The 115343-nt window shown below is 44.0% G+C and carries 118 protein-coding genes (2 of these 118 only partly in view); 41 read left to right on the top strand and 77 right to left on the bottom strand.

The genetic code is table 11. The features are described from left to right. The 11 genes from LZG75_RS03300 to LZG75_RS03250 form a co-directional block, all read right to left on the bottom strand. Positions 1 to 882, bottom strand: partial view of an acyltransferase family protein gene (locus LZG75_RS03300; protein WP_370635394.1) — the start only. Its footprint begins 1050 nt before the window's first position; the window shows 882 of its 1932 coding nt (coding positions 1-882); it begins with the start codon at positions 880 to 882; its stop codon lies beyond the left edge, outside the window. Between the two features lie 125 nt (positions 883 to 1007). Beyond that, the gene (locus LZG75_RS03295; protein WP_233935119.1) at positions 1008 to 3176 is read right to left on the bottom strand and encodes a DUF6311 domain-containing protein; all 2169 of its coding nucleotides are present in this window, start codon (positions 3174 to 3176) and stop codon (positions 1008 to 1010) included. Next, positions 3177 to 5327 (bottom strand): DUF6311 domain-containing protein, encoded by a 2151-nt coding sequence (locus tag LZG75_RS03290; protein ID WP_233935116.1) that lies wholly within the window; start codon positions 5325 to 5327, stop codon positions 3177 to 3179. A 19-nt stretch (positions 5328 to 5346) separates the two neighbouring features. After that, a complete protein-coding gene (locus LZG75_RS03285; RefSeq protein ID WP_233935113.1) occupies positions 5347 to 6540 on the bottom strand; it encodes a hypothetical protein in 1194 nt (397 codons plus the stop codon). 1 nt (position 6541) lies between these two features. Next, on the bottom strand, positions 6542 to 7525 hold the full coding sequence (locus LZG75_RS03280) for a glycosyltransferase (protein WP_233935110.1): 984 nt from the start codon (positions 7523 to 7525) through the stop codon (positions 6542 to 6544). A 35-nt stretch (positions 7526 to 7560) separates the two neighbouring features. Then, positions 7561 to 9678 (bottom strand): DUF6311 domain-containing protein, encoded by a 2118-nt coding sequence (locus LZG75_RS03275; protein WP_233935108.1) that lies wholly within the window; start codon positions 9676 to 9678, stop codon positions 7561 to 7563. A 4-nt stretch (positions 9679 to 9682) separates the two neighbouring features. Further along, entirely contained in the window at positions 9683 to 11818 is a 2136-nt protein-coding gene (locus LZG75_RS03270) for a DUF6311 domain-containing protein (RefSeq protein WP_233935105.1), read from the bottom strand. Positions 11819 to 11921: 103 nt separating this feature from the next. Further along, complete coding sequence (locus LZG75_RS03265) at positions 11922 to 12872, bottom strand: glycosyltransferase family 2 protein (RefSeq protein WP_233935102.1); 951 nt, start codon at positions 12870 to 12872, stop codon at positions 11922 to 11924. A 90-nt stretch (positions 12873 to 12962) separates the two neighbouring features. Beyond that, the gene (locus LZG75_RS03260; protein WP_233935099.1) at positions 12963 to 14792 is read right to left on the bottom strand and encodes a hypothetical protein; all 1830 of its coding nucleotides are present in this window, start codon (positions 14790 to 14792) and stop codon (positions 12963 to 12965) included. Between the two features lie 253 nt (positions 14793 to 15045). Further along, positions 15046 to 15426 carry a GtrA family protein gene (locus LZG75_RS03255; RefSeq protein WP_233935096.1) on the bottom strand — a complete coding sequence of 127 codons (381 nt, stop codon included), beginning with the start codon at positions 15424 to 15426 and terminating at the stop codon, positions 15046 to 15048. 128 nt (positions 15427 to 15554) lie between these two features. Next, on the bottom strand, positions 15555 to 16982 hold the full coding sequence (locus LZG75_RS03250) for a glycosyltransferase family 39 protein (protein WP_233935094.1): 1428 nt from the start codon (positions 16980 to 16982) through the stop codon (positions 15555 to 15557). 311 nt (positions 16983 to 17293) lie between these two features. On the opposite strand from LZG75_RS03250, the gene LZG75_RS03245 reads away from it, so the two are divergent. Together LZG75_RS03245 and LZG75_RS03240 are read left to right on the top strand one after the other, a co-directional pair. Then, the gene (locus LZG75_RS03245; protein WP_233935090.1) at positions 17294 to 18223 is read left to right on the top strand and encodes a glycosyltransferase family 2 protein; all 930 of its coding nucleotides are present in this window, start codon (positions 17294 to 17296) and stop codon (positions 18221 to 18223) included. Next, positions 18223 to 19062, top strand: coding sequence for a DUF5672 family protein (locus LZG75_RS03240; RefSeq protein ID WP_233935088.1), 840 nt, complete (start codon positions 18223 to 18225; stop codon positions 19060 to 19062). The genes LZG75_RS03245 and LZG75_RS03240 overlap by 1 nt, the downstream gene beginning before the upstream one ends. Before the next feature lie 48 nt (positions 19063 to 19110). On the opposite strand, the gene LZG75_RS03235 is transcribed toward LZG75_RS03240, so the two are convergent. Genes LZG75_RS03235 through LZG75_RS03195 form a run of 9 tightly spaced genes read right to left on the bottom strand, consistent with a single transcriptional unit; the run spans position 19111 to position 26333 of the window. Continuing rightward, positions 19111 to 19431: a hypothetical protein gene (locus LZG75_RS03235; protein ID WP_233935084.1), complete on the bottom strand. Its 321-nt coding sequence runs from the start codon at positions 19429 to 19431 to the stop codon at positions 19111 to 19113. Then, positions 19428 to 20159 (bottom strand): glycosyltransferase family 2 protein, encoded by a 732-nt coding sequence (locus tag LZG75_RS03230; protein ID WP_233935081.1) that lies wholly within the window; start codon positions 20157 to 20159, stop codon positions 19428 to 19430. Before LZG75_RS03230 ends, LZG75_RS03235 begins: the two co-directional genes overlap by 4 nt. Continuing rightward, on the bottom strand, positions 20156 to 20788 hold the full coding sequence (locus tag LZG75_RS03225) for an HAD family phosphatase (protein WP_233935077.1): 633 nt from the start codon (positions 20786 to 20788) through the stop codon (positions 20156 to 20158). The genes LZG75_RS03230 and LZG75_RS03225 overlap by 4 nt, the downstream gene beginning before the upstream one ends. 9 nt (positions 20789 to 20797) lie before the next feature. Beyond that, positions 20798 to 21430 carry a hypothetical protein gene (locus LZG75_RS03220; RefSeq protein ID WP_233935074.1) on the bottom strand — a complete coding sequence of 211 codons (633 nt, stop codon included), beginning with the start codon at positions 21428 to 21430 and terminating at the stop codon, positions 20798 to 20800. Further along, complete coding sequence (locus LZG75_RS03215) at positions 21427 to 22179, bottom strand: glycosyltransferase family 2 protein (protein WP_233935071.1); 753 nt, start codon at positions 22177 to 22179, stop codon at positions 21427 to 21429. Before LZG75_RS03215 ends, LZG75_RS03220 begins: the two co-directional genes overlap by 4 nt. A 17-nt stretch (positions 22180 to 22196) precedes the next feature. Then, positions 22197 to 22874, bottom strand: coding sequence for a hypothetical protein (locus LZG75_RS03210; RefSeq protein WP_233935068.1), 678 nt, complete (start codon positions 22872 to 22874; stop codon positions 22197 to 22199). 3 nt (positions 22875 to 22877) lie between these two features. Continuing rightward, positions 22878 to 23981, bottom strand: coding sequence for a glycosyltransferase (locus LZG75_RS03205; protein WP_233935066.1), 1104 nt, complete (start codon positions 23979 to 23981; stop codon positions 22878 to 22880). A 6-nt stretch (positions 23982 to 23987) separates the two neighbouring features. Continuing rightward, positions 23988 to 24167, bottom strand: a complete 180-nt coding sequence (locus tag LZG75_RS03200) for an LPXTG cell wall anchor domain-containing protein (protein ID WP_233935064.1) — start codon at positions 24165 to 24167, stop codon at positions 23988 to 23990. A 15-nt stretch (positions 24168 to 24182) separates the two neighbouring features. After that, positions 24183 to 26333 (bottom strand): O-antigen ligase, encoded by a 2151-nt coding sequence (locus tag LZG75_RS03195; RefSeq protein WP_233935062.1) that lies wholly within the window; start codon positions 26331 to 26333, stop codon positions 24183 to 24185. 88 nt (positions 26334 to 26421) lie between these two features. On the opposite strand from LZG75_RS03195, the gene LZG75_RS03190 reads away from it, so the two are divergent. Next, on the top strand, positions 26422 to 27303 hold the full coding sequence (locus LZG75_RS03190) for an NAD(P)-dependent oxidoreductase (RefSeq protein ID WP_233935060.1): 882 nt from the start codon (positions 26422 to 26424) through the stop codon (positions 27301 to 27303). Then, positions 27300 to 28481: a glycosyltransferase family 1 protein gene (locus LZG75_RS03185; RefSeq protein ID WP_233935058.1), complete on the top strand. Its 1182-nt coding sequence runs from the start codon at positions 27300 to 27302 to the stop codon at positions 28479 to 28481. Before LZG75_RS03190 ends, LZG75_RS03185 begins: the two co-directional genes overlap by 4 nt. Here LZG75_RS03185 and LZG75_RS03180 read toward each other — a convergent pair. Together LZG75_RS03180 and LZG75_RS03175 are read right to left on the bottom strand one after the other, a co-directional pair. Continuing rightward, entirely contained in the window at positions 28478 to 30640 is a 2163-nt protein-coding gene (locus tag LZG75_RS03180; protein WP_233935055.1) for a DUF6311 domain-containing protein, read from the bottom strand. The two genes, LZG75_RS03185 and LZG75_RS03180, sit on opposite strands and share 4 nt — an antisense overlap. An 18-nt stretch (positions 30641 to 30658) precedes the next feature. Further along, complete coding sequence (locus tag LZG75_RS03175) at positions 30659 to 31177, bottom strand: adenine phosphoribosyltransferase (protein ID WP_233935052.1); 519 nt, start codon at positions 31175 to 31177, stop codon at positions 30659 to 30661. A 91-nt stretch (positions 31178 to 31268) separates the two neighbouring features. On the opposite strand from LZG75_RS03175, the gene LZG75_RS03170 reads away from it, so the two are divergent. Together LZG75_RS03170 and LZG75_RS03165 are read left to right on the top strand one after the other, a co-directional pair. Further along, positions 31269 to 31835, top strand: a complete 567-nt coding sequence (locus LZG75_RS03170; RefSeq protein ID WP_233935050.1) for a 5'-methylthioadenosine nucleosidase — start codon at positions 31269 to 31271, stop codon at positions 31833 to 31835. 223 nt (positions 31836 to 32058) lie between these two features. Beyond that, positions 32059 to 32496: a rubrerythrin family protein gene (locus LZG75_RS03165; protein WP_233923019.1), complete on the top strand. Its 438-nt coding sequence runs from the start codon at positions 32059 to 32061 to the stop codon at positions 32494 to 32496. A 142-nt stretch (positions 32497 to 32638) separates the two neighbouring features. Here the strand turns inward: LZG75_RS03165 and LZG75_RS03160 are convergent, their stop codons facing one another. The 5 genes from LZG75_RS03160 to LZG75_RS03140 all read right to left on the bottom strand — a co-directional run bounded on the left by LZG75_RS03160 (position 32639) and on the right by LZG75_RS03140 (position 35014). After that, positions 32639 to 33031, bottom strand: a complete 393-nt coding sequence (locus LZG75_RS03160; RefSeq protein WP_233923020.1) for a type II toxin-antitoxin system HicB family antitoxin — start codon at positions 33029 to 33031, stop codon at positions 32639 to 32641. 14 nt (positions 33032 to 33045) lie between these two features. After that, on the bottom strand, positions 33046 to 33228 hold the full coding sequence (locus LZG75_RS03155) for a type II toxin-antitoxin system HicA family toxin (protein WP_233935046.1): 183 nt from the start codon (positions 33226 to 33228) through the stop codon (positions 33046 to 33048). Positions 33229 to 33377: 149 nt separating this feature from the next. After that, positions 33378 to 33686: a high-potential iron-sulfur protein gene (locus tag LZG75_RS03150; RefSeq protein ID WP_233935043.1), complete on the bottom strand. Its 309-nt coding sequence runs from the start codon at positions 33684 to 33686 to the stop codon at positions 33378 to 33380. Between the two features lie 140 nt (positions 33687 to 33826). Then, on the bottom strand, positions 33827 to 34570 hold the full coding sequence (folE, locus tag LZG75_RS03145; RefSeq protein ID WP_233935040.1) for a GTP cyclohydrolase I: 744 nt from the start codon (positions 34568 to 34570) through the stop codon (positions 33827 to 33829). Positions 34571 to 34642: 72 nt separating this feature from the next. Next, positions 34643 to 35014: an MAPEG family protein gene (locus tag LZG75_RS03140; protein ID WP_233935038.1), complete on the bottom strand. Its 372-nt coding sequence runs from the start codon at positions 35012 to 35014 to the stop codon at positions 34643 to 34645. Here LZG75_RS03140 and LZG75_RS12310 point away from each other — a divergent pair. Further along, positions 34996 to 35085, top strand: coding sequence for an SVM family protein (locus tag LZG75_RS12310; RefSeq protein ID WP_370634739.1), 90 nt, complete (start codon positions 34996 to 34998; stop codon positions 35083 to 35085). The genes LZG75_RS03140 and LZG75_RS12310 overlap by 19 nt on opposite strands. Here the strand turns inward: LZG75_RS12310 and plsY are convergent. From plsY to LZG75_RS03125, 3 genes are all read right to left on the bottom strand, one after another. Further along, the gene (plsY, locus tag LZG75_RS03135; protein WP_233923024.1) at positions 35044 to 35655 is read right to left on the bottom strand and encodes a glycerol-3-phosphate 1-O-acyltransferase PlsY; all 612 of its coding nucleotides are present in this window, start codon (positions 35653 to 35655) and stop codon (positions 35044 to 35046) included. The genes LZG75_RS12310 and plsY overlap by 42 nt on opposite strands. Positions 35656 to 35760: 105 nt before the next feature. Beyond that, on the bottom strand, positions 35761 to 36678 hold the full coding sequence (gene xerD / locus LZG75_RS03130; RefSeq protein ID WP_233923025.1) for a site-specific tyrosine recombinase XerD: 918 nt from the start codon (positions 36676 to 36678) through the stop codon (positions 35761 to 35763). Between the two features lie 44 nt (positions 36679 to 36722). After that, positions 36723 to 37208, bottom strand: a complete 486-nt coding sequence (locus tag LZG75_RS03125; RefSeq protein ID WP_233923026.1) for a YajQ family cyclic di-GMP-binding protein — start codon at positions 37206 to 37208, stop codon at positions 36723 to 36725. A 60-nt stretch (positions 37209 to 37268) separates the two neighbouring features. Between LZG75_RS03125 and murB the strand changes: the two genes are divergently transcribed. The 4 genes from murB (at position 37269) to LZG75_RS03105 (ending at position 39384) form a co-directional block, all read left to right on the top strand. Further along, positions 37269 to 38321, top strand: a complete 1053-nt coding sequence (murB, locus tag LZG75_RS03120; RefSeq protein ID WP_233935034.1) for a UDP-N-acetylmuramate dehydrogenase — start codon at positions 37269 to 37271, stop codon at positions 38319 to 38321. 76 nt (positions 38322 to 38397) lie between these two features. After that, positions 38398 to 38700, top strand: a complete 303-nt coding sequence (locus tag LZG75_RS03115; protein WP_233935030.1) for a type II toxin-antitoxin system ParD family antitoxin — start codon at positions 38398 to 38400, stop codon at positions 38698 to 38700. Continuing rightward, positions 38697 to 39026, top strand: a complete 330-nt coding sequence (locus LZG75_RS03110; RefSeq protein ID WP_233935029.1) for a type II toxin-antitoxin system RelE/ParE family toxin — start codon at positions 38697 to 38699, stop codon at positions 39024 to 39026. The genes LZG75_RS03115 and LZG75_RS03110 overlap by 4 nt, the downstream gene beginning before the upstream one ends. Continuing rightward, positions 38992 to 39384 carry a type II toxin-antitoxin system HigA family antitoxin gene (locus tag LZG75_RS03105; protein WP_233935025.1) on the top strand — a complete coding sequence of 131 codons (393 nt, stop codon included), beginning with the start codon at positions 38992 to 38994 and terminating at the stop codon, positions 39382 to 39384. The genes LZG75_RS03110 and LZG75_RS03105 overlap by 35 nt, the downstream gene beginning before the upstream one ends. A gap of 3 nt (positions 39385 to 39387) precedes the next feature. Here LZG75_RS03105 and xseA read toward each other — a convergent pair whose 3' ends face one another. Continuing rightward, the gene (gene xseA, locus LZG75_RS03100; RefSeq protein WP_233935024.1) at positions 39388 to 40599 is read right to left on the bottom strand and encodes an exodeoxyribonuclease VII large subunit; all 1212 of its coding nucleotides are present in this window, start codon (positions 40597 to 40599) and stop codon (positions 39388 to 39390) included. Positions 40600 to 40931: 332 nt separating this feature from the next. Here xseA and LZG75_RS03095 point away from each other — a divergent pair, with 332 nt between their 5' ends. The 8 genes from LZG75_RS03095 (at position 40932) to LZG75_RS03060 (ending at position 47749) form a co-directional block, all read left to right on the top strand. Then, on the top strand, positions 40932 to 41579 hold the full coding sequence (locus LZG75_RS03095) for a MotA/TolQ/ExbB proton channel family protein (protein WP_233923032.1): 648 nt from the start codon (positions 40932 to 40934) through the stop codon (positions 41577 to 41579). Then, complete coding sequence (locus LZG75_RS03090; RefSeq protein WP_233935019.1) at positions 41572 to 42066, top strand: biopolymer transporter ExbD; 495 nt, start codon at positions 41572 to 41574, stop codon at positions 42064 to 42066. Before LZG75_RS03095 ends, LZG75_RS03090 begins: the two co-directional genes overlap by 8 nt. Positions 42067 to 42095: 29 nt before the next feature. Next, a complete protein-coding gene (gene lpxK, locus LZG75_RS03085) occupies positions 42096 to 43196 on the top strand; it encodes a tetraacyldisaccharide 4'-kinase (protein ID WP_233935015.1) in 1101 nt (366 codons plus the stop codon). 50 nt (positions 43197 to 43246) lie between these two features. Continuing rightward, positions 43247 to 43429 carry a Trm112 family protein gene (locus tag LZG75_RS03080; protein WP_233935013.1) on the top strand — a complete coding sequence of 61 codons (183 nt, stop codon included), beginning with the start codon at positions 43247 to 43249 and terminating at the stop codon, positions 43427 to 43429. A gap of 31 nt (positions 43430 to 43460) precedes the next feature. Continuing rightward, positions 43461 to 44237, top strand: a complete 777-nt coding sequence (kdsB, locus tag LZG75_RS03075) for a 3-deoxy-manno-octulosonate cytidylyltransferase (protein ID WP_233935010.1) — start codon at positions 43461 to 43463, stop codon at positions 44235 to 44237. A gap of 138 nt (positions 44238 to 44375) precedes the next feature. Continuing rightward, on the top strand, positions 44376 to 45041 hold the full coding sequence (gene adk, locus LZG75_RS03070) for an adenylate kinase (protein WP_233935008.1): 666 nt from the start codon (positions 44376 to 44378) through the stop codon (positions 45039 to 45041). Positions 45042 to 45149: 108 nt separating this feature from the next. Then, positions 45150 to 46940 carry a hypothetical protein gene (locus tag LZG75_RS03065; protein WP_233935005.1) on the top strand — a complete coding sequence of 597 codons (1791 nt, stop codon included), beginning with the start codon at positions 45150 to 45152 and terminating at the stop codon, positions 46938 to 46940. Positions 46941 to 47062: 122 nt separating this feature from the next. Then, complete coding sequence (locus LZG75_RS03060) at positions 47063 to 47749, top strand: glycosyltransferase family 2 protein (RefSeq protein WP_233935003.1); 687 nt, start codon at positions 47063 to 47065, stop codon at positions 47747 to 47749. A gap of 26 nt (positions 47750 to 47775) precedes the next feature. On the opposite strand, the gene nrdR is transcribed toward LZG75_RS03060, so the two are convergent. Both nrdR and glyA read right to left on the bottom strand, forming a co-directional pair. Then, positions 47776 to 48222: a transcriptional regulator NrdR gene (gene nrdR / locus LZG75_RS03055; RefSeq protein ID WP_233934999.1), complete on the bottom strand. Its 447-nt coding sequence runs from the start codon at positions 48220 to 48222 to the stop codon at positions 47776 to 47778. A 15-nt stretch (positions 48223 to 48237) separates the two neighbouring features. Further along, the gene (gene glyA / locus LZG75_RS03050; RefSeq protein ID WP_233923041.1) at positions 48238 to 49482 is read right to left on the bottom strand and encodes a serine hydroxymethyltransferase; all 1245 of its coding nucleotides are present in this window, start codon (positions 49480 to 49482) and stop codon (positions 48238 to 48240) included. 137 nt (positions 49483 to 49619) lie between these two features. Here glyA and tolQ point away from each other — a divergent pair, with 137 nt between their 5' ends. The 7 genes from tolQ to LZG75_RS03015 all read left to right on the top strand — a co-directional run bounded on the left by tolQ (position 49620) and on the right by LZG75_RS03015 (position 57105). Then, a complete protein-coding gene (gene tolQ, locus LZG75_RS03045) occupies positions 49620 to 50273 on the top strand; it encodes a protein TolQ (protein ID WP_233923042.1) in 654 nt (217 codons plus the stop codon). 23 nt (positions 50274 to 50296) lie between these two features. Next, positions 50297 to 50725: an ExbD/TolR family protein gene (locus tag LZG75_RS03040; RefSeq protein ID WP_233923043.1), complete on the top strand. Its 429-nt coding sequence runs from the start codon at positions 50297 to 50299 to the stop codon at positions 50723 to 50725. A gap of 42 nt (positions 50726 to 50767) precedes the next feature. Next, on the top strand, positions 50768 to 51574 hold the full coding sequence (locus tag LZG75_RS03035; protein WP_233934997.1) for a cell envelope integrity protein TolA: 807 nt from the start codon (positions 50768 to 50770) through the stop codon (positions 51572 to 51574). Positions 51575 to 51578: 4 nt separating this feature from the next. Further along, entirely contained in the window at positions 51579 to 52889 is a 1311-nt protein-coding gene (gene tolB, locus LZG75_RS03030) for a Tol-Pal system beta propeller repeat protein TolB (protein ID WP_255696346.1), read from the top strand. Positions 52890 to 52983: 94 nt separating this feature from the next. Beyond that, a complete protein-coding gene (gene pal / locus LZG75_RS03025; RefSeq protein WP_233923045.1) occupies positions 52984 to 53487 on the top strand; it encodes a peptidoglycan-associated lipoprotein Pal in 504 nt (167 codons plus the stop codon). Positions 53488 to 53521: 34 nt separating this feature from the next. Next, entirely contained in the window at positions 53522 to 54277 is a 756-nt protein-coding gene (gene ybgF / locus LZG75_RS03020; RefSeq protein WP_233934994.1) for a tol-pal system protein YbgF, read from the top strand. Between the two features lie 257 nt (positions 54278 to 54534). Beyond that, positions 54535 to 57105: a glycosyltransferase family 1 protein gene (locus LZG75_RS03015; RefSeq protein ID WP_233934993.1), complete on the top strand. Its 2571-nt coding sequence runs from the start codon at positions 54535 to 54537 to the stop codon at positions 57103 to 57105. 34 nt (positions 57106 to 57139) lie between these two features. Here the strand turns inward: LZG75_RS03015 and LZG75_RS03010 are convergent, their stop codons facing one another. Further along, positions 57140 to 58060, bottom strand: a complete 921-nt coding sequence (locus tag LZG75_RS03010) for a class I SAM-dependent methyltransferase (protein ID WP_233934990.1) — start codon at positions 58058 to 58060, stop codon at positions 57140 to 57142. A 219-nt stretch (positions 58061 to 58279) separates the two neighbouring features. Between LZG75_RS03010 and queC the strand changes: the two genes are divergently transcribed. Continuing rightward, the gene (gene queC, locus LZG75_RS03005) at positions 58280 to 58972 is read left to right on the top strand and encodes a 7-cyano-7-deazaguanine synthase QueC (RefSeq protein WP_233935745.1); all 693 of its coding nucleotides are present in this window, start codon (positions 58280 to 58282) and stop codon (positions 58970 to 58972) included. On the opposite strand, the gene LZG75_RS03000 is transcribed toward queC, so the two are convergent. The 6 genes from LZG75_RS03000 to LZG75_RS02975 all read right to left on the bottom strand — a co-directional run bounded on the left by LZG75_RS03000 (position 58969) and on the right by LZG75_RS02975 (position 62737). Then, positions 58969 to 59616, bottom strand: a complete 648-nt coding sequence (locus LZG75_RS03000) for a riboflavin synthase (RefSeq protein WP_233934989.1) — start codon at positions 59614 to 59616, stop codon at positions 58969 to 58971. The genes queC and LZG75_RS03000 overlap by 4 nt on opposite strands. A gap of 8 nt (positions 59617 to 59624) precedes the next feature. Then, entirely contained in the window at positions 59625 to 60752 is a 1128-nt protein-coding gene (gene ribD, locus LZG75_RS02995; protein ID WP_233923049.1) for a bifunctional diaminohydroxyphosphoribosylaminopyrimidine deaminase/5-amino-6-(5-phosphoribosylamino)uracil reductase RibD, read from the bottom strand. A gap of 67 nt (positions 60753 to 60819) precedes the next feature. After that, entirely contained in the window at positions 60820 to 61377 is a 558-nt protein-coding gene (locus LZG75_RS02990) for a GspH/FimT family pseudopilin (protein WP_233923050.1), read from the bottom strand. Between the two features lie 18 nt (positions 61378 to 61395). After that, positions 61396 to 61839 carry a hypothetical protein gene (locus LZG75_RS02985; protein ID WP_233934988.1) on the bottom strand — a complete coding sequence of 148 codons (444 nt, stop codon included), beginning with the start codon at positions 61837 to 61839 and terminating at the stop codon, positions 61396 to 61398. Beyond that, positions 61836 to 62471: a hypothetical protein gene (locus tag LZG75_RS02980; protein ID WP_233934987.1), complete on the bottom strand. Its 636-nt coding sequence runs from the start codon at positions 62469 to 62471 to the stop codon at positions 61836 to 61838. The genes LZG75_RS02985 and LZG75_RS02980 overlap by 4 nt, the downstream gene beginning before the upstream one ends. Next, a complete protein-coding gene (locus LZG75_RS02975; protein ID WP_233934986.1) occupies positions 62468 to 62737 on the bottom strand; it encodes a hypothetical protein in 270 nt (89 codons plus the stop codon). The genes LZG75_RS02980 and LZG75_RS02975 overlap by 4 nt, the downstream gene beginning before the upstream one ends. 124 nt (positions 62738 to 62861) lie before the next feature. Here LZG75_RS02975 and ribBA point away from each other — a divergent pair, with 124 nt between their 5' ends. From ribBA to nusB, 3 genes are read left to right on the top strand one after another with little or no spacing between them, the layout of a single operon-like run. Further along, positions 62862 to 63998 (top strand): bifunctional 3,4-dihydroxy-2-butanone-4-phosphate synthase/GTP cyclohydrolase II, encoded by a 1137-nt coding sequence (gene ribBA / locus LZG75_RS02970; protein WP_233934985.1) that lies wholly within the window; start codon positions 62862 to 62864, stop codon positions 63996 to 63998. Positions 63999 to 64018: 20 nt separating this feature from the next. Then, positions 64019 to 64534, top strand: a complete 516-nt coding sequence (ribH, locus tag LZG75_RS02965; protein WP_233934984.1) for a 6,7-dimethyl-8-ribityllumazine synthase — start codon at positions 64019 to 64021, stop codon at positions 64532 to 64534. Further along, positions 64534 to 65004 (top strand): transcription antitermination factor NusB, encoded by a 471-nt coding sequence (gene nusB, locus LZG75_RS02960; protein ID WP_233923056.1) that lies wholly within the window; start codon positions 64534 to 64536, stop codon positions 65002 to 65004. The genes ribH and nusB overlap by 1 nt, the downstream gene beginning before the upstream one ends. A gap of 24 nt (positions 65005 to 65028) precedes the next feature. Here nusB and LZG75_RS02955 read toward each other — a convergent pair whose 3' ends face one another. Further along, positions 65029 to 65910, bottom strand: coding sequence for a lytic transglycosylase domain-containing protein (locus LZG75_RS02955; RefSeq protein WP_233934983.1), 882 nt, complete (start codon positions 65908 to 65910; stop codon positions 65029 to 65031). 458 nt (positions 65911 to 66368) lie between these two features. Between LZG75_RS02955 and LZG75_RS02950 the strand changes: the two genes are divergently transcribed. Further along, complete coding sequence (locus LZG75_RS02950; RefSeq protein WP_233934982.1) at positions 66369 to 67859, top strand: NAD-dependent succinate-semialdehyde dehydrogenase; 1491 nt, start codon at positions 66369 to 66371, stop codon at positions 67857 to 67859. 11 nt (positions 67860 to 67870) lie between these two features. Here LZG75_RS02950 and trmB read toward each other — a convergent pair whose 3' ends face one another. Genes trmB through LZG75_RS02930 form a run of 4 tightly spaced genes read right to left on the bottom strand, consistent with a single transcriptional unit; the run spans position 67871 to position 70980 of the window. Beyond that, positions 67871 to 68584 carry a tRNA (guanosine(46)-N7)-methyltransferase TrmB gene (gene trmB / locus LZG75_RS02945; protein WP_233934981.1) on the bottom strand — a complete coding sequence of 238 codons (714 nt, stop codon included), beginning with the start codon at positions 68582 to 68584 and terminating at the stop codon, positions 67871 to 67873. A 9-nt stretch (positions 68585 to 68593) separates the two neighbouring features. After that, entirely contained in the window at positions 68594 to 69562 is a 969-nt protein-coding gene (locus LZG75_RS02940; RefSeq protein WP_233934980.1) for a UDP-glucuronic acid decarboxylase family protein, read from the bottom strand. Positions 69563 to 69614: 52 nt separating this feature from the next. Continuing rightward, on the bottom strand, positions 69615 to 70082 hold the full coding sequence (locus LZG75_RS02935) for a DUF2721 domain-containing protein (protein ID WP_233923061.1): 468 nt from the start codon (positions 70080 to 70082) through the stop codon (positions 69615 to 69617). Positions 70083 to 70101: 19 nt separating this feature from the next. After that, positions 70102 to 70980 carry an undecaprenyl-diphosphate phosphatase gene (locus LZG75_RS02930; RefSeq protein WP_233923372.1) on the bottom strand — a complete coding sequence of 293 codons (879 nt, stop codon included), beginning with the start codon at positions 70978 to 70980 and terminating at the stop codon, positions 70102 to 70104. A gap of 192 nt (positions 70981 to 71172) precedes the next feature. On the opposite strand from LZG75_RS02930, the gene LZG75_RS02925 reads away from it, so the two are divergent. After that, positions 71173 to 72777 carry a TolC family protein gene (locus LZG75_RS02925; RefSeq protein WP_233934979.1) on the top strand — a complete coding sequence of 535 codons (1605 nt, stop codon included), beginning with the start codon at positions 71173 to 71175 and terminating at the stop codon, positions 72775 to 72777. Here the strand turns inward: LZG75_RS02925 and waaC are convergent. The 7 genes from waaC to LZG75_RS02890 are packed head-to-tail and all read right to left on the bottom strand — an operon-like array spanning position 72748 to position 79351. After that, complete coding sequence (waaC, locus tag LZG75_RS02920) at positions 72748 to 73821, bottom strand: lipopolysaccharide heptosyltransferase I (RefSeq protein ID WP_233934978.1); 1074 nt, start codon at positions 73819 to 73821, stop codon at positions 72748 to 72750. The genes LZG75_RS02925 and waaC overlap by 30 nt on opposite strands. Positions 73822 to 73850: 29 nt before the next feature. Next, a complete protein-coding gene (gene rfbC / locus LZG75_RS02915) occupies positions 73851 to 74408 on the bottom strand; it encodes a dTDP-4-dehydrorhamnose 3,5-epimerase (protein ID WP_233934977.1) in 558 nt (185 codons plus the stop codon). 13 nt (positions 74409 to 74421) lie between these two features. Next, complete coding sequence (gene rfbA, locus LZG75_RS02910; RefSeq protein ID WP_233934975.1) at positions 74422 to 75303, bottom strand: glucose-1-phosphate thymidylyltransferase RfbA; 882 nt, start codon at positions 75301 to 75303, stop codon at positions 74422 to 74424. Beyond that, a complete protein-coding gene (gene rfbD, locus LZG75_RS02905) occupies positions 75296 to 76276 on the bottom strand; it encodes a dTDP-4-dehydrorhamnose reductase (protein WP_233934973.1) in 981 nt (326 codons plus the stop codon). The genes rfbA and rfbD overlap by 8 nt, the downstream gene beginning before the upstream one ends. Then, positions 76266 to 77327: a dTDP-glucose 4,6-dehydratase gene (rfbB, locus tag LZG75_RS02900; RefSeq protein WP_233934970.1), complete on the bottom strand. Its 1062-nt coding sequence runs from the start codon at positions 77325 to 77327 to the stop codon at positions 76266 to 76268. Before rfbB ends, rfbD begins: the two co-directional genes overlap by 11 nt. Positions 77328 to 77354: 27 nt before the next feature. Then, a complete protein-coding gene (locus LZG75_RS02895; protein ID WP_233934967.1) occupies positions 77355 to 78263 on the bottom strand; it encodes a hypothetical protein in 909 nt (302 codons plus the stop codon). Between the two features lie 8 nt (positions 78264 to 78271). Beyond that, on the bottom strand, positions 78272 to 79351 hold the full coding sequence (locus LZG75_RS02890) for a glycosyltransferase family 10 domain-containing protein (protein WP_233934962.1): 1080 nt from the start codon (positions 79349 to 79351) through the stop codon (positions 78272 to 78274). 51 nt (positions 79352 to 79402) lie between these two features. Here LZG75_RS02890 and LZG75_RS02885 point away from each other — a divergent pair, with 51 nt between their 5' ends. Continuing rightward, the gene (locus tag LZG75_RS02885) at positions 79403 to 80299 is read left to right on the top strand and encodes an alpha-1,2-fucosyltransferase (protein WP_233934960.1); all 897 of its coding nucleotides are present in this window, start codon (positions 79403 to 79405) and stop codon (positions 80297 to 80299) included. 19 nt (positions 80300 to 80318) lie between these two features. On the opposite strand, the gene LZG75_RS02880 is transcribed toward LZG75_RS02885, so the two are convergent. Genes LZG75_RS02880 through galE form a run of 3 tightly spaced genes read right to left on the bottom strand, consistent with a single transcriptional unit; the run spans position 80319 to position 83266 of the window. After that, complete coding sequence (locus tag LZG75_RS02880; RefSeq protein ID WP_233934959.1) at positions 80319 to 81314, bottom strand: glycosyltransferase; 996 nt, start codon at positions 81312 to 81314, stop codon at positions 80319 to 80321. 11 nt (positions 81315 to 81325) lie between these two features. Continuing rightward, a complete protein-coding gene (locus LZG75_RS02875; RefSeq protein ID WP_233934958.1) occupies positions 81326 to 82240 on the bottom strand; it encodes a DUF6492 family protein in 915 nt (304 codons plus the stop codon). 12 nt (positions 82241 to 82252) lie between these two features. Then, the gene (gene galE, locus LZG75_RS02870; protein WP_233934957.1) at positions 82253 to 83266 is read right to left on the bottom strand and encodes a UDP-glucose 4-epimerase GalE; all 1014 of its coding nucleotides are present in this window, start codon (positions 83264 to 83266) and stop codon (positions 82253 to 82255) included. A 146-nt stretch (positions 83267 to 83412) separates the two neighbouring features. Here galE and LZG75_RS02865 point away from each other — a divergent pair, with 146 nt between their 5' ends. Continuing rightward, complete coding sequence (locus LZG75_RS02865) at positions 83413 to 84723, top strand: O-antigen ligase family protein (RefSeq protein ID WP_233934956.1); 1311 nt, start codon at positions 83413 to 83415, stop codon at positions 84721 to 84723. Here the strand turns inward: LZG75_RS02865 and LZG75_RS02860 are convergent. From LZG75_RS02860 to LZG75_RS02850, 3 genes are read right to left on the bottom strand one after another with little or no spacing between them, the layout of a single operon-like run. Beyond that, entirely contained in the window at positions 84720 to 86114 is a 1395-nt protein-coding gene (locus LZG75_RS02860) for a hypothetical protein (RefSeq protein WP_233934955.1), read from the bottom strand. The genes LZG75_RS02865 and LZG75_RS02860 overlap by 4 nt on opposite strands. 13 nt (positions 86115 to 86127) lie before the next feature. Continuing rightward, entirely contained in the window at positions 86128 to 87459 is a 1332-nt protein-coding gene (locus LZG75_RS02855) for an undecaprenyl-phosphate glucose phosphotransferase (protein ID WP_233934953.1), read from the bottom strand. Positions 87460 to 87488: 29 nt separating this feature from the next. After that, positions 87489 to 88802 (bottom strand): glycosyltransferase family 9 protein, encoded by a 1314-nt coding sequence (locus LZG75_RS02850; RefSeq protein ID WP_233934952.1) that lies wholly within the window; start codon positions 88800 to 88802, stop codon positions 87489 to 87491. 173 nt (positions 88803 to 88975) lie between these two features. On the opposite strand from LZG75_RS02850, the gene gmd reads away from it, so the two are divergent. The 3 genes from gmd to LZG75_RS02835 are packed head-to-tail and all read left to right on the top strand — an operon-like array spanning position 88976 to position 92472. Further along, positions 88976 to 90067, top strand: coding sequence for a GDP-mannose 4,6-dehydratase (gene gmd, locus LZG75_RS02845; RefSeq protein ID WP_233934951.1), 1092 nt, complete (start codon positions 88976 to 88978; stop codon positions 90065 to 90067). After that, positions 90060 to 91001 (top strand): GDP-L-fucose synthase, encoded by a 942-nt coding sequence (locus tag LZG75_RS02840; protein ID WP_233934950.1) that lies wholly within the window; start codon positions 90060 to 90062, stop codon positions 90999 to 91001. Before gmd ends, LZG75_RS02840 begins: the two co-directional genes overlap by 8 nt. 13 nt (positions 91002 to 91014) lie before the next feature. Continuing rightward, the gene (locus LZG75_RS02835) at positions 91015 to 92472 is read left to right on the top strand and encodes a mannose-1-phosphate guanylyltransferase/mannose-6-phosphate isomerase (RefSeq protein WP_233934949.1); all 1458 of its coding nucleotides are present in this window, start codon (positions 91015 to 91017) and stop codon (positions 92470 to 92472) included. Positions 92473 to 92496: 24 nt separating this feature from the next. On the opposite strand, the gene LZG75_RS02830 is transcribed toward LZG75_RS02835, so the two are convergent. The 5 genes from LZG75_RS02830 to LZG75_RS02810 all read right to left on the bottom strand — a co-directional run bounded on the left by LZG75_RS02830 (position 92497) and on the right by LZG75_RS02810 (position 95866). Next, positions 92497 to 93471, bottom strand: coding sequence for an aspartate carbamoyltransferase catalytic subunit (locus tag LZG75_RS02830; RefSeq protein ID WP_233934947.1), 975 nt, complete (start codon positions 93469 to 93471; stop codon positions 92497 to 92499). Beyond that, positions 93464 to 93997, bottom strand: coding sequence for a bifunctional pyr operon transcriptional regulator/uracil phosphoribosyltransferase PyrR (gene pyrR, locus LZG75_RS02825; RefSeq protein ID WP_233934946.1), 534 nt, complete (start codon positions 93995 to 93997; stop codon positions 93464 to 93466). Before pyrR ends, LZG75_RS02830 begins: the two co-directional genes overlap by 8 nt. Next, the gene (gene ruvX / locus LZG75_RS02820; RefSeq protein WP_233923083.1) at positions 93994 to 94428 is read right to left on the bottom strand and encodes a Holliday junction resolvase RuvX; all 435 of its coding nucleotides are present in this window, start codon (positions 94426 to 94428) and stop codon (positions 93994 to 93996) included. The genes pyrR and ruvX overlap by 4 nt, the downstream gene beginning before the upstream one ends. Further along, on the bottom strand, positions 94421 to 94960 hold the full coding sequence (locus LZG75_RS02815; RefSeq protein WP_233923374.1) for a YqgE/AlgH family protein: 540 nt from the start codon (positions 94958 to 94960) through the stop codon (positions 94421 to 94423). Before LZG75_RS02815 ends, ruvX begins: the two co-directional genes overlap by 8 nt. 114 nt (positions 94961 to 95074) lie before the next feature. Next, the gene (locus LZG75_RS02810; RefSeq protein WP_233934945.1) at positions 95075 to 95866 is read right to left on the bottom strand and encodes a YdcF family protein; all 792 of its coding nucleotides are present in this window, start codon (positions 95864 to 95866) and stop codon (positions 95075 to 95077) included. Between the two features lie 76 nt (positions 95867 to 95942). On the opposite strand from LZG75_RS02810, the gene LZG75_RS02805 reads away from it, so the two are divergent. Both LZG75_RS02805 and LZG75_RS02800 read left to right on the top strand, forming a co-directional pair. Continuing rightward, positions 95943 to 97448, top strand: coding sequence for a deoxyribodipyrimidine photo-lyase (locus LZG75_RS02805; protein WP_233934944.1), 1506 nt, complete (start codon positions 95943 to 95945; stop codon positions 97446 to 97448). Between the two features lie 31 nt (positions 97449 to 97479). Then, positions 97480 to 98310 (top strand): symmetrical bis(5'-nucleosyl)-tetraphosphatase, encoded by an 831-nt coding sequence (locus LZG75_RS02800; protein WP_233923086.1) that lies wholly within the window; start codon positions 97480 to 97482, stop codon positions 98308 to 98310. 22 nt (positions 98311 to 98332) lie between these two features. On the opposite strand, the gene hemL is transcribed toward LZG75_RS02800, so the two are convergent. The 10 genes from hemL to LZG75_RS02750 form a co-directional block, all read right to left on the bottom strand. Continuing rightward, on the bottom strand, positions 98333 to 99628 hold the full coding sequence (hemL, locus tag LZG75_RS02795) for a glutamate-1-semialdehyde 2,1-aminomutase (protein ID WP_233934942.1): 1296 nt from the start codon (positions 99626 to 99628) through the stop codon (positions 98333 to 98335). Continuing rightward, complete coding sequence (locus LZG75_RS02790) at positions 99628 to 99780, bottom strand: rubredoxin (protein ID WP_233923375.1); 153 nt, start codon at positions 99778 to 99780, stop codon at positions 99628 to 99630. Before LZG75_RS02790 ends, hemL begins: the two co-directional genes overlap by 1 nt. 83 nt (positions 99781 to 99863) lie before the next feature. Continuing rightward, positions 99864 to 101306: a class I SAM-dependent RNA methyltransferase gene (locus tag LZG75_RS02785; protein WP_233934941.1), complete on the bottom strand. Its 1443-nt coding sequence runs from the start codon at positions 101304 to 101306 to the stop codon at positions 99864 to 99866. Positions 101307 to 101332: 26 nt separating this feature from the next. After that, entirely contained in the window at positions 101333 to 101761 is a 429-nt protein-coding gene (locus LZG75_RS02780; protein WP_233923089.1) for a CopD family protein, read from the bottom strand. Between the two features lie 6 nt (positions 101762 to 101767). Next, a complete protein-coding gene (locus LZG75_RS02775; protein WP_233935742.1) occupies positions 101768 to 103021 on the bottom strand; it encodes a glutamate-5-semialdehyde dehydrogenase in 1254 nt (417 codons plus the stop codon). A gap of 121 nt (positions 103022 to 103142) precedes the next feature. Next, positions 103143 to 104243 (bottom strand): DNA polymerase III subunit delta, encoded by a 1101-nt coding sequence (gene holA, locus LZG75_RS02770; RefSeq protein WP_233934938.1) that lies wholly within the window; start codon positions 104241 to 104243, stop codon positions 103143 to 103145. 14 nt (positions 104244 to 104257) lie between these two features. Beyond that, positions 104258 to 104872 (bottom strand): LPS assembly lipoprotein LptE, encoded by a 615-nt coding sequence (gene lptE, locus LZG75_RS02765; protein ID WP_233923091.1) that lies wholly within the window; start codon positions 104870 to 104872, stop codon positions 104258 to 104260. 29 nt (positions 104873 to 104901) lie between these two features. Beyond that, complete coding sequence (gene leuS, locus LZG75_RS02760; protein WP_233934937.1) at positions 104902 to 107622, bottom strand: leucine--tRNA ligase; 2721 nt, start codon at positions 107620 to 107622, stop codon at positions 104902 to 104904. Between the two features lie 10 nt (positions 107623 to 107632). After that, the gene (gene dapB / locus LZG75_RS02755; RefSeq protein WP_233935739.1) at positions 107633 to 108427 is read right to left on the bottom strand and encodes a 4-hydroxy-tetrahydrodipicolinate reductase; all 795 of its coding nucleotides are present in this window, start codon (positions 108425 to 108427) and stop codon (positions 107633 to 107635) included. Between the two features lie 19 nt (positions 108428 to 108446). Further along, positions 108447 to 109178 (bottom strand): outer membrane protein assembly factor BamE, encoded by a 732-nt coding sequence (locus tag LZG75_RS02750; protein WP_370634741.1) that lies wholly within the window; start codon positions 109176 to 109178, stop codon positions 108447 to 108449. A gap of 104 nt (positions 109179 to 109282) precedes the next feature. Here LZG75_RS02750 and fur point away from each other — a divergent pair, with 104 nt between their 5' ends. Next, entirely contained in the window at positions 109283 to 109732 is a 450-nt protein-coding gene (gene fur / locus LZG75_RS02745; RefSeq protein ID WP_233923094.1) for a ferric iron uptake transcriptional regulator, read from the top strand. A 38-nt stretch (positions 109733 to 109770) separates the two neighbouring features. Here the strand turns inward: fur and gap are convergent, their stop codons facing one another. Together gap and tkt are read right to left on the bottom strand one after the other, a co-directional pair. Beyond that, on the bottom strand, positions 109771 to 110787 hold the full coding sequence (gene gap / locus LZG75_RS02740) for a type I glyceraldehyde-3-phosphate dehydrogenase (RefSeq protein ID WP_233923095.1): 1017 nt from the start codon (positions 110785 to 110787) through the stop codon (positions 109771 to 109773). A 22-nt stretch (positions 110788 to 110809) separates the two neighbouring features. Further along, on the bottom strand, positions 110810 to 112783 hold the full coding sequence (tkt, locus tag LZG75_RS02735) for a transketolase (protein ID WP_233935736.1): 1974 nt from the start codon (positions 112781 to 112783) through the stop codon (positions 110810 to 110812). 67 nt (positions 112784 to 112850) lie between these two features. Between tkt and LZG75_RS02730 the strand changes: the two genes are divergently transcribed. Next, a complete protein-coding gene (locus LZG75_RS02730) occupies positions 112851 to 113588 on the top strand; it encodes a 16S rRNA (uracil(1498)-N(3))-methyltransferase (RefSeq protein WP_233934935.1) in 738 nt (245 codons plus the stop codon). A gap of 13 nt (positions 113589 to 113601) precedes the next feature. Here LZG75_RS02730 and LZG75_RS02725 read toward each other — a convergent pair whose 3' ends face one another. Beyond that, on the bottom strand, positions 113602 to 114222 hold the full coding sequence (locus LZG75_RS02725) for a barstar family protein (protein WP_233923097.1): 621 nt from the start codon (positions 114220 to 114222) through the stop codon (positions 113602 to 113604). A 139-nt stretch (positions 114223 to 114361) separates the two neighbouring features. After that, a protein-coding gene (locus tag LZG75_RS02720; protein ID WP_233923098.1) for an NADP-dependent malic enzyme crosses the window boundary here: on the bottom strand, positions 114362 to 115343 show its end. It continues 1343 nt past the right edge of the window; 982 of the gene's 2325 nt are visible here — the last part of the coding sequence; its start codon lies beyond the right edge, outside the window — the gene reads right to left on this strand; the stop codon is at positions 114362 to 114364.

The raw sequence follows: 115343 nt of genomic DNA, 5'->3' as shown, positions 1-115343 counted from the left end.
GACGATCAGCCGATTAGAGAGGATGATGCGGTTGAGATGAGCATGGGGTCCTGCCGCCAATAGAAGTAGCGCTCCCACCGTTGGTAGTAGCGCCCACCACCCTGGAAAAGCGCTCGTTTTATTAATGAGGGCCGCCCCCAATACGATCAGCGTTAAACCCAGGTAGGAAAAAAGGTTGGCTGCGTCTGTATTTGGGGACTGGGGATCTGCCCAGACCACGCGGCACAGCATGCGCTTACCCGCCTCCCAAGAGGATTGCCATCTAGGACTGGGATAAAGCAGTAGGTACGCTAAGACTGCGCCTATGGCCAACTCCCAAAAGCGTGTCTGCGGCGAATAGAAGGTGGCAACTAAATCCTGTTTAACGCTAATGCCGTGAATATTGAGTGCAAAAGAGATCAGGCCCGTGAGGATGGTCAGCGTCAGCAGATTAAGCCGTAGGCGATAAGCTAGCCACAAGAGAATGGGCCAGATAATGTAGAACTGCTCTTCAATCCCTAAAGACCACAGATGTAAAAGCGGCTTAGTCTCAGCCACATTATCAAAGTAACCGCTCTCCCCCCATAAGAGCCAGTTCTGGATAAAGCCAGCACCCCCGGCCATATGTTTACCCAGCTGACCGTACTCATCGGGCAATAAGACAAACCAACCTACTAAATAGCAGCTTACTAAGACCAAAATGAGAGCGGGAAAGATCCGGCGAATACGTCGGCTATAAAAATCAAGGAAAGAAAAGGACTGGGCGGCTAAGTTCTCAAAGAGGATGGTAGAAATGAGAAAGCCTGAGATCACAAAAAAGACATCTACCCCAATAAAGCCACCGGGAATGAGTTCAGGAAAGGCATGAAAACCAATTACCGCAAGCACTGCTAGTGCGCGCAGGCCATCGATATCGGGGCGGTATTTAGGGTGCAGGGGATTCAGAGGAATATTGAATTTATTAAATTATTAGTTATTTTATAATTAGATTAGTAGTAATGATTGAGATTAGCCGTAATGTATTTTCCTTAGGGTACGAAAACGGCTGAAAGCAGGCCGATCGAGAGCAATCGATCATCGTCTCCCATACCAATAGATTTGGGCGTAATTGGATTGCGGAATTGAAAATGCACCTCCACATAGCCAGTTTTATTGCTAACCGCAGAAAGCGGAATTCTAAGAGTATTAAGCTCTGCATTAGTTAGCGTTACAGTTTCCATTGGGTTTCCATTAACGGTAACGCCGATAATTTGATTGGGGTGTTCTTTGGTAACCAATGCGCGCATCGTTAATATTAGCTGCTGAGCCAAATTCCCTTTGGGAACTGGCAAACGAATGGAAACTGCATTTGTTTTTGACCATACCCCCCAAGATTCTGGCCAGGCCCAATCTGCTCGTGGCAAATAGTATTGGCCTAAACCTACTTGATTAAAAAGAATAATTTGATTTAATTTGGGTACTAAATCACTTAAGCCCAAGATTTCAAAATCAGACGGTGTACGACAACTCGCGCAATTTATCCAGCCAGGCAAGAGCACATTGACCCCATTAATACGGCCAAGTAAATCGTCTTGCATATGCAAATGTTCTGCTGCCAAAAGAACTACTTCATTTTCTAAAACATATAGCGTATCGCGTTGATAATCCCCTGAAAGGACAGTGGCCTTAAGCTGATCATTACTTTTGGATAAACCCAATGCACTTTGCCTTGCTAGATAGGCTGAGTTTGTAGCCAAATGATATTTGGCACTAAAAGCAGACCATTTACTCCAATTTTCTGGAAGCACATTCACCCACTCAGGCCTTACTGGTATCCGTACTAATTTTTTATAGTGTTGACCTAAAAAATCCCAAAATGGATTAGTTAATTCCGTTCTAAACTCGCTACTCTTTGACAGCATCAAGCGATGACGTAAAGGCAAATACCCTGCACTTAAATCTAATAGTTGAATAACAGCCGCCACCATTAATAATCCTAGTGTGGCTCGCAAAGAATACTGTTTATAGATAAGAATAATGGCTGTCAGGATAAGGATATAAAAGACTGGCCAAAAAAATCTTCCCGAAGCGCGAAAAATACTGACTAATTGATAAAGCATCTCAGGTAGTTCAATAGTAAAGCCGTAAGCTCCGATGCCAATTTGATTGGATATCGCTAGCAGACTAAAGCTAAAAAGAATAGCCATTAAAGTTAGATGGCGTTGAGCTGCTGCCGATAACCAGGCTATGCTAGAACGAAAATTCAGGACGGCAAAAATAATGATAGTAATGACCCCTAAACCCCCATACATAAAGCCCTCATAGCTACGAGCGGTATAGTCAAGATCGCTTAAAGAACCTTGAACGTCTGGAATTGTTGGTAGGACATAAGACCATTGATGAGGGTTCATCAAAGCAAGCAAATTAATGCGATCAATCCCATAATCTTGAGTGGCTACAGCACCCGGACTAACGACAAAATAGCCTGCTTGCCAAGTGACTAAACCTAATATTATTAAAATAATGAGTGGCTCAGTAATTAACTGTCTTAAGCTGACGCTCTTGTCGCGCCAGGCATCACCCAAACTGGCAATCCAAAGCCCCAAAATCATAGCTAGTAAATAAAAATGAATTAGGGCTGTTAGGGAAATTAAGACGCCCCATGCAATTAAACGATGAGATTGATGTCGCTTTAAATTTAAGTACAAGGCTGCCAAAATGGTCCACTGCCCCACTAATGCCGCGTGCATTCCTATGCGCCAAAAAAGGGGAGGTGAAAAAACGAAGAGTAGAACCGCAAATAATCGTAGCCAAAACTGTTGGGTAAATAAGCTCAGAAGCTTCCAGGCAAATACGGCTTGCAGGACAAAACAAGCCAAAATCCAAATCCCAAAATATTGAAAGGGAGTCGGTAAGAATGTGGAGATACCCTTAAATAAAATAGCTAATAAGGGAATAGAATCAGAATAGACAATTGCAGAACTGATATCCATTCCAAATTTAGGATTAAGACCTAAGGGAAATGACCAAGGGCTATCCCTAAAAAATGCCCAACCTAAATAATGTTGGCTTTGATCAAAGCCATTATCTAACCATGCAAGATTAGTGGGGCTTAAAGCATAGGGGCCTACGACTAAAAAAAAACTCAGCACGCCCAGGACAATCGGTACCAGGTAGAGCAGCGATTGCTTCTGCCAGCCAGAATAATTCATAATCATTTAATGAAAGGTTGCTGTGACCAAACCCATGGACAGCTCACGAATATCGTCCCCCATGCCAATGTCTTGCGGTCGAACTCGATCGGGAAAGCGAAATTCTACAGTTACATAACCCAAGCGCTGCGCAGCGGCCGGCAATGCTACTGTAATCTGGTTACCCTCTCCTCGCATCAAATTAACAATTTGTTGTAACTCTCCATTCACCCATACCTCGACATGCTGCTCTGGATGCCTTGGGGATACAACAGCACGCGCTATTAATACCAATTCGGTAATGGGATTGTTTATGGCAGCTTTGGGCAATGGTAAGACCAATTTAGCATCACGTCCTAAAGCCCAGCTGCCCCATGGCTGAGGATAATCCCAACCCGAAACCATTATTAATGCCAAATCAAATTTACGTGATCTTGAAAAATCAATTGGTACGTTACGCTCAAATTGCGGTACAAATGCTGAGATATTGAACTCTTTAGGCACCACAGGACAAGTAGTGCAGGTGAGCCATCCTGGAGCCAATATATTTAAGTCATTAATTCGAGCCAATAAGTCTGTTTGCTTATTTAGGTTTAAAAGTGCTGGTATCACCTTATCATCTGCCAACGCATAAAGATGACGAGATTCATACTGACCTGTTGCCATCGCTTTCTCTAAGGTCTCATTAGCCTGTCTTAATTTCAGTTCACTCACACGAGACAAAAAAATTGAATTTGTTGTCCAATGATTTTTCGCTGCATAAGTCGCTAAAATTTCCCAGCCGCTAACATTATTTTGCGCAGGAATTCGCATGAAAGCATCATAGTGTTTTTTTGCTTCATCCCAAAACGGATTTTTTAGTGGCGTATCCCAACTTGTAACAGCTGGTTGGCTTAAGCGAGATCTAAGTGCACTCCAAGCAATATGGGTATCCCAAACTTGCACTGATAATGTAGCAGCTAAAATAAAAAGTGACTGCTTGTAAGAATAAGTCCGAATTACTAAAAAGATAGCGACCAATACAAATAAATATAAGACTGGCCAAAACAGTCTGGCAGAGGCTCGTAAAATACTAGCAAAGGCAATTACCTTATTGGGTAGCGGTATAACCCATTCCTTTAAACCTAAACCAATATGATTACTAATTGCAAACATTGCAAAGGCGATCATTACTAACAGTAAAAAGCGATGCGAAACTGTTGCCTGCTTAAGCAATATACCCTTCGCATAAATACCACGCAAAGCAAAAATAATTAATATGATCACGCCTAAACCTAAATAATTAAAACCTTCAAAATGGTTTAAGACAGAATCGGCAGAATTGTAATGTTTTGGAGTTTCAGCAATTTCAGGTAGCAAACGAGACCACCCATTTGAATCAAATAGGGCTAATAAATTCATTCGGCCAATGCCATAATTTCCTGTAGAAGCTGCGGTGGCGTTGACAGCAAAAAAGCCTGCTAGCCATAAGGCAAAAAATAGCATAGCAATATTGATGCTAATGTAAATAAAAAAATTGAAAAAATTTTTTCGCGGACGATCGCTTATATCGGCAAACCATAGTCCTAGTACCATTACTAAAAGATAAAAATGTACCCAAGCTGAGCTTAAGATCAGTAGCGCCCAAAACCAATTTTGATATTGATTTTTTGGGCGAAGATTGAGATACAGTCCAGCTAAGATTAAGAATTGGCCTACCAAAGCGCTGGTAACTCCAATTCGCCAAAACATCACTGGTGCAAAAAGTAATAAACCTGTTCCCAAAAAGCGTAAATAAAGGTTTGAGCTTGCTAACCCCATTAAAAGCCAAGCAAATACCGACTGCATTACGAAACAGAGCATTGTCCATATACCAAGGTATTGAAAAGGCTCAGACAATAAGAAACTAAATGGCTTAAAGATAAATGCTAATAAAGGAATTGAATCAGAAAAAGCAATGGAGGACGAAATACTCATGCCAAAGTTGGGATTTAGCCCCCAAGGCAATTCCCATGGACCTTGGCGAAAAAAAACCCAACCTAAATAGTGCTGAGTTGGGTCAAGTCCGCCAGCAAGCCAGCCAATATTTATTGGATTAACAATACTAAAACCCACCACCAACCAGAAAACGAATAAGCCCAGCGCAAACGGTATGCTCAGGCTTAAAATGTTTACAGAAGTGGCTGACTTAGAATTCATTTACTCTATCTCTCGAAACTTACCAAGGAGCCTGAATTTGCAACCTTAGCTCTTTGTAAAGCCAGCGATAAAACTGCTGTGGCCATAAATAAAAATGTTTCCAGTTGGGTCTATAACCACTTCTTAGGAGTGAAAGTACTAGGCCTAAAAATAATAAGGCGATTGCAGGCATATAACCATTTTGTCCTTCCCAGTGGAGGAATCTTTGCAAAAATCCAATCATCAAGCCAGCCCAATCTACCGATAAAAAGACTGTTGCATAAGCAGTAAACAAGGCATAGGCCCAGTTCCACTGAGTAGCTATGGCAGGTGATGTAATAGCTAAATACTGATTCGATATTGCCGATGAAAAAACGACTACTGCAATTAAATAGGAAAAATATAGCTCTAGGGGTGGTTTCTTATGCCAAGCAAGTCCCAATAGAAATAAACTCAAGAAAAATAAAATTACAGGTGGAACAACATGGAAGAAAGATTGGGGTAAAAATAGATTCCATAAAGGCGCATTATTTACTGAGCGGTATAAAAAGACATTATTAATAATGCCGCTCTGGCCAAGATTCCAGTAAGGGATAAATAAACTTAAAAATAAAATATAGGGCACTGCAATAATAAGGATTTTTCTCGACCATCGCTGCTCTTTGAAAGCCAACCATAGGGGGAAGAAAAAAAGCAGGTGCTTAGTAGAAAGAGAAATGCCTAGCAATAATAAAGTAGGCCAAAGGCCAATCTTAGCTCGCTGATTCATACACAGCATTGCCAATAAACCAAACAACACCGCCAAATTATCCATTTGGCTATGGTACCCAGTAATAATGATAGACACAGGACTTAAGAAAAAAAGTGCGGCTACAACTAAATTGAAATGCCGTAATAAAATTAAAAAGATTGCGGCATCTACAGCCGTTAAGAATACTGCCACTTTCCACCGAAATGAAACGAACTCAGCTATCCCAGTGCCCGGAAAAGTATCAAGCCAATGTAGAATATGGAACCAAATCGGGCCGTAGTTATAACGTCCTGTTTCTCCGTATACATTACCTTTCTGAATAAGAATATCAGCAGCTATTTTCCATGACTCAATGTCATAATTAAATCCCCTTAAAGGCAATAATACCCTTAAGGTTACGCCTAGCATGAGAATGATTGCTGCCCATAAAAAACGTTGATTTGAAGTAAGTTTGGGCTGGAAATTCAATAGTGTATGCAGCACGTTAAGATTTTTTTATGAAAACGTGCTCTTTTTTAGCAACAAATAGCTCATAGCTAAAGTCTGTTACTCCACCGCCTTTCGTGAGGCCAGTTAAAAGCAAGGTTAATAAAGTAAGGGTTCCAGTTTGAATAAAAATGAGCAAGAAAACGCCAATCAAAATAGACGCCCAGCCTGGTGAGGCCATTCCCATAAATTTCAACATTAAGGGAATAGGCATTAGCAACAAGGAAATGATAGCTATCACTGCACAAAAAATACCAACGCGGACAAACACATCTTCCGCAAAAACCATGAGACCTTTAAACCCATGCAGTACTAAGCCGACAAAATTCATTTTGCTTTTTCCCGCATATCGTAATCCACGATCAATGGGGCATTGACTAATACGTAATTTTGAAAGTAACACTGTTCCTGCAAAATGAATCCATAATTCTTGCATTACCGCTATGCGTTTAACAGCATGTGGCTTAAGTACCATAAAGTTACCAAAACTAATAGAGCGGCCAGTCGCTAATTTAAAAAACAACTTATACCAAAAATAGAAGAATTGAAAGCGCCATGACTCAACTCGGCTCTTGCGGGTTGCCACAACTACATCGGCATTAGGATTTGCTTCTAATTGCTGGAGAAGCTGAATAATACTCGCGGGCTTATCTTCACCATCGGAATCCATCACTACCACCGTACCAGTTGGAAATTGGGTGGCAACATAAGAAAGGCCAACAGCAATAGCCCGTTGATGGCCTAAATTACGCTTTAAATAAAGAATGTCCCCGCCAAATCCATTATTTTCAAGTAGGATTGGATTAAAGGGTTCGTGAATTGAACCATCATCAACCAGAACAAGATGTGGCTTAGATTCATGAAATTGGCCAGGTAATTTTCCGGACAATTGACTCATGAGCTCTTCGATCAAATGCTTGGTAGCAGCCCCATCTTCATAATAGGGGGTAACAATGATCAAAGGAGCATGCAGATTAGTCATAACAGTATTTTACTGTTGTTCTAAGTTAGCCAGAATTAATGGAAAGTTGCGGAAATCAGGCCAATAGCTAAAAGGCGCTTATCATCACCCATTCCAATATCGCTGGGTCTGACAGGGTTATGAAAACGGAAATAGATTTGCAGAAATCCTGCGTCCAGATCTACTTGGTTAAGCGGAATATTGATCGTATTTTGGTCTGGTTTGCTTAGGGTGATTGTTTTTAACATATTTCCGCCAACCATCACATCGATGACCTGCTGAGGATGTCCTTGCGGAATAAAGGCTTGAATTTTTAAAGTTAATTCATGGACTGAATTTTTAGGCACCAAAAATGAAAGGCTAGCATACTGGCCATCGGACCAAGTGCCCCACGCTTCGGGGTTACTCCACCCCATAGATAAAACATAGGGCGACAGCCGGCTGCGATCAAAGTAATGGGTATTACGTACGCCTGGCTCATGCAAAAGTTGACTTAAATCCTGATCGAATGAAATCGGCAGACAAGTCTTGCAATTCAACCAACCAGGGGCCACTACATTGATGCCATCAATACGTCCAAAAAGATCTTTTTTTGAGTCAATATGCCACAAGACTTTGTAAACTTCGTCATCTTTAATAACATACAAGGTATCGGAGTCAAATTGTCCTCGTGCAAGCGCTTCATTGTAGCGTTTTTCCATATTATTGCGCTGCACAGCATCATAGCGTGATAGCCACACTGAATTAGTGGCTAAATGATATTGAGCGGCGTATTTTGCCAATAAACTCCAGCCAATATTGTACGTCTTTGGGTCAGTTGAATAATTACGATGGACTATTTTTTTATAATGTTTAGCCGCTTCTACCCAAAATGGATTTACGAGAGGTAATTGAAAACTGCTCGTGCGGGGCAGCATTAATTTATGTCTTCGCTTAGCTAGCCAGCCCGCACTTGTATCGCCTACTTGCACTAGAAAGCAAAAGGCTAAAATTACCACTGCTAGTTTTTCGCTCGTTAGCTTGCAAATATTAAAAATAAATAACAGAATTAAAAAATAATATGTAGGCCAAATCATTCGTCCAGATCCACGAAATACACTCGCAAGCTGTTGTAAATTTTTCGAGATCGGAATTTCTAACTCTAAATTACCAATCATGACATGGTTACTAATTGCAAAGACAGCTAAACCAACTAATGTGAATATGAAGAAAAAATGTCCGCGCCAGAAAAAAACCTGGCCTTTTCTAACCGTTAAGTAAGCGGCGCCTAGCAAAGCAATAATTCCACCTAAGCCAAAATAAGCATAGCCATCAAAATTGGTCGGCATCCCAATATTCGGCAAAATATAAGACCAGCCTTGCGCATTAAAAAATCCTAAGAGATTAAAAACAAATAAGGGGGAGCCGTACTCTCCAGTAGCACTGCCGCCAAGCTTGACTTCAAATAGGCCAGCCTGCCATAAAAATAAAACTAGGGATAGCAAAACAATACCCACCTCAATAACTAATTTGTAGGTAAAGTTAGTGCGCCTAGTGGGACTGCCTTGCGCCTTCAAAGCTAATGATCGATCAGTCAGATCTGCCAACCATAAAGGCAGTAACATACCCAAGATATAGGGCTGAATTAAGCCAGCCAATACTAACAAAACTGTCCAGCGCCATGTCTGACCATAGCTGTATGGCCTTAAATTCAGCCATAAGGCAGCGAGTACTAAAAAATGGCCCGCTAATGCTGCATGAATGCCAATTCGCCAAAACATGATTGGGGAGAAAAGTAATAATCCTGACCCACATAGGCGGACCCAAAACTTATCAGCGCATAATCCGACTAAAAGCCAAGCAAAATAGGCTTGCAAAATAAAGCAAATTAAATACCAAATTCCAAAATATTGAAATGGTTCTGGTAGCACTCCAGAAAAGATTTTGAAAAATATAGCTAAGGCAGGAATTAAGTCGGCATACAAAATAGAGGAACTTAATTCCAGACCAAAACTGGGATTAAGGCCTACAGGAAAAGTCCAGGGATGATGGCGAAAAAAATCCCAAGCTAAAAAATGTTGGGTTGGATCATAATCATCCATAAGCCAAGCAATATTCAGTGGATTTAATGCTAATGGACCCACTACCAAGAAAAATGCTACAGTGCCAAGTGCAAGCGGAGTAATAAACTGCATTACCTTATTCAAATCTGGCATCCTCTAAACCTATCGCAACCAAACGCCCATCATCACCCATTCCCAAATCTTTCGGCCTAATTGGGTTTTGAAATTTGAGCTCTATCTGAATAAACCCAGCCTGAGTAATAGCTGAAGTAATCGGAATTTCAATACTATTTTTGCTGGGGTCCGTGAGTGTGACAACTCGAAACAACACATTATTCACATATACTTCAATTATTTGCTGGGGATGTTGCTTTGAAACTAGTGCCCGCATGCTCAGCGTTAAGGTATTTGTAACGCCACTACTAGGCAATGGTAAAACAAACTGGGCTTTATTGCCCTCTGACCATACGCCCCAAGCTTCTGGCCAAGCCCAGCCATAGCCGACATTATCATAGGTATTAACGCCAATTAAAAATAAACTCCCTACTCCGCCCTTGCCGAAGGAAATATTCTGCCCCTTCTGAATTGGGGGAATACTCATTGAAATAATTGCCTCTTTGGGCACAGAAACACAGGTAGCACAACTAAACCAACCTGGCGCTAAAACATTGAAGTTATCAATTCTGGCAAATAAATCTCGACTTCGATCTAAATGAATTAATGTCGGAATCACGCGTTCGTCACCAATAATATACAAAGTATCATCATGGTAATGCCCGGCATTACTATCAGCTTCAAGGGTTAGGCGCGCTTGCACGGCTTTTTTTTCATCAAAACGAGCCAAGTAAACTGAATTAGTTGCCAAGTGATATTGTGCAGCTAATGCAGCAAAGGGGGCCCAATTAGGTGGAATAAACCCTTTTTTGGGCGGCGTAAAAATAGTTACAACATTTTTATAATGTTTAGCAGCACCTTGCCAAAATGGATTATGTAGAGGTGTAGCAAAATCAGATGAATTCAGATTTTCATAAGTTTGTGCAAGATAACGCCGCTTTACAATCCAAGCTGGCGCAGAATCTACTACCTGAATAAGCAATGCAGTAGCAAGCAAAGTAGTGGCAATCGATTTGGAGTAGCTACGAGTTACTATATATAAAATTGCTAAAAATAATAAATAAAACATGGGCAAAAACATTCTGCCAGATGATCTTAATACGGTCGCCAAAGAAAATAAGAATTCGGGAATCGGCACATGAATACTATATGGGCCTACACTAACCCAATTAGTAATCGCAAAGAGTGATAAGCTGCTAATAAAAAATAATAAGTAGCGATAGCACAATATCTGCTGTAGCAAAACAGTTTTTGATGCGCGAATTTTCCAGAGCGCACACATTGCCAATATCAACCCACCCATCCCTAAAAAATGAAAACTTTCATAATTATTTCCAGCAAAAGAAGGTAACGTTGGGGACAAAGTTCGTATTAACCAAGACCAGCCATTAGCATCTATTAAGGCGATTAAATTAAGCCGGCTATATCCATACATACCCGACCCAAAAGAATTGTTTGACCCCACAGTAAAATAACCTGCCAGCCACATCACACCGATTAAAAAGAGGCTGCTTAAAAGAATATCAAAGCATAGGGTGCGCAATGCTACCTGCCCTCTTCTCATGCAATCACAAGCATTACCTACCCACAAGACTAAAACCATCACAAACACATAAAAATTAGTGAGTACTGCTACAGATAGCAATAAAATCCATAGTAATTTATGCCACTGTAGCGGTTTAGTAAAATTGCAATACAAACCAGCCAAAATTAAAAATTGTGCGAGAAGATAATGATGAAAAGCAACACGCCATAACATGGGCAAAGAAAATGTTATTAGACCAGTTATTAGCCATTGCTGTAAAAGCTCTTTAGTAATTAAGCGGGCTAAGAGCCAAGCAAAATAGGCTTGTAATACGAAGCAAAGCAAAGTCCACCAACCGAAATATTGAAATGGTTCCGACAATAAAGGAGAAAGCGCTTTAAAAAAAATTGCCGCCAAAGGAATCGAGTCGGAATAAACAATAGAGGAGCCAATATCCATTCCAAAATTCGGATTTAAACCAAATGGTATTTGCCATGGGCTTTGCCGAAATAGAGTCCAACCTAAATACTGCTGGGCGGGGTCACCATCTTGAATCCAAGAAATATATCTCGGATCTAAAACAGCGGGGCCAATCACTAAATAAAAAATACTGATCCCAATTAGAATTGGCATCAAATAAATTAACTTTGTAGAAAATTGAGATTTCAATACACAATGCCCTGCTATAAATTTACAAATTTAAGCCGCTTAATTAAGTAAAGGCTTAGGAAAAATATCAATTGCTTTTTGTTTCTATATCTTCAGCAATCACATAAAGGGGGCGCTGCTTAACTTCATTAAAAATTCGTCCGATATACTCGCCTAAGACACCGATAGATAACAATTGAATTCCTGAAAAAAGCATAATTGCAACGGTTAATGTTGGCCAACCACTAACTGCATTACCGCGAAAAATAGTATCAATTACTACATAAATACCGTAAACGACTGCCAGCACAGAAATAACAAAGCCAGAGATTGTCCAAACCTGTAAAGGCATGACACTAAATGATGTTATCCCTGAAAGCGCCAAACGTGAAAGGCCTTTAGTGTTAAAGCTAGTCATACCCCCCTCCCTCTCGAGCGGCACAAAGGGCAAAGCAATTGATTTAAAGCCCACCCAAGCATAAAGGCCTTTCATAAAACGATTGCGTTCAGGAAGGCGTTTCAAAGCATTCACAACTTTACGATCAAGCCAACGAAAATCGCCTGCATTTTCGGGTATGGGGATTTCCGTATATTTAAGTAATGAATAAAAAAAGCGTACGCCTAACTTCTTAATAAAACCTTCCTGCGCTCGATTTACAATGACCCCATAAACCATGTCATAGCCATGTACCCATAAATCAGCCATTTCAGCAACTCTATCCAAGGGATGCTGAAAATCAGCATCAATTAATAAAACCGCATCACCTTTGGCATGATCAATACCCGCCATCAAAGCAGCTTCTTTACCAAAATTTCTAGAAAACTCCAGATAGCGCAACTTCCCCTGAGGAATTAATGGCAAAATAATTTCGCGAGTCGCATCTATACTCCCATCATTTACAATCAAAATCTCCCAATTGGATGTAATTGGAGAAATAGTTGCCTTAAGGGCGCTTATAAACTCTAATAAATGCCCAGCCTCGTTGTAGCAAGGCACTACAACACTTAAACTAAACGGATTAGGGCGGGCAGAAAGCATTTTTTAAGGTCAAGTTGATTTAAATTATTACCAGTTACTATTGTAATCTTAGCGAGCAAAATACCTTATTAGGCTCTATCTTATGAAATTTTAGTGAAATTGAGCTGATTCGAGACCTAACGTTAAAGCTCTAATGTCATCACCAAGTCCAAGATCTTTAGGTGATGCTGGATTTGCAAAATAAAATTGAACTGAGACAAATCCTTTGTTGCTTATTTCAGCGGTAATGGGGATGAGAAAAGTATTTGCGGCATTAATGCCGGCCACAACCTGCTTAGGGGGATCGTTATTTACCGAATAGCTTAGATTTAGCTGAGGATGTTGCTCATTGATAAAAAAACGCACTTTAAGGATTAATTCTCTAGCAACTCCCTTAGGGATAGGTAATATTAATGCAGAATTATTGCCTATAGCCCATGTACCCCAAGGCTCGGGCATTGCCCACCCACTTAATAAGAATAATTGATTCGTGTTATTTTCGCTTGAAAAGGATATGACTTGATTCAACTTATCTACAGGCGTATTTTTAATTAGCCATGGGCCATTATTTTGAATATTCACAATCCGCTTAGTAGTTTTCTGCGCCCATTCCAAATCAGTATGATTAGACTTGGCAAATGCATCAAGACGCTCCTGTATTGAACCCGAAATTTTCGGATAATTTGGTGGCAAGCTTCCAGAATAGCCATTTAGCGTTGGTAAATTTAAGTCTTGCGCAAATAGCATTCCATCAATCTCGCTAAAAATAAATTTTTCAGCGTAAGTAGGTTGAACAAATAGGATTGGATCTTGCGGCATAGAATTGGGCATTAAATCATTTAAACGTTGCATTCTCGCATTCCAAAATGTAATAGGAGTTCGATCATGGTTTGATAAGCATGATTCAACTGTAATCAACAAAATAACTATTCCAACGATTATTAACTTAAGATAATTTTTATAAGCAATTAGTTTTTTATCTAGGGCTTCATTACCAATAGCCACTAACAGGCTGATCGGGAAAAGTATAACTAAAATAATGCGTCCGACAGCACGAATTGCGGTAATACCAGGTAGATTTAAAAATAAATTATAAATTGAATGGCCATTTATTTGTAAGGTACCTAATATAAGTAACCCCATGGCAATCAATGCAATGCGTCCAATCTGCTTAAAATATTTAGGTAATGATGAATTCCATAATTCCTTAATTCCGTAAAAAACAAAAACTGTAGTCCCTACACCAATAAATAATTGATTTTCTTGCCGATGAGAAAAATCAACTAAATTAAAACCCCACAAAGCCCCTAGCGGTGAACGATCAGATAGGAAATAACTTGATATTTTTGGTAAACCAGAAATAACCTCTTCAGCACTTCTACTGAGGCCATATTGTTGGGCTATATCATGGTATTGAAGCAGTATCCATCCAACCGCTATCCCAGCACAAATTATTACTAATAAACTAAAAATGCTTTCAAAAGCAGAATATTTTTGTCGCTCAATTTCTAAGGGATTGGGTTTTACAAACCGCAGTCCTATATAGGTAAAAACTAATAAGTAAATCAAAAAAATACCCACATAGATCGAACAATAAAATTGTTCGGCAATACACAGTGCGGTTAAAGCAAAAAATAGTGGACGCTTATTTACATAGGCCAAATAGAAAAATGTCCATGCAAGAGGCACAGCGAAACGGTATACGAGTTGCACTGAATTATCAACGCTTAAGTTGGGTAAAGATGCAGCGAATACAAAAGAACCCAGGGCACTTGATACTACTGAAAGTTTAAGAAGACGAAAAGCCCAATAACTAGCAATATAGTTAAGGATACTTCCAACTACGAACCAGGCATCAAAAGCAAGTGGGCGATTAAATCCCAGCGATCGAAAAAAACCATAGATGAAAAAAGAGCCGAAGAAATTATCACTAAACCCCAAAATATTAGTAAAGGGATAGTAAAAATTAGGGCTCCATAAATTGGGGCTAATTCCCCTTAGCCATAACCATACATGCTCTTATAGATAGCTGTTGAATCGAGGATCTGCCAAATCTCCTGGGGTTGCCCGAAACCAATCAACTGACTGCATTAAAAACCCACACACGAAGGTTAAAAAAATAGCCCAGCCAATTAGTAATTGCGTTAATTGAGTCTTATTTTGCATTCCAAATAAATACATATCTCAAAATAAATCAAAATATAAAACGCCTACGTCCAAAATAATTCCAGAAAAATACGATACCAGTTGCAACACATTTTGAAAAAATTAAATGCCAATGAAGTAACTCTATTGATAGATATAAAATCGTTTGATTAACAATAAGCGCTAGGCCACTCACAATAAATACGCCTAATATTTCATGATGTTTTTCATAGCGCACTCCGCTTTCGAATACAAAGCGAATCGAAAGAAAATAATTAGTAGTAGTACCTATGATGAAGGTAACAATTGATACGGGCAGCCAAGGCCAGCCAAGGTAGCTAGCAAATAATGCAAAAAGGCCAATGTCAACTACCGCAGACACTCCGCCAACAAAAAAATAACGCACTATACGCAAAGCTTCATTTTTCATCGGTGCCCACAGTTGAATAGCTACATAAAAACATAGATCAAGATTTCCAAAAATGCTTAATTGCAAACATTATAGGGTTTTAAGCTTGAATTAATCTTCGATTAAGCAGCCTTGATTGGCCATTCTAATCAATCTCTTTTATAGATCGCCATTATTGGCTCATTACCAACCTCGATGCTGTGGAAAAGGCTTAAATTAGGATATTGGGAATAGTTAGCCTTATCAAGTCGAAAATTAGTAATTAAATAATCTCCCTTAATGCAGCAATCGTTGCGCTCCAGCAATTTTATTCTTGCGCGTCTTTCTGGACTGATAATTTTTAGAGCTAAGCCTGGATTAGAGAAGCTGCCTTGATCAATATTAATTAAGGGACGTGGGTCATGATCGGCAATATATTCTAGGGCCAGTCGATTTGATAAACCCCAATAATCGACATCAAAATTATCTTTCCAATTTTTTCCAGCTAAAAAATTAAAATAAATATTTTGAATGGGATGCGATTGAATCATCCACAGCGCTGTTGAGCTTAGTGACACACACAAAACTGTAGCAATAAATGCTTGATAGATTTTTTGGCCGCGCGTTTGCTGCTGAGTCCACGACCAAACTAAGACCCATCCTCTAATAGCAATTAATAAAAAAGCAGGATAGATAAAATACATCTGCCGCCAGCCATCATAAAGAATAGATTTCATTAAAATTACTGCAGCAATTGGTGCAATAAAAAGACCAAGAAAAATTAGATCTTGTAAATCAGCATTCGTCTGCCATAATCTGCTCCCACAGTTCAATAAATTTTTTAATACAGCAACCATTCCGATTGCACTTAAAATCAAATATAAAAATGGTGTTGTAATGCCAATCCACACGGGTATGTAATGCCAAGGTAAATTACTAGAACGAACTAAGCTGCCAAGATAAAGCATATCGCCATCCCAGCGAAACTTGGCCATATTGCTAAAGGCTTCCACGAAGCGCAGCCAAGGGTTTGCCCATAACCACGGCCAAAAGGCAATTGTTAAAATTGATCCAAACAATAGATAAATACCATAGTATTGAATTGATTCGAAGAAATTGCGCTCCTTGCGCAGAACTTGTAAATAAATTACTGTAAGGGTAACAATGGGTAAGATTATTGCCATAATGCGAATATTGATTGCCAATGCCGTCACCAAACTAAATAACAAAGCAGTTTTAACTCTCGGGTGCAAAATAAACTCAATCATTGAATTCATACCCAACGCAAAGAAAGCAAGAAAAACTAAATCTTTAGAGTTATAGAATGATTCGGCAAAAAATCGTGGGCTTAATGTAAAAAATATTAAAGCCAACAAGCCAATACGCCAATCAGAAAAACGCCTTTCAGCTAATCGGAAAATTGCATAGCTACCTAATAGGCAGGTTAAATAAGTAAGCAGATGCCGTAAAAAGTAAATTTTTCTCTCGTCATTTAGCTTCAGTAATTTTTCAATCACTACCGCAGGTAGGTTAAACCCTACTGGGTAATCGCGATCTTTCCATTGATCTAATGAGCCAAGATAGCGATGACTAGCCATGTCAGGCTCCGAGGTAATGCGGCCTATCTTAAATAGATCGCCTATATAAAGTAGAGAAATAACCCCATTAGAACGCTCAATTTGCTCATCTGAAGATATATTAAAGTCTTTATATAAACTAACCCCGATCCCGAGAAGTAAAATAAAGGTTAGACCCAAAAAAAGTGCTTTACTCACTTTATTGGATTGACTAAAAAACGCATTATGCATAAAGGTCCATTGAGCACAGATTGGCTATTTATTTGGTATAGAAAACCAATTTTACTTTGCAAATTGATAACTATTCTGATCTACTATATTCTGCTTAGTCAATGACATTAGATACTCCCATCGCCTTTCTGGTTTTTAACCGCCCCCGGCATACCCAGAAAACTTTTAACTCAATTAGAGCCCAACAGCCTAGGCATTTACTTATTGTCGCCGATGGTCCTCGACAGGATCATCCAACGGATACACAAAATTGTGCCCTAGTACGTGAAATTGTTTCCCAAGTTGACTGGCCATGCGAAGTTGAACATAATTTTTCTGAAGTAAATTTGGGCTGTAAAAAGAGGGTTATTTCTGGTCTTAACTGGGTCTTTTCGCGAGTAGAGCAAGCAATTATCTTAGAAGATGATTGCTTGCCTAATGCAGACTTTTATAGTTTTTGCTCACACTTATTAAAGCGGTATGCTAATGACCCTCGCGTGATGACAATTGCTGGATGTAATTTTCAAGATGGCATTCATCGCGGGGAATCTTCCTACTATTTTTCAAAATATAGCCATATTTGGGGTTGGGCAACTTGGCGTAGGGCGTGGCAAAAAAATGACCCAAGCCTATCTTTCTGGCCAAGCTGGAAAAATTCACCTGAATGGCTTACCCACACCCCTAATAAATTTGAACGCCAATACTGGTCTAAGATCTTTGATCGTATGTACCGTAATGAAATTGATACCTGGGACTATCCGTGGACAGCCAATATTTGGCATCACGGCGGCTTGACAGCAATCCCAAACGTTAACTTAGTTTCTAATATTGGCTTTGGTCCGGATGGCACGCATACCGTTGCTTATAAAGATCAAGATGGACAGCCAACTTCACCCTTGGGAGTATTAATTCACCCTTACGATGTACGGCAGGATTGCATTGCAGATCAATATACCTATGATCATCTTCTTGGGGGCCTAAATCAACAATGGCCTTGGTTCTTACTTCGCTTACCAAGGCGAATCATAAAAAAACTGCGTCAATATTGGTAATGGAAAATAATCTGCCTAATAGCCAATTTAAAGTTCTTGTACTGATTCCTTTATACAAGACAGATTTTTCGACAGCCGAGTGGTTCTCCTTCAATCGCACTCTCGAAGTGCTTAAGAATTATCCTATTTGTATTGCTTGCCCTCATCATCTATTAAAAGACTTTCAAACTGAAGCGAAATCTTGGCCACGTAAAGTGTTGTTCCAGGCCTTTCCCGATAAGTATTTAGGTAGTATTGCGGGGTATAACAAGCTATTAAAATCATTTAGCTTCTATCGCACCTTTGCTCAATATGAATACTTACTTATTGCACAAACCGATGCATTAATTCTAAGTGATCAACTTAGTGCATGGTGCAATAAAGGTTTTTCTTTTATTGGCGCACCTTTCTTCAATGGATTTGCATTGCCTACTAAACCACTTAGGTTGCTTGGGGTTGGTAATGGTGGATTATCTTTACGTCGTATCCCTGATTTTCTAAGATGTGAAAGCCCATTGCGGTATGTGCCTAACTTTCTTGCTGCAAGCCCAAAATCCTACCTTGATCTAAAAAGCGCTCTCAAATTTATTAAACATCGCCTACTTTTTTGCCTTAATCGTGCGCCATTATTTCCTCAAGTAAACGAAGATGTATATTGGAGTTTGCTGATTCCAAAAAAATTCTGCTTTTTTAAAGTTGCCCCCATAACAGAAGCAATTGAATTTGCGTTTGATACTGAGCCTAGTTTTCTTTATGATCTGAATAAAGAAAAACTGCCTTTTGCTTGCCACGCTTGGGAAAAATATGATCCTGATTTTTGGAAAACTATCCTGAAAAAACATGGCATTGATTTGCCATAGCAGTAATTTTTAGCCCCCCCTTTTTTTAACTATAGGGCATTAACTTATTTAATCTAAATATTTATCATTTTGTGCTCCAGGCACTTTAACTACTACGGTAACCGTATCCTCAAGCACAACAAAGTCGGTGGCATTCCCAGGCTCGATCACGATAATATCGCCAGTTTGGTATTCAACCCCATTCATTAATACCCTACCACTTTGAATCACTGTTATTTCAGTCGCAATTTTATGGAAATGCGCTGCATCCTTGTCGCCTTTTACATAGTACTTAATACCTACCTCGCAGGCATTCGTTCGAAAAACTGTAGGCTCGAAATTACCAACAAACCAGCCCTTGACCATATTGCGAAGATGTCCCTTTTTCATAGGGACTTTCCTGAGAGTGCCATGCTAGCCTGAAATTCCATTAACTGTTGTTTAGTTTTTAACGGTTTATATGCAGCCTTATCAATGCGGAATGCGCCAATTTTCTGCCCTCCTAAAACGAGCTCATTAAACACTGGGCAAACAAAATAAGGTGGGTCAAGCAATGCCTGCTTTTTGATGGAGCTCATTGCTGCTTGCACAAAATTACTACCTTTTTTGTACCAATAAAAACCAACAGTTGCATTGCGGCTAATTGGATTTTTTTCTGCAGCTTCTACTACCAATCCATTTTCATCAAGTCGTACATAGGAATAGCGTGGGTGGACTGAATCAAATATGACGACACCCGCATCTAACTGCTGATCAGAAAAAAATTGTAAGGCTTTTGCATAATCTATATCTAATATTTCGTCACCATTTAAAATGACCAAAGACTTAGCATTATTAATTTGATCTATTGCCATCAGAGACGTACAAACAGCACCAGCAGTGGCCGAATGGATTGAAATCACTTGCGCTTGTGGGCTAACTTGTTCTACCACTTGATGTAAGTGATACTTTTGTACGTCAGCCCCATTAAACATAATGAAAAAATGAACCTCTAATCCCTGCCATTTCTCCAACATCACCTGTATTAATGGCTTTCCCATTACCTCCGATAAACACAAGGGGTAGCCATCGGCATTAGTAGCAGCCGAATTGCCTGCCGCCAAAATTAATACGTTCATATGGCTCTTTCCGCTTGCTTGATATGGGCCATAATGTTTTGATAATTGACCTCGGTCACCTGCGCAACAGCCATTACCTCAGCCCCAGCTGCTTTAGCCGCAGCAATTCCATGCTGATTATCTTCAATAACTAAACATTCTTCTGGCTTTAATTTCAACATTGCCGCCGCCTTTAGGTATATATCAGGGGCAGGTTTAGCTTGTTCTACATCTTCATTGGAAAGTAAAACATCTAACCTCTCATGTAAATGAGACTTGCGCATCATGAGTTCAACAGAATCTTTGACTGAATTTGAGGCAACACCCAATAAATAACCCTCTGCCTTCAAACGCGCTAAAGCATACTCATGAATAAAGAGCGGTGAACACTTGGCATTAGCAATTTGTAAGGTATAGAGTTGCTTTAAGTCATTAATAAAAAGGTGCAATCCTTTTGGTAGGTTCTTTTCGCTCGAGAGCATTTCTAGCTTCTTACGCGTGGGCAAGCCATCATAAGAATCAAGATGCTCTTGGCGTGAAATGGCAAAACCAAATAAGGCTAAGGCTTTGTTTAGGGCTTCGTAATGCCACTCTTTAGCGTCAATTAAGACACCATCCATATCGAAAATAACTGCTTTGATCTTAGTCATGGCACTTCTTTAGCAAAAACGCTCTAATGCAAGCTCTGGATAGTCGGTACATAGAAGCAGTTTATCGGAATTAGTTGATTTAACCAAAGTATCGAAAATAGCCCATTGCGCCTCAAGTTCGACCCCCGAGCGACCATGCAGTTCACTAGAAACAAGTAAGATTTGCTTGCCCATTTGTAAAAGGTGCTTGAGGTATGCAACATCATACCAATTACCCTCAAAAGCATCGAGCCAAATAGTATTTACCTGGCTCATTAACGCATCTACCCAGGGCTCAAATTCACTTAAGCGGGTTGCTACTGGAGCACCAATTTGTAAATAAGAACGCATATCAGGAATAGACATATCAAAAAATACATATTCCCGATGATTGGCTGCCTTTAATTGATCCATCGCCATCTGCGCAATACCATCTGATTTCACATTGAGTGCTAACAAAGCATTACGTGGAGTCATTTCGAGCAACTGGGCAAAAGTCATTACATTACTTCTGGGGGGATCATGACTGACCACTAGACTACCGTTGAAATCCCGAATATCTGTTTCGGTCCCCAAGCCTAAAGCAAACCCCCTTCTAAATGCGGCTGCAGTATTTTTCTCAGCGGGCTCTTTCCAGTATCCGCGATGGCAAAGTATTTTCATTTAAACCAGCTCTGCACCGTAGGGTTATCAATAAATAAATCCAAATCTTCTGGCGTACCAATACCAAACATTCCTTTACCGGCATCATCACCAATATTGCAAATACCAATGTTGGCACCCGCTTGAATGAATTGGTTATAAACAGGTGCTACATAAAACTCGCCATTTACTCGCTCATCATTTGCAATCATTTGTTTAGCGGCCCGAACATAGTCTGCTCCTCGAGTAAAGTTATAAATACCTACCGTCGCCTCATTAGAAATTGGCTCTTTTTCTGCTACCTGCGTAACTCTACCAGCAACATCTACAGCAGCAAAGGACCACTTCGGATGACTAGCTGTCATGGTCATGATTAAACCATCTAAATGACGTATATTCACCATATCTAAATAGTCATTTATATTCAAATCTATATATTGATCACTATTAGCGATCATCAGCTGATCGTTATTGTCTATCCATGGTTGTGCAGCCAAAACCGTGCAAGCAGCGCCCTCAGTTAAGCCATCTATTTCAATTAAACGACAACCTGGAGCAAAAGCCTCTAATTTATTGCGAAGGCCGTATTCAGCTACATGAGTTCTTTGGCAAATAAAAATGAATTGATGCTGACAAATAGGGGTCAAGTTATCAATCACCAACTGAATCATTGGCTTACCAAATACGGGAATCAAGGGCTTAGGATCTTTATACCCCGCCTTAGAAAAACGTGAGCCTGCACCAGCCATCGGAATAACGATATTAAGCATATATGATGGCGTGAGCCTTAACCAATACCAAATTTATACTCAGAGCGAAAAATTACATTATCGCAAGACAGCTTTTCTACTTGAATCTGATTGGTCGCTAAATGATGTTGTAACATCAATTCTGGATGTAAAGGGATGCGATCTCGCACATAATAATCTTGCAGGTGGTTAAAAAGACTTAAATAAACCTGCATGACGGCAAAATCAGTAATTACAAACTGATCATTAACTCCCCCACGCCAATTACCACTCTGGGGTACAAACACGCTCTTTTTTTCTTTGATTGTTGCCAAAAGTTCAGCAAATGCTTCTGTAGTAATGCCATCATTAAGGCATACATCTGGACGGGTGTATAAAAAGTAATCGTAATGCGCAGCATTAAAGTTAGAGTTAGCAATCATCTGGTCTAGTAATAATTGGCGCCCCGCTAACATTGACAGGAAATTACCAGCATTAGTTTCGTCTGGCTTACGGCCAAATTTCACTATGGAAAAATCAGCAGGGTCTGCAGTCCATAAATTTCTGACCGTAAATACATTACGTAATTCCTGCTGATGATGCGTTGAAACAGGATTCCAAAATAGCGCATGCAATTCAAGCTCTTCTTGGCCTAGGGGGCTCAATTGTTTTTTTAGGAGCCGCAAAGCTGTCTGATAAAGACTGGGTCTACCTGACATTAAAATGCATGCGCGCATTTTTTATTTCTTCCAAACAAAATATTTAGAAAGCGTGAAATTAAAAACTGTACCAACCACAATGCCAGCAAAACCCGAAAGCCACCAAATATTATCTAATTTATAAATAAAGCCTGCAATTCCAACATTTGCTATGGCCCCAAAACTACAGACCAAGATAAAATAAATTAATCCTTTCAGCCAACTAATCCCACTTAAACGATTGCGCCTAAAGGTTAATAAATTATTTAAAGCATAATTAGATACCATGGCAGTTAAAGTTGCGACAGCTTGAGCAGTGCTAAAGCTGGTGGCCGCTTGAAACAATAGTATTGAAAGTAGTGCAAAATGCACACACATTCCTATAACACCAACAACTAAAAATCCAAGAAATTTTTCAGGGTAAAGGCGGCCAATAAAAAGGCCAATCATTTGATCGACAAATTCAATCATTACGCCTGAATCTAATTTTGATTCCCCGTGCATACGCTTTGCAAACTGAATTTGGGTTTCAGCTATCTTGATATTTTGATCGCGTAAGTTATAAATCAGATCAACCAAAATCTTGAATCCTGAGCCACGTATACGATGTGAAATAGTGTTAAAGAGTTGGCGTTCAATTAAAAAGAATCCTGTTAGCGGATCGCTTAATTGTCTTCGTAAAACATGATTAGCCAAATGGTTACCTACCCTGCTTAAAAGCGATCTTAGACCAACATGGGTTTCGAGAGTAGCATGGTCTTTAAAGCGCGAGCCAATTACCAATTGATCGCCCTCAGAAATAGCAATTTGTAGCATACGCATTAAGTCGCTAGCCAAGTGCTGTCCATCCGCATCCATCACAGCAACGTACCGAGTATCTGCTAGTAATATTCCCTCGACTACTGCGGAACTTAAGCCTTGGCGACCAATGCGCTGCAGGCATAAGACATCTACTGGGTATGTACTAGTTTTAATATGCTCACTAGTATTGTCAGCGCTATCGTCATCGACATAAATAATGCGCTTAATTTGGGAGTGCACATCAGCTTCATATAAGCCTTGTACCAAAATATCGACATTAGCTTTTTCGTTATAACTTGGCAAAATGACCGTAAGGATTTGCTTATTAATAAGTAAATTAGTCATTTTTTATTAATCATCGAGCTTGGAAACAGTAGCTTTAATTTGCGAAAACTTGACAGTGATTTGCTCTAAATTGCTATCTACCCGCGACTGAAAACCACGAAATTTTTTCTTCGCTACGATTATCCCACCAAGTGCTAATAAAAGTAGGCCTATAACAAGAATGGTGGGGTTAAGAATAAATGTCATGGCTTATTGTATCGATCAAAATGTCTGAACTTGTTGCACCTGAATACCTAAGCGCCTACTATCCAAGCTAACTCCTAAGTCACGCGGCACGAAACAGCTTGTTAAGCGTAAAATAGCCTTGCCTTTATCATTGTTAAGTTCGGCTATTTGCGACTCAGTAATAGTTAATTTAAGCTTAGTCGGTCTATTTTCTTGCCATAAATATATGCCGTGAGCCAACGAAGGATGATCATAGGAGTAATACCCCTCTTCAGCCTTTCTAAACCCAGGGACCCATTTGCCGCTTACGATATCAATTCTTGCTCCCAAAGGCCTACGTAATAAGTCAGCAGGCGTTCTACCGAGTTGGTTGATATCAATCTCTATCCCCTTTGTGCCAATGGGCAGCGCCACCTCAAAAATTCCCGAAGTCCAACCATCATTAGTTAATGGTCTGGCTACCATGCAATTAAGACCAGTTTGATAAGGAAAACGATAAAAAGATTGGTATATCTCAAAAGCTGTGGTCCCGAATAGAACAATTAAAACGGGGATTACAAAAATGGGTTTATAAAATAAGTGGAAATTTGATCTGACTTGTTTAACTTTAGGATTAATTAAAGCCCACGCATAGATGAGCGATAACAAAACTGCTGCAAGAATTAAATTCTCACGAATTAGTAAAGAGTGTGCCAGGATATTCGCCAACAATAATCCCGTCAAACCAAGATAAGACGGCAATAGATCACGACGATTAGCAGCTATAAAAAATGGTGCTATCACTGCAAACCCCATAATAGCAAAACCAATTAAGCCATTCTCAACTAATACTTGCAGAAAATAATTATGGGCATTTTCTCCGCCCCATCGAGCCAACATAAAAGAATGGCTAAAATTTATTTCGGCAGATTGGCGGAAAAAACCGCCTTGCCCTAAACCCATGAGAGGAAATTCACTCCACATTCTTAATGCTGCTGTATAAATTTCTGGGCGGCCACCAAAATTTTGTGTCGCCTCGCCAAGGCCAGCGATGCCAAACTGATTAAGCTTATTTATTAGTTGGGTCAGCCAGCCAAGGCCAGTTGCTAACTCGCGGTGATTGAGCAAATAGAATAATCCGCCCAAGACAAATAGGCCGAGAACTATTAAGGACAAGATGACTCGTTTGAAATAGGCTCGCCTATATTGCCAAATAAAATAGAGCGTCCCGAGCAAGGTAAAAAAGCAGGCGAGTATCAATGTAGCACGTGACTTACTAAGCAATAGAGCCAACCAAGCTAAGCCAATAATAAGTAAAGTGAAATACTTTTCATCTTTTGATTGTGTGGCGAAAAAATAACCCCATAAGCCCACCGCACCTATAAGCATATGTCCGGCAAAAGCATGAATATCGGGCTGAAAACCAATTGCCACAAATCCAAAACGATCATTTCTAAAATTTAGTAAGGCTTCTGGCAGGCCATAACCAGTAACTGCCTGAATTATTCCGAGTATTGCTGCAACCCCTATCCCAGCCATTAGGGGCTGAAACACCAAGCGATTACGCTTTTCGCTCTTCATTAGTGTTGGTAACATCACTGCAATGATTGCACCCGCAAGGCCATAGGCAATTAAATCACCCAAAGGCATAAAATCATCATGCCAACCCAGCGAGCGAAAGTTGGTCAGATTAAAGAAGATGCCCTCGAATGATGTGCTTGCTGCCGATTGGCGTAAATTACGCACGATTGCCAAACAAGCTGAAAAACCAATCAAACTTAAGGCAAGGCCGACTTGCCAAGGCATACAAGGTATTTGCTTGCTAGCGGGATTTTTACCTAGGATGGATCTTAAGACGATACCAACAATAAAACCAGCGGCTAAATCTAACCCAGGATTAGGTTGAGCGGCAATGGATATACCCAAGAAGGCCTGCAGTTGCGCATGAAAATTGGGCGTAAGTGGTAGCAGAAAAATGAATCCCCCCATACCCCAGCTACTGCCAAACCAGCCCAGGATTAGGGCAGCGATTAAATAGGCTGGTCCAATAAATTGCTGCTGATGAATTACCGTATTAAATGCACTAAGCCCAATGGCTATTACAGATAAAAAGGTGATGGCAAGACCAAAAGCTGAAAAAAAGTGCTTAAGCCGCGCAAAATACCTTAAATAGGGGTTATTGGCTGTATAAGTCACGCTGGGGTCCATTTCACTACTTAATTATAATTGGCGCTATGTTAAGACTATTGCACCCCATTTTTTGCTTATGATCCATTTACCATTCCAAAGCTAACCATTGAAAATTTTAGTTACTGGCGCTCGTGGTTTTACGGGCATACACTTTATTGAAGCTGCCCGAGCATTGGGCCATGAAACGATCTCCCTTGCGGCAAATTTAAATGATGCCCGTGCCCTTGAAAAGGAGGTGCTAGCAGCGGCGCCTGAGATGGTAGCGCATTTAGCTGGCATTAGCTTTGTAGCCTCTAAAGATGAAGAGGCCTTCTATCGGGTTCACGCTTTGGGCACGAGCAGTTTACTCAATGCGCTTCTTAAGCTACCTATTAAACCCCAAAAAGTGCTATTAGCCAGTAGCGCCACGGTATATGGCAACAGTCCAAATCCTTTTAGCGTTGAAGACCAGGAACTTAAGCCAATTGATCATTACGCAATCAGTAAAGTGGCAATGGAGGAGATGGCAAAAACCTTTATGGATCGGCTGCCGATTATTATCGCTCGGCCTTTTAATTACACTGGCCATGGGCAAAAGGGGAATTTTCTCATTCCGAAGTTTGTGCGGCATTTTGCCGAACAAATCCCTTCCATTGAGCTGGGTAATTTGGAGGTTGAGCGCGAGTTTAATGACGTAGAAATGATTTGTAGTGCTTACTTAGCCTTACTTCAATTTGGAGTGGCCAGTCAAATATATAATGTATCTACTGGCAATGCACGATCACTAAAGCAGGTAATGCGCACGCTAATTGAGCTGACAGGACATCCAATCGATATCAAAATTAATCCGGACTTTGTGCGTGCCAGTGAAGTGCATCGCATGTGCGGCAACCCCAGCAAATTAATGGCACTAATGCAAGAGCATGGCCTGACGCTGCCCATTCCTACATTAGAAGAAACTTTAACGCGTATGCTAATTGGGGCTAAGAGCAATATAATTCACCCATGAAGAAAATTGCCTTTGGCTGCACCCTGCTTAACCGAGGGCTGGCGGGCGAAGGTATCGATGGCATTGGTCACTATTGCCAAGAGCTTTTAGCAGAATATGGCGAAGACCCTGGTAATCTAGAAATTCTTCCCTATAGCTTTGGTTATCCAAACCAGTTCAGCGGCGAAACTAAGGCCTTTCTGACCAGTCAAACTACTAGTGAATATGCCAAGTATCCCCTTTACTTAGCTCTAGCGTATGCAGGTATATCTGCTCGCAATAGCGCAAACAATCATCTGGATGCCTTTAAAAACGCCGACTTAATTCATGCGCCAGACCATTTAATACCCATGCTGCGTAGCTCAACGAATAGGCTAAATAAAATACCGCTCATCGCCAGCATCATGGATGTGATACCCATTAGCCACCCGCAATTTATTCGCTCTAAATTTGCCCGTGCTAAGGCGCTTATTTGGAAGTCGCTTAGTCGCAACGCGAATCACATCATTACTATTTCTGAATTTTCTAAACAAGAGATTGCTCGCCATATGCAATACCCCCTAGAGCAAATTTCAGCCATACCTTTGGGCATTGACAAACAATACTTTGAGCCTATTGGTAGCGAAAAAATTGCAGCTACATTGAAAAAATTTGCCATCAAGGGGAAATTTTTTCTCTCGATTGGTACTGTTCAACCGCGTAAAAATTTAGCCCGTATTTTACAAGCCCATGCTAATTTACCCCACAATTTAGCTAAAGAATTTCCGCTTGTATTGGTGGGTCGTTTTGCTTGGGATGACGGAGATATTCTTCAGGCGATTAAACGCGGTGTAGCTGCCGATGAATGTATCTGGATTAACTATGTCAGCGACGAAGAAAAGCGCTGTCTCTTGCAGGCAGCCTTTGCATTAGCTTTTATTAGCCTCTATGAAGGATTTGGCCTGCCGATGTTAGAAGCGTTTGCCTCTGGAGCTCCGGTTATTTGCTCGAATACTACCGCCATGCCAGAACTTGCAGGCGATGCTGCTTTGCAAGTAGACCCCCTAGCTTTAGACGAAATTACAGTAGCAATGCAATCGCTTATTAATGACCCCCACCTTCATGAACGCTTACGATTAGCTGGCATCAAAAAAGCGCAGGCTTTTACTTGGCAGAAAACTTGGCACAGCAGCAGAGCAATCTATGAGCACTTTTTTTAGTCAAACTCAGCTGCAACAATACCAATTGCTAAAAGCCGTTCATCATCCTGTGTGATACCCAAATCAACTGGGCGGGCGGCATTCGGTAATTTCAATTCAATACTTAAGTAATCATTCGGCCCAAATTTTTCAGGTATAGCAATCTTTAAAAAATTCTTATCCCCTTTACTTAATACCTGAACCGCCTGTGGAATACGATTAACACTTATTTCTACAACTTGTTTCGGGTACTTTTCAGAGACTAAAGCCCTCAACTCTAATGTAAGGGTCTTAAAGCGACTTAACGGGGGTGGAAATAAGAGCTTACTTACAGAGCCGCTCGACCAAGAGCCCCAGGACTCAGGATTACCCCAGCCCCCCACTAAAAAAAATAAATTATGTGGATTAGACTGGGTAGAAAATAAAATAGCTTGTTTGCCGTCAATTATTGGCACTTCGCTGGCAATCTCGCTCACTCCTTGTAGAGAATGTGAGTCACAAATTCCACATTGCTTCCACCCTGGAGCTAACACGTTAAAGCCATCAACTTGAATGAATAGATCACGCTGCTTATTTAAATGCATCAGTACAGGCAATATTTGACTGTTTTCAAAAATATAAAGCGTTTCGGAATTATATTTACCACTTTGTATTAGTTTTGAAAATTGGTCATTTGCTAGTATTAATTTACGCTCATCTACGCGAGATAAAAATACGGAATTAGTTGCCATTTTATTTTTAGCGGCGTATCGTGCAAATACCCGCCATTCATACATATTGTTGATGGCGGGTATATGCGTAAGTATTTTGTATTGCTTGGCAGCAATTTGCCAAAATGGATTTTTTAAGGGTGATTCAATTGGGGTATTAGCCGCATTCACTAATTCCTTACGAATTGGAATCCAACCTGCACTCGTATCAGCAACTTGAATAAAAAAACATATCGCCAGTAAAGATAAGGCTATTTTCTTTGGGTAACATTGAATAATTAACAGTACCACTCCAAAAATGATACTGTAAAAAATGGGCCAAAACATTCGTCCAGATGCCCTAAACATACTAGCCAAATTCATAAGACTAGTTGGCAAATCAACGCTGAAGTTATAGGGACCAATCGAAACTTGATTAGAAACTGCTAGAGCCCATAATCCTAATAACGATAATATAAAAAATGGGTACTGTTTTGCTAGATTTAGCTGCAACTTTTGCTGTGGTGAAAAATAATTTTTCCTACTTAAAAATAAACCCAATATAGCAAGGGCTATGGCAAAAATTATTCCTAGACCAAGGAAATTAAAGCCCTCGACTTTATTTAAAATTACGTTAGCTTGAGTAAAGTTAAATGGGACTTGAGGTATATCCGGTAAAAAATATGACCACCCATTTGAATCGAATGGCGCCAACACATTGGTTGCGCCTAAGCCATAATTTCCGGTTGCAGCTGACTTAGTATTGACCGCAAAATAGCCAACTTGCCAGCCGGTAAAAAAAATGGCCAGCAAGGCAATAAAAAACTCTTGGAGAGTTGCTTTAATCGAAATTAATTTTCGAATTAATAAGTTATCTAATAAGCTTGAAAGCCATAATATAAAAATCATTGCAAAAATATAGAAGAAAATCGCTTCTGAAATAATTAATAACAAAACCCAGCAATAAGTAGTTTTTGCTGTTCTTGGTATGAAGATCAAATAAAGCGCCCAAACAATTAAAAATTGAGAAACTAAACTACTATTCGTAATGACCTTCAAAAACATTGGAGGAGCAAATATAAATAGCCCAGTAGCAAAAAAAAGTAGCCAGCGCTCTTTAGTAAATAAACTAATCAATTTCCAGGCAAAGATTGCTTGCAAAATAAAGCAGACCAAATTCCACAAACCTAAATATTGGAACGTATTTGGCAAAATAGGCGACAATAATTTAAATAGCAGCGCCAGAATAGGGAGTGAGTCGGAATAAACAATGGAGGAGCTAAATTCCATTCCATAGTTAGGATTTAATCCAATCGGGAAAAGCCATGGGCCATTTCTAAAAATGGCCCAGCCAAAATATTCTTGGCTGGGATCCCATCCTGCAAGCCAGTTAATATTACTGGGATCTAAGGGTTTTGGGCCAACCACTAAAAAAAATGTGGCCACTCCCAGCAAAATTGGTAATGAATATTTTTTTATAGTCTTAAGCATATTCATTTATTTCACTAGTTAGACCTGCAGCAGAGTCTGCGAATCTATGCCGTCTTTTAATAATTTTTGCGACCCTTCTAGGCCCGCAATTTCCAGTAAACAAAGCGCGCCCATTGTATTAGCGCCTACCCGGCCTATAAGCTTGGCACAGGCCAATATCGTGCCACCCGTTGCTAAGACATCATCAACGATGATCGCTTTTGCACCGCGGGGCAAAGAAGCGGCTTGAATCTCTAAACTATCCTTGCCATATTCCAAGCCGTAGGCTTCTTTATGGGTCATAAGCGGTAGCTTGCCTGGCTTACGTACTAAGACCAAACTTTTATGTTCATGATGGGCGAGCGCAGAGGCAAAAATAAAGCCGCGTGATTCAATGCCGACGATATGGGAGTATTCCCAGCCTTTTGCTAATTCTGCCAACTGTTCTATGGCAAATTGAAATGCCTTGGGATCACCTAAGAGAGGGGAGATATCCCGAAATAGAATTCCAGGTTTTGGAAAATTAGGAATACCTGGGAGATAATCGAGTAAATTCATCTGTATTGTTTATATTCAGTCCCTTTAGTTTTAACTAGTTAATTTACTCTATTTGAATTTCTTTTTTTATCCAACCAATAAACAGCCAACAATGCATACCAATATCTTGATTATTACTGCTTTAGAAAACGAGCTTGACCCCCTCCTAGTACCTAAGCGCTTTCATATCGCCCATACTGGTGCGGGCAAAATTAATGCCACGCTTGGTACCTTAAAGGCAATTCAAACTTTTCAGCCTAAATTGATTATTAATTTTGGCACCGCAGGAAAGATCAATCAGCAAAACGCTGCGCTTTCTGGTTTAGTTGAAATTGCCCATGTAGTTCAGCGCGATATGATGGCTGAGCCCCTAGCACCTCGAGGGCGTGTACCCCTATCTTCTCAACCCTTCATTTTTTCCTCACAGCATGGGTTTGCCATTTGCGGTACTGGTGATAGTTTTGTTACTGCTTCAGACCCCTGGTTGACTGAACAAAAAATTGATTTGGTTGACATGGAGCTTTTTGGTATCGCCTCAGCCGCTTATGACCAAGAAATCCCTTGGCGAGCCTTTAAGTACATCACTGATGATGCAAATGCCTCTGCAGGCAAAGAGTGGACTGACAAAATTGATCATGGCCAGAGTTCTTTTCTCAAGCTTTTAGAAGAGATTAAATAATTACCCATTAAAATCAATAGTTTACCGATTTATAGCCATTTGATTTACTTAATAGCTATTTAGAAGTTAGTTAATTTTAACTATCAGGACCATACAAAAATACGATTTCACTACCTCAGAATATCTCCATAATGAATGTCTGGTCATTCCAAAAAACCTTGAGTAATTGAGGGTTTTGGACTTAACCCCAGAAATTAATTGATTATTTTTTAGGAGCAATACGATGGCTAAAACTGTAAAAGGCACGAAGACAGAACAGTCTTTAAAAGAAGCATTTGCTGGCGAATCGCAAGCAAACCGCCGTTATTTGTATTTCGCAAATATGTCTGACATTGCTGGTGCAAATGATGTAGCTGCAGTATTTCGTTCGACTGCAGAAGGTGAAACTGGTCATGCCCATGGTCACATGGAATATTTGATCGATGGTGGCGCTGGTGATCCAGGCACTGGTATGCCCGCTAAAACAGTTGAAGATGTTCTTAAAGCAGCTGTTGCTGGCGAAACCCATGAGTACACTGATATGTACCCAGGTATGGCTAAAACAGCACGTGAAGAAGGCTTTGATGAAATTGCTGACTGGTTTGAAACTTTAGCTAAAGCTGAACGTAGCCACGCTAATAAGTTTACGAAGACCTTAGAAGCCCATTTAGCAAACGCCTAATTTGCTTTAGTTTTTTGTTACGCGCATTACTAGCCGCCTAGGGATTTACTTAGGCGGCTTTTTTATTTCTACTCTAAGGCTTGTAAAATTAATCAATTCACCTTGCTGGAATTGCTGCTGTCTAGACCGTGACCTCAACTAATTAAGCAGCTATTGCTAAATGAGCAATAAAGCCAGAGCGACTTTCGCCTGCAGATTTGGCTTTTGCGTCTAACCTTGCTAATACTCTTTTGGGCAAGGTTATATTGATTCGTTCAATTTCATCTGAAAGTAGCGCTGGATCAATTTCTGCTATAGCCCAAATCCACCCCTTAAATTCTTTTTTCTTTTGCAGCTCAGTAATAGAGCTTGGGTTGGGAATTGCTTGGCCAGCATCAAGCGCACACTCGATCCAGAGCTCGATAGCCTCTTTAGTATTTTCAATTGCTTCATCAACCCCTGAGTCGGCAGCCGAAAAACAACCAGGCAAATCGGGCACTACTACTCCCCATGCGGTTTTTTTATCCCCCGCCTCTATTGCAATTGGATATTTCATTTTTAGTACTCCTCTCATTTCAAGCTTGCTTGCTTCAACAGCTTTTGCACTAATCCCATACCAAGATCTTTTTTTGGGTGCGGCACACTGATATGCCCCCATTTACATGGGTGAATAAAAATATGATGAGCTCCTTTAATTCCCCTTAATACCCAGCCATTTTCAATTAACTGCTTAATTAATTCTTTGCTCTTCATTAGCAAATTATAAATACACACTATACACACTTTTATAAAAGGTGTATTGATATACCCCGCCGACCCCCAATAAAAAAGGCCTCACTTAAAAGTGAAGCCTTTTTATTACGCTAATGAACTATCAAACAAGGCCGCAAGGGCCCTCTTAATTAAGCCTTCTTAGCGTGTGCGCTACACCAGCCTTTGGCTGTTACTTGCTTACCAGCAAATAAAGTGCAGCCACCTGCTGCAGCACCAGCTTTACCTTGATACAGGGCACAGTTGCTGCAATTTTGACCGGCGACAAACTTAGGAAACTTAGCCTTGTCTACCTTGGCAGCATCTTCAACATAGCCGAGTGCAACTGCTTGGGGATCGGTTGGCGAAACCATGGCTTGCGCTTGAACACCATTGCTTAATGCCAAGCTAGCAGCACCTGCTGCGGACAAAATCATAAATTGACGACGATTGGTTTTCATGCGAGCTCCATTGGGTTAAGAATTTCAACCGTGATCATAAATCACAAGTTGCTCATCCTAAATGAAGCTTCCATCTTATTGATTTAATTCACTATTTTCTTGAGAACGGTTCTCAATTCAATTTCTATCGCTGACTTAACTTACGACTTACGTTGCACTAAGGCTAAGAATTCACGACGTAGGTTGGAGTCTTTTAGAAATGAGCCGCGCATGACGCTATTAATCATTTTGGAATCGGGATCTTTCACTCCGCGCCACTGCATACAGAAATGATCGGCTTCCATCACTACTGCTAAGCCCGTGGGCTTAATTTTCTTTTCTAGAAGGTCGGCTAACTCTACTACCGCCTCTTCCTGAATTTGGGGTCGGCACATGACCCATTCAGTAATGCGAGAGTATTTTGAGAGGCCAATGAGGGCACTATCTTTATCGGGCAAAACGCCAATCCAAATTTTGCCCATGATGGGACATAAATGATGTGAGCATGCACTACGAACGGTAATAGGGCCAATGATCATTAGCTCATTGAGATGGGTAATATTGGGAAACTTGGTGAGCTCGGGTTGGCTGACATAGCGGCCATTGAAAACTTCATTGACAAACATCTTTGCCACTCGAAAGCTCGTATTACGCGTATTGTGATCACTTTCAGTATCGATCACTAAACTCTCGAGTACCCCTTGCATCTTCTGCGCCACTTCATCTACTAAACCCTCGAGATCGCCTGGCTTAATAAATTCCGCAATATTGTCGTTCGCATGAAAACGCGCTTTTTGCGCTTGGATACGGCGCCGTATTACTGTTGATAAAGGTATGCCATCTTCACTAGTGGCTTTCTTTAGGGAAGGTACTTTCTTTACTACGAGAGTCTTTTTAATCGGCATCACTTCTTTCTGGTTTCTATTTTTATCTCTAAATTAATTCTGCTTTTTTTGCGCCCTCTTTTCTGGGACGATTTAAATCTGCAAAAATATTGCCAATATACTCATCAATCCTAAAGTCCACGCGACGGTTCTCAGGGTTGGCCAATCAGCCAAGTAACACAGCACATACAAACAACGGGCAATGACAAATGCTACAGCGAAAAGATCAATTCTGCCTTGAGGCGCATGGGTAAAGGACGCGATGATGACTGCAGCAAAAAATAGGGGTAAGGATTCAAAGGTATTGGCTTGAGCTGCATTAGCACGCGCCCGAAATCCGGTTTGTTTAGCCAGCCATTCGCGCGGGCGGCTATTGTCGTAACCATCGAAGCCTTTTTTGGCAATTCCAGCACAAACGATGGGCAGAATTCCCATAAATAAAATACATGCAAATGCAATGGTCATTGCTTCATCTCCTTTTTATTTTTTTAGGTTTATTTTTTCTTACCAATGCGAGTTTCACTGCCATTCATTAAGTTCTGAATATTGCTACGATGGCGCCAAATTAATAGGCCGCACAGGATTACCAGGGCTAGCGCTACGGGATGAAAACCAAATAGGAAAACATAGTAGAACGGTGCAAATAATGCGGCAGCAATAGCTGCTAATGAAGAATATCGGGTGAAGAAAGCCACGATTAGCCAAGTACTTAAGGTAGCCAAACCTAAGAAGAAATGAATGCCAAATAAGATACCGCAGGCTGTGGCTACGCCCTTACCACCCCTAAAGCCATGAAAGAGGGGAAATAAATGTCCCAAGAAAACCGCGATGATGACAGCACATAAAACCCACTCTTGCGAATCCGCAGGTGCTGCGCTCATGACCATCCGCGCAATTACAACGGCCAACCAACCCTTTAAGGCATCGCCGAGCAAAGTAAAAAAGGCCGCTTTTTTATTGCCCGTACGCAACACATTGGTTGCACCAGGATTTTTTGATCCATAGGTATAGGGATCGGGCAAAGCCATGCACTTACTCACCACCACCGCAAAGGAGATAGAGCCCAATAAATAAGCGCCCAGAATCAATAAAAAGGAAATTAACATACCGCTATCTTAAACAAGAGGCACGTTTTGAGCTTAAAAGTGAAAAACCGTACCGAAGTTTTTCTGCTTTTAAGCTCAAAACTGCTGGCGATGAAGTGAATGAGGCTAACCCCGAGGATGATGCTGTTGATGGATCGATTTGAGGCGCTCTCGAGCTACATGGGTGTAAATCTGCGTAGTTGAGATGTCAGCATGGCCCAGTAAAAGTTGTACGACCCGTAAATCGGCTCCATGGTTCAGTAAGTGAGTCGCAAACGCATGACGCAAAGTATGTGGTGATAAGGCAATGGGAATATTGGCAATCAGCGCATAACGCTTAATTAGGGCCCAAAAGGCTTGGCGGGTCAGGCCGCTTCCAGTATGGCGCCCGACAAAGACTTCATTACAGTTTTTACCTTCCAACAAAGGCACGCGCGCTTCGGCGAGATAACGTTTAAGCCATAAACCAGCCTCTGCACCAAATGGCACCAAGCGTTCTTTACCGCCCTTGCCATTCACAATGCGTACCACGCCCTCATTTAAGCCCAATGCAATCGTTTTGAGTGTGACGATTTCTGATACGCGTAAACCGCTGGCATACATCAGTTCAAGCATGGTGCGATCGCGTAAGCCCAAGGGGGTGTCAACATTCGGTGCGTTGAGCAAGGCCACAATCTGCGCTTCACTTAAAGTTTTTGGAAAGCGCTGGGCCTGCTTAGCTGCACGCAACTTCATGCATGGGTCGCTCTTCACCAGATTGAGGCGCAAAGCATGGCGATAAAAGCGCTTAAATACCGTAAGGCGGCGATTTGCAGTGGTCGCTTTATCAGCGCGCCGATGGGCAATATAGGCGGTGAGTTCTTGTTCGCTCGCTGCGTATAAATCGACCGATGAATGCGCTTGCAACCATTGTGCCAAGAGTAATAAATCTCGGCGATAGGCGGCTAAACTATTTGCTGCTAAACCATCTTCTAACCAACAAGCATCACAGAAGCGTTCTATTGCTTCCGCATTACTGGGAACCAACGCGCCCGAATTATTCACTGCAGTTCATCTGCGAAGTTAATCTGCAAAGTTCATCTTCGAAGTTAATCGCGAAAGTTATTAAAGCCTAAAGGTGATTCAGGTACATCTTTGCGCAGCATGGCCATCACCTCTTGCAAATCATCACGCTTGCCGCCCGTGACACGCACTGCATCGCCCTGAATACTAGCCTGCACTTTAATCTTACTGTCTTTAATAATACGTACTACTTTCTTGGCCAACTCGGCGGCAATGCCCTTTTGAATTTTCATGGTTTGCTTACGCTTATCACTGCCAATGGTTTCGAGTTTGTCATCTTTGAGGTAACGGACATCGACATTGCGCTTAGCCATTTTTCCGTACAAGACATCACGTACTTGGCCCAACTTAAAGTCATCATCGGCGTACAGCACAATTTGTTCTTCCTTTTGCTCTACCCGTGAATCAGAGCCCTTAAAATCGAAGCGGTTGGTAATTTCTTTATTGGCTTGCTCGAGGGCATTTTTGAGCTCAACCATATCGGGTTCACAAACAACATCAAATGAGGGCATGACTAACTCCTTTATTTGGCAAAATTTTTAAATAATTCTGTTAACGAATAAGATTGTGGCATGAACTCGACTCAAACTACCGGCCTAAACTGGGATGCCGGCTTACCCATACTGCGCAATACCCAATTGAGGGAGCGAAATTCCCTTGGTTTTGCTGCCACCGCTGAATTGAGTTGTGTTATTCGCTCTGCCGAGCAAATTCCCCTGCTGATGAGTACTGTTCTATCAACTGGCATGCCTTGGCGGGTTTTGGGAGGAGGCAGCAATGTGGTCTTACCTGCACATTTACCGGGCATAACCCTCTTGATGGAGATTAGTGGCCAAGCGCTTATTTCCAACGATCAGACTACGACCCAAATACGGGTCGGTGCGGGTGTGAATTGGCATGAATTTGTTATTTGGTCTGTAGAGCAAGGTTTACCAGGACTAGAAAACCTCGCATTAATTCCAGGCACAACGGGTGCTGCACCGATCCAAAATATTGGCGCTTACGGGGTTGAAGTTAGCGACTTAATTCAATCGATCACTGCCTTTGACTGCACTGCCCAACAAGTTGTTGAGCTTACGCCTGCGGCTTGTCAGTTTGCTTATCGCGATAGTATTTTTAAACGTCATCCACAGCGTTACATTATTTCTGCGGTAACGTTTTCATTACCTAAAACTTGGGTGCCACAATTGCAGTACGCTGATTTAACGAATTTCTTTTCTTCACAAAAAAATCTGCCAAGACCGACTGCAATTTTTGACGCCGTCTGCACTATTCGGCAAAAAAAATTACCTGACCCAAAAGTAATTGGTAATGTGGGCAGCTTCTTTAAAAACCCCACAGTTAGCCAAACTCAATTGACCCAATTATTTAATACTTTCCCTAAGATGATTGCTTATCCGCAGAGCAATGGCTCGCATAAACTCGCGGCGGGATGGTTGATTGAGCAGTGCGGTTTTAAGGGGGCACAGAGGGGCGCTGTTGGCGTCTTCGAGAAACAAGCCTTGGTTCTAGTTAATCTCGGTAAGGGCACTGCTACAGAGCTCCTAACCCTAGCAAGCGAGATTCAATCAGCAGTGCAAGATCGCTTTGGCGTTTTGCTGGAGATTGAGCCTGTTCGAATGTAGTTGGGGGGAAGTGGATCGAATAAATCAGTATTGCCTCTTTCAACCCAGCTTGCTAGATATTTAAATATGGCATAATATGGCATATATTGCCATTTATTTTATTAAAATGACCCTGAATATTTCACTTCCTATTGAGCTTGAGAACCGCGTGCGAGATCATGTTGCCTCAGGTATGTACAGCTCCGCAAGCGAAGTAATTAGAGAGGCGTTGCGCTTATTTGAATCCCTGCAGTCTACGCAACAACTTAAACTAGAGGCGCTCAAGCTTGATTTAGCAAAAGGCTTGGCTGATGTTGAAGCAAATAGAGTTGTGAGCCTAGATATTCAAAGTATTAAAGCTAGGGGTCGCGCCGCATTAAAAGCTAAAGGCTCTGTTTGACGAGAGAAGTTTGCTTTACTGTTAGCGCAGATGTTGATTTGGTTGAACTCTGGATCTACCTCGCTAAAAAAAATTTATCTGTGGCAAATAAGGCGCTTGAAATTATTGCTCGTGAAACGCAAACCTTGCGTGTATTTCCATTCATGGGTAGGCTGAGGCCAGATATTAAAGATGGTATTCGCAGTTGGCCATCTGAAACAAAATATATTTTCTTTTACTTATTTGACCACCGCTTACTCAAAATTGTTCGTGTTTTGCACCACACTAGAGACAGCACTAAAGTTGAATTTAATGAAACTACAAATAGCCTGGGAACAATTGAATAAATCGGTTGCGCTTGCCCCTATTCACAATCGAAAACAATACGCAAAGATGGTTCAGTTGGCTGACCTTCTCACCGATGTCATTGGTCATACAAAAAAACATCCGCTAATTGATTTATTAGAAATTATTGCTGAACTGATCCGTGTCTATGACGCCGAACATTTCGCTGTACCTAATGCTAGTCCACGGGCTGTATTGACTCTTTTGATGAAAGAGCATGGGCTCTCACAAGCCGATCTTCCCGAGGTTGGCAATCAAAGCGTGATATCAATGCTGCTTTCTGGTGCCCGCAATCCTAATATAAGACAAATTCGGGCTCTATCAAAACGTTTTGCCGTGCCAGCAACCGTCTTTTTTTAAACCTTAGAGCGGCTTTACGGCCCCCAAGACAATTTCTGCCTCGCCTTCAGCAAGTCGCACTTGAAGCGTTTCTTGGGGCTTTAATTCATCTGGATTACGCACCGCATGGGTTTGCTCACCCATCCCCCGCATGATGACCGCATAGCCCCGCTCAAGCGTGCGCTGGGGGTTAAGCGCTTCTAGCTGGGCGCCCAAATGGGTTTGGCCCTGTTGCCAACTTTCTACTCGCACTAACCACGATTGACTTAAGCGTTGCCGTAAAAACGTTAATTGCTCGCGCATCCGTTCAGGGTTAGGCAAGGCATGATTCAAACGTAAGGCCAATTGATCTAAGGTTTGTGCTTCGCGCTCAAGCCGCAAGGTCAGCCTTTGCAGTAAGGCTTGCTGAAAACTAGCTAACTCGTTGAGTAATTGATCGCGGCGAGGCGCGGCTAGCTCGGCGGCGCCAGTGGGTGTTGGCGCCCGAACATCTGCAACAAAATCTGCGATAGTGAAATCGGTTTCGTGACCAACCCCACTCACTACGGGAATGGTGGAGTCGGCAAGCGCATAGGCCAATTGCTCGTCATTAAAAGCCCAAAGATCTTCGATGCTACCGCCGCCCCGCACTAACAAAATAACATCGACTTCAGCTTCTACATTGGCCGCTTTTAAGGCGGCAATGATTCCAGCGGGGGCTTCGGGCCCCTGCACAAGAGTGGGATAAATCACAAGGGGAATATGCGGTGCACGGCGCGCTAAAGTACTAAGCACATCTTTTAGTGCCGCTGCTTGTGGTGAAGTGATGATGCCAATGGCGCGGGGATGAGTCGGAATTGCTTGTTTAGCTTCTTCAGCAAATAAACCTGCTTTCGCTAATTTTTCTTTTAATTTAAGAAAAGCTTCGTAAAGACCACCTAAGCCTGCTTTGCGCATCACTTGCACAGTCAGTTGCACATCACCTCGTGGAACATACAAACCTAAGCTGGCACCCACTTCAACCAAATCACCAGATTGGGGCATAAAGCCCACTTGACCATTGCGTCCCCGAAACATCACACAACGAATTTGACCCTCTTCATCCTTTAATGAGAAGTACCAATGCCCGCTGTCATATGCCTTGAAATTGGATATCTCCCCGCTAACCCATACTGTATCGAAATGCTCTTGTAAGGATTCAGCAATTGCGCGGTTAAGCTCGCCAACGGTGAGTACTGACCTTGATATTTCCGACATATTTATTATTCTATTCAATCAAAATGGGGCTTCTAGGGTGATTTTTTGTGCTTCTTTTGTAATACATATCCACAGGTGGAAAATTTCTTACTGCCAAGTATTGAAAGTAAACACTAACTTACCCAAAGCGTGGCATAAAACAGACATATTTTTTGTAACTCATTGATTTAATTCAATAAATATTGCTATTTTTACCTTACTGAAAATTGATAAATTAATCACTTTACCGAAAAATCAATCACTTAGCTTAGCCCCTTAAAAAAGTTTTGCACAGAGTTATCCACAGGCTTGACTCGTACTTTCCGTTTAGTTTGCTAAAGTACTGAAAGTCTATGTATACCATCTTACTTGCAGCCGGTTGGCCCATTTGGCCTCTTTTAGCAGTCTCTATTTTTGGCCTAGCCATTTTGATTGAGCGAAGCTGGTATTTACGTAAAAAACGGGTTTTGCCGCCACGGGTTTTGCAGGAAGCCTTCGAACTAGGTTTGCAGGTAAACCAGAGTGTCGCTGGCAAGCAATCAAATCCCCATCTCGCCGATTTGATACGCGCAATTGCAAATTCTTCACCTGTAGGTTCGCTCTTGGCGTGCGCTCTGGCAGAAAAGATGGCGGGTCAGCCCGCTAACGATGCCCTAGAAGAGCTTCAGGCCACCGCTGAGGCAGTTTGGCTGAAGCTAGACCGTTACTTAGGTGCACTCGCAACCATCGCCACCGTAGCACCCTTGCTCGGCTTATTTGGCACAGTCGTGGGCATGATTGAAATCTTTGGCAGTCAAGGAAGTGCTGTTGGTAACCCATTACAACTAGCGCATGGTATTTCGGTGGCACTTTACAACACTGCCTTTGGTTTATTAATTGCCATTCCCGCTTTAGCTGCTTGGCGGCTCTTACGCTCAATGGCCGATCAACGCCAACGCGAGTGTGAAGAATTTACCCGCCAGTTATTTAAAAAACTCTATCCCGCTGCTAACGATGAATAAAAATCAAGCTAGCGTTGGACGTTTTTCTTTAAGAAAAAATCACGGCCTGTTTCGTAGTCGGACTTCTGCTGGCGCCACTACACCCCCAGAAATTAATTTAATTCCATTTATTGATGTCTTACTGGTTATTTTAATTTTCTTAATGATCTCGACGACTTTTACACGCTTTCAAGAATTGGCCATCGCCTTACCAAACGCAAGTACTACTGATTCTGCAAATCAAAGTCAGCAAATTCATTTAGCAGTAAGTCGCGATGGACGCTATGCGCTAAATGGGCGCATCGTTAGTACTGAGCAGCTCAGCAACGCTTTAGCGCAGCTGGCCATTGCTAAGCCTGCTGGTACTAACTCTAGCGATACTAAGTCAGCCCTGCAAGTAAGCATTGATGCTGATGCCCGTGCATCTCATCAGGCCGTGATGACAGCGCTAGAAGCTGCCCGTGATGCCAATTTAAGTAATATTGTTTTTACTAGCCAAACCAAATAAGTAGATGCTGCCTAAGATATGCTGACCATATGCTAACGGCGCCACAATTTTGGGATAAACGCAATTTATTCAGCCGCTTGCTGAGTTATGCGCTCTGGCCACTAGCGCTCATCTACGGTTGGTTCTTAAGTTTACGCAACGTAGCTCAAGATTTCAATTTTGCTAAAGCTGCGCCGGTGCCAATCATCATCGTTGGTAATCTTCGGGTGGGTGGCACAGGCAAAACCCCAATTGTGATTGCGCTTGCGCTACAACTGAAGGCGCTGGGCTGGCACCCCGGGATTATTAGTCGGGGATATTTAAGTGCTGACAGTAAGAAAAAGTCTACCCACTACCATGCCACAAAATTGCGGGAAGCGATCGAAGTAACGCCACGCTCTGATCCTGCAATAGTTGGCGATGAACCGGTTTTGATTGCGCAAAAAACCCATGGCACCATTCCCCTTTGGGTTCAGGCAAATCGGCGTAAAAGTATTGCCGCATTGCTCAATAAAAATCCTCAGGTCAATGTGATCATTAGTGATGATGGCCTACAGAATTTTGGCCTCCCGCGTTGGCCCGCCCGTGAAGGCGGTCGAGATATTGAATTAGTGGTGCGTGATAGCCGCGGCGAAGGGAATGGTTTTTTATTGCCCGCGGGCCCGCTGCGCGAATCTGCTCTGCGTGAACGCGATGCCACGCTGATGACTAGTGTCGAAATTGATAACGCTACTGACCCCAATTATTTTTTAGAACAGCGGGCGGTTTATCTCTCGCCTGAAATAGGCTTAGCTTATAGTTTGAATGATCATTCTTTGCAATATTCATTGGCAGAAATTGCGCAAATGTTTGCTCCCACGACGATCGTTGCTATCGCTGCCCTCGGTAACCCCAGTCGCTTTTTTACTTGCTTAAATGAACATGGTCTTGAACCACGGTGCATTGCCTTACCTGATCACAGTAGTTACTCGAGTGAGTTTTTTGCTGAAATAAAAGCTGAGTGTATTTTAATGACTGAAAAGGATGCCGTAAAATGTCGACATATTGTTGATGAACGCCTTTGGGTGGTGCCGATGAAAGTTGCCCTGTCAACTGATTTTATGACCTGGGTCATCTCGATTATTTCTCGTCCTGATCCGCGCCTGAAATAACATCACTATTAACTTAATATGAATGTGTAACTGGATAAGGAAAAGACATAATGGATAAACGCTTATTAGATGTTTTGGTTTGCCCCTTGTGCAAAGGTCCACTGCATTTCGATGCCAGTAAAAAAGAGTTGATTTGTAAGGCCGATAAATTAGCCTACCCAATTCGAGATGACATTCCCGTGATGCTAGTCGATGAAGCGCGCAGCCTGACGCCTGACGAAATCTTTTCTTAATTACTTTTTACTTCTTCGTTCTGCACCCAAGATGAGTTCCACTGCGCCATTAAATGAATTCATTGTGCTCATTCCAGCTCGACTTGATTCAACCCGCTTGCCGCGTAAACCACTAGCTGATATTGCAGGTAAGCCCATGGTGGTAAGAGTGGCAGAGCAAGCCAGAAAATCGCTAGCCAAAAAAGTTATCGTTGCCACTGACTCTACAGAAATACAAGCAGCCTGCGCCTTACATCAAATTGAGTGTGTGATGACGCGAGCAGATCATTTAACTGGCACCGATCGCTTAGCCGAGGTGGCCCAATTGCTTGCACTGAAACCCAATGATGTGGTGGTGAATGTACAAGGCGATGAGCCTTTAATTCCGCCTGCATTAATTAATCAAGTAGCGCTCACTCTCCTAACGCATTCACACGCTGCAATTGCGACTGCTGCAGTGGCAATTGCAGACGCTAATGAAATTGCCAGTCCTCATGTTGTTAAGGTGGTCCTGAATCAGGCTGGTGAGGCTATGTATTTTTCACGCTCAGCCATCCCATTTTGCCGCGATGTCTCAGCAGAGAGCGCTAAACTAGCCTCCCCCAAGCCAACTTACCACCGCCACTTAGGCATCTACGCCTATCGGGCCAACTTTCTTTTGGCTTATGCGCAATTAAGCGCCGCCCCCCCTGAAATAGCTGAATCACTTGAGCAGCTACGGGCTTTATGGCATGGCTATCCAATACAAGTCTGTATTGCTAATGAAGCCCCGCCCGCTGGCGTTGATACCCCCGAAGATCTCGAGCGGGTGAGGGCCATTTGGCAATAGGCGCAACACCACGACCGCTCACAACCCTAATTTAAGGGCAATATCGGGAAAATCCTTAGCTCAGCCCAGCGTTAAGCAGGAAAAAATACAGGACAATCACGTTTTATATCCATTTTTGTCGGTTTGAGGGGAATAACAATGCGTTTAATACTGTTGGGCGCGCCAGGCGCTGGCAAAGGCACTCAAGCCCAATTCATTTGCAAGCAATTTGCCATTCCACAAATTTCAACGGGTGATATGTTGCGCGCTGCTGTCAAGGCAGGCACGGAACTAGGTATAGCTGCTAAAAAAATTATGGACTCCGGTGGCCTTGTTTCGGATGACATCATTATTGGTCTAGTAAAAGATCGCTTAACTCAGCCCGATTGTTCACAGGGCTATTTATTCGATGGTTTTCCGCGCACCATTCCCCAAGCCCAAGCGATGAAAGACGCGGGCGTTCCCATCGACTATGTATTAGAAATTGATGTGCCTTTTGCAGCCATTATTGAACGAATGAGCGGTCGGCGTGTGCATCCTGCTTCGGGGCGCACTTATCACCTCACATTTAATCCACCCAAGATTGCAGGTAAAGACGATGTCACTGGCGAGCCGCTAATTCAGCGGGATGATGATCAAGAAGAAACCGTGCGCAAACGTCTGCAGGTGTATAACGACCAAACTCGGCCCCTCGTCGATTACTATTTCAACTGGTCAAATACCCCCGACCCTCAAGCTAAAGTAAAGGCGCCAGCCTACCGCAAAGTCAGCGGCACGGGAAGTGTTGATGACATCACGACAGCAATCTTTGAGGTCCTCAAATAATTTTCTAAGTGGACTAATTTTTTGTCTTTTTTTACTAACGCCAAAACCTATTTTGGTCTTTACTACCCGCTTATTCTATTTGGATGTATTGGATTTTTCGGCTATTCAATGCCATCAGTCGATTGGTTCAAGGCTACACCTGGTGATCTAGCAGATGGCAGGTTTAATGCGGTCATTCTTGAGCATCTATTTGGCTGGGTATCAGGGCGGTGGACCGATCTGTGGAGCCCTGGATTCTTTTACCCCAATCAGGGTGCATTAGCCTTTAGTGATAATCACTTCGGCTCAGCCTTGCCTTATTTATTACTTCGCTGGCTTGGATTTACGCGTGAAGAGGCCTTCAGCGGCTGGTATGTTGTCGGCTGCTCGCTTAATTTTATTGTTAGCTATATCGTTTTACGGAAACTCCATTTCTCTATCTTCGCCGCAAGCGCAGGAGCCTTTGTTTTTTCCTACTTTTTACCAGCACTGGCTCAAGATGGACACTCTCAATTAGTCTATCGTTTTGCCATTCCTCTAGCATTTTATGCACTCTGGAATTTTATTTATAAACAAAAAATAAGTGCCTTAGGGGTGCTTGCATTTTGGATATGCGTGCAATTTTATTGCTCGATTTATTTGGGCTTATTCCTCATTTTTCTTCTGCTAGCTTCTTTAATTGCTTTACTACCCCTATTAAAGAATCATTTTTTGGAGGGGCTCACGCAGTCTTGGCTTAAATCGAAGAAACGCTCTCGGATTGCTTTTTTATCTTTAATTATTCTCAGTATTGCTGGGTTATTTTTATTGCTGCAGAAGTACTATCAGGTTGCGCAACAGTATGGATTTAGCAGAAGTATGTTGGAAATTAAACAGATGCTTCCGCGACTAGAAAGCTATCTAATTGCAGATCGTTCGCCACTCAGCTCTTTTGTTGGCAGTTGGTTTACGGAGGTTACCTATAGAGGCGAACACCAGCTGTTTTTAGGAATTGGCGTATCTATTTTATTTATCTTCGGTTGCCTAGTTCCCTGGTTTAACTACTTTAGTCAGAATAGACCCTTCGCCCAGAGTCAGAATGCAGTTGGTAAAGTGGCATTTTTTTCCTTTCTCATTCTTTTTTTGCTAACACTTAAATTTGGCATTGGGGGAGGTCGATTAGCAAGTGTTTATGAATTTCTTTTGGCAATACCTGGAATCATGTCAATTCGGGCTGTAACCCGTATGGTAATTGTATTGGGCCTTCCCGTAGCGATTCTTATCTCCCTTAGTTGTGACGGCTTGATTGGCCGATTTAGCCAAAATGATTATTTAAAACGCCTATTTTTTTCTATCCTGATAGCGGTATTACTAAGTCTAGAGGTTATATTTTTTACTAATGTCAGAGCGCCATTAGAGAGTTGGTCTACAAGAAAAAATGATGTGATGGCTCTTTTGCCATTGCCTCTGCCACCTAATAGCATTTTGTTTATAAATAATGATGGCAAAGGCCCCTGGTACCTTACTGAACTAGATGCTATGGTAATTGCACAGGACATGGGCCTGCCAACGGTTAATGGTTATTCTGGCCAATTTCCTGCCGGCCATCATCACCCAACAATGAATTCCTGCATACCATATATGGATCGTTTAAAGGCATATGGGAGAATTAATGCGGTTTCAGATGATGAGATGAAAAATTATGCTGTAAATATCATTGAAATAAGACCTTCATGTTCTAAAAATTTTCAAGAAGCTGATTTTTCCTTGGGCACTACGATTTACAGTACCAGTATTCCTGATTGCAAACAAGCCCTCTTGAAAGGCAAACCCATTCCTGGAGTTTTTCTAAAAAAAATTGAGAGAACTGATGGCTCCTATTTACAGGGCATTGCCTGTCATGATGTATCAATTACTATTGATCCCATTGTTGGCCTTTAATAATCGCGTTATTGCTCCCTGCAAGCTATTTTTTGCTACTTGGAAAGCAGTCTCTTACTCAACTCAACCTTGGTCATTTAAGTCATCTGACAAGGTTATAATTCTATTAGAATCGATAAATTATGCGCCTATCCATTATTATCCCCTGCTACAACGAATTAAATACCATTGATGCGATCATCGATGCTGTAAATGCTGCCCCATATCCTGAGAAAGAAATTATCATCGTTGATGATTGCTCAAAAGATGGTACGCGCGATAAATTAAAAAATGAAATTGAAAAATCAGGTCGAGTCAGTCAAGTGCTTTATCACGATGTGAACCAAGGTAAAGGTGCAGCCTTGCGCACAGGCATTCAAGCGGCGACGGGCGATTTAGTCATTATTCAAGATGCAGATATGGAATATGACCCCAATGAATATCCAAGACTGGTTGAGCCAATCTTAACAAACCGTGCCGACGTGGTATTTGGTTCACGTTTTTTAGGTGGAGATGCCCACCGCGTACTCTATTTTTGGCATCGCGTTGGTAATGGCCTACTAACCTTAATGTCAAATATGTTTACCAATTTGAATTTAACGGATATGGAAACCTGCTACAAAGTGTTTCGCCGCGAAATTATTCAAAGCATCAAGATCGAAGAAAATCGCTTTGGTTTCGAGCCTGAAATTACCGCTAAAGTAGCAAAGTTAAAATGCCGAATTTTTGAAGTCGGCATTTCTTACTACGGACGCACTTATGATGAGGGTAAGAAAATTGGTTGGCGCGATGGTGTAAGAGCAATTTACTGCATCGTTAAATACAGCTAACCCACCGAAGCCCTGCAGCAAGATGTCTATTTAAGCTCTTTTAAGGCGCTTTCAAACGACTCAATATCAGCAAAACTGCGATATACCGAAGCAAACCGAATATAGGCCACCTTATCAAGGCGTTTAAGTTCGCGCATCACCAACTCACCGACGCGCTCACTCGGAATTTCTTTTTCACCTAAGCTTAAGAGTTTTTCTTCAATACGACCCACTGCCTCATCGACTGCGTCGGCTGAAACAGGACGCTTACGTAAGGCTAAACGAATCGAGCTAATTAATTTGTCGTGACTATATTCAACTCGACTACCATTTTTCTTCACAATTGCGGGCAGAGTTAGCTCAGCACGCTCATAGGTTGTAAAACGTTTATCGCAAGAAGCGCAACGCCGACGGCGGCGAATCGAATCGCCCTCGTCGGACTCACGCGTATCCATTACCTGAGTATCGTCACCATGACAGAATGGACAGCGCACGCTGGATATCTGTTTTTAGCTGTAAACCGGAAAGCGCTTAGTCAACTCGCTTACTTGAGCCTTCACTTTCGCAATGTTGGCTGGATCATTGGGGTTATCCAATAAATCCGCAATCATATAGCCTACTTGCTTGGCTTCAGCCTCTTTAAAACCGCGGGTTGTCATCGCTGGAGAACCTAAGCGAATACCACTCGTCACCATGGGTTTTTCAGGATCGTTTGGTATGCCATTTTTATTGACGGTAATGTGGGCTTCGCCCAAAATACGCTCAGCCTCTTTACCGGTCATTTTCTTAGCACGTAAATCAACCAACATCACGTGTGCTTCTGTGCCACCAGAAACAATGCGCAGACCGCGCTCGGTTAAGGCAGCAGCTAGGGCTTTGGCATTCGCAATCACTTGCTTTTGATACTGTTTGAAACTCGGCTCAAGCGCCTCTTTGAAAGCCGTTGCTTTGCCAGCAATGACGTGCATTAAGGGGCCGCCCTGTAAGCCTGGAAAGACCGCGGAGTTAATGGCCTTCTCATGCTCAGCCTTCATTAAAATAATGCCACCACGGGGGCCACGTAAGCTTTTATGGGTAGTTGAAGTAACCACATCTGCATGCGGCACAGGATTTGGATATTCACCGGCGGCGATTAAGCCCGCATAGTGCGCCATATCAACCATAAATATTGCGCCAATTTCTTTGGCTATTTTTGCAAAGCGGGCAAAATCAATTTTGAGTGAATAAGCAGAAGCACCAGCAATAATTAACTTCGGTTTATGCTCGCGCGCTAACCGTTCCATTTGCTCATAGTCGATGACTTCGTTTTTATCTAAACCATAAGCTATTGGGTTAAACCATTTACCACTTAAATTTAAAGCCATGCCATGGGTTAAGTGCCCACCTTCTGCCAAACTCATACCCATAAAGGTATCGCCAGGTTTTAAGAAAGCTAAAAATACCGCTTGGTTCGCCGAAGCACCACAATGCGGTTGCACGTTAGCAGCCTCTGCACCAAATAAAGCTTTTACACGATCGATGGCTAATTGCTCGGCCACATCGACAAATTCACATCCGCCGTAATAACGTTTGCCGGGATAGCCCTCGGCATACTTGTTCGTTAACTGCGAACCTTGTGCCTGCATTACTGCTGGAGATGTGTAATTTTCCGAGGCGATTAATTCAATATGCTCTTCCTGACGGCGATTTTCATTTTCAATGCTAGCCCATAATTCGGGGTCGGTTTTGGCTAAAGTATTTTGACGGTCAAACATGTACAGCTCCTATCGTATTTTTGGGCTTATTTATTCTGCTGATTTATTCTACTGACTTCTCACCTAACTTATTATGCATAGCATTTAGTGGCATTTGGTTTTAGCGATAAAATCACCCTACATCATACAAAAAGCCTATGAATTCAGCTCAAGACCTCTCGATTCTCTCTCTCGTCCTTAATGCCAGCCTGCTGGTGCAGTGCGTTATGGCCTTATTAATGGTGATGTCAATTGCGTCTTGGGCCATCATTTTTAAGAAAAGTTCGATTTTGCGCGCTGTGCGCAAAGATACTGAACGCTTTGAACGGGATTTTTGGTCTGGCGGCGATCTCAATACCCTCCTTGAGTCTGCCCAGAGAACCACCCATAGCGCTGCTGTTCTTGAGCGTATTTTTGCGGCAGGAATGCAAGAGTTCTTGAAAGCCCGTGAAATTGATGCTGCACGTCGTGCCATGAAAGCCGCCTACCAACGTGAAATGGACCGTCTGGAGGCCAATTTACCCTTCTTAGCTTCAGTCGGCTCAGTTTCACCCTATATTGGCTTGTTTGGCACAGTTTGGGGCATCATGCATGCTTTCCGGGGCTTAGCTAATGTGCAACAAGCCACCTTGGCAGCTGTGGCCCCTGGAATTGCTGAAGCCTTAGTGGCAACTGCAATAGGTCTATTTGCAGCCATTCCTGCGGTCATTGCCTACAACAGCAATGCCACTGATATCGATCGTCTCTCAATTCATTTTGAAACTTTCATTGAAGAGTTCACTAATATTTTGCAGCGCCAAGCAGGTCGTTAAGATTAATTAGGCGATCAATCACGATGGCGCAATCAACCCGCTCTTCTTTTCGCTCTTCCCGTCGGCGGGTGATGTCGGAAATTAATGTCGTGCCTTACATCGACGTGATGCTGGTCTTGTTGGTTATTTTTATGGTGACTGCTTCAGCCGTCAATCCAGGCATTGTGAATTTACCAACGGTAGGGGGGGCTAAAACCCAACCCTTACCACCGATCTTTTTAAATATTGATGCCAAAGAAAATATTACCGTGCGCTCCGAGGGCTCACCCACTCAATCACTAACAGCACTTGAGCTTGGCACTTTTGCTCGCACTCAAGCAGAAAAATCAGTTGACCAAGCTGTTGTACTTGCAGCAGATAAATCGGTTAAATATGAAGTGGTAATGGATGTCATGGCTAAGCTAAAAGAAAATGGTGTGAAGCGAGTTGGTCTAGCTGTAAAGAGCCAATAAACCTAAGCCAGATGAATGCAATCATGAATTCATGGACGCCTAATGAGTAGCACGCAAAATTGGACTGCGCCACGGTTTCCCTTTCATGGTTCGCCAGAATCACGGCCCAAGAAAATTCCCAAAGAAAAATCGGGGAGCGCAATTACCCTCTCATTAATTGTGCATTTAGCTTTATTGGCCTTACTAACCTTTGGCATTAGTTGGCGGAGTAGCACTCCTGCTGGCGTCGAAGTTGAATTATGGGATGCCACTTTACCCACCCCAGTAATTGACGAGCCTGCCCCTAAACTCGATCTAAAAATTGACAATGCAGATATTGCCCTCAAGAAAAATAAAGTGATTCCGCCAAAGGTGGAGCCCAAAGTGGTGAAACCTGCGCCACCCTTGCCTCCAAAGGCTAAAGAGGCACCTAAGGCCGCAAAGCCTGCACCGACTCCACCCCCACCTGCAGCTAAAGCCAATCCCGCTACTGACAAAGCCCGCGCTGATCAATTAGCGCGCTTGAAAGCGGCCGCTGGTGCCGAAGGCGGTAGCGGCGGTAAAGTCGGCAGTGGCGTTGGCGCTGGTGGTAATGCGCCTGCGGGCTATGCGGATAAGGTACGGCGCAAAGTGAAGCCCTTCATTGTGTTTAATCCAGAAGTAGTGGTGGGTAACCCTGCGGTGGTGATTGAGATTGAACTCGCTCCTGACGGTGCGATTTTAAATCGTAATATTGCCTCATCGAGCGGTGATACCAATTGGGACCGTGCGGTTTTACTTGCCCTCGATCGCGCCCAAAGCCTGCCAAAGGATGACAATGGTTTAATACCAATGCGCCAATTGAAATTAACCTTTAAACCCAAGGATTAAATTAATGTCTTACTTGCAACTTCATTTATATTCATGCCGCGTTTTAGTTTCATTCTTCTTAGTTACATGCACGCTAAGCTTGAGCTCAATTGCTTCTGCGCAAATGAATATTGAAATTACTGGGGTTGGTCAAGCGCTCTATCCCATTGCCGTGATGCGTTTTCAAAATGAGGCTAAGTTACCAACTAGCGTGACCGATATTATTCGGCAAGATTTAGCTCGAAGTGGTTATTTTAAAAATACCGAGAACGGCAATGCAACTGAAAGCGACGAAGGCACGCCCAATTACAAAACTTGGGCAGCACGTGGCGCTGATGCTTTAGTAGTTGGTTCGGTTGAACAAAAAAGTGCTACTAATTTTGAAATCCGTTATAAATTATTTGATATTCGTAAATCGCAAAGCCTCAATGGCTTGGTACTCACTGCTAGTACCGATAATTTACGGCAAGTAGCGCACAAAATTGCCGATGATATTATTTTTAAATTACTCGGTGAACGCGGCATTTTTTCTACCAACCTTTCTTATGTGATTAAAGATGGCAAACGCTATCGCTTGGTCATTTCCGATGCGGATGGACAAAATATTCGTAATGCGCTCAATAGTGCAGAGCCGATCATCTCGCCAGCGTGGTCGCCTGATGGTAAGCGGGTTGCGTATGTGTCCTTTGAAGATCGCAAACCGGTGATTTACATTCATGAGTTGGCTACCGGCAAGCGTATTTCTCTCTCGAACCAAAAGGGCAATAACAGTGCCCCCGCTTGGTCGCCTGATGGCAAAAAAGTTGCGCTCGCTTTATCGCGGGATGGCAATACCCAAATTTATCTCATCAATGCTGATGGCTCTGGCTTACGTCGCCTGACGCGGGGTAGCACGATTGATACGGAACCACAATTTTCACCCGATGGTCGCTTTATCTATTTCACCAGCGATCGTGGCGGTAATCCGCAGATTTATCGCATGAGTGCTGAGGGTGAAGGGTCTGAAGGAGCCAAGCGAATTAGTTTTAAGCAGGCTTTTGTGACTTCGCCACGCATTTCTCCTGATGGTAAAAACCTGGTGTTCATTGCCAATGGTGGTAGCGGCTTTAAAGTGCATCTCATGAATTTGGCGACTGGCGAAACGGTGGCGCTCACCGATACCGTCAACGATGAATCACCCTCCTTTGCTGCCAATGGCCGTTATGTGCTGTATTCCACGCGGGTAGGTGCTCGCCGAGTTCTGGCTGCAGTATCGATTGATGGTAACTCCAAGCAAATCTTAAGTATTCCCGGTGCCGATGTCCGCCAACCCTCTTGGGGACCCTTCATGGACTAAAAGCGAGGCTGAGGCGGGAGCAAGGCATAATATTGTTATCAAATTAATAAAGTTACGTACTATTACCTCTTCTCGATTTAATAAGGAATTCAACATGCAACTACTCTCCATTTTTAATCGCCGCGCAGTTGGCTTGGCTTTATTTGGTTTGGCAGCCCTACTTGCAGCCTGTTCTTCAGGTGTAAAGCTTGACGATGTCGATGGCGCAAAAGATACCAGCTCCTTTGGATCGCAACCTTGGAATGATCCTAAGAGCCCTCTCTTTGAGAAAAGCGTTTACTTTGACTTTGATGAGTACAACGTTTCCCCGAGCAAATATCAAAAAATGCTGATGGTACATGCAAATTACCTTAAACAAAATACTGCCCAAAAAATTATTATTCAGGGTAATACCGATGATCGTGGCACTACAGAGTACAACCTGGCTTTAGGCCAACGTCGCTCAGATGCGGTTCGCAAACAACTCGCTTTATTGGGTGTAGGCGATGGCCAAATGGAAGCCGTGAGCTTTGGCAAAGAAAAGCCGAAGGCCGATGGCAATAATGAAGCTGCTTGGGCAGAAAATCGCCGTGCTGATATTGTCTACATCACGAAGTGAGTTACTCACTATTAATCTAGTTATTCTTTGACGCATGTCTTCATTAGTCAGCTTTAGCTTTAGCAAAGTGCTTAGGAAAACAGTTTTTCTGAGTACTCTTGCACTTACGGCAATTGCGGCTACTAGTTTTATGCCGAGTGCTTGGGCTTTGTTTGAAGATGATGATGCGCGTAAAGCAATTCTCGATTTACGTAAATCGCTTGCCGCGACCCAAAGCGCTACTACAGAATTACAAAATCAGATGGAGAAAGTGAAAACCGATAATGCGCAATTGCGTGGTCGGGTCGAAACGCTTGAAAAACAAACGGAAGAATTGCTAAAGAATCAAAAAGCCTATTACCAAGATTTAGATTCGCGCTTAGGTCATTTTGAACCCCGGACAGTTGAAGTGGAAGGCATTACTGGCACTGTACAGCCTGGGGAAAAGAAACAGTACGAGGACGCCTTAAAAGCTTTTCAGGGTGGTCAACTCAAAAAAGCCGATGCTGAGTTTAATGCCTTTATCCGTAAATATCCCGCGAGCCCCTATTTACCTCTAGCCTTGTTTTGGTTAGGTAATACCAAATATGCTACACAGGATTACTCGGGGGCGCTGGCGCAACTACAAGCTTTTGTGAAACGCTATCAAAAGCATCCTCGTGTTCCTGCGGCGCTCATAACAATTGCTAATTGCCAATCAGAAAGCGGTAATAAAGTAGCCGCCCGCAAAACTCTTAATGAGCTTATTTCTAGTTATCCCGATAGTAATGAGGCCAATCAAGCGCAGCAGGCGCTTGGCGCGGCAAAGTAATTTTATATACTGGCTAAGCTAAACCATCTTATTTACTGCACTAGACAAATGATCAAGAAAATTTCCCTTACGCGACAAAAAATACGTCCACTAATAATTTTAACAATTAAAAAATTAGGCTTTTACGAACAAGCAGTTGCTTATAAAAGAAAATATTTTAGCCCTTTGAAAGTTGAAAATTTAAGTCCTTGGGCGCAACAAGTCTATCTAGATATAAAGACTGCCCAACGTAAGGGCAAAAGGATACATCGCAAGTAATGCGGGTTTTAATTGATCTTCAAGGCGCCCAAAGCGATAGTCGTTTTCGTGGAATAGGTCGCTACACTTTATCTTTTACCAAAGCCTTAGTAGAAGTTAATCATGCGCGCATTGGGAAGGAACATGAGTTTCATTTAGTTCTAAATGGTGCTCTAGTTGAATCGGTGGAGCATATTCGTGAAATGTTTCGCGGTCTTCTTCCGCAAGAACATATACATCTGTGGTATCCCATAACGCCGGTTATTGAGCGTTATGCTATTAATACCTGGCGTAGACGAGCAAGTGAATTAATCCGGGAAGCATTTATACAGCACTTACAACCCGATTTAATTCATATTTCGAGCTTTTTTGAAGGCTATGTTGATAATTCAGTTACCAGTGTGGGTGAATTTAATGATGTTTGCCCACCTATCAGTATGCTTTTTTATGATCTTATTCCCCTAGCGTTACCAAAAGAATATCTAGATCCGGAGCCACGTTTTAAAAAGTTTTACGAGCGAAAAATAAAGCAGTTAAAAAAAGCTGATGTATTACTCGGAATTTCGGAATTCTCATGTCAACAAGCAGTTCAATTGCTCGATGTATCGCCAAAAAAAGTTGTCAATATTTCTGCAGCTTCTGATCTAGTTGAGCTTAAAAATAAACAAAATATCACCACAGATCAAGCGTGCTTGAATGGACTAAAGATTACTAAACCGTTCATTTTATATACTGGCGGAGGAGATGCTAGAAAAAATATTCGCGGGCTAATTGCAGCCTTCTTAAAGTTGCCAACAGAGATACGCAATGCCCATCAACTTGTTCTTACAGGACATAATATAGATCTTAATGAGCATACTCAGGAGCTGAATTCTCAGGGGCTTAATCTAGCTATGGAGCGAGAAAAAATTATTGTCACAGGCTACGTAGATGATACTAATTTAATTGCTCTTTACCAAAGTTGTGCTGTTTTTGTATTTCCTTCTTTTTTTGAAGGGTTTGGATTACCTCCCCTTGAGGCAATGAGTTTTGGAGCGCCTGTTATAGCAGCTAATACGACTAGCCTGCCTGAAGTTATTGGTCTGAATGATGCTTTATTTGATCCAAGTTCAATTTCAAGTATTGCCGATAAAATTACTTTAGTCCTTACTAATCCTGAGTTTAGATCACGTCTCATTAAGCATGGCTTACAACAGGCACAAATTTTTTCTTGGCAAACTTCAGCAATTCGGGTGCTAGAGGTATTTGATCAATTTTTGCCCCCAAGAAAGGGGCTTGAATTAGATGTAGTAGCAGCAAATGTCCTTGCTAAAAATATTTATATAAAATTAATCGATAAAGTTGCCACAATTCCCCCTAAGGATGGAAAGCCAACCGAATTTGATCTACTTCATTGTGCCCACGCTATTGCCCACACCTTTCCTCAAAAGAAACCGCTACCTTGCTTATTTATTGATATTTCGGAATTGGTGCAACGCGATGCAAGGACTGGCGTTCAGCGTGTAACTCGCTCAATTCTGGCGGAATTATTAGAACATCCGCCCGCTGGCTATCAAGTTGAAGCTATCTATGGGTTAACTAATGAACCGGGCTATCGATATGCTAATCAATTTGTGGCAAAACTTAACGACATGGCAGATGTAAATTTAAAGGATAATTTTATTGAGCCTTCCGCTGGCGATATATTTTTAGGTCTGGATTTACAGCACCATACAACCCGATTTCAATCTAATTTTTTAGCGCAAATGCGGCGTGACGGTGTTTTTGTCTGCTTTGTTGTATATGATCTATTGCCGATCCATTTTCCTCAGTTCTGGCCTGCAGAGCATGTTGTTCATGAAATTCATGAGGAGTGGCTCCGTGTTGTTTGCCAAAGTGATGCTGCTCTTTGTATCTCCAAGGCAGTCGCCGATGAACTCAATGAATGGATTTCGAACAATAAAATTCCGCATGCTGAAAATTTCGTTGCTTCGTGGTTTCATTTGGGCGCCACACTGAATACCCTTGCTACCAGTGGATTACCAAATAATACCGAGTCTATTATTGCCAAGCTAAAAAGTAAACCGAGTTTTTTATTAGTCGGCACCCTAGAGCCACGCAAAAACTATGCGCAAGTACTCGCAGCTTTTAATAAGATGTGGAAAAAAGGTTTTGAGATTAATTTAATTATTGTTGGGAAAAAAGGATGGATGACTGATGATTTAGTTAGTGAAATTTCTCAACACCCAGAATTAAATCATCGTTTTTTTTGGATGGAAAGCGCTAGCGATGAATTTTTAGAGCTTATTTATGCAAATTCTTCTTGCTTAATTGCGCCTTCCTATGGAGAGGGATTTGGATTGCCCCTTATTGAGGCCGCTCAACATCACTTACCAATAATCGCCCGTAACTTACCCGTATTCAAAGAGGTTGCTAAAGATAATGCATTCTATTTTGATGGCTTTAATGCTGCTGATTTAGCCCAAGCTATCGGTGACTGGCTAGGCTTATATAAGAAAAAACAGCACCCAATATCAAGTAATTTACAGTGGCAAAATTGGCACCAGAGCGCGCAGCAACTCTGGAAACGCATCTGTGAATTAAAGAAGTAGTGCCCTTATTCGTATTGAATAAATTGCGCTAGGGCTATTCAAGCAATTCTTCAGCATAACTTCGAAATAGCCAGGAAGGCAATTTATTACTATTACGTTCTGTATTGCGCGCCTTAATAAATATATATTGACCTAAATCTGGCTTGCGAAATTCTAAAATTTTGAAGATTTTAGTAATATCAATAAATTGCTCAGCCGCATTGTGATGAACATTAGCTGTAAAAGATTGCTCACAGTCAAAGCCCACATATTTTAATAAAGTAATCAATTCTTGAAGGTTATATTCTCGGTTATGCCTACCGTAGGTTCCATAGCCGCTATAGGGATCATATATATTATCCCCAGCACAGAGTCGAGCTACATTTTCTAATCGCGCCACATTGGGTGTTGTCAGAATTAAAACACCTTCCGGTTTTAAAATGCGCTTTATTTCACGTAAAACCCGACAAGGATTAATAGTTAAATGTTCAATAATTTCAGTAAAAATAACGATGTCAAATAAAGCATCTTCATAGGGAAAATTTTCGGATTCAATATTGAAATGTTTAAAATTTAAACTCTCTTTTAATGGAGCATAGTCTTTAAAACTTCGGTAACTGACTTCTTGTCTTCCATCCTTAGTGTCGGAACCAAAATAATTTGCTAAGGATAACTTAAGGTTGGTGAACTGCTTCAAGAGCATAGTAGTAAAATAGGGATTTGCACCTAACTCTAAACATTGGCCTGTCTCGTCTGCAGCTAAGCCTAAGGTATAGATGAAACGTTTAAAATCATGCGTTGAATAGTTGCGCATCTCTTCATCTGGGGCATCAGTCACTCTTATAGAGGTAACAAAATCAAATAGCTTGGCTTCAGTTGCATTTTTTGGAAGCGGCAAAGGTAGATTAGAGGACTGTAGTAAGCGCTCAATAGTTCTACCTCTTAGGCGGGTAATTATTCTTTTATTTAGAATCATTTTTATTTTTATAAAATTTATTTAATCCACCTCATTCTATAACAAATTTTACCTAATAAATATGGGGGCTAACTAGGCTTGGCTTAAGCACTTGTACAATGGTATTTTTATCCTTTTGTCTGAATTTCTATTATTTGATTGGCTCTCTGCCCACTGTTTAATTTTATAGGCTTATAAGTGATCTCTTTAGATTTAAGCTGTTCTTTGCCGCCCCGCAATATCCATGCGCCAGCGGTCATCTTATTTTCTGGTGGCCTCGACTCCACCACCTTGCTAGCCTTAGCTAAAGAATTAGGTTATGCACCGTATGCTTTATCAGTTACGTATGGACAAAAACATTCCTCTGAAATTCATGCGGCTAAACGCATTGCAGTTGAAATGGGGGTGGAACGCCATGAGGTCATCGACATTAACCTCACGCGCTTTGGCGGCTCGGCTTTAACTGATCACAACTTAGCGGTTCCCACTACCCCAGGTCCTGCGAATGAAATTCCCATTACCTATGTGCCAGCCCGCAATACCATTTTGCTTTCCTTGGCGCTCGGTTGGGCAGAAGCCTTAGGCGGTCTGGATATTTTTTATGGGGCTAATTCAGTTGACTACTCGGGCTACCCCGATTGCCGTCCAGAGTATGTTGAATCGTTTGAACTCATGGCTAATTTAGCCACCAAGGCGGGGGTTGAGTCGCACACTGCAGCAACCCGTTTTCGAGTGCATGCGCCCATTATTCATTTAAGTAAAGCGGAGATCATTAGCCTTGGTTTATCGTTGGGTATTGATTACGCTAAAACCGTCTCGTGTTATCAAGCTAATAGTGATGGTGAAGCCTGCGGAATTTGCGAGTCATGCCGTTTACGGAAAATCGGTTTCGCTCAAGCTGGAGTTGTTGACCCAACGCGCTATTCCATTTAAGTGCTTGGCGACTTCTGACTCAGAATACGCGCCACATAGCGCGCAATTAAATCGACTTCGAGATTGACTTGATCACCAACTTTTAGCGCTGCTAAAGTGGTATTTTGCAAAGTATGCGGAATAATATTGATCTCAAATATGCATACTGCTTGCTTAACTTCTGTTAAGTCTGCGCTTGTTGCTTCACTGACGCTATTAACAGTGAGTGAAACACCGTTGACCACGATAGACCCTTTGTAAGCTAAAAATTGTGCCAGCTCGGCAGGCGCGGCAATACGTAATAACCAAGAGGTATCTTTGCTTCCTGCTTCAGCAAAGTGAATCACTCGCCCAAAGCCATCAACATGGCCGCTTACGATGTGACCGCCTAAGCGGTCGCTTAAGCGCAAGGCTTTTTCTAAATTAACCGAACCAACTGTTGCTAAGCCAACTGTTTTATTCAATGACTCACGCGAAATATCGACTATAAAACCTGCTTGGTTAACTTGCGTGACCGTCATGCAAGCACCTTGAATGGCAATACTATCGCCAACGATGACGTCATCTACATAATTTGGTGGGGTTGCAATGCCGAGTTGCAAACCATCGCCTTGCGGGGTAATGGTTTGAATTTGACCAATAGCAGAAATAATTCCTGTAAACATAAGTAAGATTAATTCATTTTCATCAGGCGTAGACGTAAATCAGGATAAAAAAGGGTTTGGTCGATGATGCGCCAATCGTTACCCATTAGGTCTTGAGATAAATGGGTAGGTGGATCGACTTGCGCCATGCCTAGGCCCTCACCTAAAAAGCGTGGGGCTAAATAGAGCAGAAGCTCATTCACACAATCCTCGCGCAGTAATGAGCCATTGAGCTTAAAGCCAGCCTCAACATGAATCTCATTCATGGCATATTTAGTCGCGAGTATAGAAAATAATTTAGTGAGATCAACTTTTCCACCTGTGTTGGGTATGGCAATTAACTCCACACCACGCGCTGTAAGTTCAGCCGCTTTTTGCTGTTGTTCATGAGAGTTGGCTGCGGCATAAACGATCATGACGCCGCTCGCCTCGGTAGTGAAGATTTGTGCATTTAGCGGTATTGCCAAATGGGAATCGATAATTATTTTTATGGGTTGACGAGTTGTGTTCACGTCACGTACATTGAGGCGCGGGTCATCCTCGATTACTGTACCAACACCAGTCAAGATAGCGCATGCTTGGGCGCGCCAATGGTGTCCATCTGCCCTAGCTAAGGGACCTGTGATCCACTGACTCTCCCCTGAAGGCAAAGCAGTTTTACCATCTAGACTAGCGGCCATTTTCATGCGGACCCAAGGCAGACCTTGGCACATACGCCTAATAAAACCCGGGTTTAATGCTCGTGCTTCTGCCTCAAGCAAGCCCATTTGTACAACGATGCCAGCCGCTCGTAATTGTTGAATTCCTTGACCTGAAACTAATGGATTAGGGTCGCTCATGGCAATACTCACTTTGGCAACCTTGGCAGCGATTAAAGCCTCGACACAGGGCGCTGTTCTACCCGTATGGCTACAAGGCTCAAGCGTCACATAGACAGTAGCCCCCTGTGGATTATGGCCTTGGGTTCGTGCGTCTTTTAAAGCCTCGATTTCTGCATGTGGCCCCCCAACCGCCTGGGTATGACCGACGCCAATACACTGACCTTCCTTAACAATGACGCAGCCCACCCTTGGGTTAGGGTTAGACAAATACAGCGCCTGCTGCGCCTGCTCTATAGCAAGGTGCATGAATTGGGTATCTTCTGCGGTAAATAACATGGTGCTATTTTCCCTCTTTTTGCTATCACCCCACTGAAGCCATCCTCGCCAGTGAATAAGGAGCTAATTAGTGACAGCCGCGAGCGTCTTGCTTGGGGTTACAAAGGCGCCAGCGTCCGCCGCTAGCCAAAATTAGGTGCTTTTCTAATGTCGGGGCTTTGCGGTGCGTCATGACTAAGCGGTTAGCCACAAAACCCCCTGATTGGGTTCGCGCCGCTCCCGCCGCATTAAAAACGATTTGCTTACGTCCCGTTTGTGGGTCGGCAAATTGCTGCCCTGTCTTATTCGTGAGCGAATGAATCACTACCGGATCAAGGCTAGCTTGTTGTAACCACACTTGTGTTTTACAACCCTGGACTTTACATACGGACTCTACTTGCCATCCGCCATTCCAATCCGCTTCATTGCGTGGCCGAATGCGCACTGCACTTCCCGAATGAAGCGCTTGCTGTCGTGCAAAGTGAGCATGCTGAATAAATCGCATTGCGAGGGTATCGAGCTCGCGTTGATACAACTGTTCCTGTAGCCGCGGTACAGCCATTGTTGCGGCAATAGCCACAATGAACACCACTGCCATCATCTCGAGCAAACTAGCACCCTGCTGTTGAGTAAATAAACTCTGCATTGGTTTACGCCTAATGAGTTAATTAATAAAGATTTCGCGCCAATTGTGGCGCTCAATTTCTGCTGTAGCATGCTTTAACAACACCGTAGTATGTAAGCTGACGTTTGACTTGGCGGCTGGCACACCCTCGAAAGGTAGGGTAGTTACTTCAACCCATGTGCTGATGATTTTGGGTTGCAAGGACTTTTTCTCAGTAATATGCTGCCGCACTAAAGCCTCGCAAACTCGTCCGGGGCTCACTTCAATTTCAATTGATTCGCCAGCATTAATTGCGGTAATGCCTACCTCTGCACTGAACAACCCTTGCTCACAGGCCTGCAGACTAGCTTCTGTCGCCATAAACTCGGCCTGTTGTAAGCTGGCAGTTTGCGTTATCTTTAGCTCCATTGCTAATAAGCGCTCAAGCGTGCCGATCGACCAACTTAAGACCAACACAAGACTTAAAATTGCTGCAATGATCAAGGTGCATTGCGGCGCGCAAAAGTACGTGCCAGCGTTTTTTTATTCAAGATAAGCTCAACCTGAATTTTCTGTGGGGCAATTTCGTGAAAGCGAATTTGTTCTATCCCAGTCATTAAGGTAGTTTTTTGAGCGCGCCCTTGGCGATCGAATGACTCGCACATCAAAGAACCGGCAAATCGGGAATGACGACCGCTAGCAGAGGAGCTATTCTGAGTTTGACGATCTAATGAAAATCCTAAACGAGCGAGGCCTTGTTGAGTGCGTTCGCCAGTTAAGGGATTGCCACTGCAATCGTAATCGACTTCAGCGCCCGCTTTTTTAGAAGCGTGGCGCTGCAAGCCATGATGGATGATCAATTCATCGGATGTATTGAACCCAACCGCTTTACGAATCGTGAGGGGGTTTAGGGTTGTAGCTGAAGATTTTTTAATGGGTTCTGCAAGCGGGTCGCGGTAACCGGCCATACGGATGGCTCGGCCCATTAAAGTAAACATGCGGTCTTGATCGGCTAGCTCGAGTGTGGCCCGTTCTAGCTGACTTTGTTTGATTAAAACCGTACTCGTTATTTTGAGCATGGGCGCTAAGACCATCATGCCAATGCCCAAGCCCACGATACATTCGAGTAAATTCATGGGTTTTTTCTCCCCCTGCTAGCCTGACTTGTTGGCTGACTGCTTGAGGACTTGATTGGGGTGGTTGGGTATTTAGCACTAGCCTTTATTTGCATTTCATATGCGCTAGCCTGTGCCCATTGCTTGGTTTTATTGTCCTGCAAATGAAGGTGCTGCCCCTGTAAACGCTGGTAAATATCAACCAACCCAAGACCACTGCTCACGACGATGGTCATGGCAATTAAGGCTTCAAAGAGAATAAATCCATGATTAGAGCGGGTTTTCATGTCCCCTATCGTGCTCGCTTAAGGCGGTCTGCACTATCCGTTGCAAGCCATTTCGCTGTAGGAAAAGCTGGAATTGGCAGGGTAAAGCGCCGCGAAAATGTCCCTCAGCTTAAAATGGCTGTCTATGTCTGATAAAGAACTGAAGTCGATAGCCCCAATTCAAGAAATCATTGCCGATCTGCGGGCAGGCAAGATGATTATTTTGGTGGACGAAGAAGATCGTGAAAACGAAGGCGATTTAGTTTTAGCTGCCGATCATGTTTGTGCAGAAGCCATTAACTTTATGGCCAAGCATGGGCGTGGCTTGATTTGTCTAACCCTAACACGCGAGCGCTGTCAGCAACTCAATTTACCCTTGATGGTGCGTGACAATGGCACGGCACTTGGCACTAACTTCACGATCTCGATTGAGGCCGCCTCTGGTGTAACTACCGGTATTTCCGCAGCTGATCGGGCCCGTACGATTCAAGTAGCGGTAGCCCCGCATGCCAAACCGGATGACTTAGTCCAGCCTGGTCATATTTTTCCTTTAATGGCACAACCTGGTGGCGTCCTTATTCGTTCAGGACATACCGAAGCGGGTTGTGATTTAGCCTTATTGGCTGGCGGTTCGCCAAGCGCTGTGATCTGCGAAATTATGAAAGATGATGGCAGTATGGCGCGGCTGCCAGATTTAATGGTCTTTGCCAATGAGCATGGTCTAAAAATTGGCAGCATTGCTGACCTGATTCAGTATCGTAGTCAAAATGAAAGTATTGTGGTGCGCGAAGGAAGTCGCGAATTTAATACACCGTGGGGAAATTTTCATGGCGTGGTGTATCGCGATCGGCCGAGTTCAGCCATTCACCTGGCACTCGTCAAGGGCACTCCCACTGAAGATCAAGAAACCTTGGTGCGCGTTCATGAACCAGCCACCGTGCTTGACTTTCTGGATACAGTTGCTTCTACCCATTCATGGCCCCTAGCTAAAGCCTTAGAAAAATTAGCGGCTGCCCCAGTTGGTGTAGCAGTACTGTTAAATGTGGCGGGTGTTTCTGCGCCAAATGATGCGAGTTGGCTGGCGCGTTTTGTTCAATTGACGAATACCCAACCCAATAAAGCCCTGCAGCGTAAACCCGACTTTCGTAGCTATGGTATTGGCGCGCAAATTTTAAAAGACTTGCAAGTTGGCAAAATGCGCTTATTAGGCAATCCCGGCCCTACTCCGAGTTTGTCGGGCTACAAGCTTGAAATTACTGGGCATACGCCCTTTGTAGAATAAATTACAGGATCGGTAAAACTATGTCAAATCATGCTCCCGGTGTGCAGGTTTTAGAGGCCGATCTGAACGGCGAAGGGATGCGCATAGCCATCGTGCAAGCGCGCTTTAATCAAGAACATGGCGCAGCCCTCGCCGAATTTTGTATTCGTGAGCTATTGCAATTAGGGGTTGATCAACAAGATATTCATTTGGTCACTGTGCCTGGTGCCTTAGAAATTCCGTTTGCTTTACAACGTTTAGCTGAAACAGACACCTTTGATGGCCTTGTTGCTTTGGGCGCAGTTATTCGCGGCGAAACCTATCACTTTGAATTAGTCGCGAATGAATCAGCTGCAGGTATTAGTCGGGTTTGCTTAGAATCTGGTTTGCCAATTGCAAACGGCGTACTCACCTGTGATAACGATGATCAGGCCACCCAACGCACGGCCAGCAAAGGGGCCGACTGTGCACGTGCAGTAGTCGAAATGGCCAATTTAGCCTTAGCCCTGACGCCCGATTTAGATATTGAAATGCATCACCTCGAAGAATCTAAATAATGGCTGTGCAGCAGAAAGTAATTAAGCGCTCACTTACGCCCAGACGACGGGCTCGTGAGTATGCCCTACAGGGCATTTACCAATCGCTGGTAATGCGGCGTGCTGGAAGTCTGCCCGATGTGCAAGTCATTGCCTTGCAATTGGCTGAAGATCCCGCGTTTACACGCTGTAACCTAGATTTATTTGAGGGGATTTTTCGTGGCGTTTTGCTGCGGGTAGATGCCTTAGAAAGCCTCATTACCCCTGCCCTCGATCGCCCGATTAATGAGCTCTCACCAGTTGAGCATGCCGCACTTTTAATTGGTACTTATGAGTTAGCGGATGACCCAAGCGTGCCGTATAAAGTTGCGATTAATGAGGCAGTTGAGCTCGCCAAGATTTTTGGTGGTACCGATGGACATAAGTATGTGAATGGTGTGCTCGACTTGTTAGCAAAATCATTGCGCAGTGCTGAAACTCAAGCCGTCTAAAAACCAATACTGGGTAGGTTTGAATTAAATACTGGCGTAGCGTTTGCCGCGTGCGGCGTTGCGTAACTGCTCACGCTCACTCAGCACTCGTCCGGTATAACTCGATTCGCCACTTGCAGCATTGGGACTACCCAAGTAACTACGTAAACCCGCTTCGAGTGAACCAGCTTTAGCAATACATGCTTTTAAGATTAACGCGCCTACACGAATGTTGGCTTCTGGAAGAAAGGCGGCTGCTTTACCGCCAAAGGGCTCAAATTTTTCTTGATGAAGATTCGTTAACACCTGCATCAGGCCTTGTGCACCCGCTTTACTTTGAGCGTTTGGATCAAAACTAGATTCAATTGCCATCACTGCGAGCAATAAAGTGGGGTCTAAATTCACTTCTTTGGCTACTTGCAGGGCCTCGTTTATATAACTGAGGCTCTCGCTTGGAGTAATGCGGTACTTATCGACTAAATATTGTGAAACGACTTTGCGCTCTTGTTCCGTCTTCAGCGAATGACGATCAACCGCTTCGATATCCACTAAATGACTGGGAATAGCTGCTGCCAGACCAGCTATTGATGGAGTCTCTGTGGCCGCAGGATAGCTTGCGGGCGATAAATGGGCCTCTGCCTGAGTATCGTCACGCTGACCAACTTGGTCTTTGTAGCTGGTAAACCAAGCTTGTGACCCGTCGAGACCTTGAGGGCTATACAACAGATCACGCGCTATACCAGGCACTAAAAGACGTGCAAAATCAAAGGGGCCCGCATTGGTACCTGGCCCAGCCAGCCATAAACTAATTGCCATGAAGACACCCAAGCCGAGTAAAGAGCTAGCTACCCGCTGCAGCGATGCTTTGGTACCCTGTAAAAGAGAACTCAAATAGTTGGCTGGGCTAATTTTTTTTACTACTCTCATGGGTCGGGGCTAGCTTGCATATTGCAATGCAGCAAATAATGGACATGATGCATCTTAGGAACTCTTATATATCATGTCAAGCATATAGAAATCAATATACATAACTTTTTGTAGGTATAGCTTGCCCTAAGGCTAATCAGACCCCCTCATTCCAAAATAAAAACGATATATATCAATGGTTTATAAAAGTTAGTGGCCACCTTTTTTGTTATATGAAAAAGACTGAATTTAGGCTTATTTTTGTCCTTTTTACTCGAAAAATCGGTCTGAAAACCCTATATTTAGTTCTTGAAACGGGTATCAACACCTACCTATAGTTTTTATACAAATTTACAAATTAATAATAATTACCAATCAATCATGACTTATTTGATTGGCTTGTTACTCACTATCATGTGCAAACTCCCCTAAAATGGGGCACACGTATTCTCGCAAACCCTAACTGGATCTCTGTCACTATGAATGCTTCACTTCAGCAAATTGATATTCGCTCACACTTAAAAGACCCTAGCTTATTCCGCGAAGATGCCTTTATTAACGGCAAGTGGGTTAAGGCTAAAGCAGGTACTACTTTTTCTGTTAATAACCCAGCAACAGGCGACATCATTGCCAATGTAGCAAACCTCAATGGCGCAGACGCTGAGTTGGCGATTACTGTAGCCGAGCAAGCGCTTATCGGTTGGCGTTCGAAGACCGCCAAAGACCGAGCCATAGTAATGCGTAAATGGTTCGATCTGATTATTGCCAATACCGAAGATTTGGCTATTTTGATGACTCTTGAGCAAGGCAAGCCCCTCGTAGAATCGCGCGGCGAAGTCGCTTATGGCGCCTCATTTGTAGAGTGGTTTGCGGAAGAATCAAAGCGAGTAACGGGCGCGATCCTTGAGAGCACTTGGGGCGATAAACGCATGCTGGTATTAAAGCAAGCGATTGGTGTCTGTGTTGCTATCACCCCGTGGAATTTTCCGATTGCAATGATTACGCGCAAAATTGCGCCAGCGATTGCGGCAGGCTGCACCATGGTTATCAAACCAGCCGAGCAAACCCCTTTATGTGCATTGGCTTTAGCAGAATTAGCGCAGCGCGCTGGTATGCCTGCGGGAGTGGTCAACATCATTCCTTCTGATGCAGATCAATCGATTGCTATTGGTAAAGTTGTTTGTGCCTCGCCCACCATTCGGCACCTTTCTTTTACTGGCTCTACTGAAGTAGGCCGAATCTTGATGGCGCAATGTGCGCCATCCGTGAAAAAGGTTGCCCTAGAATTAGGTGGGCATGCGCCTTTCATCGTGTTTGAAGATGCCGATATTGATGCTGCTGTTGCTGGCGCAATTGCTTCTAAATACCGCAACTCGGGGCAAACCTGTGTCTGTGCTAATCGGTTTTATGTACATCAAAAAGTGCAAGCTATCTTTGTAGAAAAATTTGCTAAAGCCACGCAAGCGATTAAAGTCGGTAATGGGATGACTGAAGGTGTGAGCCAGGGTCCGTTGATTGATGATGCTGCTTTTGCTAAAGTTGAAAAACATGTGGCCGATGCTATTAGTAAAGGTGCCACATTAGTTACAGGTGGTAAAGCCAATGCCAGTGGTCTCAATTTTTATGAGCCCACCATTTTGTCGAACGTGACGAGCGATATGCTGATTACGTATGAAGAAACCTTTGGGCCAGTAGCGCCGATTATTCCTTTTGATAATGATGAAGCTGTAGTGAAGTTGGCCAATAACAGTCAGTATGGTTTAGCTTCCTATTTTTATAGTCGTGATATTGGTCGTGTCTGGAAAGTCGCGGAGGCTTTGGAATATGGCATGGTCGGTGTGAACACCGGCATTATGTCGAACGAAGTAGCACCATTTGGTGGCGTTAAACAATCGGGCTTAGGTCGTGAAGGCAGCATTTGGGGTATGGATGAATACCTTGAAATGAAATATGTTTGCGTGGGTCTCTAAGCGGCTCGTTTCTACCTCAGCTTTTGATAGACCAAATCCCAGACCCCGTGGCCTAGATTAAGGCCACGGTTTTCAAACTTGGTAACGGGGCGATAGGCAGGTCTAGGTACATACGTTTTATTTGGCGATGTATTACTCAGCCTATGTTCAGCGTTACCTATTGTTAACATTTGTTCGGCATATTCTTGCCAATCGGTAGCCAAATGAAGATAGCCGCCGACTTTTAAACGCTCTGCCAACAGCTTCATAAAAGGCGCTTGAATTAAACGGCGCTTGTGGTGGCGTTTTTTATGCCATGGGTCGGGGAAAAAAATATGCACTCCATCCAATGTATTTGGTGCAATCATTTGCTCTAAGACCTCGACTGCATCATGGCGCATGACGCGCACATTTGTCAGACCCATTTCATCGATCCGTTTTAGTAATGCACCCACGCCCGGCGAATGAACATCAAGTGCTAAAAATTGGTCTTTGGGTCGAGCTGCGGCAATACTAGCGGTGGTTTCTCCCATGCCAAAACCAATTTCTACAATGCGTGGCGCATTTTTATCTGAGGAAATCGAACTTAACCCAAAAGCCTGAGCCCAATCGAGCTGCATGGGCTGAAAAGGGATTAACAGTGCAGATGACAGTGTCTCTAGAGCGCGCTGCTGCGCTGAAGTAGTTCGCCCAGTGCGTAAAACAAAAGATCGAATACGGCCGGTGTGACTGCGAGGCGTGTTCAAGCGAAGAGACTAAGTAGCGAGCAATTGCCTAAAGTAAGCAATGGTTTCTTTTAGGCCATCTTCTAAAGCCACCTTCGGCTGCCAACCCAACTTGGCTTTCGCTAAAGCAATATCGGGTTGCCGTTGCTTGGGGTCATCTGCGGGTAAGGGCTCAAAGACTAATTTCGACTTACTACCCGATAATTTCAAGATCGCCTCGGCCAAAGCCAACATGGTGAACTCACCTGGATTGCCAATATTGACTGGCCCGATAAAGTCAGCTGGCGCATCCATCATAAGCATCATGACTTCGATTAAATCATCGACATAACAAAAACTGCGGGTCTGTTGGCCATCGCCATAAATAGTAATGTCTTTACCCCGTAAGGCCTGCACAATAAAATTACTTACAACGCGCCCATCGTTGGGATGCATTCTGGGGCCATACGTGTTAAAGATGCGCACGACTTTAATTTCTAAAGCATGTTGACGATGGTAATCAAAAAATAAGGTTTCAGCGCAACGCTTGCCTTCATCATAGCAACTACGAATCCCAATCGGATTAACCTTACCCCAATAGGATTCAGGTTGAGGATGTACCTCTGGATCGCCATAGACCTCGCTAGTAGACGCTTGTAAAATACGCGCGCGCGTACGCTTGGCTAAGCCGAGCATATTGATTGCGCCATGCACACTGGTTTTAGTCGTCTGCACAGGATCGTGTTGATAGTGCACTGGTGATGCTGGACAAGCTAAATTATAAATTTGATTTACTTCTACATATAGCGGAAAGGTCACGTCGTGGCGCATGACTTCTAAGTGGGGGTTGCCCAATAAATGCGCTAAGTTTTGTTTACTACCAGTAAAAAAATTATCAGCTACCAATACTTCATTACCACGTTTTAATAAACATTCAGTAAGGTGTGAACCTAAAAAACCAGCACCGCCAGTAATAAGGATTTTTTTCTTGCCCAACTGACTACTCGTATTGCCTACCATGATTTGCCTAACTTTATTCTGATTAAAATTTAGTAAAATGACATTTTAGCCCCTAGAGCTCAGCCCCATCTTGTGGCACATCCCAGCTCGCTGAGCGATAAGCCACGATGACCTCTATGAGAATCATAACCATTGCCGTCATAAAAGCCACAATGCCCAGCACGAATGTGCCCACGGCAAAGCCCGAACGCACAACTTGTGCAGCGCCCGCTTGCACAAAAAAGAGCTCTAAAATTGTGCAAGAAATAAAAAAACCACTTAACACATCAAAAAAGATGCCCGCGGTACATAAGCGACCGCGCATCTTAAATTCTTTAAGCTCACCCAAATAATGCGTGCGTAAATCTACCGAAATAGTAGAACCTCCGTAAAGTTCATTTTGAACAAAGCGCATCCGATCAACATTACGTGCTAAGCGAGCTGTAATGGCTGACAATAAAGTTGCAATTGCAGTTAGCAAGAAAACGGGCGCCAAAGCGAGTTGAATATTGGCGGTAACGTTGGTAATTGACAAGTCCATTGCGCTCTTTCTAATCTCTCTAATGGGTCCAGGCAATGAAGCCGGTATAGCTGGTAATTAAAATGAAGGCACCAAAAATAATCCGGTACCAAGCAAAGGGTATAAATGTATGGCTAGCAACATAGTGAATTAACCAACGCACACATATAAAGGCGGCAATAAAGGCAGCCACAAAGCCAAAAATTAACGCCAAGGTAAAGTCGGCGGGACTCACTAATAGTTGCGCAGTGGGTGCTTTAGAGAGCTTCAGTAATTCATAGATGGTCGCACCTCCAATTACTGGTATGGCCAAGAAAAAAGAAAACTCGGTGGCAACGGTACGTGGCAAACCCATCAGCATGCCGCCAATGATGGTCGCGCCCGAACGTGAGGTGCCCGGTATTAAAGCCGCACATTGCGCTAAGCCCACCTTTAAAGCGTCAAAAGGGGAGAGGTCATCGACCGAATGAATGGAGCGCCCCAACCGTGATTGGGAGCCCAGTTGAGGGCCTGCTTGAGCTTGACGTTTTTCAGCCCAAAATATGATCAGTGCGCCAGCAATAAAAGCCAGTGCAACGGGGATTGGTGCAAATAAATAATTTTTGATATATTTTCCAAAAAGAATTCCAAGGACTGCCGCAGGAATTGTAGCAATGACTAAATTGAGGATAAACCGTCTTGAGCTTGCTCGACTACCTAAAGAAATGACCACTTGCCATAATTTCTGCCGATACTCCCAGCAAACTGCCAAAATGGCGCCAAATTGAATGATGATTTCAAAAGCCTTGCCATGGCCATCATTAAAATGGAGTAAATCGCCTACTAGAATAAGGTGCCCCGTGCTGGAAATGGGCAAAAATTCTGTGAGCCCTTCAACTACCCCCAAAATGACTGCTTTAATTAAGAAAATGAGATCCATAGCCCGCATATTAAAGCCTTATCCCGTAAATTCCTGTAGAAATGGCGATGCAAGGCCCATTTTGGCATTTGGCCTTAAACTTCAGGTCATATTGAGAAGCCTTGGATTGACATGAGTTGGTTTGCCTGCCCCTTGAATTTGCGTCTGAGATTACCGCTAAGGTGTATTTACTCTACGGTCATGGTAGGTCTAGTGAGCTCGTTTGTAATTACTGCAGCCCTTGCACAAACCGGAGTGCAGCCAGCTTTTCCAAATGTCACCATTCAAGGTCAACCCGAAGCCATTACAAAACCCCGCTCAGGAATTCCTAAGCCACTAACAGCGGCTGACTTAACGGGCTTGCAAATTCCTCCCGATATGGTGGTGAGGCAAAACTTGGGGGTGCCAACTCAACCCAGCGCGTCTAATTTATTAAGTTCCAACCCATTTAATATTGCCCCTGGACAAGCAATTGATTTAATGGGGCTCTACCAAGAGGCTGCTTTTAGCGATCCCGTTTTAAATAGCGCCCGCTTTTTATATGAGTCAAAACAAGAATTATTTTGGCAGGGGCTCTCCGTACTCATGCCGCAAATTGTTGCCTCTCCCGGATTAACCCGCTACTACCAACATGCTGCCAATAATTCAGCGCTGCAAACCTTCACAGGTAATAGTCGCGTTTACGGACAACGAAATTATGCGGTCACTTTGACCCAGCCTTTATTCAATGCTAGTGCTTTTGAAGTATTTAGACAGGGCGACTTAAATACCAAAGTTGCTGATATGGGTTTTTACCAAGCCCAACAAGATTTAGTGTTACGCGTGTCGCAAGCTTATTTTGATGTGCTCTATAGCCAAGATAATGTGGAGTTATTTAAATCGAAAATTGGCTTGATTAAACAGCAGCTCAATGCCGCCAAAGCACGCTTTGAGGCTGGCCTAGCAACAATTGTGGATGTCAATATTGCTCAAGCAGGCTATGACTTAGCAATCTCTCAAGAAATTACTGCGCAAGCCGATTTAGTAGTGAAGCGGGGCATCTTAGAGCAGCTAGTAGGGCGGCCCGTACCAGCGCTAAAGCCGCTAGCTAAGGAAGCCAAAATTGACGGAGTGGTCAGGGATCCACGCGCCAAAGTGACAGAGGCATTACCAGCCCCATCCGAAAATATTAACCCGCAATTACCTCCCGGGCAAACTTTGAACGATTGGATTCATCAAGCTGAGAACGCCAATTTTGGGGTCTTGGGCGCCTTACTCAATGTGGATATTGCCTCAAGTAATTATCGCGCTGCTTTAGCAACCAATTACCCCACCCTCAATTTTGTTGGTTCTGCTGCATACAACAGTAATAATGGTGTGACCTTTAGTAATATTTCCGCTTCACAAAATATCTACAACAATACGGTAGCACTAAATTTAAATATTCCGATTTTCTCGGGTGGCTACAACTCTTCGCTGATTCGTCAAAATGCCGCGCTTGTAGATAAAGCCAAGTCGGACTATGACAATTTACGGCGTACGGCAGCACAAAATACGCGCCAAGCTTTTACTGGATTTTATGGCGGTCTAGCGAGTGTCAAGGCCTACGAGGCGGCTGAACGCTCCACTACCTCTGCAGCTGAATCAAGCCAACTGGGTTTTGAGGTTGGCACCTTAATTAGTATTGATGTGTTGTTGGCATTTGACGCCCTGATTAACACTCGGCTGTCTTTAAATCAGGCTCGTTACAACACCATCATGAATGCGCTGAAATTAAAATCGTATGCGGGCACCTTAACGGATTCGGACTTAACTAGCATCAATGGCTTGCTTAGATAAAGCGCTTTGACTTGCTTTCAATAAGCGCACAGCAACCGCGAGCACTGTTTTCACCGCTGGTGGGTTTTTCAGATCACCCAAATTGCAAATCGCTTCTGACCAGTAGCCCTCCGTTTTCCATTTCGGTGAATCACAATATAGTTCAATCGTAGGTCTAGCTAAGACTGCGGCCAAATGCGTTAAGCCCGTGTCCACCCCAATGGTTAATTGGGCGCCAGCGACGACAGCAAAAGCTTCTTTGATTGAAAACGCGGTTGGTACTACAGCGCCATCAATTTCTTTGGCAATGAGTTCACTGGTTAATTTTTCTGCAGCACTGCCCCACGGCAAAATGATCTGCAAGCCTTGTTCGGCTAGCCCTTGACCTAAAGTAATCCAGTTTTTATTGGGCCAGCGTTTAGCCTCTCGAGCAGTCGCATGAAAAAATACCACGTAATTTTGGCTAATGCTATTTTGAGTGGCGGAGATTAAACCCTCGACCCATGCTTGGGGATAAAAATAGGGGGGTTGTTGCTGGCGATTCAGTAATGGCCAATCAAAAGCAGCGCTCATAACCCAACGCGAACGATCAACTGCATGACATTGGCGAGGCACTTGCACGGCTTGCGTATAAAAACGCCGAGCAATTGGCTCATAACCCGAGTATTCGGTGGCATTAGCGAGGCCTGCTACGACAGTAGTCGAGGTTTTTTTAGTCATGGCACAAACTAAAGCCGACTTTAAAAGTCCTTGGGTTTCAATTACTACGTCATAGGTCTGCGCTTGTAAGTGTTTACGAAAAGCAAAAAATTCCTGCCAGGTTTTTAAGCTGAAGATATTGTTTTTCCAGCGCCTTAACGCAATGGGGATAATGCGATCAATACCTCGCAAGCCATTACGCGAGCGCAAGGGCTCTAGTAAATCAAGATAGGCCTCTTCAACTACCCAATCAATTTGTGCCTCTGGAAGGTGTTCTCGCAAATCCCAAACGAGGGGTAGGTTATGTAAGACATCTCCTAAAGAAGATAACTTCACGATCAAAATGCGGATGTGTGCTGAACTCATACCGCTAATTATCTTGCTTTTTTAAAAGACTAGAATTTTGGCGCTTGATTCCACGCAAAGCCAGTTAAGTCTTTGGCATTCATAGTCGGCTCTATTCCCTCTGGAATGGGCCATACAACCCCTACCGTGGGATCATTCCAAGCTAAACAACGCTCACCTTGGGGGTAATAATAATCAGTCGTCTTATACAGAAACTCAGCAGCATCCGAGAGCACAAAAAAACCATGGGCAAACCCTGCTGGAATCCACATTTGCCGATGATTTTGCGCGCTTAACTCTGCCCCGACCCATTTCCCAAAGTGGGCTGATGACTGGCGTAAATCAACTGCGACATCAAAGACTGCGCCGGCAGTAACGCGTACCAATTTACCTTGGGTTTTTTCTACTTGGTAATGCAAGCCGCGTAGCGTGTTCTTTTTCGAGAAAGATTGATTATCTTGGACAAACTCGGCCTGAATACCCGTTGCCGCAAGAAACTGGGCTGCATTGAACGACTCATAAAACCAGCCCCGCTCATCGCCAAAGACTTTGGGTTCTAAAACTAAGACCTCAGGAATACGGGTTGGTGTTACCAATAAATTACTCATGCGCCACTCATCCTCAGTCTTTTTCTTGCAAGATGCGTTGCAGATATTGACCGTAGCCACTTTTCATCATTTGGCTAGCGATTTTTTCAACGCCTGCGGCTGTAATCCATCCTTGCCGATAGGCAATTTCTTCCGGGCAAGCCACCATTAAACCTTGGCGTTTTTGTAAGGTGGCAATAAAACCTGCAGCATCTAATAAGGAATCGTGTGTGCCTGTATCTAGCCACGCAAAACCCCGGCCCATGATTTCAACATTGAGTTGACCTGCCTGCAAATAATGTCGATTCACATCGGTAATTTCTAATTCACCACGCGCGCTCGGTTTAATTCCTGCGGCAATCTCACAGACTTGCGAGTCATAAAAATACAGGCCTGTAACCGCATAATTACTACGCGGCTTGAGTGGCTTTTCGGCAATTGAAATGGCTTTGAACTGCTTATCAAATTCAACTACTCCATACCGTTCTGGATCTTGCACATGATAGGCAAAGACTGTAGCTCCCGTGGTGTGCCGATCGGCACGGTGTAATTGATTGACTAATTCATGGCCATAAAAAATATTGTCACCCAAAACTAATGCGCTAGGGTCTTGGCCAATAAATGATTTCCCGAGAATAAATGCTTGGGCTAAGCCATCGGGCGAAGGTTGCACCTTATATTGAATTTGCAATCCCCATTGCGAGCCGTCGCCCAGCAACTCTTGAAAGCGAGGAGTATCGTGCGGAGTAGAAATTAATAAAACTTCCCGAATACCCGCAAGCATTAAGGTACTTAAAGGGTAATACACCATGGGCTTGTCATAAATTGGCATCAGCTGTTTTGAAACAGCTTGGGTTACTGGGTATAAACGCGTACCCGAGCCCCCCGCTAAAATAATTCCCTTGCGCTTATTCATTTGACTTCATCATCTCTTGTTTACCCTGCTTTACTAACTGCTGAACATAATCAATCACGGCTGGCTGCCAATGAGGAAAGTCGGGAACGCCATTGGCACTCGCGGCTAATCGATCGGCAAAGACCCCTTTTAGCTTCGTATTAGCCATTTTAGAGTTGTTTGGTCGCGGGGCTGGAGTTGGGTAATCTTTAGTGGGAATGGGACGGATATTTGCTACTTGCAATTTTAAGGTGGCGCCAGCGTCTAGCGCAGTTTGCACCACCAAACAAGCCAATTGATACCAGGTCGTTTCACCATCAGGTACAGCATGATAAATACCTGATGCAAATGGCTGAGCGATAAAGTCTAAACTTATTTGCGCTAACCAAGCTGCGCTAGTTGGCACCCCAAATTGATCACTCACAATGGCTAGTTGCTCACGTTCTTTCGCCAAACGTAAAATGGTGCGAATAAAATTAGCGCCATCGCCATAGACCCAACTGGTTCTAAAAATCGCATAGTGGGGTGCTAATGCAATGATTGCTGCTTCTCCAGCAGCTTTACTTGCCCCATAAATACTCAGTGGTGCTGGTAAATCAGTCTCTAGATAGGCGGCTTCTTTTTTGCCGTCAAAAACATAATCGCTTGAGTAGTGTAAAAAAGTTGCATTCGTTTTAGCGGCGTACTCGGCCATGATTTGCACTGCAGTAGCGTTAATCGCAAACGCGCGTTCTTTGTCGGTTTCAGCCCGATCGACTGCGGTATAGGCCGCAGCGTTAATAATGAGCTTGGGCTGCTGTTTTTTTAAAAGCTGCCCAAGTGCTAAGGGGTTTTCTAAATCACAAGCGTTGGGTTCCTCATTGCTGCCAACGCCCCGCCCAATAAAAATAATATCTTGCTGTACATGATTACTTAGGGCATTTTGAAACGCGCGCCCTAACTGCCCATTTTTTCCAAAAACCAGAATCTTACTAAATGAATGACTAAGCGACATAATGCTGATTAATCCAATCGCGGTAAGAACCGCTTTGCACTCCAGCCACCCATTCCGGATTAGCTAGATACCACTCTACGGTTTTCCGAATACCTGTAGCAAAAGTTTCCGCTGGCTTCCAGCCAAGTTCTCGCTCTAGCTTGCTCGCATCAATTGCATAGCGCCGATCATGCCCTGGCCGATCGGTTACAAAACGAATTTGCTCAGCATAAGATCCGCCGCTTGAGCGGGGTCTAAGCTCATCTAGAATCGAGCAAATCGTGTTGACGACCTCTAAATTCGTTTTTTCATTCCAGCCGCCCACGTTATAGGTTTCCCCCAGAGTCCCTTTTTCTAGTACACGTCGAATTGCCGTGCAATGATCACCCACATAAAGCCAATCGCGCACTTGCATGCCGTCACCATAAATTGGTAACGGCTTTTCATTTAAGGCATTCAATATCACTAGCGGAATCAGCTTCTCGGGAAAATGATAAGGTCCATAATTATTTGAACAATTGGTGGTGAGCACAGGTAAACCATAGGTATGAAACCAGGCGCGCACTAAATGATCAGAGGCAGCCTTTGAGGCTGAGTAGGGGCTATTGGGTTCATAGGCCGTAGTTTCTTTAAACGCCGCAGCGCTTGCTCCTAATGAGCCATATACCTCATCAGTAGACACATGTAAAAAGCGAAATTGTTGCTGCGCTTCAGTCGGTAATGAATTCCAATACGTACGACTACATTCTAATAAATTAAAACTGCCCAAAATATTCGTTTGAATAAAATCAGCCGGCCCATGAATTGACCGATCGACATGGCTCTCGGCAGCAAAATTAATAATGGCACGAGGGCGATGCTCTTGGAGAAGATTAGCCACTAAAGTGCTATCGCCAATATCGCCTTGAATAAAAATATGACGGGGGTCTTTTTCGAGCGGGGCTAAGGTACTTAAATTACCTGCATAAGTCAGTTTGTCTAAATTAATAATACCTTCAGCCTTGGGGTTGGCAAGCCAATCCAAGACAAAATTACTGCCAATAAAACCTGCCCCACCAGTAACTACAATCATAATGACACGCCCAAATCTTATTTCAGTTTATTTAAGAAGATCAAGATACTTATTAAACCGTTTATGCCCAAATAGTAACCTGCCCAGCCATCGCATGACGCCGATTGTCCAAAATGTGTGTTTTTTAGCAAGGGGAGGTGGTGGCGGATCAAGGTGACTAGCGCTATTGATCAGGGCGCTATTAATATAAATTCGATAGCCTTGTTTGCGTAAATCAGCATGAAAAGCAATATGATCAGACTCCTCTTGCTCTGCCGCATTAACGCCACTATATCGACCAGCCAGAAAAGCCCCGCGGCGATAAATGCCCAGCCCACCAAATGCAGAGTCAACTTCGATCATGCCTTGATTAGCGTTTAAGTGAACCTGCTTAGCCTGTACTGCTAAATTTTGGGCCGCTGACTCACCTAGGATGGGCTCTAGTTTATGCATCTGCACCATACAATCGACTGGACTCCAATCTGGGTGGCGCAAGGTCCAGACATCATAATAAGTATGCAACTGATTGGCCGTAATTACATCCCACTCTTCGGCTACCTCCCAGCATTGCGCAATCGATTGCGCGGAAATATGCCGATTAATGCCATCTAAATCGGCCATCGCAATAAAATCTACACTGGCATAGCGGGGATTATTTTGCACCTCTGTCACGATGCGATTACGCGCATATGCCAAACGGGCCGTACGCATAGGTATCTGCTTGATTAATCTACCAAAGCTAATGTAATCAAAATTCGGTAAGCGTAATTTTAATGTCGCTAATTGTTGGATGGTGCCGTCATCTGAATCGCTTTCTACTACTAAGCCATGAATACACTTGAAGTCGCGCATGGCCTCATACAAAGCATCGAGCTCTTGGTTAATATGGGCGGCAATATTCCGCGCTGGGCCAGCAATTAATATTTCTGCTTGATCTATCGGCTTTCGCTTTGACATCGCCAAACTCAAGTTAATGCAAAATCATGTTGAATGGAAGCAATAATCTTTTGAGCAAATGCTGCTGAACTAAACCCTTGAAATTGGGGAGATGCTAAAAATTGCTGACCCGCTATTTGGTATGCCTGATAATCTTCTGCAGATAAATCCTTTAGAAAACTATAGAGTGCTCCGTAGGATTGAAATTGACGAAAATCAATAAAGCAATTTTTTGGAATGGCTTTTTCTACCTCAGGGTCACCCCAATAAATCGGTACACATCCCGCAAATAAACAGTCGAATATTTTTTCGGTAAGGTAGCCACGGATATCACGCGCATTTTCAAAGCAAATGCTAAAGCGAGCTTGACTTAAGGCGGTAAATTTACTGTTTACCGGACCACCATAGCTTGGAAAAACGGCTTTGCCCATGAGAAAGGGCGGCACCTTAGCCAGACGATAGCGCATCTTTCCTAGCATACCAAAGCGCTTTTGGGGTACTTTCCACCCGTGTCCATACAAAACAAAATCGCTTGGTGCATTAGTCTCAAACCAGCGAATAGCTTTTACTCGCTCTGAATACAATTCCCGCTCATCCCTGCGATTAGCATGCCGATTACTGGCAATTAAAATACAAAACTGAGGGCGTGCACTAAAGCCTAAATTAACTACTTGATGTGGACTAAATTCAGCAGGCAGTGGATTTGGTATCGTCATTGCATGTAATTTTGCTTTAGCAAGCCCTAAGCTGATTAGCGACTGTGGATTAGCTTCGAGTAAATTTTTATCCCAAGTAAAAATGCCATCAAACTGCTGCAAATACACAGCGTCTGCATTGGCTTGTACAGTTAATTCAGTCTCAAAACGGATTAAATAATTTTTACCTTGACCTTGGGTAATCAGGGGGATTGACTCGATATAGAGATTGAAGTCAGGCTCTTTACCCTGACTATGAATTACATCCAGCGTATGTAATTCAATGCCACAAGCTAATGCTTGCGCCTTTAATACACGGAAAGGCTCAAGGCAATCGTCCCGATTGCGCGGGCTTTGTGGGTTAAATAGATCGTCCTGACCTACCTCCCACCCGATAATACTTCCAATTAGCATGAAGAGTTGCTCTCTGATTTTTCTTTGGGTTAATGTTCTAATTATAGAGTTATGACTATCATCACCCAACTTCAAGGCGGCTTAGGCAATCAATTATTTCAATACGCTACTGGAAGAGCGCTCGCAACGTATTTTCAGACAGATCTCTTGCTTGATAGGGCCTGGTTTGAATGCCCAACCTTTGGCAGTACACCCAGACAACTAGAATTGCCATTTTTAAAATTGCCTAAACCGACTTATATCAGCGCTAATTTTGGTACGCCAATAAAAATGGGGTTAATAAAATCTTTAATACACTCTTTTTCCCCATCTAAACCAAAGATATACCATGAAAAATTGGGCTTTACTTTTGACGACAAGCTATTTAAAGTAAAATTAAATAAAAACCAAGATCTACTCTTATTTGGTTACTGGCAATCCTTTAAGTATTTTTCGTCAATGCGCTTGGCACTTCAATCTGAATGTCAGCCTTGTGCTCTAGTTAGCGAACACTATGGATTTTATTTAAAAAAAATACAATCTACAGAGTCGATCATGCTTCATATTAGACGGGGTGATTATCTAACCTCTCCGTCGGCATCGAAAATTCATGGTGTATTAAATATAAACTATTACATTCTAGCCATTCAGTTAATCTTAAAGGAAATACCCAGCGCTCACTTTTTTATTTTTTCTGATGATATTTCTTGGGCTATAGATACTTTACCAAAAAACATAAATGCTACGTTTATTAAAACTGACTCTAGCATAAATTCTACCTCTCAAGAATTACTATTGATGATGTATTGCCGTCATCATATTATTGCTAATAGTTCTTTTAGTTGGTGGGGTGCATGGTTGAAATTTGAGCCAACGGGCATAGTCATTGCCCCTAGTCGTTGGCTTGCTGAACAGAAAAATGGGCTAACTGATTTATTTCCACCAGACTGGGTTGTCATAACTGCCTAATAAATTAAATTAACTTAAATTAATTGCCTGATACCCTTCCTTTTCGGCCAATCCAACTCGCAGATAGTGCTATCAACCAGCGTTCAAGCCGCGTTAATGGCGTTAAGATACCGTTTTTTCGATGTTGAAACCGAGCATAAATCTCATAATTAGCGCCGACAGATATTCCTGGAATTTTTTGATTTAAAAGCCTTAGGCATTCAACTCCAAAATTAAGTCGCTCAGCTAAAGACATGGCGCGAGGTAAAAATGTAACTGGGATACCCAATCCGCTTAAGTACTGCGCTTGAGATTTTTTAAATACATTCTTAGCCTCTTCTCTAAAATTAATACTTGTTTGACTTGCATGGAGCCGATAAATAATTAATTTTTTTGGAATATTCGCAAATCGATATCCAGCTATGGCCAACTCTGCCCAAAAAAAATAATCTTCCGCATGCAAAGAGGTTAATTTGTAAGGGTGCGATTTAAATATTTCTGTCTTACCCATCACAGCTGGATTGCAAAGAGGGCTACATACGGTCAACATTGCACGAATATCAGCATTTGAATGCCGTTGTTTTGAGTTACGTAAATCGCCATTTTTCTGGTTTAAGGTCCAGTGATCTGCACCGCAAATATCCACTTCATGCGTTTCAAGAAATTCAACTTGGATTTTTAATCGGCTTGGGAGGGCGCGATCATCTGCATCTAATAGCGCAAGGTATTTACCTTTGGCTAAAGTTGCTATCTTATTGCGAGTACTAATTAAGCCATGATTTTGATCAGAAAAAATTTTGACAATTCGCGTATCGTGATAGCGATTGATAATTTCGCGGGTTTGATCGGTAGAGCCATCATCGATAATAATCAGTTCAAAATTGGTGTAAGTTTGCGAAAGAATACTTTCAATTGCTTCGCCAATATAGCGTTCAGCATTAAACGCTGGCATTGACACGCTTACCAATGGGCCTAAAACGCTTGGCTTATCCTCTGCGGCCTGTAGAAATGAATTGTTTAGTTCAATTGCATCCATACATATTCAGCTTAAAAATAGCTTTTAATGTAGCGCAAAAATCGTTTGACCGATTTCAGCATTCTTGAGGGTAATGATTTATTACCTACCCCATAATCGAGCTCGACTTCCCAATTGGATTGATAAATTACCCCTAAAAAATTCTGCTTTAATTTTGCTTCGGTTTCGCCTAAACGTTGCGCCGTATAGTATTGCCAGTCGTAGTGATAAATGCGAAATAAAGGTTCAATCATGCGTATGGGAATGGCCTGAAAATTCAGTAAGGCCTCACCATAGAACAAAGTTTCAGGGTATTCGGGTGTAACGGCATCCCATAAAGTAATGCCTTTAGGCATCAAATACTGTTCATCGAGTGATTGCCATACTTTAGCCGACCAGATAAATGGCGCAGGAGCACAATAATATTGGGGGCCTTCCCGACCAAATAATTGCTGTACCCGCATCGCCTCTTCACGTAAATTCGATTCCACTTTGGTATAGCCACGGTTGGTAGCCAATTGAAATAATTCTTTGTTTTGATGCAAAACAGTATAGGGATAGCCATCGCTAGCTAAAAAATCGGTCTTGCCAAAATCACGAATAAAAATACTATCTGAATCAATACAAAGATAGTTATCGGCTAAACCTAAACGCCAGAAATCGGCTTTAATGATTGCTTGGCTTAAGCCTCCAGGCATATCTAGCTGCACAACTTTAGAAGCGCGCGGATTTGCCGCAATAATGGCTTCATCGGCGATCCAGGTAAAACTGAAGCTTTGCCCATCTTTGCCTAGCACTTCTAAAAGTAATTCACGATCGGCTGTAGGTGTAGAAATATAAAACGGTAACTGGTCGCGATTGTGTTTTTGTAAGGAAATTAATAAGCGCTTGACGCGCAGAAAATCGCGGCGGTATGATTTACAGTAGAGCACCATGCTTTGGGTCATTCTGCCTAGACCTTATTCATTTTTATAGCCTTGAGGATTTTGCGATTGCCAGCGCCAGCTATCAACGCACATTTGCTCAATACCACGAGAGGCTTTCCAGCCAAGCTGTTGTGCGGCTAAATGGGGGTCTGCATAGCAACTTGCAATATCGCCAGCACGCCTAGCTACTACTTGATAAGGTATTGCGCGCCCTACTGCTTGCTCGTAAGCACGTAATACATCCATCACGCTGTAACCCAAGCCAGTGCCTAAATTGACGGTAAGGGAAGGCTTGTCATCCAATAAATAATCGATTGCCCGCACATGTCCTTGAGCTAAGTCAACCACATGGATGTAATCGCGCACCCCCGTTCCATCGGGTGTAGGCCAATCGTTACCATACACATTGAGTACGGGTAATTTACCAATGGCTACTTGCGCCACAAGGGGAGATAAATTATTCGGAATGCCCAGTGGATCTTCACCAATTAAACCAGACTCATGCGCACCAATGGGGTTGAAATAACGCAAGTAGGCAATATGCCAACTTGGGTCAGCAATTTCTAAATCACGCAGAATTTGCTCACTCATGAGTTTGGTTTGACCATAGGGGTTTGTCGGCCGTAATGCTGCCTGCTCATCAATGGGAACGACATCGGGATCGCCATAAACTGTTGCTGAAGAACTAAATACAAATCGCTTGCAATGGTGCTCTTGCATTACCTGTAAAACCGTTAATAAGCCGAGCAAATTATTTTGGTAATAGGCTAAGGGTTTGGCGACTGATTCACCGACCGCTTTTAGTGCCGCAAAATGAATGGCCCCTTCAATAGGATATTGATTAAACAGCGCTGCCATAAAAATGGGGTCACAAACATCCCCTTCCATAAAATTAGGAACTTGTTTAGCGAGTCCTTCAAGCCGCCGCAGTACTTGAGGGCTCGAATTCACAAAATTATCGATCCCGATTACCTCGTGCCCTGCTAGCAGCAGTTCAAGCCATGTATGCGAGCCGATATAACCCGTTGCGCCTGTTAAAAGAATCATGTCTTACCAATACCTTCATTAAGCAATTTAGTAATTTACTTATTATCCCCGATTACCCTTTATCATTTGTTTTTATGAGGTCGTCCACTGCCAACAGCTCAAGCCCTATTTTGGACTTTATCCTGATCGCCATAAGCAGTATTTTATTGTTGATTTGGCCCATCAGTAATACGATTGCCCTACGTAATGGATTGCTCATTGCTGGCACTATATTGGCGCTAATCGTCTTTAAGCGTTTTTCTTGCACCAAAAACCTAATCCGTTTTTTACCCATCAGTCTGAGTATTGGCATGTTCATTTGGGTTTTATTGCATTTCTTGCTGTTCAGTCAAGACCCTATTTTGCAACTGCATGAGCTCGGTAGTACTTGGAAGCGAAGCTTGTTGGCCTTTCTCATCGGTGGAGCAACTGGCTTAGTGCTACGCCAGCGCCCACAGCAAACTAACTTCTTGTGGCTTGGCATCTATGCCAGTTTCTTATTCTTAGTGGTTGACTACTTAATCGCCTTTACACAAACGGGACAAGTATTTATGCCCCGTTATTATTTTGTCAGCCCCTTTGGTAACAAGATTAATACCGTAATCATGGGCATCCTATTTATTAGTGCAGTTTGCGGCGCGACTGCTTTTCAGTATCAACAAATCAGTTTAAATAAAATGAAGCTCAACTGGGGCTTATCTGTATTTTGGCTTTCGGGTGTTCTGCTTATTTTATTTTCTTACACCACCATTATTGATACGCGTAATGGAATTGGTATCGCTACTATTCTATTAACTGCCTGGATTATGATTATTTTTCTCGCTAAATTGCGCAGCATAAAAAATAGATTGGGCACTAATTTCAATGTAAGTTATTGGAAATCAATACTCCTTATAGCGCTGCCTTTGCTTGTTTTACTATTTTTTATTCAAGGTCATCTACAAATTAATCGGGGTTGGAATCATTTTTTTGAAGATTTACACATTGCCACGCAAATTGATCGTTACCCCCAATGGCAGAATACGCAGCAGCTCGGCTATCCTCAAACTGCTGGTGGCGAAATGGTGTATCCCAATAATTACGAACGCGCTGCCTGGGCGACCGCAGGGATTGATTCGATTACTAAAAATCCTTTGGGCTTTGGCTTGCTTGAGCACTCATTAGAGAGAGTCATTAAACAATCTTATCCTAATGCCACTATTAAATCAGCTCACAGCGCTTGGATTGATTATGGGCTAGCTTTTGGTATTCCTGGTTTGCTATTCACTCTGGGCGCTTTACTTAGCATCATCGGCATCGCCTTGAGGCAGCTAAGTGCAAGCACTTCACCCAATGCGCTGATGGCGATTTGGGTCGCATCTGGTTTATTGCTTACTTTTACCGTAGCTGAGGTCAGCAGTAAACATTCAATTGAAATATTATTTTTCTGTATTGCACTCTTGAGTGCAATGATTTTTCCAGCAACCGATTCTACTTAGTTGAGCTCGCCAACGGCATGAAAAATCGTTTGTACAGCTTGATCAACTCCCAGCGGTTTTGCGCTAATGACGGGCATTTGCTGCTGCTGCCAAGCGGCGTAAATTTGCTCAAGCGTGGCGATAATCGCACTTGGATTACTTTGCTCGGCAATATAAGCTTGATGCTCAACCAAGAGCTGATTAAAGGTGGGGTTGCGGTGGGTTAAAGCCAAAATTGGTCGCTGCGCCCAAAAATATTCATAGGCTTTTGAAGGAATATATTCAGCGCACCACTCGCTATTACCATGGAGCAAAAGCAATACATCAGCTTCGCGCATCAGTTGATTGACTTTTTCGCGACCCGATTGTTGACTAGCAGAATCAAACTCTAAACGCCCGTGTGTGATCACAATATCGCTTAGCCGATGATCTTGGATCGCGCGAGCTGAAAGTGCATCTAAGTCAGAGCCATAAATATCGATCCGTAAATGCGTTCTTGCCTCTGGATGCCGAGAAAAAAACGCTGGCAATGCATTGAGCAGTCCTTGTAATGAGCGAGTATGCGATAAAGAGCCAAAATGAGCCAAATGCAATTGTCCACTAGCCCTCCAGGCAAGCGGCGCAGTCTCAGTCCTTGGTGGGTTTGCCCCTGGCAAGACAACTAAGCCTTTTAACTTGCCGCGCGCATCAGGCACTAATAAGTTAGGGTTACGCTTTTGTGCATAACTTAAAGCACCTGTTGTAAACCACCAAACCCGATCTGCATGTAAACAAATTTGCTTTTCTAGCTGAAAGCGAAAATGGGCTTCACGCTCACTTGGGGCATTGAGTCCATCATCCTGCTCATTACTGCGCATGACTAAGGGGTCATGAATTTCTGCCAGCCACTTTAGCTGCGCGTTTTTGCCTGCATAGCGCTTAATCAACATTGCTGCTAAATGAGCTGACCAAGCTCCGCCAGTGGAATACACCAGATCAATTTTGCCAGCGCGGGCTAACTGAATACCATGCCAGGCTGCTGGCAATGCCCATGACCATTGACTTGAATAACCAGCAATGAGTCGCTCGAGAGCAATAAAAGGCGCCAGCAATGCCGATAATGAAACCGTCAAGACTTTATAAATAAAGCCTCGTCCACACCGCATAGCAAGCCAATGGCGAAAATCAAAGCGTAAACCTGCAGGCCCCCAAGGGAAAAATTGCCGATGCGTAAAGCGTTGATCAGCAGAACCAGTAACCGCACTAAAGACTGTTAACTCTAGACCAGCAGCCAATAAATAAGGCACCTTATCAGTAATCGTTTGACTTGCGGCACGTCCATCCATATTAAAACCATGCGCCAGAATTAACCAACGTTTGGGTAAGTGCTCTAGTTCGGTGACGTCCATGGTGGAGCTCATGGTCGAGTTCATTGGCGCCTTAACTTTAATATGCGTTCTTATTTACAAAGCCGCGAAAGATCGTTAAGAAAATAATCTTGAAGTCGAGCCAGAGCGACCAATTTTCAATGTAATATAAATCGTGCTCAATACGGGCATGCAAATCGGTATCCCCCCGCCAGCCATGGATTTGGGCCCAGCCCGTGATTCCTGCTTTTACTAAATGCTTCTTCATGTAGTCTGGAATTTCTTGTTTAAATTGCTCAACAAAAATCGGGCGTTCGGGGCGTGGGCCCACAATCGACATTTGGCCTTGTAAGACATTAAAAAACTGTGGCAATTCATCCAGGCTAGTGGCGCGCATCCATTTTGAAAAGGCCGTAACGGATTTATTTGCTGAACCACCCCACTGTACTTGCTCTTCTTCCAGATTCGTTGGCATGCTACGAAACTTCAGAATTTCAAAAACTTCGCCATTCCAGCCAATGCGTTCTTGGCGATAAAAAATTGGGCCCGGTGAACTGACCTTGACACAGATAGCCAAAATTAAAATGAGGGGGCTGATCAAGATTAAAATCAGGGTTGCCAACACGTAATCTTCTACTGTTTTGATAAATAGATTTACCCCAGCCATCGGGGTGCCATATAAATCAATCATCTGCATCCCCAACACCTCACTAACGCCATGATTAATTAAGCGAAATGAAAACCAATCAGGCACAAAGCGAATGGTCGCGGTACTTAATTTGAGATGCTCCATGACCATGCGCATTTGACTGTCATCGCCCATCGGTAAAGCGAGCCAGATTTCATTCAGGGGTTGTAAAGCTAGTGCAGTTAACTGCTGCGGACTCAATTCTCTTAAATGGGTTTGAATACGGTAGCCAGACCATCTTGAGCCTTCAATGCGAGTGACTAATTCTTCGGCGGTTGAGCCAGATCCAATAATAGCAATATGGCGCAGATTTACGCCTTTGGCACGATACTGACGAAGTAAAATATAACTGACTAAGCGGCTGCCACACAAGATAATTAAACTGCCAATGGCCCAAGACGATAACCACAGGCGCGAATACATTTCTGTTGACTTGCTAAATACTAGCCAGATCAAAATTAAAATCCAGGTTTTTAAAACGCCCGCGGCAACTTGACCGAATAAAGCCCATAAATTACCACCGCGCCATGAGCGATAGGCACCATTAGTCAAAACTAAATAGGCCAGACTGGCCAGCACCATTAAAGCGGTGTAGCGCTGTAAATCTAAACCTGGGTCTTTAAAATATTGCAAAACAAAAAATGTCACTAAACCCACGACATTAATCATTACAAAATCGAAGAGACGGATTAAATAGGAATTAATTAAAAAAGAGGCTGCCATGGTGATATTTTGCAGTACTTGCGCTAAGCCTATGCAATTTGTAGGCCAAAATTGCTTTTTAATGCCCTAATGACCGCATCTGGGCTAATTTGATCCATGAGGTATACAGGCTCTTTGGGATATTCAGAGCCTAAATGAAGATAAGCACCCCCCTCGCTAAGGCCAGGGCCCAAGATGATAGGAATTGCAGTGCCGCTCGCAAGTGGGCCCCAACGCGCTGGATTAGTAGGTCCATGTAGTGCAACTAAAGGCCTACCTAAAATTGCGGCTAAATGCATCGTCCCTGTATTGACTGCCACGACTGCTTCAGCCTGATTAATTATGCGTGCCGTTTCAAGCCAATTTACTGATCCTGCGACAGAAATAATTGGTACCCTGGCCAGAGGATCATCTAAATTGCTTGGCGTAATGGCTGACAAATTTGCGCTCGGCAAGCTGGCATTTAATTTTTGTACTAAGGCTGCGGCACGTTTTTGATCGTCGGGACCGCCCGTAATAACAATCGCATAACCCGCACTCACTAGGCGCTTACTGAGCTCGAGCCATGAGTTAAGAGGCCATTCGCGCATGGCAAACTGCGTACCGCTCGCCCATGGATGCAGCACTATAAATGGCTTACTAACATGCGCTTGATTGCCTTGCACCATACCCGTCAAGTCAAGTTCTGGCAGCGCGCCGGTAGAAATATTTAAAGGGCTGAGCAAGGCCCGAAAGTTATCTATTTCATGCACTGTGCGGCTATGGGGAACTAATACATCATAGGCAAAGTGCCGATATTGGCCCGGGGTATTAAAACCAAGCGTTAATTTTGCGCCACTGAGAGCACAAAGAATCGCGCTAATTTTGGACCATTGCGAAGTATCAATTAAAACGTCTACTGGAAATTCGGCAATCGATTCGCGCATGGTTTGTAAAGCATGCCACGGAGAGGTAATTGGAATAAGTACGATGCGCTCAAAATTGCTGATTAATTTAAAAACCTCTGCATTGGCTGGAGTTGAAAAAACAGTGACACTAATTTGCTCGCCAGTTTTGGCTTGAATTTGATTGCGAAATTGCTTGAGATCAGCCAATATCGCTGATACCAATAAGGCATCGCCAACGGCAGCAAATACGCAAAAGCCAATCCGCTTGATGGTGACTTCGTCGGTCAGCCTAGTCGATGGGTCAGCTGATAAGGGGGAATGCAATTGCTCGCCCAAGAGGCTCTTTTTAGGGCGAAAAAGGGCGATTAGATAAAGCAAGGGCACCCCTAACCATCGGTCTAGGCGACGCAATACAGCCTTTCCCCGCTCTGCTGGAATCTGCTGACCTTTCCTGCCGCCGTCGCCTGCTGTGCTCACACCCGCCATCCTTGCTCTTCTTGCGCCTTGAGGCCCCATTGTATTTGTTGCGAAGAGGCTCAGGCCTCCTTTTAAAACAATTTACAATAGTGTCTTTACCTCCGTCACCACGGAACGATGAAAATAAACCCGAAATTAAGTTGAAACTGACCCTTATTTTTTAAGAAAACTCCATGTCAAAATCAAAAGTAGCCCTAATTACTGGAATTACAGGCCAAGATGGCGCCTATTTAGCCGAATTCTTACTGCGTAAGGGTTATGAAGTGCATGGCATTAAGCGCCGTGCTTCACTCTTTAATACCGACCGCATCGATCACCTCTATCACGACCCCCACATTGAGGGCTCTAAATTAACCCTGCACCATGGTGACCTCACCGATTCATCGTGCCTTATTCGCATTATTCAACAAACCCAGCCTGATGAGCTCTATAACTTAGCCGCGCAGTCGCATGTCGCTGTCTCTTTTGAAGAGCCAGAGTACACCGCTAATTCAGATGCTTTAGGCGCCCTGCGTTTATTAGAAGCAATTCGGATTTTGAAGTTAGAGAAAAAAACCCGCTTTTATCAAGCCTCAACCTCAGAGCTCTATGGCTTAGTACAAGAAATTCCCCAAAAAGAAACCACGCCTTTTTATCCCCGTAGTCCCTATGCCGTGGCTAAGCTCTACGCCTACTGGATTACCGTGAACTACCGTGAGGCTTATGGCATGTATGCCTGTAACGGCATTCTTTTTAATCATGAGAGCCCGATTCGCGGCGAAACGTTTGTCACCCGCAAAATTACCCGTGCCTTAGCGCGTATTAAATTAGGCGTACAAGAATGTTTATACCTTGGCAATCTTGATGCTAAACGCGACTGGGGTCATGCCCGCGATTATGTTGAAATGCAATGGCTAATGTTGCAACAAGAAGTTGCTGAAGATTATGTGATTGCAACCGGCGTGCAATTTAGTGTGCGTGAGTTCATTAACTTAGCTGCCGCAGAGTTAGGCCTGAAAATTACCTGGCAAGGCACGGGCGTCAATGAAAAAGGCTTTGATAGTAAGGGCAAATGTATTGTGGCCGTAGACCCCCGTTATTTCCGTCCCACTGAAGTCGAAACCCTTTTGGGTGATGCCACTAAAGCCAAAGAAAAGCTGGGTTGGGTGCCACGTACCTCGTTTGCCGATTTAGTCAAAGAGATGGTGCGTGAAGACCTTCGCGGCGCCGAACGCGACGAACTCGTGAAAAAACATGGCTATACCACCCTGGAGCGCAATGAATAAAGCAGCAAAGATTTATGTAGCAGGTAATCGTGGCATGGTGGGAAGCGCGATTGTGCGCTTTTTACGCTCTGGAGGTTATGAGAATATCCTCACGCGTACACATGCTGAGCTCGATTTACTCAATCAAGAGGCCGTGCACCAATTTCTGCAAGCCGAAAAACCAGATTACCTATTTATTGCAGCAGCTAAAGTAGGTGGCATTCAATCGAACAATACGTATCGCGCCGATTTCATTTATCAAAATCTAATGATTGAATGTAATTTGATTCATGGGGCTTATGCCGCCGGTATTCATCATCTAATATCTTTAGGCTCAAGTTGTATTTACCCGCGCGATTGTCCGCAACCGATTAAGGAAGAATATTTACTGTCGGGGCCGCTAGAGCAAACCAATGAACCTTATGCGATCGCTAAAATTGCTGGTATTAAGTTGTGTGAAAATTACAATCGCCAATACGGCACCCATTATGTGAGTTTAATGCCGACTAATTTGTATGGTCCTGGTGATACTTACGATTTAAATAATTCCCATGTCTTGCCCGCCTTAATTCGCAAAGCCCATGAAGCCAAATTGCGTAATGAAAAAGCCTTAGTCGTCTGGGGCTCGGGTCGACCCCGCCGTGAGTTTATGCATGTCGATGATTTGGCGAGGGCCTGCGTGATGCTAATGGAGCAGGGTTATAACGGGCCTTTCCTCAACATTGGTACTGGTACAGATTTAACGATTCGCGAATTAGCCGAAGAAGTTATTAAGGTTATTGGTTTTCAAGGTGATTTACAGCTTGATAGCAGTAAGCCCGATGGCACCCCACAAAAACTTCTCGATGTCAGTAAAGCCAACGCCTTAGGCTGGAAAGCGCAAATTGAACTGCGCACGGGAATTGCGAATGCCTATAGCTGGTTTTTAGAGCATATTGCCCCTGGACTGAAGTGAGTAAAATTTAGTCATGAAGCTTGAATTTTCAACAGTAATTCTTTGTGGCGGCGCGGGCTCGCGTTTATGGCCAGTTTCTCGTGAAAACCGGCCCAAAGTATTTATGCCAGTGGCCAGTCAAAAATCACTCCTCAGTGAAACGGCGCAACGTATTGCCTCAGCCAATCCTTGGCTTTGTGTGCTCACCTCTGAAAGTCTCGGCTTTCAAGTATTAGCCGATCTAAAAGAAGCTGGGCAAGCAGCCGAACTCACTTTAATCGAGCCTCTCCGACGCAATACTGCGCCTGCCGTTCTGTTTGCTGCCCTCGCAGCCAAGGCAGCTGGTCGTGGTGCCATTCCCATGTTAATTTTGCCAGCCGACCATGTCATCCACGATAAGGTTGGTTTTGAAATGGCCGTTAGTAAGGCGGTTGATTTTGCTAATGCGGGTCATTTAGTTACTTTTGGTATTCCACCGACTCATGCGGAAACGGGGTATGGCTACCTTAAACTGGGTTCGCCCGCCCGTACCTCTAGTAATGCAGAGGCTCGTGTTGTCGACCAATTTGTTGAAAAACCGGCAGCCTCATTGGCTGAACAATATGTTGCAGCTGGGAACTTTCACTGGAACTCGGGCATGTTTTGCTTTACGCCCGAGACTTTCTTAAGTGTGGCTGAACAAATTGCGCCAGCGCTTAGCAAGCAAGTACTAGCCTGCTGGCAAGCTACTACTAAAAATGATGCCGACAGCAGTGGTAACGCTATTACTGAAAAAACCCTCCTACTCGATGAAAAAACCATGGCGGCAATTGAGGATATCTCTCTCGATTACGCCATTATGGAAAAAGCACCAAACGTTGTTTCAGTGAACGCGAGTTTTGATTGGGATGATGTTGGTTCTTGGGACGCCCTTGCCAAACATTTTCCCGAAGATGAGCAAGGCAATGCAAGCGAAGGCAAGGCGATTTTTATTGACTCTAACAATACCTTTGTATTTGGACGTGAACGCTTAATAGCTGCCGTAGGCCTAGATAATCTGATCATTGTGGATACCCCCGATGCCCTCTTAGTTACTGCGAAAGGCCATTCGCAATCCGTAAAAAAAGTCGTTGAAAAACTCAATCAAGCCAAAGATGAGCGTGGCACTTATCACAGTACGGTGCATCGTCCGTGGGGCACCTACACCATCATTGAAGAGGGGCCAGATTACAAAATTAAGCGGATTGTGGTTCACCCTGGGGCGCGCTTATCACTGCAAATGCACCATCATCGTAACGAACATTGGGTAGTGATCTCTGGAAATGCGGAAGTCGTGAATGGCGATAAAACCTTACTTCTCAAAACCAATCAATCGACTTATATTCCTAAAGAAACCCAACATCGCTTAAGCAATCTTGGCACTACTCCGCTGGTAATTATTGAGGCGCAAGTGGGTGACTACCTTGGTGAAGATGACATCGTGCGCTTTGAAGACCAATACGGTCGGGCTTAATGTTGAGTAATTGACTTAACTAGTTTAATTTCCAGCCACCATCGACATCACGGCCATTCGGACGGCAATGCCAAACGTGACTTGCTGCAGAATGACTGACTGTGGGCCATCGGCTACCGCCGATTCAATTTCAACGCCCCGATTCATGGGGCCAGGATGCATTACGATAGCATCGGGTTTAGCTAAAGCAAGTCGCGCTTGCGTGAGACCAAACTGCTTAAAGAAGGCATTCCCCTCAGGAACCTGCCCCTCCTCCATGCGCTCTTTCTGAATGCGCAAGGTCATGACAACATCCACTCCTTTTAAGCCCGCTTCCATCTCATGAAAGACTTTGACACCCAGCATATCTAAATCACTGGGCAATAGACTCTCAGGTCCGATCACGCGAATTTCAGGACAACCTAAGGTAGTTAAGGCGTGGATATTCGATTTGGCTACACGACTATGCACAATATCGCCAATGATGGCGACCTTTAAATTCCGAAAATCGTGCTTAAAATGGCGCATGGTGTACATATCGAGCAAACCTTGTGTCGGATGCTGATGGCTGCCATCGCCCGCATTAATCACATGCACAAAAGATGGCACATGTTGGGCAATTTCCATAGGTGCCCGCGATACATTGTGGCGCACGACTAAGATATCGGCCTGCATGGCAATTAAGTTATCGATGGTGTCGATGAGACTTTCACCCTTGGCTGTTGAAGAGGTTGAAATATCTAAATTGATGACATCGGCCGATAAGCGATTAGCCGCAATTTCAAAAGTCGTACGGGTGCGGGTCGAGTTTTCAAAAAAAAGATTGAAGACACTCTTGCCACGGAGTAATGGCACTTTTTTTACTTCGCGAGCTGGGTCGGTAACGCTCACAAATTGCTGAGCAGTATCGAGAATGTGCACTATTTGTTCTTTTGGCATCCCTTCTAAGGTAAGCAAATGCGTCAGTTCACCAGCTGTATTGGTTTGCTTAACAGCTTGCGTAACTACTTGCTTAACCATTGCACTCTTCAATATGAAAGTGAAAAAGGCCGGCAGCGTCTTTTTCTAACGCTAAAATTTGCTGCTCAGGCAAATCAATAAACTCGGCGACAAAATCGGCGGTAATGGGTAATTCGCGTTTACCGCGATCAGCTAACACCATTAACTCCACTTGAGCTGGTCGTCCAAAATCAAATAATTCATTTAAAGCAGCGCGCACGGTGCGTCCCGTTGAGAGCACATCATCAATCAAAATAATATGCGCGCCATTCACTTCAAAGGGTAAATGGGTTGGCATCGAGCTGGCGCTACGCATTGCGCTTAAGCCTTTTTCAGCATAATCATCGCGATGAAAGGCGACATTTATGACGCCAAACTGGGGCAGCGCTAAGTCTTTTGCTAGACGCTCGGCCAGCCAGGCTCCGCCAACCGCTAGGCCAGCCAAATAAATCATATTGCCTTGGGTCGCGCTTGAAATCAGGCTTTTGCCTGCTAAGCGCGCTTGTAGTTCGCTTAATAATTTGCGGTACAACACTTCAGCTTTCATGCTTTATTCTGCTTTACAGGGAATGGGTTTTCTTGAAAATATTGCTCAAGAATTAAACAGGCTGCATGCGAGTCTAATTGATCTTTGATCTGGGGCGCTAAATTTGGCTCATTTTCGAGCACTGCCGAGGTATAGCGCTCGTCGACCCAAGCGACTGGCAGAGCAAACCGCCCTTGCAATTGTTGGCCAAAGCGGCGTGCCTTTGCTGTCATGGCATGCTCAGCGCCATCGGGATGTACTGGTAAACCAACTGCTAAGCGTGCTGGTTGCCACTCGACTAACAGCTTTTGAATCGCCTCAAAGCCTTGGCCTGTTTGCGTCTGGGTAATTACTGGTAAAGCTTGACTGGTCTGCGTGAGGGAGTTTCCAATTGCAACACCAATGCGGCGAATTCCATAGTCAAAGGCCATGACCGTAATGGCCTCAGGCATGCCCTGCCTCTCCCGATAAATGGGATAAATCAAAGCCTAAGGATTTCATGGTGCGCTGATAACGCTCTCCGGAAGGGGTATCAAAAATAATATCAACCATACTCTCACGGGGTAGAGGCACGTTAATCCAACCATTCAGAGCGATTTCTTCTTCGAGCTGACCGGCGCTCCAGCCTGCGTAACCTAAGGTCAGCATAAACTTTTTGGGACCACGCCCTTGCGCGACCGCTTCAAGAACATCTTTTGACGTGGTCATCGTTAGTCCACCAGGAATCGAGATCGAGGAGGAGTAGGCTAAATCAGCATCGGGCTCGTGCAAGACAAAACCCCGCTCAACTTGAACTGGGCCACCAAAATAAACTGGTTGATCTAATAAAGGGGCAATTTCTAACTTGAGTTCAATTTTGTCAAATAGACTAGCTAAATCGACTTCAGTCGGTCGATTGATCACCAAGCCCATCGCCCCTCTTTCAGTATGCTCAAAGAGATAAATAACCGCACCAGCAAAATTGTCATCAACCATGCCAGGCATCGCAATTAAGAACTGATTAGCAAGATGTTCGGCTGAATAGGAGTCCGTAGACGCTGGGTCTGAAGCTGAGAAAGCTTGATTAGACGTACTCATTGACTTTCATTTTAGCAAATCCTAAATCTTTCCGGTAAGCCAATATCCCACTAAACCAACAGTTTCATGTAAAAAAGTGGCCCATTGTTGCGCCCCATGAGTGATGTCAAAACCCGTCCAATCGAGATAACTGCGAGTTTGATAGTCCACTGGAAAAGGTAAGACAGTAATGCCTTGCTGCTTAAAAATCTGGGTTGAGCGCAGCATATGGCTGGCAGAAGTCAATAAAATCCAGGGCTGGTCAGCTCCACCTGCTTCAATGAGTAGCGGCTTTAGCAGCACCGCATTTTCATAAGTATTGCGTGAACGCCCCTCAAAATAACCGCGATGAGCACCTAAACCTTGCTCTTGAATCAGTTGTTTAAAGGCCTCGGCTTCGGGCATACCCTGCGGCGATAAGTCGCCTGAACTTCCCGTAAAAATATAAGGCAAATTGGGATACAGACGCATTAATTCAAATGCTTTGGTTATTCGCTCGGCAGCCGAACCTAGGGAAACCTGCTGGCGATCGCTAGTGGTATCACCATCAATTGCCCCGCCTAAAATAATTAAGCCGCCGATCTTCTCAGGCTGCAGGGCCTTTAAGTCAGTAGGCGAAATTGTATTTTCAAGCGCTCTTAAAGGCAATTCGGATAGGGGTAAATAGCCAATAATAAAAAATCCCATTAGAGTGATGTACAGGAAGCGTTTGCAAAGTGCATATTTTCTTAAGAGCAAAAATAGCAAGGCAAATAAAACGCTAAGCAAAATCAAATTGAGCGGTTCAATGCAAAATTGGGTAATTTTGCTAGCAATAAAAAATAAGGTATCCATGAGCCTAATCTTAGTGGATATAGCTTGGTCCGTGCCGAATACACGCCATTAGCCAATTAGCTCTAAGATAGTGGCTATGAGCAATGGAACCTCCCGCAAAGGCCTCGTTTGGTTGCGCCGTGATTTACGTCTCTATGACCATGCAGCACTTAAGCATGCTTTAGCTGAGTGTCAAGCGGTCTATTTCTGCTTTATTTTTGACACCGATATTCTTGATCAGCTGCCGGGCCAACAGAGTAATCTCGGCCTTTCTAAATCTGCCCTGCTCAAGTTTGATCGACGCGTTGATTTTATTTGGCAAAGTCTTGCCGAAATCGACCTTGAATTGCGCAACCAAGGTAGTGGCTTAATTGTTCGACACGGTAAAGCTGTTGAGGAATTACCCCTGCTAGCTACAGCGTTGGGAGTAAGCGCGGTGTACGCTAATAGTGACTACGAGCCATCTGCAATTGCACGTGATGTAAGCATGGCTAAAACGCTTGCTAAAAATGATATTGGCTTTTATGAATTTAAAGACCAAGTTATTTTTGAGAAAAAAGAAATTCTGACGAATTCCAATACGGTATTTTCAGTTTTTACTCCCTACAAAAATAACTGGCTGCGTAGTTTGCGTGAAATTGATTTAGCCCCGCATGACTGCCTGCCAAAAGCCGGTCAATTTGCCCGTCTTCCCAAGGCTTTCGATTTAGGACTGCCTTCATTAGCATCTTTGGGCTTTCTACCCACCGGTCTCGAGCAGTATTTGCCAGCAGGTAGTAAAGGTGGAGAATTATTTTTAAATGATTTTTTAAAGCGCATTGACCAATACCAAATTGGGCGTGATTTTCCAGCGCTAAAAGGAGTGAGCTATCTTTCAACCCATCTCCGTTTTGGGACGCTCTCCATCCGCGGTCTAGTACGTGAAGCCCATCGGCGCATGTTGGCAGGGAGCTTAGGAGCAACTACCTGGCTTGGTGAACTGATTTGGCGTGATTTTTATTTTATGATTCTGGCTAATCACCCCCGCCTAGCCAATGGGGCTGCTTTTAAACCTGATTACGACAAAATAGTTTGGGAAAGTGGCCTCCAAGCAAAGAAATTATTTACTGCTTGGTGCGAAGGCAAAACCGGCTACCCATTGGTAGATGCAGCAATGCACCAACTCAACCAAAGTGGTTATATGCATAATCGCTTACGCATGGTGGTAGCCAGCTTTCTCAGCAAAGATTTAGGGCTCGATTGGCGCTGGGGCGAAGCTTACTTTGCCGCCCATTTAACTGATTTTGAATTGGCTTCCAATAACGGGGGCTGGCAATGGGCGTCTTCATCGGGCTGTGACTCTCAACCCTATTTTAGAATTTTCAACCCGATTACTCAGTCAGAGCGTTTTGATGCACAAGGTAATTTTATTCGGCGCTACATACCTGCTTTAAGCAAACTCTCCAATAAATCGATTCATGCGCCATGGTTGGCTGGTCATATTGAACTTGAAGCCGCAGGAATTCTGCTTGGCCGCGATTACCCAGAACCGATCGTCGATCACGATGTCGCTAGAAAAAATACCTTAATCCGTTATAGCGTGGTGAAAAAAGTTGCCCCATAATATGTTTACTTGAAATCGTTAGAATACCCTTATGACCAAAATTTATGCGGTGGGTGATTTACAAGGCTGTTCTGCTCAGCTAGATGACCTAATGAGTATTCTGCCGGAAGGGGCTAAGCTCATTTGCTTAGGTGATTTGGTTAATCGCGGTCCCGATTCGCTGGGTACTTTACGGCGGCTGAAATCATGGCAAGAGGCAGGCAAGGTGGAGTGCATTTTAGGTAACCATGACCTGAATTTATTAGCCCGTGATGCCGGTTTGCGTGGGCCTAAGGCACTCGATACCCTCGATGACATTCTGAACGCCCCCGACCGCGCCGAGTTAATTGATTGGTTGCGCTATCGGCCAATGGCGCTGAGTAATGGCAAGGCCTTATTTGTGCACGCTGGTGTTTTACCCCAATGGGATTTACAGCAAACCCTAGAGTGTGCGAATGAAGTAGAAAAAGCCCTGCGCAAAAAAAATAATCGTGATTTTTTAGCGAATATGTATGGCAATACCCCGAATCAATGGAAATCCTCTCTCAAGGGTGTAGACCGCTTACGGGTCACGACGAATGCTCTGACCCGCCTTCGCTTTTGTACTCCACAAGGAGAAATGGAATTTGATAGTAGCGAAGGGGTTGCTACCCCACCCCTAGGTTGTGTGCCTTGGTTTAATGTACCCAGCCGCAAAACACGGAATGTGCAAATCTTTTTTGGTCACTGGTCTACGCTTGGTTTACTCGCTCGTAAAAATACTGTTTGTCTCGATACCGGCTGCGTCTGGGGGGGCAAACTAACTGCGGCTGAAATTAACAGTAGAGGCTCAAAGTTAGACTTGCTTACCGTTGATGGCTTTGATCACCCGGTAAAAATGTAATACAGGTATTTTTTACTGCGTTTCATTTTAGCGTTTGCATTGCCTGCTCAGTAGCTACCAAGACTTTGTCGATGATGGCGTTGTCATGGGCAATCGATGTAAAGCCTGCCTCATAGGCCGAAGGCGCTAAATATACCCCCTCATTCAGCATCGCATGAAAAAATTGTTTAAATTGCTCGATGTTTGATTGAGTAACAGCAGCAAAGGAGGTGGGCACCTCTTGGGCAAAATAGATGCCGAACATACCCCCAATACTATCTACCGCAAGTGGCACACCGTGTTTTTGGGCAACGGCCTGCATGCCAGACATCAGCTTTGCAGTTTGGGTACCCAAGCAGTCAAAAAAACCTGTACGGGAAATAATTTCTAAAGTCTTTAAGCCCGCTGCTACTGCCACGGGATTACCCGATAAGGTACCAGCCTGATACACATTACCTAGGGGCGCCAGCTTTGCCATGATGTCTTTTTTACCGCCAAACGCAGCCATGGGCATGCCACCACCCATGACCTTTCCCAAACAGGTGAGATCGGGAGTTATTCCTTGTAAGGATTGTGCTCCACCCAGAGCTACACGAAAACCCGTCATCACTTCGTCGTAAATAAGTACGCTGCCATACTGCTGAGTCAAATTACGCACAGCTGCCAAAAATTCTGCTGAAGGACGAATTAAATTCATATTGCCGGCAATGGGCTCGAGAATAACTGCAGCAATTTGATTGCCGTTGCACCGAAAAGCTTCTTCAAGGGCAGCACAATCGTTGTAAGGCAAGACTAAAGTGTGCTTCACCACATCTTGTGGCACACCGCTTGAGGATGGAGCATTTTGCGTTGAATCGGCAAAAGTTAATAAACCTGATCCCGCTTTAACTAAAAGACTATCGGCGTGGCCATGATAGCAACCCTCGAATTTCACAATTAGATCGCGACCCGTATAACCACGTGCTAAACGCAAAGCACTCATGGTGGCTTCTGTGCCACTAGATACCATCCGCACCTGCTCAACGCTGGGCATTAATTCACAAATACGCTCGGCTAACTCAACTTCACCGGCAGTTGGAGCCCCATAACTAAAACCAGTGGTGGCGGCCTTGTGTACCGCCTCGACCACTTCTGGATGCCCGTGCCCAACAATCATTGGCCCCCAAGACATGATGAGGTCGATATATTGTTTGCCGTCAGCGTCCCAAAAATATGGCCCCAAGGCTTTTTGAATAAACCGCGGCGTGCCGCCCACTTGCCGAAATGCCCTTACTGGTGAGTTAACTCCACCAGGGATGGTTTTTTGCGCGCGCTCAAAGAGGATTTCGTTTTGGTTCATTAAATGGCCATCATCTCAAAATCATCTTTACGGGCGCCACATTCTGGGCAAGTCCAATTCATGGGGATATCTTGCCAAAGTGTGCCAGCAGCAATGCCATCATCTGGCAAGCCAGTTGCCTCGTCATAAATCCATCCACAAATAAGACACATATATGTTTTCAATGCAAGTTACTCCAAGTACTTTTTAATTATGACAAGTCGGTTAAAAAAATCGAGGCGAAAGCACCATCAATTTACTTCGGATTCATTTTAAAACGAAATAAGCGGCACTCTAGGGGACCATTAAATAAAGGCGTGCGGCGGGACTCTTTAATCCGTAGTTGCCCAGGAAGAGCCATGTCGGTAGTTAATATAAAGACCTCCCAGCCACCAAAGTCATCTTTTAAATGCTGACCAAATTGCTGCAAGAACAAGGTAAATTGTGGGTCTAATTCAGCTTCGGCTTGTAAGGCTTTAAGCGATTCCCGGCTAGAGCGCTTAGCGCCTTGGCGGCCCGTTTCCGTATTCGCTTCATAGTAGGCGTGAACCTCATCACGATCATCTCGGTTCTCGCTATTCTCGCCTCTCCCCCCCTGAATTGCTAGACGTTCGCCATACGGTGGATTTAATAGCATGAGGGGCTCACCGCTCGACTCGCTTGCTATCGCTGGTGGCTTACTGACTAAAGCGTCAACCTGACGTACCAGAGGCATTCCTGGTAAGTGAGCACGCTGCCAATTGCCTTTACACATATTGACGAGCTGCTCATTAATATCGCTGCCGCTAATGCATAAACTTTGCGCTGTCGGAAAACGCTGTTGGCCCTCCGCCATCTGAGCTAGAGCGGCAAGACAAATATTTTCCCAATGCTGTAATTCGGTTTGCACCATAAATGGTTTTAAGCGCTGAAATCCAAAACCATCCGCGGCATTGACTAGTGGGCGATAGGCTAAGCGACTTGGTTTTGGGGTCGCCTTACCTTGACGCTCATATAAACCCGCCCGCATTGCGCCTGCTGGCACCTGCAAAGCTATTTGTGCAGCTTCAATTAAAAAAGTACCGCTGCCGCACATTGGATCAAATAAGGTTTGCCCTGCTTGCCAGCCTGTAAGGGTCAAAATACCTGCTGCTAAATTCTCTTTTAAAGGTGCGTCACCTTTCTCATCGCGCCAGCCTCTTTTAAATAAAGCTTCCCCGGAAGTATCGAGATAGACCGTTAATTGAGTTGCACTTAAATGCGCCTGAACGCGCACTTGCGGAAATGCAGTATCAATATTCGGGCGCTCACCACTCACTTCTCGCAGCCGATCGACAATCGCATCTTTAATTCGTAAGGTAGCGAAATTTAAACTTTTTAATGGTGAACGATGCGCCGTTACGTCAACCCGCAAAGTTTGTTGGGCACTAAACCAGTCTTCCCAAGCTAAACCGCGCGTTAAGCGATATAAATCATCCTCTTGGCGATAACTCGCTTCAGCCAGTTGTAACAACACTCGGCTAGCAATTCGCGCATGCAGGTTTAAGACCATCGCCCCTGCTAATGGGGCTGCTAAGCCAACTCCTCCCGTGGGGCTCGTGGGCGCTGGATCAATCAGCCATTGCCCTAGGGCCTTAGCTGCTGGCATGCTAGCAATGGTATTTAATTCCTGCGTTAAGGCGCCCTCAAGGCCGCCTGGGCAAACTACGAAAAAGCGCATGGGTCTCGCATGAAAAAATATCTCTTTTATAAAGGTTTGATGACAACTAGCGCAACCACCACAAGTAATAAGATAACGGGCGCTTCATTAAACCAGCGATACCATCGATGCGAATGGGTATTGGTACCTAAGCGAAACTGTTTTAATAATTTTCCGCAGGCATGGTGATAGCCCAAAATAATTAACACAAAGAAAATTTTAAGATGCATCCATGTCATGCCCATGCCAATGCCAAAATAGAGCCACAGCAATAAGCCCAAAAGAACCGCTGGCACCATCAAAATGGTCATAAACCGATAGAGGCGCCCCGCCATTCCTAATAAACGCTCGTAGGTCTTAGGGTCAGCTTCGCTGGCTAAATTAACAAAGATACGCGGTAAATAAAATAAACCTGCAAACCATGAAGTAATTAAAACGATATGGAATGTTTTAGTCCAAAGATAAGCGTTTCCCATAAGATCTTAACTACGAATTTCGCCATGACCTAGCACCACATACTTGAGTGATGTGAGGCCATCAAGCCCAACTGGACCGCGGGCATGGAGTTTGTCATTGGAAATACCAATTTCTGCGCCGAGCCCATATTCAAAGCCATCGGCAAAGCGGGTGCTGGTGTTCACCATCACACTAGCACTATCGACTTCGCGCAAGAATCGTTGTGCATGTGCCTCATTTTGCGTGAGAATGGCGTCAGTATGTTTGCTGCCATAGTGCTCAATATGCTCGATCGCTTCATCTAAATTAGCTACGGTTTTAATCGATAAAATTGGGGCTAAATATTCGGTGTGCCAATCTTCCTCTTGCGCATCGACTAGATTATTAAAATTGGCGCCCTCGAGCGTTTGACGAGTTGCTGCATCGACCCGTAGCTCAACCCCTTTGGCTTGATAAATGCCACATAAGGTCGGCAAGACTTTAGGTGCGATAGCAGCATTAACCAATAATGACTCCATCGCGTTACACGGCGCGTAGCGTTGGGTCTTCGCGTTATCGCAAACGCGCACGGCTAAATCGAGATCTGCATCAGCATCAATATAAATGTGGCAAATCCCGTCGAGATGCTTAATCATCGGCACTCGTGCCTCGGCCATTAAGCGGGCAATTAAACGCTTGCCGCCACGCGGCACAATCACATCGATATATTCATTCATGGTGATCATTTCACCGACTGCACTGCGATCAGTTGTGCTTACCACCTGCACTGCATCCTGCGGCAATTGGGCTGCACTTAAGCCCCTTTGGATTAAGCTGGCTAACAATGTATTCGATTCAATGGCTTCAGAACCGCCGCGTAAAATTACAGCATTACCGGTCTTTAAACATAATGCTGCCGCATCAATCGTGACATTCGGACGTGATTCATAAATAATGCCAATTACGCCTAAAGGTACGCGCATTTGTCCCACTTCAATTCCTGATGCCTGTTTTTTGTAGGGCGTAACACTGCCAATGGGATCATCTAGAGTAATGATTTTCTCGAGCCCCAAAGCCATCGTTTCAATCGATTTTTCACTCATGGTGAGGCGATCAATAAACGCAGCATCTTGGCCATTTTTTTGCGCTCTAGCAATGTCTAGTCGATTAGCAGTAAAAATCGCCGGAACTTCCTGACGAATGGCTTTGGCTATGTCGGCAAGGGCCTGATTTTTTTGCGCCGTACTGGCTCTGGCCATGATGCGGGCAGCAGCGCGGGCGCGCTGGCCAATGTCTTTCATCAGGGCTCGAATGGATTCTTGGGGTATTACACTGGCTTGCACTGTGTCCTCTAATTGACGGCAATTGAACTTCAATACCCTAATTATTCACTATCCGACTGGGAGAGCGGAAATTACCGCCTTAGCGGAGTAAATGACCCACTAGACGTAAGCCGTCCCAGGGGTCGGCGGGTAATTCAGCGGCCGCAAGGCCTTTTGCTTGACGATCGAGGCCAGCGGCAACCTGAATAGCGCGCCTTAGCGCCTTAGCGCCAATGCGACGCAATGCTGCGGGGTAAAGCTTTTCACGGGTGCCCCAAATACGATAAGTTTTCAGTAATTGTTGAACCGACTCACCTTTGTCAGTAGCTACCTTTAACTTCGCTAACAAACGCAATTCTTCGGTCACACTCCATAAAATCAATGGCAAAGGCTCGCCTTCGCCCTTTAGCCCATCTAGCATGCGATTCAAGCGGGCCAAATCACCTGCCAACATTGCTGCTGTTAATTCGAAAATATCATAACGCGCTACCTTCAAAATTGCGGCCCGAATCTCTGCCTCACTTAACTGACCTTCTGGATAAAGCAAACCCAACTTCTGAATTTCTTGATGCGCGGCGATTAAATTCCCTTCCACCTGATCCACCATAAACTCTAAAGCGCGTTGCCCAGCTGGACCAGCCTCGACCGCTTGACCTTGTTTTTTTAAGCGGGCTGCAATCCAATGCGGTAAATAGGAGCGCTCCAGCGAATCGACTTGCACAACCATACCTGCAGCATCGAGGGCGCTAAACCAAGAGGAGGTTTTAGTTTTTGCATCAATCCGCGGCAAAACAATACACACTACTGTTTCCGGTAGTTCTGGATTCGTTTGTTGCGCCACTATTTGGGCAGCAAATTGTTTTAAGGCTTCAGCGCCATCGCGCCCAGGTTTGCCGCTAGGAATGCGCAACTCCAACCAGCGTTTATCTCCAAACAAAGACATCGTCTGTCCAACGCTTAGTAATTGACTCCAATCGAAATACCGTTCGTGCATCAATATTTCACGCTCGGTATAGCCGATTTTTTTTACTGTCGCGCGTAATTGATCCATCGCCTCCATGAGTAAAAGAGGTTCATCTCCTGATAACACATACAAACCCTGCACCTGCGCTTTGCTTCCTGCCCCTGACTTTGCCGCTGTTGCCGCTGTTGCCGCTGCTAAGCCGCTCATGTGCGCTTGCAAGGCATCAATTTTTATCATCGCCTACAGTTACTTTAGGGTTTAGTTGGTGAGGCGGGAGGAGCAGCCATATTGGGTGTCACAGATGAGGCTGGAGGTACAACCGGTGCAACTGCTGGAGCTTGCAACATCCGTGCTGAAGCCGCCACACGACGGAGCATTTGCAAGGCCAGATCACGACGCATCAACTGTAAAAACTGTTGTTGTTGGAAATCGGCCGATAACACTGTGGAGACCGTAAAGTCCATATCGCGAGTTACATAAATTTCAGCTTCGGGAACAATTTCTACGCCAGTGGTATCGAAGGCCCTAAATATCACTCGCGTTGTCAGCCGATAAGCGGTAATTTGCCCGGTGGCGTTATAAGTCAAGATATCACGCGAATTCAGCTCACTTACAACTTCTAAAATTAAATCAGCTTCGCGAGCGTTATTAACAATTCTGGCATTACTACCAGTGGTAATTGCAGTTTCTAAATCGGCTCGCAAACCAATCGATACTGGTCCACTGATGTATATCGCTTTGAAAGGTAAATTAACCGCCCCGCGCATCTGAAAACCGCACGCGCCTAAGCCCATTAAAGTGGTGCTGGTAACTGCACACAATCCAATGAGATAATTTAATGCTTGGCGGCGCGCCAACAGAGTCATGGTCTTTATCCTAATTTAAATGTTCATCGCTAAACAACGATATTAACTAATCGGCCCGGCACTACAATGACTTTTTTTGCCGACCCCCCGTTTAGAGCACGCAATGCCGCATCACTGGCTAAAGCTGCAGTTTCAATTTCCGCTGTAGATGCCTTCATGCCTACATGAATTTCACCACGGTGCTTGCCATTAATTTGCAAGACTAAGGTGACCTCTGTTTGTATTAAGGCGGCTTCATCGACTTCAGGCCAAGCGGCATCTAAGATTTCACCTTGCACTTTGGCGTACCCTAACTGTTGCCACAACACATGCGTGAGATGGGGCACGATAGGATAAAGAATTTTTAACAATAGGTCTAAGCATTCAGTTAATACTCTCGGACTGATCTGACTACTATCGGTATTAATTTTGATTGGCTCAAGCAAATTCAGCATCTTCATGGCTGCTGACACGACCGTATTATATTGCCGCCGCTGATAATCAAAATTGGCTTGCTTCAAGATGGTATACATTTCGCGCCGCAACTGCGTCTCGGCTGAAGTATAAGTTTGCTCTGCAAGATTAGTGTGGCCCGCTTGATTGACTGCGGCAATGCTGCTCGCCTGACTATTGGCGTAAAGCCATAAACGTCGCAAGTAACGCGCGGCCCCCTCAACGCCAGCCCCTGACCATTCGAGTTGTTGCTCGGGGGGCGCGGCAAACATTGTAAATAAACGCGCCGTATCTGCGCCATATTGATCAATTAAGGCCTGTGGATCAACACCGTTATTTTTACTCTTAGCCATTTTCTCAATACCACCAATGACGACCTGATGGTTTAGTTCTGTGGGCTTGATGTGTGCTGAATTTTTTAAGCGTGCGCCAGTCGGGCGTCCCTTTTCATCAAGTGTTAATTCAATATCCTCTGGATTACGCCAAATCTTTTTACCATTCGCATCTGCGGTGTAATAGGTTTCATTTAACACCATGCCTTGCGTCAATAAATTTTGAAACGGTTCGGCATATTCAACTAAGCCTAAATCGCGCATGACCATGGTCCAAAATCGCGCATACAGCAAATGTAAGATTGCATGCTCAATGCCGCCAATGTATTGATCCATCGGCATCCAATATGCCGTACGCGCATCAACCATCGTGCTAGCCTGGGGGCTCGCGTAGCGCATGAAATACCAAGATGAATCGACAAAGGTATCCATGGTGTCAGTTTCACGGCGGGCTGGTTTGCCGCACCGAGGACAAGTCACTGCTAAAAATGCTGGGTGCTTATTTAACGGATTGCCACTGCCATCAGGTACGCAATCTTCTGGCAATACAACCGGTAAATCGGCTTCTGGCACAGGTACTGCACCACATCCTGGATGCTGCTCATCACCACAATGAATCATCGGAATGGGAGTGCCCCAATACCGCTGCCGCGAAATGCCCCAATCACGCAAACGATAGGTAGTCTTCATTTCACCTAGGCCTTTAGCTGCTAAATCGGCTGCTACAGCTTTGACCGCTTCTGCAAAAGACATGCCATCATATTTACCGCTATTTAAACAAACAATACCGTCCTTTTGTGCATACCAGTCTTGCCAATGGCTTAAATTAAATAAGGATGATGGTGTTTTTAAGGCGATGACTTGTTTGATGGGTATTTGGTACTTTAAGGCAAAGGCGAAATCGCGTTCATCGTGCGCTGGGACTCCCATGACTGCGCCATCGCCATAACTCATCAGGACATAATTACCAACCCACACTGGTACTTGCTCATGCGTCAGTGGATGGGTGACATACAGCCCGGTAAACATGCCCTCTTTTTCTTGGGTCGCTAAATCAGCTTCAATGACACTGCCTTTTTTGCATTTTTCAATAAAGGCGGCTAAAGCGGGATTATTTTTGGCCGCCACTGTTGCCAATGGATGTTCAGCAGCTACTGCACAAAAGGTTACGCCCATGATCGTATCGGCGCGGGTCGTATAGACATACAGTTTGCCGTCCATAATTGGCTTACGCGCTGCATCATTTGTATCTTCAGCAATGTCGTGCAAGAAAGCAAAGCGCACACCGTGGCTTTTACCAATCCAATTTTGTTGCATGATTTTGACGCGCTCTGGCCAGCCTAAATCATCTAATCCACTCAGCAGTTGATCGGCATAGGCAGTGATGTTGAGGTAATAGCCAGGTATTTCCCGTTTTTCAACCAATGCACCAGAACGCCAGCCGCGGCCATCAATCACTTGCTCATTCGCTAAGACGGTTTGATCGACTGGATCCCAATTTACAATTTGGGTCTTGCGGTATGCAATGCCTTTTTCGAGCATCTTTAAAAACAGCCATTGGTTCCAGCGATAGTAATCTGGTTGGCAAGTTGCTAACTCACGCGACCAATCAATTGCTAAGCCCATCGCGACCATTTGCTTTTTCATATAAGCAATGTTTTCCATGGTCCACTTCGCTGGTGGCACGTTATTTTGCATCGCGGCGTTTTCGGCAGGCATGCCAAATGCATCCCAGCCCATTGGCATCAAGACGTTGTAGCCCTGCATACGCAATTGACGCGCCATTACATCATTAATGGTGTAGTTACGTACGTGGCCCATATGCAATTTGCCTGAGGGATAAGGCAACATGGAACAGGCATAAAACTTGGGCTTAGGCTGGCCTGTTCGATTTAAGGCGTGCTCAATAACCAAGTAGGCATTGCTCGCAGCCCAATCGGCCTGTGCTGCGGCCTCAATGGCACGGTAATCATAATCCGGGGTCATCGTGTGCGGCTTATATTCCTAATACATCTTGCATATCAAATAAGCCCACAGCTTGGGTTTGCAAAAACTGCGCGGCGCGTAAGGCACCTTGTGCATACGATTGCCGACTAGTCGAGTGATGGCGAATTTCGATCTGCTCGCCTTCGCCAATAAAAAACACGCTGTGGTCGCCCACAATATCGCCGCCACGCATCGCCGAAAATCCAATACTGTCAGGTTTGCGCGCGCCAGTGTGACCTGCGCGTGCATAAACAGCGATATCAGAAAGCTTTTTGCCTAAGCCGCTAGCAATCACCTCACCCATTTTCAGTGCGGTTCCTGAAGGGGCATCTACCTTGTGACGATGATGGGCTTCGGTAATTTCTATATCGTATCCCTTGCTCAATAAGCGCGTAGCTTCAGCCAGAATTTTAAGAGTTGCATTAACCCCAAGACTCATATTAGGCGCCATCACAATGGCAATTTTTTTTGCCGCTGCAGTGAGGGTATTGAGTTGCTCAGCAGTAAAGCCCGTAGTACCAATGACCATTTTTACTTTTGTCTGTAGGGCAAAAGTGAGGTGCTGCAAAGTACCTTCCGGCCTCGTAAAGTCGATTAAACAGTCGGCTTGCCTAAGGCCCTGCGCGATATCAGTAGTAATAATAACGCCCGTTTTTTTGCCTAAAAACGCCCCCGCATCTTCACCCACTTGAGGGGTAGTGGCCTGCTCTAAAGCACCCACCAACTGCAGCTGGGGGTTGCCAAGAATGGCTTCAATTAGCATGCGACCCATGCGACCGGTTGCACCGGCAACGGCAATTTTGATAGTGGACTGTGTCATAAGCTTATTTTGCTTGAATATTGCTTGGAGGAGCAGTTGGATCGGGCATATCACCAGAACGGATATTGGTGACGACGGGCGCATCGGGAAGTGATGTTATCGGCACAACCCCAGAAGACTGGGCTGCCTTAGTTGCTTCGGCTGCCTTGGCAGCATTTTCTATAGCGATGGCTTGGCTTAACTCTTTCTCAAGAGGGCCGGCCGACTGCGGTGTTCTAAAGGGGGTCAAGGTACCCTCATTACCGGTAATGGGTCCACCTTGAGGGAGGCCTTGCACCAGTAGCTCTGGCTCTGCTACCGGCGCTGGACCTTTATTTGTGCCGGTTAAGTATTGCCAAAAAGTGCGCTTGCGTTTGGCATAGTTGTCGATTTCGGCAACCAACTCAGTTTCGGTTGGCAAAGCGTTACCTTCAAATTTAATAACTTTATTATCAGCAAAAATAATCGTCACTAGACGTTCCTGGCTAATTTTTTGACCTTCACGTTTAAATTCAAAGACGTAATCCCAGCGATTAGCATGAAAATAATCGGCCAATAAAGACGTACCCATAATTTGTTGTACTTGTTCGCGAGTTAAACCCAGCTGCAGTTTGGCGTACTGCTCACTAGAAATAAAATTGCCCTGCACCACGTCGGGCACATAAGGCCTAAAAATGCGATTAACCCAGTCGCGCTGAACATTTTCTACGCTTGGAATACAGCCGCTGAGGACGAAAACACTAGCCAAAGAACCCACTATGAGGGGACTAAGGAAAATCCTTAAAGCGCGAAGAAAACAGAAAAAACACATTTGCGTGGCAAGCCGTATCATTAAGTGTTTGATTTTAGCGCTTGCTTGATATGAACCACTCGACCACCCCTTCTAACCTCCGTGAAATTGGCCTGAAAGCCACTGGGCCAAGGATGAAGATTTTGCACTTTTTCCACCAAAATCCAGCCTCCCACTTCAGTGCCGAAGAGGTATTTATGGCCCTGACCCAAGAAGACCAAGAAATTGGCTTAGCTACCGTCTACCGGGTCTTAACCCAATTTGAACAAGCTGGCCTCTTATTACGTAGCCATTTTGAATCGAGCAAAGGCGATAGCCGAGCCATTTATGAATTAAACGAGGGTAACCATCACGACCATTTAGTGTGTCTTGACTGTGGTCATGTCGAAGAATTTGTTGATGAAGCAATTGAGCGCCGCCAAAAAGATATTGCTAAAAATCTTGGCTTTAAATTGCAGGAGCACAGCTTAGCGATGTATGGGCATTGCCAAAAAAAGAACTGTCGCAATAAATTAAAATAGACGTCGCCCCGATGCTGCAAGCTTGAATTGCTCTAATGCTAGTGAGCAGCCATGAGCGCTTCCGCGGCATTTAGCATTTGGGTTGAGTAACCCCACTCATTGTCGTACCAAGCCAAGACCTTCACTAATTTACCGTCCGCCGATACGCGAGTTTGAGTAGAGTCATAAATACTGGGGCGCGGATCATGATTAAAGTCGATGGAGACTAAAGGCAGCGTATTAAAACCTAAAATGCCTTTTAATTCGTTTTCACTCGCAGCTTGCAAAATCGCATTGACTTCAGCTACCGTGGTTGCGCGCTTGGGCACAAAGGTGAGATCGACGACTGAAACATTAATGGTTGGGACCCGCATAGCAAACCCATCAAAGCGCCCTACCAATTCAGGTAAAACTAAGCCAATGGCTTTTGCGGCACCGGTTTTGGTAGGAATCATGCTGCTCACTGCAGAGCGAGCACGGCGCATATCCTTGTGATACACATCGGTTAACACTTGATCGTTGGTAAATGCATGAATCGTCGTCATCAAGCCCGATTCAATACCAATTTTTTCAAGCAAAGGCTTTACTAATGGCGCCAAGCAATTGGTTGTGCAACTCGCATTTGAGACCACGATATCAGTTGGTTTTAAGACCGCTTGATTGACACCATACACAATCGTCGCATCCACATCTTTTTCACCGGGCGCTGAGATTAAAACCTTCTTGGCGCCTTGCTGTATATGCACTAGCGCTTTCTCTTTGGAGGTAAATTTACCGGAGCACTCGAGAACTAAATCGACGCCTAATTCTCCCCAAGGGGTTTCGAGCGGATTGCGAGTCGAAAACATCTTGATACGATCACCATTGACGATCATGTCATTGCCATCAATATCAACCTGCAGAGGAAAACGGCCGTGGGCCGAATCATATTGGGTTAAGTGGGCATTGACATCTAAACTGCCCATAGCATTAATTGCCACAATTTGGATGTCGCGTCTGGGTTGCTCTTCGTACAACGCGCGCAAGACCATTCTACCAATGCGCCCATAGCCATTAATTGCAATTCGAATTGTCATGCTAGTTCCTTATTCTCTTTACCTAATCGTGCTTGGCAATACATTGCTGCACTGTTTTACTAATTTGTTCTACTGTCAAGCCAAAATAAGCATACAACTCGGGGGCTGGCGCCGATTCACCGAAGGTATCAACACCATGTACCGCAGCACAACCATACTTCCACCAAAAATCAGTTACTCCAGCTTCAATAGCAATGCGGGGTACTTGAGGTGGTAACACTTGCGACTTATACGTGGTACTTTGTTGATCAAAGAGCTTGGTGCATGGCATCGATACCACCCGAATTGAGCGGCCTTGCTGAGTAAGCGCAGCAGCAGTTTGTAAAGCTAGACCAACTTCTGAGCCTGTAGCCATAATGACTGCATCGAGTTTGCCCTTGCCATCTTGTAATACGTAAGCGCCACGTTGAATCTGGGCAATTTGCTGCGCACTACGAGGTACAAAGGGGCAATTTTGCCGGCTGAAAATTAATGCGCTCGGACCATTTTGGCGCTCGAGGGCTGTGCCCCAAGCAACTGCACTTTCGGTCGTGTCACATGGGCGCCAGACCATTAAATTCGGTATTAAACGTAAGCTGGCAACTTGCTCGATCGCTTGATGCGTTGGCCCATCTTCACCCAAGCCAATCGAGTCGTGTGTAAACACAAATAAGACCCGAATTTTCATGAGTGCTGCCATGCGAATAGCATTGCGACTGTAATCGGAAAAAGTTAAAAATGTCCCACCAAAAGGAATATAGCCGCCATGCAATGCCATCCCATTCATGATGGCGCTCATACCAAATTCGCGAACCCCATAATTAATATGGTTGCCCCACTGATTGGCGCGAACGGGTTTACAAGCATTCCAATTGGTTAAATTAGAACCCGTTAAATCGGCTGAACCCCCTATTAGCTCTGGAACAGCGGGGGCTAAGGCGGTGATGGCATTTTGACTTGCTTTGCGCGTCGCAATTGTTTCCGCCTTGCTTTGACAGAGGGCAAGATAATTACTTAAAGTTTTAGCGAAGTTATTGGCTAGCTTGCCTTGCATGCGGCGTTGCAATTCTGCTGCTAACTCGGGGTAGGCTTGGCGATACGCGGCAAATTGTTTTTCCCAACTGGCTTGTGCAGCTTTACCGCGCGCTTGAAAATTCCACGCAGCTAATAAATCTTGCGGGATCTCAAATGGGGCATGTGGCCATTCCAGCGCTACGCGCGTGGCGGCGATTTCCTCTGCACCCAATGGAGAACCATGCACTTTATCGCTACCAGCCATATTCGGTGAACCATAACCGATGGCGGTTTTACAGCAAATTAGTGTTGGCTTATCACTCTGTTTAGCCTGCTCTAAAGCGCGCGAGACGGCGGCGGCATGATGGCCATCGACATTACGCAGGACATTCCAACCGTAGGCTTCAAAACGTTGTGGCGTATCTTCACTAAACCAAGGACCTACTTTGCCATCGATGGAAATGCCATTGTCATCCCACAGCGCAATTAACTTACTCAGTTTTAAGGTGCCAGCTAAGGCACACGATTCATGGCTGATACCTTCCATTAAACAACCGTCACCTAAAAATGCATAGGTGTAATGATCAATGATGTCAAACCTCGGGCGATTAAATTCTTCGGCTAATAATTTTTCAGCTAAGGCCATACCTACCGCATTAGAAATTCCTTGACCTAATGGCCCTGTCGTAGTCTCAACCCCTACGGTAATGCCGAACTCGGGATGGCCTGGAGTTTTACTATGCAACTGCCGAAAGTTTTTTAATTCGCTAATGGGTAAGTCATAGCCAGAAAGATACAACAAGGAATACAGCAACATCGAGCCATGACCATTTGACAGTACAAAGCGGTCGCGATTGAGCCACTGTGGATCGCTCGGGTTGTGTTTTAAATGTTGATCCCAGAGTGCTACAGCAATATCGGCCATCCCCATAGGCATTCCAGGATGACCCGAGTTGGCTTGTTGGACTGCATCCATTGCTAAATGCCGAATGGCATTCGCCATGCGGATTTGTAATATTGCATTTGGGGGAGTTGGCATCGTAAGTATGGATTTCGCTATATATTAGGTAATGCCTCAATTTTATCTTCCCCCGCCTTGGTTTCCCGAAAAACCGCTGAGCTTACCCACTGAATTAGTGCACCACCTGCGGGTGCGGCGCATTCAAACCGGTGAAACTATCCCCATTTTTGATGGTGCAGGCATGGTGGCCAAAGCCACTATTCTTGAATTAGGAAATAAATCAGGCTTGGCTTCCCTGAGCGCTATTCGCTTAGATCGTCAGCGCGAAGCCCCTTATGCCATTACGCTGGCGCAAGCCTTAGCAGGGGGCGACAAAATGGATTGGATTGTGGAAAAAGCGGTTGAGACTGGTGTGCAATCGATCGTGCCCTTGCAATGTGAGCGCTCGCTATTAAAGTTGCTGCGGCCAAGCGATGCAGAACGGGCGGAAAAACGGCGTCTGCATTGGGCAGGCATTGTGCAAGCCGCTTGTGAGCAATGCGACCGTACCGTCTTGCCCACCCTAGAGCCCATTCAGAGTTTTGAGTCCTTCTTGACAACCAAGCCAGCGCCCGTTTTAAAACTATTACTCAGCCCCGATGCTAAAGTGCATTTGGCCGATGTTTTGGCTGCTACCCCACCGCAACATTGTATTTTGATGATTGGACCTGAGGGTGGTCACTCGCCAGCTGAAGAAACACTAGCCATAGCTGCAGGCTACCAATTGCTGTCTTTAGGAGAGCGAATTTTGCGCACAGAAACTGCTGGAATTGTGGCGATTACAACCGTACATGCAATCTGGCGCTAATGACCTCAGCAGCTTAGGCGAAAGAATAAAATACGCGATAAGGCACGCGACGCTCAGACCAAAAATCAACTGCGTCACGGAAAACATCGAGTAAGGTTTCGCGCGCCTCTTTGTCGAACTTTTGTGTACAAGGCAAGCCTTCGAGCACCACCACAAAGCCTGGCTGTGGACCCGCTTTATCGACCAAAGTAGTTAAAGCATCTAACAATGGGTCAAAATTCTTCGCCTGCTGTTTAGTAAACATATAGGCATTGGCAATCGACTCCAGCACTTCGCCTTTGGTCATCGCTTGCGCACAATTAGTATACACAAAGTGTTGCCCAAGCTCACTAGCAGCCTCCATGAGGTCGTTAGTCCGAAAAGCTCGGATCGATTGCACAATATTGGGACGCACACTACGTAGCATGGCAGGAGGTCCTGCGTCCCGAATGGCTAAAGCTGCACGCCAAGAAGCTGTCACTTTTTTCCCCAAAACTTGATTTGCTGCAAAGGTTTGTAAATGAGATAAACCGCCCTGCGCATAAATGCTGGCGGCCGAAGATTCAATTTCAGTTCGGTCGCTGTTATCCCATTGTTCCGCACGGCTATGGTCTTCTAAGCTTGCTGAAGAGTTATTTTCAGGAAGTGTATTCATAATGACTATAAGATTACCCCGAACCGGCGATCAAATCAAGCCTCAATATGGCAGTTTATAGCTAAGTATATGATTATATTAAATAAAATTATATGAGAGTGAAGGCTAACCTAATCCTAAAAGGGGTATTTTTGCGGCCCTAAATGAGGCCTCGGGCATTGCTGGCAGCCTCTACGACTGCTAAAGTCGTCACATTCACAATACGTCTGACCGTCGCTGCCGGGGTCAAAATATGCACTGGCTTGGCCACCCCTAGCAAGAGGGGCCCAATAGCAATGCCATTGCCGGCAGCGGTTTTTAAGAGGTTATAAGAAATATTAGCGGCATCAATATTGGGCAGTACCAATAAATTGGCCTCACCCCGTAACGAAGAGGATGTCACTGCCGCAGCACGAATTTCGGGATCGAGCGCACAATCACCGTGCATTTCGCCATCGACTTCTAAAGTTGGTGCTAGCTGTTTTAAGAGGGCTAACACGGCACGCATTTTGAGCGCTGAAGGGGAATCGCTCGAGCCAAAGTTGGAGTGCGAGAGCAAAGCCACTTTAGGCACGATGCCTAACTTGCGTAACTCGCCCGCGGCCATCAAGGTAATTTCGGCTAATTGCTCGGCGCTTGGATCAGCATTGATGTGGGTATCGACTAAGAAAATTTGTCGCCCCGGTAAAACCAAGCCACTCATCGCGCCATAGACATTCGCACCAGGCTCATGTCCAATGACCGCATCGATATAACGCAGATGGGTATTGACATCACTAATCGTGCCACAAATCATGCCATCGGCAAACCCTTTAGAAATTAAGGTTGCGCCGATTAAGGTATTACGTCGGCGCATTTCTAATTTAGCAAAAGATTCAGTCACGCCTTGGCGCTCAGTTAGCTTGAGATAGCTTTGCCAAAAATCGCGGTAACGTAGATCACTTTCAGGATTCACTATCTCAATATCGGTACCAAGCTGCATCCGTAAACCAAACTTTTCAATGCGGTGCTCGATGACACTGGGTCGACCAATTAAGATGGGGGTAACTAAGCCTTCATCCAACATAATTTGTACTGCGCGTAAAACCCGCTCGTCCTCACCCTCACTAAATACAATGCGTTTTTGATCGGCTGGAATTTGC

Origin of the sequence: Polynucleobacter sp. IMCC30063, assembly GCF_021395235.1 — a bacterium.
Taxonomy (GTDB): Bacteria; Pseudomonadota; Gammaproteobacteria; order Burkholderiales; family Burkholderiaceae; genus Polynucleobacter.
The sequence above is the reverse complement of the archived record's forward strand: the minus strand, read 5'-3'. Positions and strand labels throughout refer to the sequence as shown.

Excerpts from the sequence above, each read along its gene's own strand:
- LZG75_RS03295 (WP_233935119.1), bottom strand. The coding sequence starts at position 3,176 with ATGATTATGAATTATTCTGGCTGGCAGAAGCAATCGCTGCTCTACCTG.
- LZG75_RS03290 (WP_233935116.1), bottom strand. The coding sequence starts at position 5,327 with ATGAATTCTAAGTCAGCCACTTCTGTAAACATTTTAAGCCTGAGCATA.
- LZG75_RS03280 (WP_233935110.1), bottom strand. The coding sequence starts at position 7,525 with ATGACTAATCTGCATGCTCCTTTGATCATTGTTACCCCCTATTATGAA.
- LZG75_RS03275 (WP_233935108.1), bottom strand. The coding sequence starts at position 9,678 with ATGCAGTTTATTACTCCGCTTGCACTTGGCACTGTAGCATTTTTCTTG.
- LZG75_RS03270 (WP_233935105.1), bottom strand. The coding sequence starts at position 11,818 with ATGCCAATTCTAATTGGGATCAGTATTTTTTATTTAGTGATTGGCCCC.
- LZG75_RS03265 (WP_233935102.1), bottom strand. The coding sequence starts at position 12,872 with ATGCTTTCTGCCCGCCCTAATCCGTTTAGTTTAAGTGTTGTAGTGCCT.
- LZG75_RS03255 (WP_233935096.1), bottom strand. The coding sequence starts at position 15,426 with ATGAAAAATGAAGCTTTGCGTATAGTGCGTTATTTTTTTGTTGGCGGA.
- LZG75_RS03250 (WP_233935094.1), bottom strand. The coding sequence starts at position 16,982 with ATGGCTAGTCATCGCTATCTTGGCTCATTAGATCAATGGAAAGATCGC.
- LZG75_RS03245 (WP_233935090.1), top strand. The coding sequence starts at position 17,294 with ATGACATTAGATACTCCCATCGCCTTTCTGGTTTTTAACCGCCCCCGG.
- LZG75_RS03240 (WP_233935088.1), top strand. The coding sequence starts at position 18,223 with ATGGAAAATAATCTGCCTAATAGCCAATTTAAAGTTCTTGTACTGATT.
- LZG75_RS03235 (WP_233935084.1), bottom strand. The coding sequence starts at position 19,431 with ATGAAAAAGGGACATCTTCGCAATATGGTCAAGGGCTGGTTTGTTGGT.
- LZG75_RS03230 (WP_233935081.1), bottom strand. The coding sequence starts at position 20,159 with ATGAACGTATTAATTTTGGCGGCAGGCAATTCGGCTGCTACTAATGCC.
- LZG75_RS03225 (WP_233935077.1), bottom strand. The coding sequence starts at position 20,788 with ATGACTAAGATCAAAGCAGTTATTTTCGATATGGATGGTGTCTTAATT.
- LZG75_RS03220 (WP_233935074.1), bottom strand. The coding sequence starts at position 21,430 with ATGAAAATACTTTGCCATCGCGGATACTGGAAAGAGCCCGCTGAGAAA.
- LZG75_RS03215 (WP_233935071.1), bottom strand. The coding sequence starts at position 22,179 with ATGCTTAATATCGTTATTCCGATGGCTGGTGCAGGCTCACGTTTTTCT.
- LZG75_RS03210 (WP_233935068.1), bottom strand. The coding sequence starts at position 22,874 with ATGCGCGCATGCATTTTAATGTCAGGTAGACCCAGTCTTTATCAGACA.
- LZG75_RS03205 (WP_233935066.1), bottom strand. The coding sequence starts at position 23,981 with ATGACTAATTTACTTATTAATAAGCAAATCCTTACGGTCATTTTGCCA.
- LZG75_RS03200 (WP_233935064.1), bottom strand. The coding sequence starts at position 24,167 with ATGACATTTATTCTTAACCCCACCATTCTTGTTATAGGCCTACTTTTA.
- LZG75_RS03195 (WP_233935062.1), bottom strand. The coding sequence starts at position 26,333 with ATGGACCCCAGCGTGACTTATACAGCCAATAACCCCTATTTAAGGTAT.
- LZG75_RS03185 (WP_233935058.1), top strand. The coding sequence starts at position 27,300 with ATGAAGAAAATTGCCTTTGGCTGCACCCTGCTTAACCGAGGGCTGGCG.
- LZG75_RS03180 (WP_233935055.1), bottom strand. The coding sequence starts at position 30,640 with ATGCTTAAGACTATAAAAAAATATTCATTACCAATTTTGCTGGGAGTG.
- LZG75_RS03175 (WP_233935052.1), bottom strand. The coding sequence starts at position 31,177 with ATGAATTTACTCGATTATCTCCCAGGTATTCCTAATTTTCCAAAACCT.
- LZG75_RS03170 (WP_233935050.1), top strand. The coding sequence starts at position 31,269 with ATGCATACCAATATCTTGATTATTACTGCTTTAGAAAACGAGCTTGAC.
- LZG75_RS03165 (WP_233923019.1), top strand. The coding sequence starts at position 32,059 with ATGGCTAAAACTGTAAAAGGCACGAAGACAGAACAGTCTTTAAAAGAA.
- LZG75_RS03160 (WP_233923020.1), bottom strand. The coding sequence starts at position 33,031 with ATGAAATATCCAATTGCAATAGAGGCGGGGGATAAAAAAACCGCATGG.
- LZG75_RS03155 (WP_233935046.1), bottom strand. The coding sequence starts at position 33,228 with ATGAAGAGCAAAGAATTAATTAAGCAGTTAATTGAAAATGGCTGGGTA.
- LZG75_RS03150 (WP_233935043.1), bottom strand. The coding sequence starts at position 33,686 with ATGAAAACCAATCGTCGTCAATTTATGATTTTGTCCGCAGCAGGTGCT.
- folE (WP_233935040.1), bottom strand. The coding sequence starts at position 34,570 with ATGCCGATTAAAAAGACTCTCGTAGTAAAGAAAGTACCTTCCCTAAAG.
- LZG75_RS12310 (WP_370634739.1), top strand. The coding sequence starts at position 34,996 with ATGCAAATGCAATGGTCATTGCTTCATCTCCTTTTTATTTTTTTAGGT.
- LZG75_RS03140 (WP_233935038.1), bottom strand. The coding sequence starts at position 35,014 with ATGACCATTGCATTTGCATGTATTTTATTTATGGGAATTCTGCCCATC.
- plsY (WP_233923024.1), bottom strand. The coding sequence starts at position 35,655 with ATGTTAATTTCCTTTTTATTGATTCTGGGCGCTTATTTATTGGGCTCT.
- LZG75_RS03125 (WP_233923026.1), bottom strand. The coding sequence starts at position 37,208 with ATGCCCTCATTTGATGTTGTTTGTGAACCCGATATGGTTGAGCTCAAA.
- murB (WP_233935034.1), top strand. The coding sequence starts at position 37,269 with ATGAACTCGACTCAAACTACCGGCCTAAACTGGGATGCCGGCTTACCC.
- LZG75_RS03115 (WP_233935030.1), top strand. The coding sequence starts at position 38,398 with ATGGCATATATTGCCATTTATTTTATTAAAATGACCCTGAATATTTCA.
- LZG75_RS03105 (WP_233935025.1), top strand. The coding sequence starts at position 38,992 with ATGAAACTACAAATAGCCTGGGAACAATTGAATAAATCGGTTGCGCTT.
- xseA (WP_233935024.1), bottom strand. The coding sequence starts at position 40,599 with ATGTCGGAAATATCAAGGTCAGTACTCACCGTTGGCGAGCTTAACCGC.
- LZG75_RS03095 (WP_233923032.1), top strand. The coding sequence starts at position 40,932 with ATGTATACCATCTTACTTGCAGCCGGTTGGCCCATTTGGCCTCTTTTA.
- LZG75_RS03090 (WP_233935019.1), top strand. The coding sequence starts at position 41,572 with ATGAATAAAAATCAAGCTAGCGTTGGACGTTTTTCTTTAAGAAAAAAT.
- lpxK (WP_233935015.1), top strand. The coding sequence starts at position 42,096 with ATGCTAACGGCGCCACAATTTTGGGATAAACGCAATTTATTCAGCCGC.
- LZG75_RS03080 (WP_233935013.1), top strand. The coding sequence starts at position 43,247 with ATGGATAAACGCTTATTAGATGTTTTGGTTTGCCCCTTGTGCAAAGGT.
- kdsB (WP_233935010.1), top strand. The coding sequence starts at position 43,461 with ATGAGTTCCACTGCGCCATTAAATGAATTCATTGTGCTCATTCCAGCT.
- adk (WP_233935008.1), top strand. The coding sequence starts at position 44,376 with ATGCGTTTAATACTGTTGGGCGCGCCAGGCGCTGGCAAAGGCACTCAA.
- LZG75_RS03065 (WP_233935005.1), top strand. The coding sequence starts at position 45,150 with ATGCCATCAGTCGATTGGTTCAAGGCTACACCTGGTGATCTAGCAGAT.
- LZG75_RS03060 (WP_233935003.1), top strand. The coding sequence starts at position 47,063 with ATGCGCCTATCCATTATTATCCCCTGCTACAACGAATTAAATACCATT.
- glyA (WP_233923041.1), bottom strand. The coding sequence starts at position 49,482 with ATGTTTGACCGTCAAAATACTTTAGCCAAAACCGACCCCGAATTATGG.
- tolQ (WP_233923042.1), top strand. The coding sequence starts at position 49,620 with ATGAATTCAGCTCAAGACCTCTCGATTCTCTCTCTCGTCCTTAATGCC.
- LZG75_RS03040 (WP_233923043.1), top strand. The coding sequence starts at position 50,297 with ATGGCGCAATCAACCCGCTCTTCTTTTCGCTCTTCCCGTCGGCGGGTG.
- LZG75_RS03035 (WP_233934997.1), top strand. The coding sequence starts at position 50,768 with ATGAGTAGCACGCAAAATTGGACTGCGCCACGGTTTCCCTTTCATGGT.
- tolB (WP_255696346.1), top strand. The coding sequence starts at position 51,579 with ATGTCTTACTTGCAACTTCATTTATATTCATGCCGCGTTTTAGTTTCA.
- pal (WP_233923045.1), top strand. The coding sequence starts at position 52,984 with ATGCAACTACTCTCCATTTTTAATCGCCGCGCAGTTGGCTTGGCTTTA.
- ybgF (WP_233934994.1), top strand. The coding sequence starts at position 53,522 with ATGTCTTCATTAGTCAGCTTTAGCTTTAGCAAAGTGCTTAGGAAAACA.
- LZG75_RS03015 (WP_233934993.1), top strand. The coding sequence starts at position 54,535 with ATGCGGGTTTTAATTGATCTTCAAGGCGCCCAAAGCGATAGTCGTTTT.
- LZG75_RS03010 (WP_233934990.1), bottom strand. The coding sequence starts at position 58,060 with ATGATTCTAAATAAAAGAATAATTACCCGCCTAAGAGGTAGAACTATT.
- LZG75_RS03000 (WP_233934989.1), bottom strand. The coding sequence starts at position 59,616 with ATGTTTACAGGAATTATTTCTGCTATTGGTCAAATTCAAACCATTACC.
- ribD (WP_233923049.1), bottom strand. The coding sequence starts at position 60,752 with ATGTTATTTACCGCAGAAGATACCCAATTCATGCACCTTGCTATAGAG.
- LZG75_RS02990 (WP_233923050.1), bottom strand. The coding sequence starts at position 61,377 with ATGCAGAGTTTATTTACTCAACAGCAGGGTGCTAGTTTGCTCGAGATG.
- LZG75_RS02980 (WP_233934987.1), bottom strand. The coding sequence starts at position 62,471 with ATGAATTTACTCGAATGTATCGTGGGCTTGGGCATTGGCATGATGGTC.
- LZG75_RS02975 (WP_233934986.1), bottom strand. The coding sequence starts at position 62,737 with ATGAAAACCCGCTCTAATCATGGATTTATTCTCTTTGAAGCCTTAATT.
- ribBA (WP_233934985.1), top strand. The coding sequence starts at position 62,862 with ATGTCTGATAAAGAACTGAAGTCGATAGCCCCAATTCAAGAAATCATT.
- ribH (WP_233934984.1), top strand. The coding sequence starts at position 64,019 with ATGTCAAATCATGCTCCCGGTGTGCAGGTTTTAGAGGCCGATCTGAAC.
- nusB (WP_233923056.1), top strand. The coding sequence starts at position 64,534 with ATGGCTGTGCAGCAGAAAGTAATTAAGCGCTCACTTACGCCCAGACGA.
- LZG75_RS02955 (WP_233934983.1), bottom strand. The coding sequence starts at position 65,910 with ATGAGAGTAGTAAAAAAAATTAGCCCAGCCAACTATTTGAGTTCTCTT.
- LZG75_RS02950 (WP_233934982.1), top strand. The coding sequence starts at position 66,369 with ATGAATGCTTCACTTCAGCAAATTGATATTCGCTCACACTTAAAAGAC.
- LZG75_RS02940 (WP_233934980.1), bottom strand. The coding sequence starts at position 69,562 with ATGGTAGGCAATACGAGTAGTCAGTTGGGCAAGAAAAAAATCCTTATT.
- LZG75_RS02935 (WP_233923061.1), bottom strand. The coding sequence starts at position 70,082 with ATGGACTTGTCAATTACCAACGTTACCGCCAATATTCAACTCGCTTTG.
- LZG75_RS02930 (WP_233923372.1), bottom strand. The coding sequence starts at position 70,980 with ATGGATCTCATTTTCTTAATTAAAGCAGTCATTTTGGGGGTAGTTGAA.
- waaC (WP_233934978.1), bottom strand. The coding sequence starts at position 73,821 with ATGAGTTCAGCACACATCCGCATTTTGATCGTGAAGTTATCTTCTTTA.
- rfbC (WP_233934977.1), bottom strand. The coding sequence starts at position 74,408 with ATGAGTAATTTATTGGTAACACCAACCCGTATTCCTGAGGTCTTAGTT.
- rfbA (WP_233934975.1), bottom strand. The coding sequence starts at position 75,303 with ATGAATAAGCGCAAGGGAATTATTTTAGCGGGGGGCTCGGGTACGCGT.
- rfbD (WP_233934973.1), bottom strand. The coding sequence starts at position 76,276 with ATGTCGCTTAGTCATTCATTTAGTAAGATTCTGGTTTTTGGAAAAAAT.
- rfbB (WP_233934970.1), bottom strand. The coding sequence starts at position 77,327 with ATGATTGTAGTTACTGGTGGGGCAGGTTTTATTGGCAGTAATTTTGTC.
- LZG75_RS02895 (WP_233934967.1), bottom strand. The coding sequence starts at position 78,263 with ATGTCAAAGCGAAAGCCGATAGATCAAGCAGAAATATTAATTGCTGGC.
- LZG75_RS02890 (WP_233934962.1), bottom strand. The coding sequence starts at position 79,351 with ATGCTAATTGGAAGTATTATCGGGTGGGAGGTAGGTCAGGACGATCTA.
- LZG75_RS02885 (WP_233934960.1), top strand. The coding sequence starts at position 79,403 with ATGACTATCATCACCCAACTTCAAGGCGGCTTAGGCAATCAATTATTT.
- LZG75_RS02880 (WP_233934959.1), bottom strand. The coding sequence starts at position 81,314 with ATGGATGCAATTGAACTAAACAATTCATTTCTACAGGCCGCAGAGGAT.
- LZG75_RS02875 (WP_233934958.1), bottom strand. The coding sequence starts at position 82,240 with ATGACCCAAAGCATGGTGCTCTACTGTAAATCATACCGCCGCGATTTT.
- galE (WP_233934957.1), bottom strand. The coding sequence starts at position 83,266 with ATGATTCTTTTAACAGGCGCAACGGGTTATATCGGCTCGCATACATGG.
- LZG75_RS02860 (WP_233934955.1), bottom strand. The coding sequence starts at position 86,114 with ATGAACTCGACCATGAGCTCCACCATGGACGTCACCGAACTAGAGCAC.
- LZG75_RS02855 (WP_233934953.1), bottom strand. The coding sequence starts at position 87,459 with ATGGCAGCCTCTTTTTTAATTAATTCCTATTTAATCCGTCTCTTCGAT.
- gmd (WP_233934951.1), top strand. The coding sequence starts at position 88,976 with ATGTCAAAATCAAAAGTAGCCCTAATTACTGGAATTACAGGCCAAGAT.
- LZG75_RS02840 (WP_233934950.1), top strand. The coding sequence starts at position 90,060 with ATGAATAAAGCAGCAAAGATTTATGTAGCAGGTAATCGTGGCATGGTG.
- LZG75_RS02835 (WP_233934949.1), top strand. The coding sequence starts at position 91,015 with ATGAAGCTTGAATTTTCAACAGTAATTCTTTGTGGCGGCGCGGGCTCG.
- LZG75_RS02830 (WP_233934947.1), bottom strand. The coding sequence starts at position 93,471 with ATGGTTAAGCAAGTAGTTACGCAAGCTGTTAAGCAAACCAATACAGCT.
- pyrR (WP_233934946.1), bottom strand. The coding sequence starts at position 93,997 with ATGAAAGCTGAAGTGTTGTACCGCAAATTATTAAGCGAACTACAAGCG.
- ruvX (WP_233923083.1), bottom strand. The coding sequence starts at position 94,428 with ATGCCTGAGGCCATTACGGTCATGGCCTTTGACTATGGAATTCGCCGC.
- LZG75_RS02815 (WP_233923374.1), bottom strand. The coding sequence starts at position 94,960 with ATGCCTGGCATGGTTGATGACAATTTTGCTGGTGCGGTTATTTATCTC.
- LZG75_RS02810 (WP_233934945.1), bottom strand. The coding sequence starts at position 95,866 with ATGGATACCTTATTTTTTATTGCTAGCAAAATTACCCAATTTTGCATT.
- LZG75_RS02805 (WP_233934944.1), top strand. The coding sequence starts at position 95,943 with ATGAGCAATGGAACCTCCCGCAAAGGCCTCGTTTGGTTGCGCCGTGAT.
- LZG75_RS02800 (WP_233923086.1), top strand. The coding sequence starts at position 97,480 with ATGACCAAAATTTATGCGGTGGGTGATTTACAAGGCTGTTCTGCTCAG.
- hemL (WP_233934942.1), bottom strand. The coding sequence starts at position 99,628 with ATGAACCAAAACGAAATCCTCTTTGAGCGCGCGCAAAAAACCATCCCT.
- LZG75_RS02790 (WP_233923375.1), bottom strand. The coding sequence starts at position 99,780 with ATGTGTCTTATTTGTGGATGGATTTATGACGAGGCAACTGGCTTGCCA.
- LZG75_RS02785 (WP_233934941.1), bottom strand. The coding sequence starts at position 101,306 with ATGCGCTTTTTCGTAGTTTGCCCAGGCGGCCTTGAGGGCGCCTTAACG.
- LZG75_RS02780 (WP_233923089.1), bottom strand. The coding sequence starts at position 101,761 with ATGGGAAACGCTTATCTTTGGACTAAAACATTCCATATCGTTTTAATT.
- LZG75_RS02775 (WP_233935742.1), bottom strand. The coding sequence starts at position 103,021 with ATGAAAGACATTGGCCAGCGCGCCCGCGCTGCTGCCCGCATCATGGCC.
- holA (WP_233934938.1), bottom strand. The coding sequence starts at position 104,243 with ATGATAAAAATTGATGCCTTGCAAGCGCACATGAGCGGCTTAGCAGCG.
- lptE (WP_233923091.1), bottom strand. The coding sequence starts at position 104,872 with ATGACTCTGTTGGCGCGCCGCCAAGCATTAAATTATCTCATTGGATTG.
- leuS (WP_233934937.1), bottom strand. The coding sequence starts at position 107,622 with ATGACCCCGGATTATGATTACCGTGCCATTGAGGCCGCAGCACAGGCC.
- fur (WP_233923094.1), top strand. The coding sequence starts at position 109,283 with ATGAACCACTCGACCACCCCTTCTAACCTCCGTGAAATTGGCCTGAAA.
- gap (WP_233923095.1), bottom strand. The coding sequence starts at position 110,787 with ATGACAATTCGAATTGCAATTAATGGCTATGGGCGCATTGGTAGAATG.
- tkt (WP_233935736.1), bottom strand. The coding sequence starts at position 112,783 with ATGGCGAATGCCATTCGGCATTTAGCAATGGATGCAGTCCAACAAGCC.
- LZG75_RS02730 (WP_233934935.1), top strand. The coding sequence starts at position 112,851 with ATGCCTCAATTTTATCTTCCCCCGCCTTGGTTTCCCGAAAAACCGCTG.
- LZG75_RS02725 (WP_233923097.1), bottom strand. The coding sequence starts at position 114,222 with ATGAATACACTTCCTGAAAATAACTCTTCAGCAAGCTTAGAAGACCAT.